This window comes from Sphingomonas quercus, assembly GCF_018863195.1.
In the GTDB taxonomy this organism is placed as follows: Bacteria; Pseudomonadota; Alphaproteobacteria; order Sphingomonadales; family Sphingomonadaceae; genus Solisphingomonas; species Solisphingomonas quercus.
In genome coordinates this window covers 287472-402814 of the sequence record NZ_JAHKRT010000003.1, presented here as the reverse complement: position 1 = coordinate 402814, position 115343 = coordinate 287472, and the positions used below count along the sequence as shown (strand labels likewise).

The window sequence follows — 115343 nt, the reverse complement described above, 5'->3', positions numbered from 1 at the left end:
CGGCCAGCACAAGGCCCAGATCCTTGCGCATCCAGTCCACCGCGAAGCCGAAGTCGAACTCCTTGCGGGCCATGGTCGAGCCGCGATTCTCCATCTGCCAGCTCTGCGCGGCACCCTTGGAGATGACGTCGAGCACGGCGTCGACATCGAGACCGGCCTGCCCGGCGAAATGCACCGCTTCCGACAGTCCGAGGAGCACGCCGGCGATGCAGATCTGGTTGACCATCTTGGTGAGCTGGCCATTGCCGGCCGGCCCGAGGTGGCGGATGCGCTGGGCATAGGCGGCCATCGCCGGCTCACCCTTCGCGAAGGCATCGGCGTCGCCGCCGACCATGATCGTCAGCGCGCCGCGCTCGGCGCCGGCCTGGCCGCCGGAGACCGGCGCGTCGAGGGCGAGCAGGCCGCGGGCGGCGGCCTCGGTGGCAAGCTCGCGGGCGATCTCGGCGGAAACGGTGGTGTGGTCGATGAACAGCGCGCCGGGCTTCATCGCGGCGAAGGCGCCTGCCTCGCCCAGCGTCACCTCGCGCAGGTCATGGTCCGCGCCGACGATGGTGATGACGATGTCCGCGCCCTCGGCGGCGGCGGCGGGGGTGAGTGCGGCCTTGCCCTTGTGCTGCGCCAGCCACGCCTCGGCCTTGGCGGGGGTGCGGTTGTAGACGGTGACGTCGTGGCCGGCGGCGGCAAGATGGCCGGCCATGGGAAAGCCCATGACGCCAAGGCCGATGAAACCGATGCGAAGACCCGTGGTGTCGCCCATGCGCCGTGCCCTTCCCGACTATCCCGTATGCACCGCCTTTGCGGGACCGGGGCCGCGGACGTCAAGCCGGCGCCACGCCTATCTGTCCGTCTCGTCGCCGCAGCGGACCATCGGCACCGATGCGTAATCGAGGCGGATGGCGGAGATGGACAGGGTGAGTGCGCCTTGCGCGGCGAGCGCGATCGGGCCGGTGATGCGGCTGACGTCGAGGCCTCGGCGACGGAAGCATTGCAGCGGCACGGCGAGCGTCTGCCAGCTGCCGACAGCGGTGCCCAGCGTGCGGGTGACGGGCAGCGCGATCGTCTTGCCGCCGCCGGCCATCGACAGGGTGACCGGGCCCGTCGGCGCGCGATCGAGGCGGTAATCGACGACGAGGCTGATCTCCCCATTGGTCTCGCGGCCGAGGTCGATCGGCGCGGACGGGCGAATGAGGAAGCGGGCCGGCCCCGTCCAGGCGAGGCGGCGCGAATCCTCCTGCCCGGCGCGGTCGACGCCGGTGACGGCGAGGTTGGCGCTGCGGCCGGTGACGGCGGGGAGGGCGACATCGTCGGCCGAAGCCGTCCAGCCGTCCGGCAGGCGGCCGCGATGCCAGATCAGGCTGACGGCGCCGGCCGCCATGCCCTTGGGCCGCGCCTCGTCGAGCTGGGGGACATGGGCCGGCGCGGCGTAGCCGAGGCCGTAGCCGATCGGGAACAGCGGGTCGTATCCGGGATCGCGGCGATTGAGGACATATTGATCGGGGCGCTTTGGCCAGGAGAAGCTCAGCCTGCCCCGGAAATCATAGGCGATGCCGCCATCGGCCTTGCGGAACAGCATGTCGGCGACGCCCCCGCCCTCGCTGCCCGGCAGGAAGGCGGCGACGAAGGCGTCCGAGGCATTGAGCTCCGCATTCACCCAGAGCGGGCGACCGGAGAGAAACACCGCGACCACCGGCACGCCGGCCGCCTTGAGCTTGCGCAGCAGCGCGAGGTCGGCCTTGTCCTCGGGGCTATATTCGAGATTGGGGCGGTCGCCGCGAAATTCGGCATAGGGCTGTTCCCCGAACACGACGATCGCCGCATCGGGCTTGGTCGCGTAGCTGCCATCGGGTGCGTAGGTGGCGGTGCCGCCGGCGGCCGTCACCGCCTGCCGGATGCCAGACCAGATCGTCTCGCCATTGGGGAAGGCGGAATTGGCGACGCCGGCCCCCTGCCAGGTGATCGACCAGCCGCCCGCCGCCTGGGCGATGCTGTCGGCGGCGGCACCGGCGACGAGGATGTTGCCGCCCGGCTTCAGCGGCAGCAGGCCATTCTCGTTCTTGAGCAGGACCATGGATTCGCGGACGGCGCGGCGGGCGAGCGCGCGATGCTCGGCCGAGCCGATCAGCTCGAAATGGCCGGCAACGGCGCGCGACGAGGGACGGCCGCGCTCGAACGTGCCGGCGCGCAGCTTGACGCGCAGGATGCGGCGCACGGCGTCGTCGAGCCGGGAGGCGGGGATAATGCCGGCCTTCGCCTCGCGCAGGCTGTTGTCGTAGAGCTGCTTCCAGCCAGGGCCGGAATACATGAACATGTCGAGCCCGGCATTGATCGCCGCGGGGCAATCCTCGTTGGAGCAGCCCTCGACCTGGCCGTGGCTGTTCCAGTCGCCGACGACGAAGCCGTCGAAATGCATGCGCTCCTTCAGCACGCCGGTGAGCAGGCTCTGGTTGCCGCTCATCTTCGCCCCGTTCCAGCTGGAGAAGCTGGCCATCACCGATTGGGTGCCGGCGGCGATCGCCTCCGGGTAGCCGCCGAGATGGACGTCGCGCAGCACCTCCTCGGACACGCGCGCATCGCCCTGGTCGACGCCGCCGGTGCCGCCATCGCCAAGGAAATGCTTGGTGGTGGCGATGACATGGCGGGGCGACAGGAAATCGGGCGTGCCGACCTTGCCCTGCACGCCCTCGATCATCGCCGCGGCATAGGATTTCGGGATGGCGGGCTCTTCGGAATAGCTTTCATAGGTGCGGCCCCAGCGGTCGTCCTGGACGACGGCGAGGGTGGGGGCGAAGGTCCAGTCGAGCCCGGCCGCGGCGGTTTCCAGCGCCGTCACCTCGCCGATGCGGCGGATGAGGTCGGGATCGCGGGCGGCGCCAAGCCCGATATTATGCGGGAAAAGCGTGGCGCCGACGATGTTGTTGTTGCCGTGGACGGAATCCGTGCCCCAGATGATCGGCACCACCGGACGCCCGTCCGAGCGCTTGACCGAAGCGTCATAATATTCGTCGGCGAGCTGGAGCCATTTCGCGGGCGGCGCATAATCGTCGCCATAGGGCCCCGAATTGCCGCCGGTCAGCACCGAGCCGAGCTTGTAGGTGAGGATGTCGGCGGGGGTGATGCTGCCGATATCGACCTGGATGAGCTGGCCGACCTTGTCCTCGATGGTCATGGCGGCGAGGATCCGGTCGATGCGCGCCTCGATCGCCGGGTCGCGTTGCGGCTCGGCCTTGACCTCCGGCCATTTTTCCGGATGGGCGACGGGCGACAGCGGTGCGGGGCCGGCCCCCGCCAGCATGAGGGCGAGCGCCGCGAGCGGCAGGGCGAAAACGGTGTTCATCGCAAGGTCCGTTGCTTGAGGCGCGCAGGTCAGGCGTCGACGCGGGTGCGATCGGCCAGATGCGCGCGGGGAAGGAGGAGGCGGAGCAGGGGGCCGGTCATCAGCGTCGTGACCACGGCCATCACCACCAGCATGGTGAACATCGTCGGCGGCAGGAAGCCGAGCTCGCGGCCGATATTGAGCACGATCAGCTCCATCAGCGCGCGGGTGTTCATCAGGGCGCCGAGCGTCAGCGCCGGGCGCGGCGCATAGCCGGAGGCGCGCGCGGCAAGATAGACGGGCAGGATCTTGCCGCCGATCGCGGCGACGACAACGACGAACAGCCAGCCGATGTCGGCGACGGTAAGGCCGAGCAGATTGGTGCGCAGGCCGGTGAACGTGAAGAAGATCGGCAGGAAGAAGACCAGCACGAAGCCGCCCACCTGCCGCTGCCATGCCTCGGCCAGCGCGCGGTGGCGGTGGAACAGCAGGCCCGCCGCGAAGCCGCCGAAAATGGCGAAGATGCCGAGGCGGAAGGTGCAGATCGCCAGCACGAAGGCGAGGCAGAGCAGCACCGCCAGCAGGTTGGGCGGGATTGTGCCGTCGCGCACCGGCATGCGCGCCACCAGCCGATCGGCGAGCGGCATCAGTGGCCAGCGCAGCAGCAGCATGAACAGCGCCAGCGCGCCGAGCGACAGAGCGGCATGGGCGCCGGTGAGCGTCGCCGTCGCATAGGCGGAGATCAGGGCGAGCAGCACCCAGCCGACGACGTCGTTGATCGCGGCGGCGGAGATGGCGACGACGCCCAGCTCGTCACCGGCAAGGCGATATTCGACGAGGATGCGGCCGAGCACCGGCACCGCCGTGATCGCCAGCGCGATCCCGCAGAACAGGCTGTAGATCAGCCGGTCCATGCCCGGCGCGAGGCTGGCGGCGGACACGATGCCGATGCCGAAGCCGAGCGCGAACGGCACCGCGATCGAGGGGATGGCGACGAACAAGGTCGCGCGGCGCAGGCGAGCGCTGCCGAGCTGGCCGAACTCGAAGCCGCAGCCGATCTGAAACATCAGCAGGACGAGGCCGATCTGGCTCAGCACCGTTACCGCCGGCTGCGGCGTGGCGCCGAACAGCGCCACCGAAGCCTGCGGAAACAGATAGCCGAACAGCGACGGGCCGAGCGTGAGGCCGGCGACGATCTCACCCACCGCCCCCGGCTGGCCCATGCGGCGGAACAGCGAATTGCCAATCCGCGCCGCGCCGATCATCACGATGAGCTGCAGCAGCACCGATGCGAGCAGCAGCTCCGTCTGATGGACCGACCCGGCCATCCCGGGCTCAGGCCTCGACCGCCGGATGGGTTCGGCAATAGCGCGCGAACACCGCGATCAGGACATAGCAGAGCGCCGGCACGATCAGCGCGAAGCGCAGGCCCGAGGCATCCGCGACCCGCCCGGCGAGCAGCGGCACGATGGCGCCGCCGACGATCGCCATGCAGATGATGCCCGAGCCCTCCGCCGCGCGAGGGCCGAGCCCCTCGCTGGCCAGGCTGAAGATGGTCGGGAACATGATCGCGTTCATCAGCCCGACGCCGAGTAATGCCCAGCCCGAGGCGAGGCCGGTGGTGTTGGCCGAGATCAGGATCAGCGCGATGGCGCCGACCGCGACCGAGGCCAGCACGGTGCCGGGATGGACGATACGCAGCACCGCCGCGCCGATGAAGCGGCCGACCAGCGCCCCACCCCAGTAGAAGATGAGATGCTTGCCGGCATCCTCCGCGCCGATGCCGAGCACGTCCGGCTGGATCAGATAGTTGACGAGCAGCGAGCCGATCGCGACCTCGGCGCCGACATAGAGAAAGATGCCGAGCGTGCCGAAGGCGAAGCGCGGCCGGCGGAGCAGCCCGAACGCCTGGAGGATATTGTCCTTCGCCTGCACCTCGCGCAGCCGGTTGCGGCGCAGCCAGACGACAGCGGCGATGATCAGCAGCGCAGCGGCGAGGCCGAGATAGGTGTGGACGATGGTGCGGGTCTCGGCGGCGCGATAGGCGGCGAGCGCGGTGCCGGAGAGCGAGCCCGGGTCGACGCTGGCGAGCGAGCCGAGGATCAGCACCGAGCCGACCGGTGGAAAGATCGTCGTGCCGAGCGAATTGAACGCCTGGGCGAAGGTCAGCCGGCTGTGCGCGGTGTGGGTGTCACCGAGCATCGAGATCAGCGGATTGGCGACGACCTGCACGATGGTGATGCCGGCGCCGAGCACGAACAGCGCCGCCAGGAACAGCGCGAAGGTGCCCGAGCCCGAGGCCGGGATGAACAGCAGGCAGCCGGCCATCATCGTCAGCAGGCCGATTGAGGCGGTGCGCATATAGCCGACGCGCTGGACGATCATCGCGGCGGGCAGCGAGACGATGAAATAGGCGGCGAAGAACGCCGACTGGACGAACATCGCCTCGTGATAGCTGAGCGTGAACAGCGCCTTCAGCTTGGGGATCAGCACGTCGTTGAGACTGGTGATGCCGCCGAAGATGAAGAACAGCGCGAACACGAACCAGCGCAGATCGGCGACCGATCCACTGGTGCGCGCGGCGTGCTGATCGCCGGAGGTGGGGCTCATGGCCATGATCGTTCCTTCTGTCGCAACCGGACGATCAGCGTGCCAGCCGCGCGGGCGCCACGTCCAGCGTCATGACAAGGGCGCGATCGGTCGCCGAACGAGCGACGGCGACGGCGCGGGGGCCGCCCGCGACCACCCAGGCCCTGGTCGCCGGATCGAAGCGCGCGAAGGTTCGCCGATCGAGTGGCACGGTAACGCGCCGCGTCTCGCCGGGTGCCAGAGTCAGGCGGGTGAAGCCGGCCAGCCGCCACGTGACGAGGCCGCCCGCATCTGTCGATTGCATGTAGATTTGCGGCACGTCGGCGCCGGCGCGCGCGCCCGCATTGGTGACGTCGAGGCTGACCGAAGGCGTCTCGCCGCCGCTCGCCGTGGCGTTGGCATAGGTGAAGCGTGTGTAGGACAGGCCGTAGCCGAACGGGAAGAGCGGGGTGCGGCCGGTCTTCTCATACCAGCGATAGCCGACATTGGCGCCTTCGGGATAATCGACCGCGAACGGGGCGATCTTCGCGGTCTTGTCGCCGGCCTCGCGGGCTCTCTCCATGGCGTGGAGGTTGGCGAGCCCGACAGGCGCCGGGCGCGGCGCCTGATCGGCCGACACCGGCAGGGTGATCGGCAGGCGACCGGACGGATTGACATCGCCGAACAGGATGTTGGCGATGGCCTCTCCGCCACGCTGGCCGGGATACCAGGCGTGGAGCACCGCCGGCACGCGAGCGATCCACGGCATCAGCACCGGGCCGCCCGTCTCCAGCACGACCAGCGAACGCTTGTTGGCGGCGGCGACCGCCTCGATCAGCGCATCCTGGTTGTCGGGGAGCGCCAGCGTCTCGGCATCCTGCGCCTCGGTCTGCCATTGCCAGGCGAAGACGATGGCGAGATCCGCGTCGCGCGCGGCGGCGGCCGCGGCGGCCGGATCGCTGCCGTCGATGTAGGTGACCTCGGCCTGCGGGGCGAGCGCGCGGATCGCCTTCATCGGCGAGGAGGCGTGCCAGGTGATGCGCGCAAAGGAGGACGCCTCGCCTCTCGTCAGCGGAATCTCGACGGGGGCGCCGCCGGTCGAGCGGACCTGCGACGAGCCGCCGCCGGAGAGCACGCCGACATCGGCATGGGCGCCGATCAGGACGATCCGCTTCGCCGTCTTCGCCAGCGGCAACAGGCCGCCCTCGTTCTTGAGGAGGACGATGCCCTGCTCGGCGGCCTGCTGCGCCACCGCGGCGTGGGCGGCGAGATCGATCGGCCGGGGTTTGGCCGGCGTCGGATCGTCGTAGAGACCGCTGGAGATGACGCCGGTGAGGATGCGGCGGACCATGTCGTCGAGCCGGGCCTGCGGGACGCGGCCGGCCTTCACTGCCTCGGCGAGCGGCTTGCCGAAGAACATCGCGGAATCGAGTTCCTGGCCGGATTGCTGGTCGAGGCCGGCATTGGCCGCTTTCTCGGTGGAATGGACGCCGCCCCAATCGGACATCACCCAGCCCGGATAGGCCCAGTCGCCCTTGAGCACGCCGTTCAACAGCGCGTCATTCTCGCACGACCAGTCGCCATTGACCTTGTTGTAGGCGCACATCACCGAGCCGGGACGGCCGCGCTCGATGGCGATCTCGAAGGCGAGCAGGTCGCTTTCGCGCAGCGCCACCGGGTCGATGCGCGCGTCGAGGATCTGGCGGCCGGTCTCCTGCGCGTTGAGCGCGAAATGCTTGACGGTGGAGACGATATGGTTGCTCTCCACCCCCTTGATCGCCTCCCCGGCCATGACGCCGGCGAGCAGCGGATCCTCGCCGAGATATTCGAAGTTGCGGCCGTTCCACGGATCGCGGGTAAGGTTGACGCCGCCGGCGAGCAGGATGTTGAAGGTCTTGGCGCGCGCCTCCGCCCCCGCCATCGCGCCGCCGGCGCGCGCGATCTCGGGATTGAAGCTGGCGGCGGTGGCGAGGCCGGCGGGGAGCGCGGTGGCGGTGTCGCCCTTGCGCTGCTCGACCTGATTGGCAACGCCGAGGCTGGCGTCGCTCTCGCGCAGCGCCGGGATGCCGAGGCGCGGCACGCCCGGGACGAGGCCGGCGGACGGGATCATGTTCAGCGAGGCCGGCACGCCCTTGGCCAGCGGCGGGAAATAGCCGTGGACATAGGCGAGCTTCTCGTCCTGCGTCATTGCCGCGACGAGCAGGCCGGCGCGCTCGGATGGAGAGAGGCTGCGGTCGGCCCAGGGCTGGGCGGCGCCGGCGGCGGTGCCGGCGAGAAGAGCGGCGAGGATCAGGGCTTTCATCATGTCCTTCAGGCGGCGAGGCGCAGCTGGTCGAGCAGCGCGCGATGGCTCGGGAGGGCGGCGACCGCCTGATCGGCGGCCTGGCGCACGCGGATGAAGGCGGCGCCGGCGTCGGCGTCGGCGGGAGTCACCGCCAATGTCGCGGCGGGATCGGTGCGGAAGCCCATGCCGTAGAGGATGAAGCGCCAGCTCGCCGACAAGAAAGTCTCGTGATCGACGACGAAGTCGAAGCGCGAGGGCGGGCGGTGGCGCCACTGGGCGAGCTTGTCGCGCAGGCCTTCGGGCCAGGTGGCGGGATCGGTGTTGTCGCGCCAATAGGCGGTGTCGCGCCGGCCGCTGATGCAATAATGCAGCTTGAGGAACTCGACGATGGCGGCGAAGCGGGCGGCCATCAGCTGGTTGAACTGGCGCGACGCGGCAGCCATCGCGCCGGCATCGAGCGCGGGGGCGGCGAGGAAATCGCCGAGCATCCGCGCGGCGATCTCGATCAGCATGATGCCGGTGGATTCGAGCGGCTCGAAGAAGCCGGCGGCAAGGCCGATGGCGGCGCAATTGCCGACCCACTGGCGCTCGCGATAGCCGGTGGCGAAGCGCAGCTGGCGGACGGAGAGGCCATCCGCGCCTTTCCCGACATAGGCGCGCAGCACGCGCTCAGCGGCTTCGTCGTCGGAGTGGCGGCTGGAATAGACATAGCCGATGCCGCGCCGGGCGCCGAGGCCGATGTCCCACGTCCAGCCGGCCTCATGGGCGGTGGCCAGCGTATAGGGGCGGATCGGGGTGTCGGCAGCGGCGTGCGGCACCTGGATGGCGAGCGCGCGATCGTTGAACAACACTCCGCCGCACGAGGCGAAGGGGCTGGCCAGCGTGTCGCCGATCAGCAGCGCGCGGAAGCCCGAACAGTCGACGAAGAAATCACCGGCGACGGCCGCGCGGCCATCGGTGGGGACGACGGCGGCGATGGTGCCGTCGGGCGCGCGGCGAACTTCGCCGATCGTCGCCTCGATGCGCTCGACGCCGTGGCCGATCGCGGTGTCGCGCAGGTACGCGGCAAAGCGGGCGGCGTCGAAATGATAGGCATAGTTCATCGGCCCGGCGAAGGCGGGATCCTCTGCCCGCTTGGGCGCGCGGCCGGCGCGGATGACATGGCCCTGCGCCGTCACCGCATCGGCATAAGAGGGCCTGCGCGCCTCGCCCTCGGCCTTGATCCAGTAGGGCAGCAGGCCCGGCTCGTCGCCGCCATAGGGCAGGTTGAACGGGTGGAAATAATCGTCGGCGGGGCTGCCCGGGGTGGGGCCGCCCGCCCAGTCCACGAAGCGGACGCCCTGCTTGAAGCTGGCGTCGGCCTCCTTGAGGAAGCGGCGCTCGTCCGCGCCGATCGCTGCCAGCGTGTCGCGGATGGTGGGGAAGGTGCCCTCGCCGACGCCGATGATGCCGATATCGGCGGATTCGACGACGGTCACTGCCCAGCCCGCCGGGCCGAGCGTCCGGATCAGCCAGGCCGCGGTGAGCCAGCCCGCCGTGCCGCCGCCGACGATGACGATGCGTCGGTTCATGCTGCCGTTTCCCTGATCCTGAACGCGTCCCGCTCGTTTCGAGCTAGCCGGGAAGCCGGCGTTGCGCCTGTCGGGATGCCGTGGCTGCTTCTCAACAGGCCCGAAGCGAACAGGCGCGGAACCACGACTTCAACAAAAGAGCGGCCATCGCTCTCGGAGCGAGGCGATGGCCGCAGAATGCCATGACGGGGGGACATGGCGGGAGGGGGATCAGAAGTTGGCGCGCGCCCGGACGCCCCAGGTGCGGGGCGGCTGCAATACCGACAGGAAGATCGGCGTCGCCGGCGCACCGAATGATCCGGCGTTGGTACGGATGTTCTTGTTCTCGATGTTCTGCACGAACGCCTCGACCAGGAACTTGCCACCGTCCTTCTGCCAGCGGATCGACGCATCGGACCGGAAATAGGCCTTCTGGCGATCGAAGTCGGTGCCGTAGACGCCGCGCGCCGTACCGGTGAGGTTCGGATTCACGAATGGATTTCCGTCACCGTTGAAGTAGCTGAGCCAGCTCTTCGTCTCATAATGGGTGGTGAAGCGCGGCGTGATCGTGTCGCCGTTCGCCAGATCGAAGTCATGCTCGTAGCTGATCGTGCCCGAGAAGCGCGGCGCGTGGGCCAGCTCGTTGCCCTTCAGCTCCGCCACCTTGCCCTGGTCGGAGTTGTTGTAGAGGCGGGCGTCGATGCTCTGCAGCTCATCCAGCTTGGTCTTCTGCACGGTGGCCGAGCCCTGGATGCGATCATGATCGGTGACGTTCCAGTTCAGCTCCGCCTCGATGCCATAGGCCTTGGCGCCCTTGGCATTCTGGGTGACGAGCTGGCTGGAGATGACGTTGCCGTTGGCGTCGCGATTGGTGACCGCCTGATTGACCTGATAGCCCTTGAAGTCGGAATAATAGGCGGCGAGGTTCAAGGTCGCGCGGTTGTCGAACAACCGGCTCTTGAGGCCGACTTCATAGTTGGTCAGCGATTCCGGATCGGTGAGGCCGGCATTGTCCTGGATGTTGCCGGACTTGAAGCCGCTGCTGACGCTGGCATAGCCGAGCATGCCGGCGGTGATGTCGGCATCGACGCGGGCGAGATAGGTGATCTTGTCCCACTTGCCCTTCACGTCGTTGTTGGCGATGCCGAAGCCCGGCAGCAGCGAGACCAGCTCGGCCGCCGTCGCATCGGGATACTGGCCGAAGATGCCGGTGGTGCAGGCGCCGCCGGGCGCGCTCTGCTCGGGCGTGCAGGGCGAGCCACCGAAGGTGACGTTGCGGCCGCCGACATCCTTCTTGTGATCGTCGGTGTAGCGCAGGCCGCCGGTCACCCGGATGCCGTCGGTGACGTGCCAGGTGGCCTGACCGAAGGCGGCATAGCTGTCGATCTCGCGATCGCTCTGGATGAAGCTGCCGGCCCAGCTGAAGGTGCCGTTGCGATAGCCGTTGCGCTGATCGATATCGAAGCGGATCGCGTTCTTCTCATGGCTGTAATAGGCGCCGAGGATCCAGTCGATCGTCTGGGTGCCGCGCGACTTGAGCTGCACCTCGTGGCTCTGGAATTCGTAGCGCGACCAGACCGTGCGGTTTTCCTGGAAGGCGCCGCCCGGGGTGTTGGGCCCGGTCGGCGGCAGCACGCCGGCATCGGAATCGACGGCGGTGGTGCCGCCGATCTTCTGATAGCCGCCGATATAGCTGAGCTGGATGGCGTCCGAGATGTTGTAATCCATCGTCGAGCGGATGTTGACCGACCAGCGATCCTGCTCCGGCGCGGTGTCCGCCAGGATCGACCAGCGCTTCTGGCCGCTGCGCGGCGTCTGCATCAGGCCGGTGACGGGGGTGCCGGTATCCTTGTAACCCTCGACATTGAGGTTCCAGCTGAACCGGTCGGACGGCTCCCACAGCACACTGACGCGGCCGGACTGCTGATCGGCGGCGTAATATTTCTGGCCGGAGGTGACGAAGGCCGAGGGGCTGACGCCCGGAACGTTCGGCGCCTGCTGGTAATCGGCATAGCCATCATGGCGATCGGTGATCGCCGAGACGCGCACGGCCAGCGTGTCGGTGACGGGAATATTGATCGCGCCGCGCAGGCCGAGACGGCTGTAGGAGCCGGCGACGCCCTCGACATAGGCGGAGAATTCGCCGAGCACCGGCTTGGCGGTGGTGAGGTTGAGGGCGCCGACCGTGGCGTTGCGGCCGAACAACGTCCCCTGCGGGCCGCGCAGCACCTCGACGCGCTCCATGTCGTACATCAGCACCGAGGCGCCCTGGGCGCGCGGGCTGTAGACGCCGTCGACATAGATGGCGACTTCCGGATCGGCGACCTCGGTATAGGCGCTGTCATTGCCTATGCCGCGCAGCGTCAGCAGCACGGCCGACTGATCGCCCTGCTGATTGAACTGGAGCGAGGGGACGAAACGGGCCAGATCGGTGACGTCCTTGACCTGCTGCCGATCGAGCGTCGCCTGGCTGAACGCCGAGATGGCGACCGGCGTCGACTGAAGGCTCGTCTCGCGGCGCGTCGCTGTGACGACGATGTCCGCGATCGCGCCGTTCCCGGCGGCCGGCGAGGCTGCGGCGGCGGTGTCCTGCGCGAAGGCGGGCTGGGCCGCGATCGCCAGGCTGAGCGCCGTGCCGGCAGCGAGAATCGCCCCGTTCCTCATAATGTTCTCCCTGTTCCCGCCAGATGCGGCGGACAATATTTTTCCATCACGGATGCGGAGGCCCGTATCCGTCCCTGCAAGACGATGATGTCGCAGCACGAGCGAAGTCTTTCCGCGCTCATCACGCAGCTGACCTCCCCGGTTCGTCTTGATAAATGGCAATAGCTTGCGCAGCCGCGCCCAGCCTCACCCTTTCATGACTGTTCCTCTCGTGCGCCGGGGCTCGACGGCCCGCGTGCGAGTCGCTTAGAGCATATGTTGTGAACGTTCACAACAGAAAATATCCTTTGTGATTATCGTTGCAGTGCGGGGCCGGCGGCGGATAAGCCTGCCCGCGCGGGGATGGCGACCGACAGGCAGGGCAGGCGATGCAGGGCGCATGAAATCAGTCACGATCAGGCATGTCGCCGAGGAGGCAGGGGTCTCGCTGCAGAGCGTGTCGCGGGTCATCAACAATGGCCCGAACGTCACCGACGCGCTGCGCGACCGGGTGCGCGCGGCGATCGACAAGCTCGGCTATGTGCCGAACATGGCGGCGCGGCGCATGGGCGGATCGAAATCCTATCTGCTCATCGCCTTCAACGACCGTGAGCCGACGCTGGAGAAATGGCGCGCCGGACGCGGCAGCGACTGGGTGGCGCAGATGCTGCTCGGGGCGATGCCGCGCTGCGAGGCGGACGGATATCATCTGCTGCTTGAGCTGCTCGACGGGCATCAGGCGCGGCTGCACCAGCGCGTCGATGCGATCGTCTCTTCGTTGCGGCCGGACGGGGTGATCCTGACGCCGCCCCATTCGCAGGACGCCGCCATCCTCGATCGGCTGGACGCGCGGCGCGTGCCCTATGCGCGGCTGAGCGCGGGCGGTGGCGATGCGCGCGGCCACCGTATCGAGATGGACGAAAACGAGGCCGCTGCGGTGGCGACGCGCCATCTGATCGGGCTTGGCCACCGGCGGATCGGCTTCCTCGCGGGGAGCGCCGACTATGCGGTGAGCGGGGTCCGGCTGGCCGGCTTTCGCCGGGCGATGACCGAAGCCGGGCTGACGGTGGCCCCGGAGCTGGTGCAGGAGGGCGAGTTCAGCTTCGAATCCGGGCTGGCGGCGGCCGATGCGCTGCTCGCGCTCAAGGATCGGCCGACGGCGGTGATCGCGAGCAGCGACGAGCAGGCGCTGGCGATGCTGCACCGGGCGGGGGATGCCGGGCTGGCGGTGCCCGACGCGCTGTCGCTGGTCAGTTTCGACGACACGCCGCCGGTCAGCTTCAGCCTGCCGGCGCTGACCGCCATCCGCCATCCCACCGCGGCGATGGCCGAGCGAGCGGCGGCGCTGCTCATCGAGGGCGCGGCGCCGGACGGCACGGTGCATGTGCTGCCGTTCGAATTCGTGGTGCGCGGGTCCACTGCGCGGCCGGGCTGAGGGATTGGCCGTCGTTTTTTTGGGGAGCTACCCGTCCGGTTCGCCTCGGGGAGAGGCCGGGCTTGTCGAAGCCTCGTGTCGAAGGGCCGTTGCGCCATCGCCCTTCGATACGGCATTTCGACAGGCTCGATGCCTGTTCAGGACGAACGGTTGGGGGGATTGTGAACGATTCCATGACTGACCGCGCCCTCGCCCGGTTCAACTGGCTTTATCCGGCGGCCAATGCCGGGGCCTATATCGCCTTCCTGCCGCTATTGACCATCGCCGTGCCGCTGCGCGCCGAGGGGCTGGCGGGGGCGGGGAAGGTGGTGCTGCTGAGCGAGACGTTGCTCGCCGGCGTGATCGTCGCCACCATCGCCAATGTCGTCGCCGGCCTGCTCAGCGACCGTAGCCGGGCGCGGGCGGGGACGCGGCTGCCCTGGCTGTGGATCGGGCTGGCCGGCGCCTGGGCGAGCTATGCGCTGATCGCCATGGCGCCGGACGGATGGCGGCTGATGCTGGGCGTGGTGCTGTTCCAGCTGTTCTTCAACACGATGTTCAGCCCGATGACCGCGTTGTTCGCCGACAAGGTGCCGGATCGGCTCAAGGGGCGGGTGTCGGCCTATACCAATCTCGCCTGGCCGCTGGGCTCGCTGGCCTCGGCGCTGGTCGGCCTGCCGGTGCTGGCGACGGACGGCGCGCGCATCCTCACCATTGCGGTGATGATGGGCGGGCTGATCCTGCCGCTGATGCTGTTCTGGCCGCGAGACCTGCCCGACACCGCCGATACCGGCGCCGGCGCGGGCATTGCCGTGGAGGCGGTGGCGCGGCGCTGGGCGGCGTTTCGCAGCCTGTGGTTCGCCAAGTTCATGGTGCAGCTCTCGGGCACGGTGCTGACCGGCTATTTCCTGTTCTACCTCAAGGACGGGGTGCGGCTGGCAGGGCCGGAGGCGCAGCTCGGCTTCGCGTGGACGATGACGGTGGCAACGGCGGTGACGGCGCTCGCCTCGCTCGGCGCGGGGCGCTGGTCCGATCGATCGGGGCGGCGGCGGCCGTTCCTGCTCGGCGCCATCGCGCTGATGGCGGCCGGCCTGCTGCTGATGCTGGCGCGGCCGGACCGGCTGGCGGCGATGGGCGGCTATACCCTGTTCAGCGCCGGGCTCGGCGTGTTCCTGACCATCGACGTGGCGCTGGTCGCGCAGATATTGCCGTCAGCCCGCCATCGCGGCCGCGATCTCGGGCTGATGAACTGCGCCAACACCTTGCCGGCGGTGGCCGGGCCGCTGGTGGCGATGGCGACGCTGGACGATGCGGGCAATGGCTATGGCGCGCTGTTCCTGGTGCTGCTGGCGGGGCTGGCGGCGGGCGGCGTGGCGATCGCGCTCGGCCGCGCGCTGCGATAGGTATCGCGGCGGCCGGCTTCGCGGTAAGGCGCGGCGCATGGTGGTGAGGCGACTGATCGACCTGGCGCGGGCGAAACCGGCCAGCGGCGCGGAGGAAGGCGTGGACGCTTATTCCCGGCGATTGGCGCGCATCCGCAGCCCCCGCCACGGCTATGTCGCGCCGGAAGGCGAGCGGCTCTACGCAATCGGCGACATCCATGGCCGCGACGATCTGCTCGGCGAGCTGCTGGCGATGATCGACGCCGACAATGCCGCGCGGCGGCCGGCGCGCACGACGCTCGTCTTCCTCGGCGATTATGTCGATCGCGGCCTGAATTCGCGCGGCGTGATCGAAGCGCTGATGGCGCTGGAGGCGGCGGGGCGGCGGGCGGTGTTCCTGATGGGCAATCACGAGGAGGTGCTGCTGCTCGTCGCCCGGGGCGACCGGCGGGCGGCGGGCCTGTTCGATCAGGTCGGCGGGCGCGAGACGCTGCTCAGCTACGGCATCGACGAGATCGACTATGAGGGCGCCGACGCCGCTGGCCTCGCCGAGCTGATCCGGACGCATGTGCCGGCGGCGCATCTGCGCTGGATGCAGGAGCTGACGCCCTCCTACCAGGCGGGCGGCTATCTGTTCGTCCACGCCGGCATCCGGCCGGGCGTGGCGATGGAGGACCAGAAGAACAGCGACCTGCGCTGGATCCGCAGCGAATTCCTCGACAATGCGAGCGACCATGGCGCGCTGATCATCCACGGCCACTCGATCACCCCGGAGGTGGAGATGCGCGAGAACCGCATCGGCATCGACACCGGCGCCTATGCCAGCGGCCGGCTGACCGCGCTCGGCATGGAGGATGGCGAGCGCTGGATCCTGCAGACCGCCGGCAACGCCGACCCTAGCGGTTGAGGCCGGCGTTCCTGGCGACGGTGAGGCCGATGGCGGACCAGTCGACATCCTCGCCTTCCTTGACAAGCGTCTCGACCAGCTGCTCGCGGAGCAGGGCGAGGAACGGCATCGGCACGCGGGCGGCCTCGGCGGCGGCGCCGGCGAGCTTCATGTCCTTGAGGCCGAGCGGGGCGGCGAACGCGGCCGGGCGGAAGCGCTGCTCGAGGAGCAGCGCGCCGTAGTTGCGATAGACCGGCGCGTTGAAATGGGTGTCGGTAAGCACCTCGAGCAGCAGCGCGGGCGCAACGCCGCTCTTCTCGGCCAGCGCCATGGCCTCGGCCATCGCCTCGATGGCGGCGAGGATCAGGAAGTTGCCGGATAGCTTGACGAGATTGGCCGCCGACGGCCGCGTCCCGACGCGGAACGTGCGCCGCCCGATCGCATCGAGCAGGGGCTGGGCGCGATCGATATCGGCAGCGGGCCCGGCGGCGACGATGGTCAGCTGCGCCGCGGCGGCGGCATCGGGCCGGCCGAAGACCGGCGCCGAGATATAATGCTGGCCGCGCTCGACATGGAGATCGACGGCGTGGTCGGCGGTCGCGACGCCGATCGTGCTCAGCGAGACGTGCAGCGCACCCTCGCCGAGCCCGGCGAGCAACCCGTCGGCCCGGCGCAGCACGGCATGCAGCGCGGCATCGTCCGACAGCATCGAGAACACGATCTCCCGCCCCTCGGCGGCGGCCCGCGGCGTGGCGGCGACCTCCGCTCCCGCGGCGGCGAGCGCATCGGCCTTGTCGGGCGAGCGATTCCACACCGCCACCTCATGGCCGGCGCGCAGCAGGTTGAGCGCGATCGCCGTCCCCATTCGCCCCAGCCCCAGGAAACCGATCCTCATCGCTCTTGCCTCCCTGCCCATCATGCGGGCGATGATAGCGGCCTCGTCGACGCGTGGGAATCGCCGGGCTGGCGTTGACCGGGGCGGGGCGGCTGTGGCAGGTGGCTGACAGCGCGCGGGTGTAGCTCAATGGTAGAGCAGAAGCTTCCCAAGCTTACGACGAGGGTTCGATTCCCTTCACCCGCTCCAGCGCTCTCCGACATCCTTCCGATGGAGCCAATCGACGCAGCCGATGGTTGCTGATCGGTGGGTTGTGGAGAGACGCCATGAGCAAGAGCCTGAAGGCAGGGGATCACGTCCGCTGGGAAACCTCCCAGGGCACGACCTCGGGCACGGTCGTCCGCAAGGAGACCGGCACCACCAGCGCGGGTGGCCATCGCGCCAAGGCCAGCAAGGACGCGCCGCAATTTCGGGTGAAGAGCGACAAGACCGGCAAGGAAGCGGTGCATAAGCCGGAGGCGTTGAAGAAGCGCTGATGAGGGCTCCGGAAGCCTGATCGCTGCCCGCTCCCCTGTCGGAGCGATGGCGGAGCGCTAAAGCAGGCCGAGGGCGCGGAAGCTGGCGCAATGGCTGCGCGCGAAGATCAGATGATCCAGCAGGCGAATGTCCATGACGCGTGCGGCATTGGCGAGCGCGCGGGTGGCGGCGATGTCGTGTGCGCTGGGCGCGGGATCGCCGCTCGGGTGGTTATGGGCGATGACGATGCCGACGCCGCCGAGCTGGAGGGTGCGCCCGATCAGATGGCGGATCGGCAGGTCGATCCAGGCGCATGACAGGCCCTCGACCTCGTCGACGGCGAGCACCAGGCCGCATTCCGCCACATAGGCGGCATGAACCCGCTCCTTGTCGCGATGAGCAAGTGCCGGCCCGAGCAGGGTGACCGCGTCGGCGGCGCTTCGCAACTGTAAGGCGAGAGTCGGCATGGACGGCATCGCCGAAGAACATGCCCCAAAAGAGGACAATCTTCCGCAGAAGCTACTCCGAAACGGAGAAATCAGTCTCCGTCGTGGAGATATCAAATGGCGCGGCGCCTTGCGGTCGCCGCGCCATCAATTGATCAGGCGCCCTGGGGAGCGGGGCTGCCCATGCCGCCGCCCGGGCGGCGCGTCTTGGGGATGGAGGAGCCACCGGAAGCCGGCGCCACCGGACGGCGGCTGCGCGGGTCCTCGCGGCCGATATCCTCGCCGGCGATCGCCTTGCGGGCTTCCTCGCCGTTCAGCGTCTCGAACTCAAGCAGCGCGCCGGCAAGGCGATGCAGCTCGTCGAGATTGTCGGTCAGCACCTGGCGGGCGCGGGCCTCGCCTTCCTCGACGAGGCGGCGAACCTCCTGGTCGATGAGCTGGGCGGTCTGTTCGCTCATATGCTGGTTGCGCGACACCGAATGGCCGAGGAACACCTCGTCCTGGTTGTCGCGATAGCGCAGCCAGCCGAGCTTCTCCGACATGCCATATTCCATGACCATCGAACGGGCCATGTCGGTGGCCTGCTGGATGTCGTTGGAGGCGCCGGTGTTGAGCTCGTCCATGCCGTAGATGAGCTGCTCGGCGATGCGGCCGCCGAAGCAGAGCGCGAGGCGCGCCTTCATCTGCTTCATCGTCATCGAATAGCGGTCGCGCTCCGGCAGGTTCCAGGTCACGCCGAGCGCGCGGCCACGCGGGATGATCGTCACCTTGTGCAGCGGATCGCAGCCCGGAACATGGAGCGAGACGAGGGCGTGGCCGGCCTCGTGATAGGCGGTGGCCTTCTTCTCGTCCTCGGTCATGACCATGGACTTGCGCTCGGCGCCCATCATCACCTTGTCCTTGGCTTCCTCGAACTCGAGCATGGCGACGAGGCGCTTGCCCTTGCGGGCGGCGAGCAGCGCAGCCTCGTTGGCGAGGTTGGCAAGGTCGGCGCCGGAGAAGCCCGGCGTGCCGCGCGCGATGGTGCGGATGTCGACATCGGGCGCCAGCGGCAGCTTCTTGACGTGGACGCCGAGAATCTTCTCGCGGCCCTCGATGTCGGGCCGCGGCACGACGACCTGACGATCGAAGCGGCCGGGGCGCAGCAGCGCGGGGTCGAGCACGTCGGGCCGGTTGGTGGCCGCGACGATGATGATGCCCTCGTTCGCCTCGAAGCCGTCCATCTCGACGAGGAGCTGGTTGAGGGTCTGCTCGCGCTCGTCGTTGCCATTGCCGAGGCCGGCGCCGCGATGGCGGCCGACCGCGTCGATCTCGTCGATGAAGACGATGCAGGGCGCGTTCTTCTTGGCCTGCTCGAACATGTCGCGCACGCGGGATGCGCCGACGCCGACGAACATCTCGACGAAGTCGGAGCCGGAGATGGTGAAGAAGGGCACGTTCGCCTCACCGGCGATGGCGCGGGCGAGCAGGGTCTTGCCGGTGCCGGGCGAGCCGACGAGCAGCGCGCCCTTCGGGATCTTGCCGCCGAGACGCGCGAAGCGGGACGGGTCCTTCAGGAAATCGACGATCTCCTGCAATTCCTCGCGCGCCTCGTCGATGCCGGCGACGTCGTCGAAGGTGACGCGGCCCTGCTTCTCGGTAAGCATGCGCGCGCGGCTCTTGCCGAAGCCCATCGCGCCGGAGCCGGCGTTCTTCTGCATCTGGCGCACGACGAAGAAGCCGATGCCGAAGATCAGCAGGAACGGCAGCGACTGGTAGAGCATGATCATCCAGAAGCTGGCCTGCTCCTCCGGCTTGCCGGAGAAGGTGACGTTCTTGTCACGCAGCCGCTGGGCCAGCTGGGGATCGCCGGGCGAGAAGGTGCGGAAGGTCGAGTCGTTGGTGAAGTGGCCGCTGATCACGCCGCCGGCGCCGGAGCCCCCGGCGATCTCCACGTCCTTGACATTGCCTTCGTCGAGCCGCTGGAGAAACTCGGAATAGGCGATGCTGTCGCCCGCCTTGATGCGCGAGCCGCCGTCGAAGACCGAGACGAAGAGGACCAGGGCGAGCAGGATCGCCGCCCAGATCATCAGGCTCTTCATCCAGGGATTGCCGTCCGGACCCTTGTTCTCATTCATTGCATCATGGCTTTCATGCGGAGTCGCCAGCGAAGATAGGCATCCAGGCGTTAATGACAATGGAATGACGCAGCCATAGGGCCGATCAATGACCGCGCCGAGGCGGGGCGATGGCAAAATGCCATAATTTGCCACCCTCCGCGCGGATGCCGGCGAGCGTCGCCGTCTCCCCCGACTCGAGGGCCGCGGCAAACCGGGCGAGCGCCGGGCCGCGCGGCGGCGGGGCGGCACCGAGCGCCGTCAAGGCGCGCAGCAGCAGGCGGCGGCGCAACTCCGCGGGCAGGCCGGCGGGATCGAAGGCGATCCCGGCGGGGGAGACGGCGGCGCGTTCGGCCCACAGCCGGTCGGCGGTCCATTCCAGCGCGTCCTCGGCCTCGGCGAGGTTGGCAGCGGCGCGGGCGAGGCGATCGGCGTCGAGCCAGTCCGTGCCGGCGAGGAGGGCGCGGGCGGCGGTGCGATCATAGCGGGGATCGGCGTTGGAGGGGTCGGCGACCGCGATGATTCCGGCTGAGGCGACGATCGCGATCAGCTCGGCCTTGCGCCAGCCGAGGAGGGGGCGGACGATGGGAATCGTGCCGCTGTCGCCGCCGGCTGCATCCCGGGAGGCCCGACGCGAGCGGAGGGAGGTGGCGACGGCCCGGCGGGGCCGCACCCCCGCCAGCCCGGCGAGGCCGGCGCCGCGGGCGAGGCGGAGAAGGAGGGTTTCGGCCTGATCGTCGGCATGGTGGGCGGTGGCGATGGCGGGGAGGCCATGCGCCGCGGCCCAGCCGGCGAGGGCGGCATAGCGCACGGCGCGCGCGGCCGCCTGGACGCTGCCCCCGTCCGCCTCGACCGTCACGGCGAGGGTGGCATGCGGCACGTCGAGCGCCGCACAGAGCTTGGCGACGAAGCGCGCTTCCTCCGCGGCCTCCGCCCTCAGGCCATGATCGACGGTGGCGGCCTCGACGCGGCCGGGAAGTGCTGCCCGGGCCAGCAACAGCAGCGCGACGCTATCCGGCCCGCCCGAGACTGCGACGCCGAGACGATCGGCGTCGGTCAGTTTCGCCAGATCCGCGCGGAAGCGCCCGGCGGCGGCGGGGCCTTTGCCTTCAGGCCCCGCACTTGGCACTGGTGCGCGCGGTGGCGAGGCGGGACTTGGCGGCGGCGTCGAGCTTTTCGCCATAGACGTCGCGCAGCTCGTCATAGACGCGGCAGGCCTCGGTGGTCTTCTTCAGCTGGACCAGCGCCTGACCGAGATAATAAAGGCTGTCCGAGGCGCGCTCGCCGCGCGGGCTGGTCCGGTAATTGGTGTAGAGCGCCTCGGCGGCAAGCGCCGGCTTGCCCTCGTCCAGATAGGTGCGGCCAAGCAGATTCTGCGCATAGCTGTAGCGGCGATGCTTGGGATATTTGGTGGCGGCATCCTTCAACGCTGCTTCCGCCTCGGGATATTTCTTGGCCGCCCACAGGCGATAGCCGGAGAGATAGGCGTCCTCGGCGGGATCGCCGGTGGAGGGCGCCGCCGCCTCCACAGGCGCGGCCTCGGCGCCGGTCGTAGGCGGTGGCGGCGGCGTCGGTGCGGACTGGAACGGGCGGGTGCCGCGCGGCGGCAAGCCCGCCCGGCCAGGGGCGGCCGCGGCCGGCGGCGGCGGCACGACGATCGTCGGCGCGGCCCCGGCCGGTGCGGGCGCGGCACCGGCCGGCCCGGATGGGGTGCCGCCCTCCAGCGCCCCGAGGCGGAATTCGGTGTCTGATTTCAGCTTGTTGAGGACATCTTCAAGCTGGCGCGTCTTGAACTGGTTCTGCTCGACCTGGCCGGTGATCTGCTGGAGCTGGCGTTCCAGCGCGTCGACGCGGGCGGTGAGATCGTTGAGCGCGCTGTCCGACTGGAGCGCCGGCGCCGGGGCGGGAGCCGGGGCGGCCGGACGGATGTCCGGCTCGAGGAACTGCTCCCCGCCATTGGGGAAGACCTTGCGTTGCACCGCCCGCATTTCCTTCTCCAGCTTGCCGACGCGGCTGTCGACCGAGGCGGGCTGGGTGAGCGCGGGGGCCGAGGCACCGGCGAGGAGGAGCGCGGAGAGGAGAGCGATACGCATGAGATCTTCCCGATACTGATCCGGCGCGACAATCTAGCCGCCGGTGGCTGTCGCTGAGATTAAGGGGCGGCGGGCGGCGGCGCGACCGGGGTCGGCGCGGGCGCCGGTGCGGCGTCGTCGGTGGGGCGGGCGAGCAGGTCCGGCCCGCGCAGGCTGACGTCCTTGACGGTGTGGGCCGGTTTGCCGAGCGGCGCCACCTCGCGCCCGCCGACCGAGACCTTGAGCGATTCCGGCCGGCCGAGGCGGATCAGGGGTTCGGCCGCAGTGGCCGGCACCTCGTAGCTCTGGCCCGGAGTCAGCTCGCCCTGGAACAAGGTGGTGCCGGCGCGCTCGTAGACGCGGATCCAGGTCGGTTCGACGGCGGTGAGCAGCACCGGTCCGTCGGCGGCTGGGGCGGGCGCCACGGGCGCGGCCGGTCGGGGCGCGGCGACCGGCGCGGGAGGGGCGGCGGCGGGCTCGCCCGCGGCGGCAATACGCGCCTGATCGTCGGCGGTCTCGCCGGTGAAGCGCCCGTCGCGCCACAGCGCATAGGCAAGGATGATGATGAGCGCGACGAACGCCGCCGCCCAGGCCAGAGTGCGCGACGGCAAGCGGGCGGGATCGGCCGGCTCATAGCGCACCGCCTCGACGGTGCGGAAATTGGTGCGGTCGAAGTCCTGGCGGAATTCGGCGGCGAGCGCGACGCTGTCGAGCCCGACGACGCGCGCATAGGCCTTCACAAAGCCGGTGCTGTAGGGGGCCGCCGGCAGCTCGCCATTATCCCCCTCCTCGATCGCGGCGAGATGGCGTGCGTTGACGCGCGTCTGCTGCGCCACGTCGGCGACCGACAGGCCAGCCGCCTCGCGAGCGGCACGCAGGCGCGCGCCGACCGTTCCTCCCCGGGGATGCTCGTCCGTCTCGCTCATGCGATCCGCTGCACCTTATATGGAACATTGTTGCCTCTCCCCTCTGTGGCCTGTGGAGAGAGGCCAGTCAAATCACCTTGTCCCGATCAGGCCAGCGAAACGCCGTTTTCTTCCGCCCATCGGCTGAGCAGCCCGCGCATGTCGCGGGGACCCTGGGCCAGCCATTCGCCCATGCGCGCCCTGAGTGCGCCGGCGTCGAGGGTCCGCACCATCGCCTTGACCGGGCCGACCGCCACCGGCGTGATCGACAGGCGATCGATGCCGAGCCCGATCAGCGCCATCGCCTCGAGCGTGCGTCCGCCCATCTCGCCGCAGACGCCGTGCAGCACGCCGGCGGCGCGCGCCTGCCCGGCGACGCGGGCGAGGAAGCGCAGGATCGCCGGCGACAGCCAGTCGTAACGCTCGGCGAGCTTGGGGTGGGCGCGATCGGCGGCGAACAGGAACTGGGTGAGATCGTTGGTGCCGATCGACAGGAAGTCGAGGCGCGGCAGCAGCTGGTCGAGCATCTCGGCCAGCGCCGGCACCTCCAGCATCGCGCCATAGTGGATGGCGGTCGGCAACAGCTTGCCGCGATCGCGCATCCACGCCCGCTGGCGCTCGAACAGGGCGCGTGCCTCCTCATATTCCCAAGGCTCCGAGACCATCGGGAACATGACGTTGAGCTCGCGGCCGGCGGTGGCCTCGAGGAGGGCGCGGGCCTGCGCCTTCATCAGCGCGTCGCGCTCCAGGCTGAGGCGCAGCGCCCGCCAGCCCATCGCCGGATTCTCCTCGGCCATCTCGTCGCTGCGCATATAGGGCAGCGCCTTGTCGCCGCCGATATCGACGGTGCGGAAGATCACCGGCCGGTCGCCGGCGGCATCCAGCACGTCGCGATAGAGGCGCTGCTGCCGCTCGCGCGCCGGCAGGGTGGCGCCGACGAGGAACTGGAACTCGGTGCGGAACAGGCCGATGCCGTCGGCGCCGGTGACGTCCAGCGCCGCCACGTCGTCGCGCAGGCCGGCATTGATCATCAGCGTGATACGCTGCCCGTCCTTCGTCACCGGCGGTAGATCACGGGTCTGGACGAAGAAGGCACGGCGGCGCTGCGTCTCGCCGAGCCGCGTCTCGAAGCTCTCCTCCATCGCCGGCGTCGGGCGCACCAGCACCTGGGATTCGCCGGCATCGAGGAGCAGCAGATCATCCTCGACCACCACGCGCCGGATATTGCCGACGCGGCCGAGCACCGGTACCCCCATCGCCCGGGCGACGATGGTGACGTGCGCTGTCAGCGACCCTTCCTCGAGGATTACGCCCTTGAGGCGGCGGCGATCATATTCGAGCAGCTCCGCCGGCCCGAGATTGCGGGCGATGAGGATCGAATCCTGCCTGAGGCCAAGCTGGGCGGCGGTGCCGAGCTGGCCGGAGACGATCCGCAACAGCCGGTTGGAGAGATCCTCCAGGTCATGCATGCGATCCTGGAGCAGCGGGTCGGAGATCTCGCGCATGCGCATGCGGGTACGCTGCTGGACGCGCTCGATCGCCGCCTCGGCGGTGAGCCCGCTGTCGATCGCCTCGTTGATGCGACGGCTCCAGCCCTCGTCATAGGCGAACATCTTGTAGGTCTCGAGCACGTCCTGATGCTCGCCCGCGCCGCCGAACTCGGCGTGGCCCATCATGCGATCGATCTGTTCGCGCATCTGGCGGAAGGCGGAATAGACGCGGTGGCGCTCGGCCTCGATATCCTCCGCGACAGTATGCTCGACGACGATGCGCGGCTGGTGGAACACCGCGCGGCCGGCGGCCATTCCGTCGACCAGCTTGAGGCCGGTGAGGCGGATGGCGCCGGCGTCGCGCGCATCCACGCCCGCGCCGCGGCTCATGTCGATGAGCCCTGCTCCTGCGATCAATTCCGCCAAAACCATCGCCACCGTCTGCAGCGCCTCGATCTCGACATCATCGTAGCGGCGGCTTGCGACATGCTGAACGCAAAGGACGCCGACCGCGCGCTCGCGCCGCACGATCGGAACGCCGGCGAAACTGTGATAGAGTTCCTCGCCCGTTTCCGGCTTATAGGCGAAGGCGGGATGGCTGGTCGCCTCGGCGAGGTTCATCGTCTCGACCTCGTCGGCGATGGTTCCGACCAGACCCTCGCCCAGCGCCAGCCGGGTGACGTGCACGGATTCCGGGTTGAGGCCGCGCGTCGCGAACAATTCGAGCTGGCCGTCGCGCAGCAGGTAGATCGAGCATACCTCGCTATCGAGCGACTCGCCGATGATCTGGACGACCCGGTTTAGCTTCGCCTGGGCGGGCGAGCGCGAGGCCATGACATCGTGCAGGCTCGTCAGGATCGAGCGCGCGGCGATGGTTGCGGGCGTGGCGGGCGGGGTCATTGCGCCGACCGCTATCAGATTGACGCGGCAGAGGGAAAGGGGGCGGGATCGGGATCGGCGAATGCGCTGAACGGAGGGGAGGTTTTCCGTCCACCGGATCCCGGGGGCCGGGGTCTGAACGCCACGGCCCCGGGCGCGCCGAACTAGCCCCGCGCTGCCAGCGCCGCCGCCGCCTCGGCGATGAGGGTGGCCATGATCTCCGCCAGCGGCTCTTCCCTGGTGACCATGCCGACCGACTGGCCGGCCATCAGTGAGCCATGCTCAACATCGCCGTCGATCACCGCGCGGCGCAATGCGCCCGCCCAGTAATGCTCGATCTGGAGCTGGGCCTCGGCCATGGCGAGACCGCCCTCGTCGAGCGCCTGCGCCACTTCGCGCTGCTTGGCGGTGAACAGCTCGCTGCCGGCATTCTTGAGCGCGCGCACCGGGATCACCGGCAGGCGCGGGTCGATCTGCACCGACGCCACCGCATCCCGCGCTGAGGCGCGGATGAACGCCTTCTTGAAATTGGCGTGCGCGATGCTCTCGGTGGCGCAGACGAAGCGGGTGCCGAGCTGCACGCCGGCCGCGCCCATCTCCAGATAGGCGGCGATCGCCTCGCCCCGGCCGATGCCCCCGGCGACGAAGACCGGCAGCGTCTGGGCGAGCTCGGGCAATATCTCCTGCGCCAGCACCGAGGTGGAGACCGGGCCGATATGACCGCCGGCCTCCATCCCCTCGATGACCAGCGCGTCGACGCCGGAACGGACCAGCTTCCTGGCCAGCGCCAGCGCCGGGGCGAAGCAGACCAGCCTGGCGCCGGTGGCCTTGATGCGGTCGATCGAGCCGGACGGCGGCAATCCGCCGGCCAGCACGACATGGCCGACGCCATGCCGCCCGCAAATATCGATCAGCTCCATCAGGTCGGGATGCATGGTGATGAGGTTGACGCCGAACGGCCTGTCGGTGAGCGCCCTGGTGCCGGCGATCTCGGCGTCGAGCAGCGCGGGCGTCATCGCCCCGCAGGCGATCACCCCGAAGCCGCCGGCATTGGACACCGCCGCCACCAGATGCCGTTCCGACACCCACGACATGGCGCCGGCCATGATCGCGTAGTCCGTGCCGAGAAAGGCGGCGCCGCGCGCCATCAGCGCCTGCAGCCGGGCGCGCCCCTTATCCATATCCAATGCGTCAATCTCCTGCCTGTCGCGCCTCCCTTAGCCGAATGCGGCGCGCGTGCATCCCCTTCAAAAGCCGGTTTGACGGCGGTCAAGGCAGGCGGCGTCGGGCCGTGGGATGCGGGCGCATCCGTTGAGGAAGTGAGCCATGACCGAGCCATCCGCACCCCTTCACCCGCAGCAGCACCGCCCTTCTCCCCAGAGCTTTGCGGCGTGGATCTCGAACGGCATCGAGACCGGTTCCGGCCGGCTGGGCAGCGGTGCCGCGCTCGCCCAGATGCTCACCCTGCCGCTGCTCGTGCTGCTATGGGGGGTGGGCATGACGGTGGCGTGGCTGCTGATGTGAGCGGTCAGCTCATCATCGAGGCCAGCGCGACCGGCTCCAATATGTGAATGCCGCGCAGGCCGTGCTTGCGAATCAGGCCGTCGCTTTCCAGCGCGGACAGCTGCCGGCTCACCGTCTCGATCGTCAGCCCCAGCAGCGAGGCCGCCTCGCCGCGGGTCAGCGGCAGCTCGAAGGTCGGCGCCGGATGACAGGCGCTGCCCGCCGCCTGCGAGAAAGAGAGCAGCAGGCCCGCGACCCGTGAGCGCGCGTCGCGCCGGCCGATCAGGTCGGCCAGCGCGCGGGCGCGATCAAGCTCGCGCACGGTCCGCTCCAGCACGCCCTGCAGCAAGGCGGGGGCAAGCAACATCAATCGCTCGAAATCGCGGCGGGGGAACAGGCAGAGCCGGCTCTCGGTCAGCGCGACGGCGTCATGGCTGATCTCCGCCGAAAAGAGGTGGCCGAGCAGCCCGGCCGGGTGGACGAGGGCGACGATGCGCTCGACCCCGTCGCGGCCGGTGGCCGACAGTTTGACGGCGCCGCTGACCAGCGTCGCGCAGGCGATGCTCTCGTCGCCGGCCGCGAAAATCGTCTCGCCGCGCGCATAGGTGCGGTGATGACCGACCTTGGCCAGGGTCGTGCGATCGACCGGGTCGAGGGCGGCGCAGACCGCCTCCGTCCGCACCGGGCATTCGGCGCAGAACGCCGGCAGGGTGGGGGAAGCCGCGCCTGAGGCGGACACGTCGGTCTGGAGCGTCATGTCCGCATTCTAGACGCTAATCCACAATCGGGGAATTGTGGATTGCTCCATTAATGCAGAAATGGCCGGCCTGTGATCAGGCTGCCTCGTCCTCGGCATCCAGCCCATAGGCAGTGTGCAGCACGCGCACCGCCAGTTCGACATAATCCTCCTCGATCAGCACGGAAACCTTGATCTCGGACGTGGTGATCGCCTGGATGTTGATGCCGCGCTGGGCCAGCGCCTGGAACATCATCGCCGCGACGCCGGCATGGCTGCGCATGCCGACGCCGACCACGGACACCTTCGCGACCTTGGTGTCGTGGGTCATCGTGGCGTAGCCGATCTGCTCGCGCGCCTTCTCCAGCACGTCGAGGCTGCGGGCAAGCTCGGCGCCGGGCACCGTGAAGGTGACGTCGGTGGAGCCGGTGCCGTGCGAGACGTTCTGCACGATCATGTCGACGTTGATCGACGCATCGGCGAGCGGGGTGAAGATGCTGGAGACCGCGCCCGGCTTGTCGGGCACGTTGACCAGCGTGATCTTGGCCTCGTTGCGATCATAGGCGATGCCGGTGATGAGCTGGCGTTCCACGGACTGCTCCTCAATCTCTTCCTCGCCGACGACATAGGTGCCGGCATCCGTCACATCCTCGTCCGGGTCGCGCAGCGAGGAGAGGACGCGGACGCGCACCTTTTCCTTCATCGCCAGGCCCACGGAGCGCGTCTGGAGCACTTTGGCGCCCACCGACGCCAGCTCCAGCATTTCCTCATAGGTGATTTTCTCAATCTTGCGCGCGCGGGGCACGATGCGCGGATCGGTGGTGTAGACGCCGTCGACATCGGTATAGATGTCGCAGCGGTCGGCCTTCATCGCCGCCGCCACCGCCACCGCCGACGTATCCGAGCCGCCGCGGCCGAGCGTGGTCACGCGGCCCTCCTCGGTCAGCCCCTGGAAACCGGGGACCACCGCCACCTCGCCATTGGCCAGCGAGGCGAGCATCGCCTCGGTGTCGATCGTCGAGATGCGCGCCGAGGCGTGGGCATCGGTGGTGCGGATCGGGAGCTGCCAGCCGAGCCAGCTGCGCGCCGGCACGCCGAGGCTCTGCAGCGTGATCGCCAGCAGCCCGCTCGTCACCTGTTCGCCGCTGGCGACGACGACGTCATATTCGCGCGTGTCGTAAAGCGAGGAGGCCTCGCGGCAGAAGCCGACCAGCCGATCCGTCTCCCCGGCCATGGCCGAGACGACGACGGCGACCTGATTGCCGGCCTCGACCTCTTTCTTAACGCGGCGCGCCACATTCCGGATGCGCTCGATCCCGGCCATCGAGGTGCCGCCGAACTTCATGACGATACGGGCCATAGGGAGTGCGCTCGAAATATTGTTGCGGTAGGAATGCTCGTCGGGCAACGAGGCGGCGCCCTGATATGAGCCGGTTTCCATGAACGCAAGCACCACCGTCGATCCCGCTGAAGCCGCCCATTTCGGGACGCTGGCCAGCGAATGGTGGGATCCGAAGGGATCATCAGCAATGCTGCATCGGCTGAACCCGGCGCGGCTCGCCTATCTGCGCCAGGCGGTGGACGCGCATTGGGGCGGCGATCCGCGTGCGCGCCGGCCGCTCGCGGGACGCCGGGCGCTCGACGTGGGCTGCGGCGCCGGGCTGCTCACCGAACCGCTGGCCCGGCTCGGCGCGGACGCGCTGGGCCTCGACGCGGCGCCGGAGAATATCGCCGTCGCCCGCCATCATGCCGACGGGCAGGGGCTCAACGTCTCTTACCGCGCCGGCGGCGTCGAGACGCTGGGCGAGGACGAGCGCTTCGACCTTGTCGTGTCGATGGAGGTGGTCGAGCATGTCGCCGACCCGGCCGCCTTCGTGGGCGGGCTGGCGCGGGCGCTGGCGCCGGGCGGGTTGATGATCCTGTCGACGCCCAATCGCACGCCGCTGTCGCGGCTGGCGCTGATCACCATCGGCGAGGGGCTGGGCATGGTGCCCAGGGGCACGCATGACTGGCGGAAATTCCTGACGCCGGACGAGCTGACCGGCCTGCTCGGGCGGGTCGGGCTGACGGCGACCGATGTGCGCGGCCTGGGTTTCTCGCCGGCGCGCGGCTTCGTGCTGTCCGACGATGTCGCGCTTGATTATTTGGTGACGGCGGTGCGCGTTAAGGACTGATCAACACGACTCCGTCTAGCCTCACAAGATGGAGTCGTGGACACCTCCGGAGCCCGTCACGGACGCTTCGCCGCCCAAGGATGCCTGGGGCGCGTGGCTGACGCGCGCGCCGCTGCATGACGTGCGTCCTGATCCCCAGCCGGCCCCGGCGCGGCTCGGCGCCACGGCGATCGTGCTCGGCCTCGCCCTGTTCTGGGCGGTGATGGCGGCGATCGTCTGGCGGATTTTTACTTAAGGCCGCCTGGACGCGCCGATCGCTTACGGCAGCGGCGTCACCTGCACATAGACGACCTGCCAGCGCCCGCCGCGGCGCAGGAAGGTGTCGGCGAAGCGGAAATGATCGACGAACGGCTTGCCGTTGGCGGTGCCGCGCATCGTGCCTTCGGCGGCCATGATCCCGGCATCCGCGCCGAGACCGACGAAGCTGCGGTTGACGATGGTGAACGGCTCCAGCTTCAGTGTGCCGCCGGCGAAGGTGTCGATGAACTCCTGCCGGCCGGTGACCTTGCCGGAACCGCGCACGAACAGGAAATCCGGCGCAAGATAGCGCTCAAGCACGGCGCGGTCGCCGTGCAGCTGGGCATCGTCGAATTCCCGGGAGGCGGCGCGGATCGCGGCCTCCGTCGCGGCCGGCGCACTGCCGGCGAGCATCAGGGCGGCGACCGCTGCAAACATCTTCCCTCTCCCCGTTTCGTCTAGAAATCCGGCTTGTCATAATGGGCCGGCGGGCCGATCACCTCCATCCGCTCGCTGAGCAGCGGGCGGAAGGCCGGGCGCGACTTCATCACCGAATACCAGGAGCGCGTCTGCTCATGCCCGCGCCAGTCCAGCCCGCCGAGATAATCGGCGACCGAAAGCTGGGCGGCGGCGGCGAGATCGGCAAGGCTGAGGATCGGCCCGCCCAGCCAGCGGCGGTGATCGAGCAGCCAGTCGACATAATCGAGATGGGCGTTGGCCTGCTTCATCGCCTCGCGGAGGGCGCCGGCGTCCGGCGACTGGCGGTGGACGAGCCGCTTGGTCATCCGCTCGCGCATCAGAGGGGCGACGACCTCGCCATGCAGGCGCTCGTCGAACCAGTGAACGAGGCGGCGGATCTCCGCGCGGGCAGGGGCGGGGCCGACGATCATCGGCGCCTTTTCCACCGTCTCCTCGAAATATTCGCAGATGGCGTGGCTGTCGATCAGCGTGGTGCCGTCGGAATGGACCATCACCGGCGTCTGGCCGGCAGGATTCAGATCGAGAAACTCGTCGCGGCGCGCCCAGGGTGATTCGCGGACCAGCTCATAGCCGACGCCCTTTTCGCCGAGCAGCAGGCGAACCTTGCGGGAAAAGGGACAAAGCGGAAATTGGAAAAGCTGCCACATCGGGTTCGAATATGCTGTCTGTCGGGCTGTGGCGAGTCTTCGGCGCGCATGCTCCGTCGGGCCGGAGGTGTTTCAGCACCCACTGTCCCACAAGCGCACGGGCCTTGAGGTCGAGCGGATGCCGAAACACGTTCAGCATGACGGGGCATGTGCCGTGACGGATTATTCCGCCGCCACCGCCTCGGCTTGCGCATCCACCAGCGGGTGCGGCAGGCGGGTCAGCATTTCCTTCGGCACGACCTGCCAGAAGCGATCCCGCCAGCGGTCCCAGTCGTCGAGGACGCTGTGCGCCCAGCGGCTGTCGGTGGCGACGGCATGGGCGGCAACCAGCGCCTTGAGCTTCGCTTCCCAATGCGCCGAGGCCAGTCGCTGCCAGGTAATGCTCTCCGGATTGGCGCGGCGTGCGAACACGTCATGCTCGTCGAGCACGAAGGCCATGCCGCCGGTCATCCCGGCGCCGAAATTGTCGCCGACCTTGCCGAGGATCACGGCCGTGCCGCCGGTCATATATTCGCAGCCATTGGCGCCGCAGCCCTCGACCACCACGTCCGCCCCGGAATTACGCACCGCGAAACGCTCGCCCGCCTGCCCGGCGGCGAACAGGCGGCCGGCGGTCGCGCCGTAGAGCACGGTGTTGCCGACGATCGCGTTTTCCTTGGACTCGAGCTGGCTGGAGACCATCGGGCGGACGACGATCGTCGCGCCCGACAGGCCCTTGCCGACATAGTCGTTGGCGTCGCCGAACACTTCGAGCGTGATGCCCTTGCAGGCGAAGGCGCCAAGCGACTGGCCGGCCGAGCCGCGCAGGCGGATATGGACATGACCGTCGGCGAGCGCGCTCATCCCATATTTGGCGACGATCTCGGCCGAGAAGCGGGTGCCCACCGCGCGGTGCGTGTTGCGCACCGTGTAAGTGAGCTGCATCTTCTCGCGCCGGTCGAACACCGGCCGCGCATCCCGCAGCATCTGCGCGTCGAGGCTGTCCGGCACATCGTTGCGGAAGGTGTTGAGGCTGAAGCGGCGGTGATGATCCGGCGCGTCCACCTTGGCGAGGATCGGGTTGAGATCCAGATCGTCGAGATGCTCGGCGCCACGGCTCACCTGACGGAGCAGCTCGGTGCGGCCGATCACCTCGTCGAGGCTGCGCACGCCGAGGCGGGCGAGGATTTCGCGCACCTCCTCGGCGATGAAGGTCATCAGGTTGATGACCTTTTCCGGCGTGCCGACGAACTTCTGGCGAAGCTTCTCGTCCTGGGTGCAGACGCCCACCGGGCAGGTATTGGAATGGCACTGGCGGACCATGATGCAGCCCATCGCCACCAGGCTGAGCGTGCCGATGCCGAATTCCTCGGCGCCGAGGATCGCGGCGATGACGATGTCGCGCCCGGTCTTGAGGCCGCCATCGGTACGCAGCTTCACCCGGTGCCTGAGGCCGTTCAGGGTCAGCACCTGATTGGCCTCGGTCAGGCCCATTTCCCACGGCGTCCCGGCATATTTGATGCTGGTCATCGGCGAGGCGCCGGTGCCGCCGACATGGCCGGAAACGAGGATCACGTCGGCATGCGCCTTGGCGACGCCCGCCGCCACCGTGCCGATGCCGGCGGACGAGACGAGCTTCACGCAGACCCGCGCGCGGGGATTGATCTGCTTCAGGTCGTAGATGAGCTGCGCCAGATCCTCGATCGAGTAGATGTCGTGATGCGGCGGCGGCGAGATCAGCGTCACCCCCGGCGTCGCGTGGCGCAGGCGGGCGATGAATTCCGTCACCTTGAAGCCGGGAAGCTGGCCGCCCTCACCGGGCTTGGCGCCCTGCGCGACCTTGATCTCCAGCTCCTCCGCCGAGCCGAGATATTCGGCGGTGACGCCGAACCGGCCGGACGCGACCTGCTTGATCACCGAATTGGCGTTGTCGCCATTCTCATAGGGCTTGTAGCGGGCGCTGTCCTCGCCGCCTTCGCCGGATACGGCCTTGGCGCCGATGCGGTTCATGGCGATGGCCAGCGTCTCGTGCGCCTCGGGGCTGAGCGCGCCGAGCGACATGCCCGGCGTGATGAAGCGCTTGCGGATCTCGGTGATCGCCTCGACGCTGTCGATCGCGATCGCCTCGCGCGCCCAGTTGAACTCCAGCAGATCGCGCAGATAGACCGGCGGCAGATCGCGCACGCCACGCGAGAATTGCAGATAGGTCGAATAGCTGTCGGTCGACACCGAGGTCTGCAGCAGATGCATGAGCTGCGCGGAATAGGCATGCGCCTCGCCGCCGTCGCGCTGGCGGTAGAAGCCGCCGACCGGCAGCGTCGCCACGCCCGCGTCCCACGCCTTTTCGTGGCGGACCATCGCCGAATATTGCAGCGAGGCATAGCCTTCGCCCGAAATCTTCGCCGGCATGCCGGGGAAGAGATCGTTGCACAGTGCCCGCGACAGGCCCACCGCCTCGAAATTATAGCCGCCGCGATAGCTGGAGATCACCGCGATCCCCATCTTCGACATGATCTTGAGCAGGCCGTCGTCCACCGCCTTGCGATAGCGCTTCAGGCAGGCAGCCGGATCGAGATCGCCGAACAGGCCGCGCGCCTGGCGGTCGAGGATCGCCGCCTCGGCGAGATAGGCGTTCACGGTGGTCGCGCCGACGCCGATCAGCACCGCATAATAATGGGTGTCGAGGCATTCCGCCGAGCGCACGTTGATGGACGCATAGGAGCGCAGGCCCCGGCGGACGAGGTGGGTGTGGACGGCCGCCGCCGCCAGCACCATCGCCACCGCGACCCGATCGGCCGAGACATGCTCGTCGGTCAGGAACAGCTCGGTGCGACCCTCGCGCACCGCCTGCTCGGCCGCCGCGCGGATGCTGGCGATCGCCTGGCGGAGCGCGTCCGGCCCGCCGTCGGCGGGGAAGGTGCAGTCGATCTCGGCCGCCTGGGCGCCGAAATGGCCTTTGAGGGTCGCCCATTCATTGCCGGTGAGCACCGGTGAATCGAGCACCAGGATGTTCGACTGCTGCGCGTCGGTATCGAGGATGTTGGCGAGGTTGCCGAACCGCGTCTTGAGCGACATCACCCGCGTTTCGCGCAGGCTGTCGATCGGCGGGTTGGTCACCTGGCTGAAATTCTGGCGGAAGAACTGGCTGATCAGGCGCGGCTTGTCGGAGATGACGGCGAGCGGCGTGTCGTCGCCCATCGAGCCGATCGCCTCCTTGGCGTCCTCGACATAGGGGCTGAGGATCAGCTCCATGTCCTCCATGGTGAGGCCGGCGGCGACCTGGCGGCGGATCAGCTCGGCGCGCGACCAGGCCGGCAGCGGCTCGTCCGAGGCGGGCAGATCGGCCAGCGAGCGGAACCCCTTGACCCATTCGCCATAAGGGCGCTCGGACGAGATGCGGTCCTTGATGGCGTGATCGTCGAACAGGCGGCCCTCGTCGAGGTCGACGGCGATCATCTGGCCCGGGCCGATGCGGCCCTTGCGCACCACGGTCGATTCCGGAATGTGGACCATGCCCGTCTCGGAGCCGATGACGAGGAGGTTGTCGGCGGTGTGGGTGGCGCGCAACGGGCGCAGCGCGTTGCGATCGACGCCCGCCACCACCCAGCGCCCGTCGGTCATGGCCAGCGCCGCCGGCCCGTCCCACGGCTCCATCACGCTGGCAAGATAGGAATACATGTCGAGATGGGCCTGCGGCAGATCGGTGTCCTGCCACGCCTCGGGGACGAGCATCAGCTTGGCCGTCGGCGCGTCGCGGCCAGAACGGCAGATCGCCTCGAACACCGCGTCGAGCGCGGCCGTGTCGGAGGCGCCGGCGGGGATCAGCGGCTTGATCTCTTCCGAATGCTCGCCGAAGGCGAGGCTCGCCATCTTGATCTCGTGGCTCTTCATCCAGTTGGAATTGCCGCGGATCGTGTTGATCTCGCCATTATGGGCGAGCGTGCGGAACGGCTGGGCCAGCCACCATTGCGGGAAGGTGTTGGTGGAATAACGCTGGTGGAAGATGGCGAAGCGGCTGACGAAACGCTCGTCGAGCAGATCCGGATAGAAGACCGACAGCTCCTCGGCGAGGAACAGGCCCTTGTAGATCACCGAGCGGCACGACAGCGAGCAGATGTAGAAGCCCTGGATCTGGGCCTCGATCACCTTGCGCTCGATCCGGCGGCGGATGAGGTAGAGATTCTTCTCGAACTCGGCGGCGGAGACCTGCTCGCCGTCGGGCCCGGCGATCATGATCTGCTCGATCTCGGGCCGGGTCAGCATCGCCTTGTCGCCGATCACCGACACGTCGACCGGCACCTGCCGCCAGCCATAGATGGTGTAGCCGAAATTGATGATCTCGCTCTCGACGATGGTCCGGCAGCTCTCCTGCGCGCCGAGATCGGTGCGCGGCAGGAACACCATGCCGATCGCGAGCCGGGCGCCGGCGCGCGGGCGGTGGCCGGACGCGGCGATCGCGTCGGCGAAGAAATCCTGCGGCAGCTCGACATGGATGCCGGCGCCGTCGCCGGTCTTGCCGTCGGCGTCGACGGCGCCGCGGTGCCACACCGCCTTCAGCGCGTCGATGGCGGCGGTGACGACGCGGCGGCTGGCCACCCCGTCGGTGGCGGCCACGAGGCCGACGCCGCAGGCATCGCCTTCATATTCGGGCCGATACATGCCCTCGGCGGCGATGCGCGCGCGCTCGGCGTCGAGCGGGGTGGGGATGTCGTTCATCTGGGTCATCGACGGAGCCTGTTCAAATTATTTCGCGGGCGTGCCGGCCGGCTGCTGCGGCGGCTTGGGCAGGAGCGGCGCGAGTTCTTTCTGGATCTCGGGGGCGAGCGCCTGCATCGCCGGCGCGATGCGGCGCGGGATTTCCTGCTGCACCCAGCGCGTCGTCTCTGCGGAGATTTCTGGCAGGCGGCTGGTGATCTTCTTGCCCAGCGGCGTGCGATAGAAAGCCAGCAGCTCGCGCAACTCGGCCGCGGTGAAATTATTGGCGTAGATCTGGATCGAGCGGGCCTCGATCTCTGGCTGCATGTCGGTCAGCACCTTCTGCATCATCGCCGCCTGCTTGGCGCCGATGCGGCCGATGGCGGCATCCCAGGCCTGCGGATTCTTGGCGCGCTCCAGCCGGATGTTCGCATTGCGGTCGAGCTGCGCGCTGATGGCGTTGCCCGCGCGCAGATCGGCGAGGGTGCGATCCATTGTCGCCTGCATCGTCTGGCGCAGGCCCATGGTGGCGACCAGCTCGCGGGCAAGCGCCGCCGTCGCCGGATCGGCGGGCCTCGCGGCGGGGGCGGCGGCAGGGGTCTGGGCCAGGGCCGGCACGGCGCAGACCAGCGCCAGCGGGAAAGCGATGTTGCGGATCATGCTGCCACCTTTTCGCGTGAGGCCCCGGCCTTCTGCTTCAGGAAATTGTGCATGCGCGTCGCCACGTCGCGGCCGTCGCGTATCGCCCACACCACCAGGCTGGCGCCGCGGACGATGTCGCCGGCGGCGAACACGCCCTCCAGCGACGTCATCATCTGGCGATCGACGCGCAGCGTGCCCCAGCGCGTCACCGACAGCTCCGGCGTGGCGAACAGCTTCGGCAGATCCTCGGCGTCGAAGCCGAGCGCCTGGATGGCCAGATCGGCGTCGAGATGGAAGCCGCTGTCCGGATCCGGCTCGGGCGCGCGGCGGCCGCTGGCGTCCGGCGCGCCGAGCCGCATGCGCGTCGCGTGGACGCCGCTGACACTGGTGTCGCCGTCGAACGCCTCGGGCGCGGACAGCCAGACGAACTCGACGCCCTCCTCCTCGGCATTGGCGACCTCACGCTGGGAACCGGGCATGTTGGCGCGGTCGCGGCGGTAGAGGCACTTCACCGAGCTGGCGCCCTGGCGGACGGCGGTGCGCACGCAATCCATCGCGGTATCGCCGCCGCCGATCACCACCACCCGCTTGCCGGCGGCGTTGAGGCTGCCATCCTCCCATTCGGGAACGGTGTCGCCGAAGCCCTTGCGGTTGGACGCGATCAGATAATCCAGCGCCTTGACCACGCCGGGGGCGCCGACGCCGGGCGCCTTGATCGCGCGCGGCTTGTAGACGCCGGTGGCGACGAGCAGCGCGTCGTGGCGCTGGCGCAAGCTCTCCAGCGTGGCGTCGCGGCCGATGTCGAAGCCGGTGTGGAAGACGATGCCCGCGTCGACGAGGCGCTGCACGCGGCGCATGACGATGTGCTTTTCGAGCTTGAAGCCGGGAATGCCATAGGTGAGCAGCCCGCCGGCGCGATCGTGGCGATCATAGACGTGCACCGCATAGCCCTCGGCGCGCAGCAATTCGGCGGCGGTGAGGCCCGCCGGCCCGGCGCCGATGATGCCGACCGACTGGGCCGAGCGATCGCGCACCGGCACGATCGGCTCCACCCATCCCTGTTCCCACGCGGTGTCGGTGATGAACTTCTCCACCGAACCGATGGTGACGGCGCCGTGGCCGGAAAATTCGATGACGCAATTGCCCTCGCACAGGCGATCCTGCGGGCAGATGCGGCCGCAAATCTCCGGCATGGTCGAGGTCGCGTTGGACAGCTCATAGGCCTCGCGCAGACGGCCTTCGGCAGTGAGGCGCAGCCAATCGGGGATGTGATTGTGCAGCGGGCAATGCGTGGCGCAATAGGGCACGCCGCATTGCGAGCAGCGCGAGGACTGTTCCTCAGCCTTGGCGAGCGCGAAGCTGCTGGCAATCTCGGCGAAATCGTCACGCCGGTCCGTCGCGGCGCGCTTGTCCGGATAGGACTGCCCCATGCGGACAAATGACAACATCTTCGATCCGGCCATAGCGCGCTCCTTCACCCATGCGAAAGCATAGGCGAAGGGCGAAGTCACGCACTTTTCGGCCTATAGGACATAGATGCTGACCTACTTTCCCGGGAGTTCGCCACTTTGAGCATTGCGGCACCGAATTTGCCGGGAAAAAATAGGTCCGTTGCGGTCCTTTACCGAGCGAGCAGCGCGACGAGGGCAATGCTGCCCACGGCGATTCGATACCAGGCGAAGGGTGCGAACCCGTGGCGCGAAACCAGCGCCACGAACCAGCGGATCACCACCAGCGCCACCACGAACGACACCACAAAGCCGATGCCGATGGCATTCCACTGGCTGCCGGCGAGCGCGTGGCGCTGCTCCCACAATTCCTTGGCGGAGGCGGCGAGCATCACGGGAATGGCAAGGAAGAAGCTGTACTCGGCCGCCGTCTTGCGATCGACGCCCATCGACAATGCCCCCATGATCGTCGCCCCCGAACGGCTGATCCCGGGGATCATCGACAGGCATTGCACCAGCCCGACGCCGATCGCGGTGCGCCAGCTCATCGCCTCGACGCTATGGACCGTGTGGCGGACGGCGACGCGCTCGATGAACAGGATCGCGAAGCCCCCGACGATCAGCGCGATCGCCACCACCAGCGGCGATTCCAGCATGGCCTTGATCAGCGGATAGGCGATGGCGCCGATCACCAGCACCGGCAGGAAGCCGAGCGCGACGTTGCGCACGAAGGCGACGCCCTGCGCCTCGCCGCGGATGAGGCCGAGCCCGGCATCGAGGAAGCGGCGCCAATAGACCACCACCACCGCCAGGATCGCGCCGAGCTGGATGACGATATCGAACGTCGCCGAGGCGCCGCCCTGAAAGCCGAGCAGCGCGCCGGCCAGGATCAGATGGCCAGTGGACGAGACCGGGATGAACTCGGTCAGCCCCTCGACCAGGCCGAGGAGCAGGATGATCGACAGGGACATCACCGGCAAATCAGGCGGCGAGATCTTGGCCGAAGCGGCCGTGGCGGCGATATTTGACCAGCCATTGCGGCGCCACGGCGGCGAGCGGCGAGGGCTGGATGCCGAATGCCGCGAAACCCTCCGCGCCGGCGGCGACGACATTGTCCTGCTGCAGCATCTGCCATTGTTCCCACGTCACCGGCGCGCCGGGCAGGAAGCCGAACCGCGCCATCAGCGCGCCGAGGCTGTCGGGCAGCTCGGTGACGCGCGGATGGCGTCCGATCGCCTCGGCCACCCACCGGTTGAGCGCCGCCATCGACAGCACCTCGGGCCCGCCCAGCTCGTACGTCCTCCCGGCATAAGCGCCCGGATTGAGCGCGGCCTCGGCGATGGCCACGGCGACGTCCTTCACCCAGGCCGGCTGGAAGCGCGTGCCGCCGCGGATCACCGGCACCAGCGGCATGGTCGATGCCATCCGGGCGAAGCGATTCACGAAATCATCCTCCTGCCCGAACAGAACGGAGGGGCGCACGATCGTGGCGCCGGGGAAGGCAGCGCGCACCGCGGCCTCGCCCTCGCCCTTGGAGCGGCCATAGGCGGAGGGCGATTCGCGATCGGCGCCGATCGCCGAGACATGGACCAGGGCGCCGGCCTGCGCGATCGCGGCCGCCTCCGCGACATGGCGCGCGCCGTCGACGTGGAGCGCCTGGAAATCGCCGGAGAGGATGCCGACCAGGTTGATCACCGCGTCCGAGCCGTCCACCGCGCGGATCACGCCTTCGCGGCGGCGCACGTCGGCGGCGACGAACTCGGTCTGGCCGAGCGCGCCCAGCGGCTTGATGAACCATGCGTCGCGCGGGCGGCGCTCGGCGATCCGCACCCGTGCGCGCCGCCGCAGCAGCTCCTGCGCGACATAGCGCCCGAGAAAGCCGCCACCGCCGAAAACCGTCACCAAACCGGCCATCATGCTCATCCCTGCCATGGTCGCGCCCGCCGCGCCACGCTCCGCCAATGCCCGCCCTTGGCCTCGATGACAATGCCTCGGTTGACAAGCCGCGCGGGTCCACTCTAAAGGCCGCCGCCTACCCCGTGCCCAGATGGCGGAATTGGTAGACGCACCAGCTTCAGGTGCTGGCGGTCGCAAGGCCGTGGAGGTTCGAGTCCTCTTCTGGGCACCATTTGTTCTTCCGGGGACGTCCGAGAACGTCCCGGAAATGGCTGAAATCAGCTCTTTCTTGTGCTATCATCGTCCAGCTAAATCCGGGCGGATATGGCACCAATCGGGAACAAATGAGGTATCCTGAGAGGTATCGTTCTCCCGCCCTTCTGGAGGAGATACCTTCCGTGGGCACCCTCTTTGCGACCACTGTCGCCGCCGCACGGCCGGCTGGCAGGGACTACAAGCTTTCCGACAGCGCTGGCCTTTATCTCCTCATCCGACCGAACGGGTCGAAGCTCTGGCGCCTGAACTACGTCTGCCACGGCAAGCATCGAACGCTATCCCTAGGCGCATGGCCGGACGTCGGGCTAGCCGATGCACGGAGCAAGCGCGACGAGGCTCGCAAGTTGCTCGCCGCGGGTCTCGATCCATCGCACGAGCAGAAGGTCGCCCGCGCCAAGGCGCGGATCGAGGAAGACGACACCTTCCGCGCCGTGGCCATGGAATGGATCGCCAAGAACGAGCGGGAGAGGATGGCCGAGGTAACGCTCAGCAAGATCCGATGGCTGCTGGACAAGGCGTATCCTAGGATTGGCAGCCGGCCGATTGCCAAGATCACCACCCCTGAGGTGTTGACGGTCTTGCGGTCGGTCGAGGCAACCGGTCGCTACGAGAGCGCGCGCCGGATGCGCAGCGTCCTTGGCCGCGTGTTCCGCTATGCCGTCGCGACCGCGCGGGCCGAGCGGGACCCGACGGGCGACCTGCGCGGCGCACTTACCGTGCCCAAACCCAAACACCTTGCCGCGATCACCACGGAGAAGCGTGCCGGCGACCTGATGCGCGCGATCGAGACCTATGGCGGTCACGCGATCACGCTCTATGCGTTGCGGCTCTCCGCGCATCTGTTTGTCCGGCCCGGCGAGCTGCGCCAGGCCGAGTGGGCTGAATTCGATTTTGACCGGTCGGTCTGGAGTATCCCGGCGGAGAAGATGAAGATGAGGCGGCCGCACCGCGTACCGCTCTCCACGCAGGTCGTGGCCCTGTTCGAGGAGCTTTGGGATCTCACAGGAACGGGCCGCTATTGCTTTCCATCGTTCCGCACCGGCCGGCGACCAATGTCCGAGAACACCGTGACGGCCGCTCTGCGTGTGCTCGGGTTCGGTCAGGAGGAGATGACCGCCCACGGCTTCCGGGCCATGGCGGCAACTCTCCTGAACGAGGCCGGCCGATTCAATCCCGACGCCATCGAGCGGCAGCTGGCGCATATGGAGAATGATGGCGTACGACGCGCCTACGCCCGAGGGGAGTATTGGGAGGAGCGGGCGACCATGATGCAGTTCTGGTCGGACGAGCTTGATCGGCTTCGCAATGGCGTCAGTCTGCTCAGACCAAATTTCGGAGGGCGGCGCGCGAATGCGAGCTGATGCTTAATCGCTGCGCATGGGCATGGTGGATGTAGACGTCGTCATCCATCGGTTTTAGTTCCAGAATGTAAGCTGCCTGGCGCAGGCTACGAGATAGCTTTCACTGATTATCCGACGGGCGGGCGCGCGAAAGGATTATCAGCTTGTTCGCTGGGGTGGCTGGCTGTCGATCCCGTCATCGATGGACCGTACCGCGCCGACAACGCGTAACAGGACTCCATATGATCGAAGAAAACGCCGCCGCGAGCGCCGCGCGCACCGGTTCCGTTCTCGACGAAGGTGACCAGCCTGCTCGAGGAGCTCTGGGAGCTGACCGGCAGGGCCGATACTGCTTTCCCTTGTCCGAACGGATCGGCGGCCGATGTCGGAGGAGACCGTCAAGGCGGCGCTTCGCGTGCTCGGAGTTCCAGCAGGCAGAGATGAGCGCGCACGGCTTCCGGGCCATGGCAGCCACGCTACTCAACGAGAGCGGGCAGTTCCACCCGGACGCGATCGAACGCCCGCTTGCGCACATCGAGACCAATGGCGTGCGCTGCGCCCGTACGCGCGGGGAATATTGGAGCGAGCGGGTCATGATGATGCAATATTGGTCGGACGAGCTCGACCGACTTCACCGAAGCGTCAAGCTCTGTCGACGAGACAGCCCGCAACCCACGCTCTCTCCGATCATCCGAGCCCGCTAAAATCGTGGCTTTGGAATGGGCTCGCGGTTTCTCTTGTCGGCAACGTAGCTTTGGCCGATCTCTTCCGCCCCTGACGATATAAAACAGTCCGATCGCTTCAAAAAGCCTCGGGAAATTGCGTACTCCTTGGTTGCGAGGATGATCGACGCCTGACGCCTGGCCGCATTGCCCGCGACATCCAGCGGCGCCCACCATCGTGGCCTGCCCTAGCTCCAACTGCGCGGCGAAGCACCGCCACCAGCTTGTCATCGTGGCCGGGCGGCGCCCTTGGCGTCAGAGTTCGCCTCCGAGTTCGGCGCGGCCTTGGATGAAGTTCTGCGGTTCTTTACCTCAGCGAGTCCCTTCGCTTGCTCGACTGCCCGCGCATGAGCGTGAAGCGCTCTTGGCTACCGATGGCGGCATTGGAGGGCTTGGGGGCGACGGCTGGGGCGGCGAATGTCAGCAGCGAGGATGCTGCCATGAGACCGCCAATGCCCACTCCGATCGTTGAGGCAAGGGAAGCGCTGGCGACGACACGCCCCTGCTGAGGGCAAAGGCGCCAGCGAGGGCGCCGGCTGCGCCGCACGCCGCTGGCAACCGGCGCAGCCGGCGCCCAACACGATTGCCGCTGTCCGCAGTGCCTTGGCCATGCCGCCACGCTATGGTTCCCGGGGATATGCAGTTACCGCCGTCAGCCCAAGCCGGTGCCGGCCTCGGATAAAGGGCCACGAAGCCCTGGAGCCCGATGTATTTAGCGCATTCGCACCCATATATAGGGGGGTGAGCAGGGAGACTCGGCATGTTTAGTGGTTTCGATCGCGCTTACTACCGCAGAAGGGCAGGCGAAGAGCGAAACCTTGCCGCCGCCGCCAGCAGTCCGGAGGTGAGAGATATCCATCTGTTCATTGCGGAGAACTATGAGGCGAGATCGGACTTTGCGGATGAGGAAAGAAAATCCACATTAGTGCCTCGCGGCTAAATTGGATCGATAGCAACGTTCTTCAGTGATTGCGGTCCGCAGCGTGTCCCACACGAGGATGGCGTCGTTCCGCGGCATTCCAGATCAGCGGCTGCCCGGAGCGTCGGACGGCAAACCCGCGTCAGAACCGGGGGCAGGAACCAAAGGATGACGGCATGAGATGGAATGATCGAACCAGGGTAGAACGGCCCGAATATCCGAAGTTAGTACCGATCACGGCAACGGCGCAGGAGGCGCAAGTGCTGCTGACCCGGCTTGCCGCTGACGACCCTAATGCGGAAATTATCGATGGCGGCGAGCGTGGCGTCTACGCGCGAGTGCATAACGAAGCCGCCGAGATGGCAGCAAGGCGGCACGGCGAAGCGAGATCTTTTCCCCTGGCTTGAGGTCGCTCGAACCCAAGTTTCCTGAGGGCCCGGTGCGATCGGGCTTTGGGTCACGGATCTCTACGAGCGGGTGCGTTAGAGGGCTCCCGACGGCCGGCCGCCGGCTATACTACCTCGAGGCTGACCTGCTTCGAGGGCGCAAGGCTCGTCATCTCCCGCCAGGACCATACGCAGGATGGACTGCCGCCGCCGGGTTTCCGGTCGTCCTGACACACCAAAAACCCGATATGAAGGCGCAATATGGAAGACGTGACCGATGAGTTTATCGCGAGGATCGAGAGGACCGGCGAGATGCTCCGAGTGCGGGAGCTAAGCGAGATCATCGAGCATCGAGGCTTGGATGGCTCGACTGAGAGGCTGCACGGCGGGAAGCGGTGGGCGCTCATCAACGGGTACCACGTTGATGCGACCAGCGACCCGAACGTTTTTGTCGTCTTCGAGACAGAACAAAAGATTGTGCGCATCGACTGCGCCGGAGAGGCCGGCCTATGATGGCGGGCTAGGCCGCAATCGCGACCCTCCACCCTGCCACATAAGCCACCGGCTGCAGCACGCATGCGCCCTTGGCATCGACGTGATACCCAAACACGCGGCCATTCCCCAGCGCGACCTGCAGCGCGCCGGTGCCTGGGTCGCCATCAGCCATGAGCACATCGCCCACCACCGCAGCCACCGGCGCGAGGGGCCGGAGAGCGCGTTGCCGAGCGCCGGGGGGGGCTGTCACGCCGCTTCCAACCGGCAGGGTCTGGCTCTGCGACCGGCCGGGCGTGTAGACCCAGTTCACGTCGCCGACGACGGTGCCTTGGAGATAGGGCTTCTGGAACCCCTCCATCGCACTATTCGGAGGCGAGGTGCGCAGCATGGGCGTGATGCTGATCGTGGCGTCGGCGGAGAAGTCCGCTATGGCGTCAGCGTTGACCGTGTAGACTAGCGGCGCCCGCCCTGGATCAGGCTGAAGGGCCGGCCGGCCGGGATAGCATAGCCGGATGAGAAGCCGGCTAGGACCAGCGTGGAGCCCGCCTGTCCCGCGCCGCTGACGTGCGGATTGCCGGGCGAGCCCGTGTCGAGGCTGTCCTGCGGCAGGACGATTAGCGGGCCTCGGTGCAACGTTCGCATGACCTGCTGACGGATGACGCGACCCTCGGTCGTTGCCCGTGCCCCGGCTGGTCTTGAAGTTGACTAGGCGGTCGGCGAACTCAACGATGGCGCTCATTGGTGGACGGCAGGGGCGCTAGGCTCCGGGCTGCTACCGCCGTCAGATGATCGACCCGCGCCGGGGATCGAATGACTCAGCCCGTCCGTTGATGTACCTCACCGCCCTAGACCTCGGGCCCCGGTGATGGAGTTTGCGCTTGCTCCAGCCCCATGCGACCGGAGCGCCAACGATGCCGCACTATTACTTTCACACACAGACCGAGTCCCGCAGAACAGATCTAGAGGGCATGGACCTCCCGAATCACATCGAGGCACGGCGACAGGCCATCGAAACCTGCGGCCAGATGATGAAGGACGCCCCCGAGGGGTTTTGGGGAAGCAGGCCCTGGAGCGTGGTTGTCACCGATGCCTCCGGCCTCATCCTCTGGGAGATCCTGATGGATGGCATTGCGGCTCCGGCCATCCTTCGATCACAGGCTGAATCGCTATAGATTCGCCAGCGTGTAGCTGAACCCCAGTGCCAACTCATAGAGCGCGTCAGCAAAGTTGTCTGTCCTATCAAATCAGCGCATGCCGGCGGATCGCATTTACGAACCGACCTTGAGAACGATGAGGTCCCGCGTTCCTCTTGCTGCGGAGACGCTGGGCTCCGTCTCAATCGCGGTCGGGCGCTCCGAGCGGGAAGTAACGGCGATACGGACGCGCGTCCTCGACGCAGCGTTTGACCGAAGGCCGGGCGAGCAGGCGCGCGCGATAGGCTTTCAGATTGGCGTGCGTGGCAAGAATCGGATGGGCCCAATCACTGTAGAAGAGGGCCGGTGCCGCGGCGCAGTCAGCGAGCGTAAACGTATCGCCTACGGCCCATCGGCGCCCCGCCAGATGGCTATCGAGCCAGGAATAAATCTTGTCGAGATTATCTTTCGCCTGACCGAGCCCGAACGTATCGCGATGCTCGTCGGGACGCATCGCATTGGAGACGAGCACCTGCGCGACGTTCATCACGTAATTGTCGAGCACGCGGTCGAGTTGACGGACCTTTACCGCATCCCACGGATCAGAAGGGATCATCCGCGCGGCGCCGGGATGGAAGACTTCAAGATAGTCGATGATCGCGCTGGTTTCGAAAATCTGCCGATCGCCGTCGACCAGCAACGGGAACTTGGCGAGCGGCCAGCGCCTGGCGAGTTCGGTGTAATTGCCGGGCTCGCTTGGATCGACATTCCGGAAGGTAAAGTTCGTGCCGTTCTCGTAGAGCGGTATCAGCGCCTTCCAGGTGTAGGACGAGAAAGGGTGTCCGAAGAGTTCCATTACCGATTGCCTTCCTTTATGCCTTAATCGAGCTCGTCCTCGCGCGCGCTGGTGATCGCTTCAGGGAACAGGCTTTCGACCGGCAGCGCGCCGCCGCTCGAACAAGAGGACATGTCGCCAGAAAGATTGACCCGATCGCGCCGAATACGCCGTGATCGCCCAAGCCGACCTTCTCGCCGCCTTCGTCGAGGCCTCAGTATAGTCCTCGCATGGCGCGCCCGGTGCCCGCATCCCGCTATCCAGTGATAGGGAGAGGGCACCGGTAATCTTACGGATCGCTCATCTCCCCGCGGCGTGCCGCTTCAATTTGAGCGATATCGATCCTCTTCATCGTCATCATCGCTTCGAACGACCGCTTCGCCGCCGCCTTGTCGGGATCGCTGTTCGCTGCGAGCAGGGCGCGGGGCGTAATCTGCCACGAGAAGCCCCAGCGGTCCTTGCACCAGCCGCACATGCTTTCCTGGCCGCCATTGCCGACGATCGCGCTCCAATAGCGATCGGTCTCTTCCTGATCGTTGGTCAGCACCATGAAGCTGACCGCCCCGGTGGCCTTGAACATGTCGCCACCGTTCAAGCCGACAAAAGCACGGCCAAGGACGGTGAATTCGACCGTGATCTCATTGTCGGCCCCGCTGTCTGGATAATCGGACGCCGCCGCCATCGGCTTGCCGACATAGCTGTCGGGGAACGTGGCGGCATAGAATTCGGCCGCTGCGCGCGCCTGGCCATGATCGAACCACAGGCAGGTGATCAGTTTTTCACTCATTCTCTCTCTCCCGAGAAACGTGCTTGCTTGTTGGCCGGACTATCTGCCCGGCCCGACCGCACCGAACACGACGCCTTGATGGTCGGTCGCGACGATGATGCGGTCGCCACCTGGAACCTTGTGCGGCCCCATCATCAGATTGCCGCCGGCTTCGGCGACCTTCTTCGCGGTCGCCTCGATATCGGGAGTGCGAAAATAGAAGCGCCAGCCGGTGGGGGCGCCGGACGCGGCCTTCATCGTCGCCCCAATCCGCTGGCTGGCTACGTCGATGAAGACATAGTCGCCCATGTCGCCCGGCATCGCCATCTTGTCGGGATAGGTCCAGCCGAACACGTCGGCGTGGAACGCGTTGCCCGCCGCCTGGTCGGTGGTGGTCAGTTCGTTCCAGTTGCACTCGCCCATGCCGAACCGCTCGAACGCTGTGCTGTTCTCCGGGCCGTTGCCGCGCATGATGTAGAAGGGGTTGCCCTGCGGATCAGTGACGAACGCAGCGCGGCCCGCATTGGGAATGTCGAACGGCGCCATCAGCGAGGCGCCGCCCTTCCCGAGGATCTTCTCGTATGAGGCATCGACATCATCGACGCCGACATAGAACAGCCAGGTGGACTTCGCGCCGCCCGCCTTCATCTCGTCGGTGAGTTGCATCACGCCTCCCACCATCGACCCGTCGGCGGTCTGGATCATGTGGTAATTCATCGGGCCATCAGGCTTGCCGCCCAGCGTCCAGCCGATGACGTGGTCGTAGAACGCTTTGGACGCGTCATGATTATAAGTTAGCAGTTCATACCAGATCGGTGTGCCTTGGGGGCTGGGCATCGCTACTCTCCTCCTGTGAAGAACGCGCGGGGAAGCGCGTTCCAGTCGATGCCAGCGCATTCGTCCAGTGGAGAGAGCGCCCGGCAACGCGGCTAGACACTCGTATTGAGGATCGGGGTGAAGCCGCCGAAGATCGCGCGCCAGAAATCGGTCACCTTTCCCTCGACCACTTCGTCCGCCCAGCGTCCGACCACGCCGAGGTCACCATGACTCTTGAATACCTCGGCAGCGGTCCTGGCCATGGCGAGCTATTCCGCCGTCGCGTCGGCATGCGCTGGTACCAGGAAAACCTGGAAGTACGTCATGCCTGCTGTCCCTGCTTCTGCTTCGCCGCCCAAGCGGGATACCATTCGGGCGTCCCACCGGTGAATCCCGCTAACTGATCGGCCAGCGCCCTCTGAAAGGCGGGGCGATTGATGCCGCGATGCATGTAGGCGGTCAGGCTCGGATAGGTCTCGACATAACCCTGATCGATCAGGATGCGCAGCACACTGACCATCAGCAGGTCGCCTGCGGTGAAAGTATCGCCGTCAAGCCAGATCCTGTCGCCGAGCCGCTGGGAAAGATCGGCGAGGCGCCCATGGACGCGCTCCTCGACTGCCGGGCGGCGCATTTCGGACCACGGCTTGTCGCGCTCGAACACGGTCACGAACGAGAGGTCCATGATTGAGGGTTCGACCGAGTTGATCGCGGCGTACATCCATTCGGTCGCCCGCGCCCGTTCTGCGGGATCGTCGGGCAGCAGCGTCCCGTAGCGTTCGGCGACATACTGCACGATCGCGCCGGATTCGAACAGGGTCAGACCCTCCTCCTCGTAGGTCGGCACCTGGCCGAAGGGCTGGCGTTCGCGATGCGCGCATTCCTTCTGCTCGCCCGGCCGGAGATAGTGGACATCATAACGCTGGCCGACTTCCTCGAGCGCCCAGCGGACGCGCAGATCGCGCACCTGGCCCCGCGCGAAGGGCGGAACCCAGTCGAACGCCGTGATGGTTGGGCGGCTCATGTCTCTCTCCCCCCTCGGTTCCATGGTATCGGGACCATGACGATCGGCGTCAGTTCGCGATCGGTTGATGCTCGGGCGGCCCCTGCTCGGCGATGGCCGGGTCCATCCAGAACGGGCCGAAAGCGTGCCCGTCGAGATCCTCGAACGCGCGGCTGTACATAAAGCCCATGTCCTCAGGTCCATGCAGTTCCTTGCCGCCGGCGGCGACGGCGGCCTCGGATATCGCATCGACGTCGCCGCGGCTGTCGAACGACAAGGCGAAGTGGCCGGTGGTGACCGCGTGGGCGTCAGCGATCTCCTTGCTTGTGAAGGTCGCGAAGAACGGCTTGGACAGCAGCATGACGAAGATCGTGTCCGACCACATCATTGATGACGCCTGCTCATTGCTGAACTGCTGGTTTTTTTTGAAGCCGATCGCTTCGTAGAAGGCAGTCGATCTGGCGACATCGGCGACGGGCAGGTTCACGAAGATCATCCGGGGCACCGCAGCCCTCCTTTCGAATCGGAACTTGCGATGGGTGCCCTAGCTGGTTACAAAAGGCAACCATGGTGTTAGAAAAGATAACTACCGAACCCAGAGCTAAATCGCGGCGCTGGTATGATGACGCGTGCGGCGCGGCCTTAGGAATGGAGCTGATCGGGGAGCGCTGGTCGCTGCTGATCGTGCGGGAATTACTGTTAGGCCCGCGCCGCTTCGGCGAGCTGCGCGGCGGCCTGCCCGGCCTCAGCGCCAATGTGCTGACGCAGCGCTTGGCCGCGCTGGAGGAGGCCGGGATCATCGAGCGGCTGCGCCTGCCGCCGCCCGCCAATGCACAGGTCTATGCGCTCACTCCATGGGGGAAGGAATGCGAGCCGGTGGTGTTTGCGCTGGCGCGTTGGGCGTTGCGCTCTGTCACGCACAATCCGTTACTGAACTTCTCAGCGGTCTCGCTGATGCTGATGTTCAAGATGCTGCTGGTGCCCGAGCGCGCGGCCGGGTTCAGCGGGACATTGGCGCTCCGGCTCGATGGCGAGGATTATGGCGCGCGCCTTACCGGTGGCGCGCTTAACGTCGGGCGCGGCACGCCAGAGGCCTCCGACGCGACGCTGGAGGGATCCCCGGGCGTCTTCCTGCCGGTGCTGTTCGGCGGACGGACGCTTGCGGATGCGCAAAGCGCCGGCGACCTGCGCTCCTGTGGGAACCGTGCGGTCGCCGAACGATTCCTCGGTCTGTTCGCTCTCCCACCGAAAGTGGCGATAGCGCCACGCTCGCCCGATTGAGTTTCAACCTTGCGCTGCGATCGAGCTCAGGAACTGAGCGCGGATATTCCGACCGCCTCCTGCGAATCCTCGGCCGTGCGAAGAGTTGCAGAAGCAGACCCTCAGCAACTTCGACAACGCCCGCTCGGGGCGCCTGGCCAGCCAGACTGTAAAAGAACGGTATCGGAAGCCGGCCGGTTAATCGTGCTTTCGGTTCTTCCATCCGCGAACTTCAGCGAGCGCGAGCCGAAGTATCCGAAGCGATCGCCGCTGACGGCGATCAGCGAGCTTGTAACGCAGAAAGGCTTCAGCGCCACTACGAGTATTGATGGCAAGAGCTATAAATAGGCGTCTAACCGGGACCCCATATCGGCGTCGAACAGGGCCCCCCCTTTCGATTGTTGGATGACGGTGACGAACGCTGCGTTCGCGCTGGTTGCGGCGCAGGGCGGGCGTACCCCGACCGGAGGCGCGACCAGCGCGAAGCGTTCTGATCGACTGCCTGACGGTCAGCTGCGATGCTTGAGGCGCAAGCTGTCGGTGCCGGTCTCGATGATGTCGCAGTGGTGGGTGAGCCCGTCGAGCATGGCGGTGGTCATCTTGGGATCGCCGAACGTCAGGTTGGTGGTGATGGTCACCGAGGTGCGCTCGTCGAGCTTGCTTACGAGGTGGAACAGCAGTTGGCCGCCGGAGCGGGCGAACGGCAGGTAACCAAGCTCATCGAGCACGACCACGGCGAGCCGGGTGAGCTGGGCCGCCAGGGTCCCCGCCTTGCCGATCCGGGCCCCTTCCTCGAGCCGGTTCACAGGCTCGAGGCACCGGCGGCTGCGCGACCGGGCGTTGTTGGATCTGGCGATCAACAGCAACCTACGTGGATGTGACGTCGTGAAGGTGAGGATCGGCGATCTGGTGCCGAGTGGCAGGTCCGCACCCGGGATTGTCTCCAGGCGAAGACCGGCAAGCCGGGGGCAGCTTGGGCTGCAGCGAGGCTACGAATCCTGTCGATGCCGACATCCGCACCAAGTGCGATCGGCACGTAGCCGGCGACGACGGGATGGCTTGCCTTCTACGCCTTCGCTCTCCAGTGATCGCGAAGGCCGATGCGAGCGACGCCGGCGCAGTTGCTACAGAGCGCGCCAAAGGGGAGCATGGTCGACTCGCTCGATTCCCCTTGGCTGACCAGCCCACCGAACGGGACGCAAAGAGCCGCCGCTGCCATGTCTACAACGACGCCGGCAGCCGGCACTTGCGCTCCGCATCGAATAAATTTATAATAACGTATTACAATATCGAGTCGCCGAACGTTGTGCTCGTTGAATTCGAGCTGTCTCCTTCGGCGGGACGACATTTTATTGATCGTGAATCGGCGTGCCCTTCATAGCGAGAGGGTAACGACTATCAAAATTGTTCGCTGTTGACGGCACGACGCGTCTTGCGTCTGCTGGTCGCGGGACTGCATCGACATGCATCTGGTGCTCGGACATTCGCACGACTCCTGTTGCCGCGGCGTCATGAAGAGGCTGGCCGCAGAGGGCCGTGCGGCGCAGCTGACGGAGGCGCTGTTCCGGGCGCCGACACGCTATTCGCTGCGCATCGCATCGGATGGGACCTCGTCGAGCTCGCTGGCAATCGGCGATGGTCCTGAGGAACCGGTCGAGAGCGTGCTCGTCCGCGCGCGCGCTGCGCTCGATCCCGCCGGCTGGAGCACGGTCGACCATAGCTACATGCAGGCGGAGACCGAGGCAGCCGTGCTAGGGTGGCTGTCGGCTCTTGATTGCCCGGTGATCAACCGCCTCGACGCCGAAACCTGGTACCGACCACGGACGATGTTGCTGCATTGGATGCCGCTCCTTCGAGGCTCGGGCTTGCCGACCCCGGAAACCGTCGTAACCGACAGCACCGAGGCCGTCGCGGCGTTCCGCCGGCGGCTCGACACCAGCGACACTCCGGGGGCGATCTTCAAGTCGCTGAGGCGCAATCAGGCTTGGCTCGTTGGCGCCGGTGACTGGGATGGCGTCGCAGCACTCCAGGCGCATGCCCCGGTTTGCCTCGCTGAGCCGCACGGGCCGGTGACCGTGTTGTGCATCGTCGGTGAGCGGATCGTCTGGGGCGGCCAGGCTTCGGTTGCGGAGCGCGCCTTGTCGGGCCGGCTGATGCACTTCGCCCACTTAGCGGAGCTTGCCTTCGTCGAGATCGCGCTCGGCCGGCTGCCGGAAGGCCCGGCGGTGATCCATGTCGATCCGCTGCCCTGGCTCGAGCATTTCGACGCTACAAACCAGGACGAGATCATCGAGGCGCTGGTCGACCTTCTCACGGGCCGCGCGTCGGGGATGGCGAGGGAGGCGCTGCCATGATTCTCGTCGCGGGCGGCATCGCGGACAAAGTGGCCGAGCTGGTCTGCGCCCGGCTCGACGACTGCGGCTATCCCTATCGGCTCTTGGACCTCGGGCGCTATCCGGCGGGATATGGCTTGACCATGAACTGGGCGGACGGTCGCCGCAGCGGGCATCTGTCGGGACAGGACTGGCAAATGGGGATCGAGGAGGTCAGCGGCGCCTATGTCCGGTTCCTGGGTCCGGAAGGGCGCCAGCTTCCTGCAGGCTTGCCCGAGCCACAGGCCTGCGAGCTGCAGCAGGAGGCAGACGCGGCGCTGATGCTCGTGCTCGACGACCTGCCGTGCGCGGTGGTCAACCGCATGGGCGGCGGCATGTCGAACAACAGCAAGCCTCATCAGCTGCTACTCATCGCCCGCGCCGGGCTTCTCGTCCCGCCGACGCTGGTCACCAATGATCCGGAGGCAGTCGAGGCGTTCCGGGCCGAGCATGGCGCGCTGATCTACAAGTCGACGAGCGGCATCCGCTCCATCGTGCGGCGGCTGGAGCCAGACCATCTCCCTCGGCTCGCTTTGCTGCGCAACGGGCCGGCGCAGTTCCAGGCGCTGATCCGCGGCTGCGACGTGCGGGTGCATGTCGTCGGCGACCAGCTGTTCGCGACGCGCGTCCGCTCCGAGGCGACGGACTACCGCTATGCCGGGCGCGAGGGGGCGTCAGTGGAGATGGAGCCCGCCGAGCTGCCGCCGGCCGTAGCCGAAGCCTGCCTGCGCGTGTCGCGCGACCTCGGCCTATTGCACTCCGGCATCGACCTCCGGGAGACGCCGAACGGTGATTGGTATTGTTTCGAGGTCAATCCGTGTCCGGGATTTCTCTATTATGAGCGCAATACCGGGCAGCCGATTTCATTCGCTTTGGCGGAGCTGCTCCGCACCGGCGCTGCGGAGAGGGTGCCCTCGCCGCCGAGACCATCGCATCCGCGTCGACCCTAGAGGAGGCAAACATGGCCAATGAGAGCGAGGGAAACAAGGAGCCGTTCATAGGAGCGGCGGATCGGCCGGAAGTGAGGCTGGACCTGGACATGCCCGTCACCGAACTCAGGGTCCGCGACCTCGCGGCTATCCTCGGGCAGGTCGGCGGCAAATCGCCATTCGAAGCCGGCAAGACCTCAATCAAAGATTTCTTCGACAAGCCGTTCCCCGAGGTCGCCAAGGACTTCATCAAGGAATTGAAGATCGAGAAGGTCGAGAAACCTGAAAAACCAGAGAAACTCGAAAAGCACGAGAAGGTGGAGAAGCCGGAAAAGCTCGAGAAGATCGAGAAGCATGAGAAGCACGAGATCAAGGAGCTGAAGCTCGAGAAGATCGAGGCGGACGGTGTGTTCGACCCGGGAGACCGATTCCCGCCGGGGCCAGATCCGCGCTTCGAGAGCGTGATCGAGACCATCGCCAACCTGTCCCGGCAGGTGGCGACGCTAGCCGATCAGGTCGAGCAGCTGCGCAAACGGAGCGAGGGCTGACCACCCCGGTATCGGCGCCGGGCCGGGTGACAGCTGACGCCCTCCGCTCTTGGCACGCCGGGCGTCGTCCGGAATGGGCGGGTTCATGGTGCAGGGGGATAATCGCCGTGCCTACGTCCAGCAGCGGCCGGACAGCTCTCGACACGAGCGACTGTGGGCAACGCTCCTGAACCCGCGGCCCGGGCGATGATGCTCGCCGGGTTCGGACCACTCTGGATGAGCACGCGCAGCCGCCGACGTGTCAATGCGGCTCTTGCCCGATTTTGTCACCTCGAGGCCCGTCCGCGGGGTCTCTTTGACTTTTTGTCTATAACGCGCCTGTCTCGGCGCTCGGCCTTTAAATTTCTGCGTGGGCCCGCCGAACGTTTTTCGAGCGCGCGCAGTTCGGCGAGCGCTCCCAGCTCCACGAGCTTGAATGTGGCGTCCGACCTTTGCGACGCGCGGGCCTGAACATTTTGGCCAGGCCGGCTATGTCGCGCATCAGGTAATCCTCGTCGAATCGGACTGGCGCCCCGCGCAGGCGGTTGGCATGCTGCCCCCGATCCGGCAGGGAGTCGCCCAAGGCATATCTTGACCCTGCCGGGTCACCCGGCTTCTCCTTGGATCGGAGTCGCGCAGGGCGCGTTGTTGAAAGTGGCCCGGCTCCCACCCTCCCCCTCCCCTAGGCGCTGGGCCACCTTTCCCATTGCCGCGAGTTATCGCCGCGGCCGATGAACGGTGACCAGGACGCGCGATGCAGACCGGCAGCTTGCGACCAATCAAGCCGTTCCCGGACTGACGCTTGAACGGTTGCTCGTGTCCGAACCAGTCATTCGCCCGCCGCGCAGCCGCCGGGCGGCTCGCACCCATGAGGTCATTCAGCCTCATTCGGCGCGAGCCCGAAACCTGCCTTTCGTTCATCCAGCTCTGAGGGTCGCCCGAAAGGGCCGACATGGGGAGTTAGCCGCCGTTCGCAGACCCAGTGGGGAAGGTCAGCTTCGCGCCCCATCCAAGCAGTCTAAGATGCGAAGGGACGAGCCCGTAAGCGGTCATTCGTTCTGGCGGACAAGGCAGGCAGCTAAGGGGTGGGAAGCGGACGACCGGCTGCCGCTTCGACACCTCGCCCCCGGAACGGCGGCTTATCATCGGCAAGGCGCGAAGGCGGAAGAACCGAAATGAATATCTCGGCCATGACCGCGACTGCTGTGATAAGAAGCGCGCAAAACTCGCTGCTGCCGAAATGCAACGATCCCCCATTGTGACAGGTCTATGTAATAATTATCGTGGACATATGAAATCAGTAAAAGAAGAATTAAGAGATATACTACGTTGGTAAGTTGGGTAAGGTACATAAACCCCCGAAAGTGCAATAATATTGTTATGAAACACAGGGGGCGTGTACTCGATAGGTAGTCCACCTGTCCTGCCTAACCTCGAACAAATTCCTCTTCAGGGCAGTGTTCCATCTATCACGGGTTCACATTCCGCGGGGTAGCTCGACAAATGCTCTGCCGGCATTCTCAGGTTTGGCGCGCTCGGTGATGACGTTATTGACGCGATCTAAATTCACAAGTGATGACATTATCGATATCGCGCATGTAGTACCGGTGTAGTTAATGGTCACGACTTCTCTATCTATGAATATGATAAGACGGATAACTCTTGGAACGCATGCGCGAAGGCCTAAATGTATTTCATCAATTGCTTTTTATCGGCGAACATATTCCTCCGTGTGTTGTGGGTTCTGGCTAATATGCGCGATAGAGCGACGCATAGGTGCCGCCGCGTCCTATGAGCTGATGATGCGATCCCAGCTCGACGACATTGCCATCGCGGACCACGGCGATGCGATCGGCGTCCCGAATAGTCGCGAGGCGGTGGGCGATTATCAGCGCGGTGCGCCCCTCGCACAGCCGGCGGAGCGCCTGCTGGATGCGGCGTTCGGTGCTGACATCGACGGCAGATGTCGCCTCGTCCAGCACCAGCACGGTCGGGTCGGCGAGATAGGCCCGCGTCAGGCAGACGAGCTGGCGCTGGCCCTGGCTGAGCTGGCTGCCGAGCGGGCCGACATCCGTGTGATAGCCGTGGGGTAGCGCCTCCAGCACCTCGTCCGCACCCAGCGCGCGGGCGGCGGCGATCAGGGTGGCGTCGCTCGCCTCCGGCCGGGCGAGGCGGAGATTGTCGAGGACGGTGCCGCCGAACAGGACATTGTCCTGCAGGACCACGCCGATCTGCCGGCGCAGGCTCGCCTCCGAGATATCGCGGATGTCGTGGCCGTCGAGCCGCACGGCGCCGCTCGACACATCGTAGAAGCGGGTGAGGAGCTGGACGAGCGTGCTCTTGCCGTGGCCGGTTGGGCCGACGATCGCCAGCACCTCGCCGGCGGCCACCGACAGGTTGAGGCCGCGAATCACCGGCTTGTCCGGGTGATAGCCGAAGCGCACGTCGCGGAACTCGATCGCGCCCCGGATGCGGGGCAGAGTGAGCGCGTCGGGCGCGGCGCGGATCTCGGGGTCGGTGTCGAGCAGCAGGAAGATGCGCTGGGCGCAGGCCGAGCCATTGGCGAAGCGCTCGAACAGATCGCTGAATTCCTGCAGCGGGGCGAGGAACAGGAAGACGTAGAACAGGCTCTGCGTCAGCTCGCCGAGCGTCAGCGCGCCCGTCGCCACGCCACGCCCGCCGACCAGCAGGATCAGCGCCAGCCCGACCGTGGTGAGCAGCCCCGTGAAGGGCGCGAACCAGCCGGAGCGCATGCTGCCGCGGACCAGCGCAGTGTTGAAATCGTCGAGCAACACCTGATAGCTGGCAAGGTTCTCCCGCTCGCGCCCGGCCTGCTTGATCAGACGGACGCCGGCCACAGTCTCGACGAGATGGGCGGTGAAGCGGCTGCGATTTTCCGCCACCCTCGCCCAGCTGCGCTGCGCCACGCGCTTGAACAGCATGGTGGCGATCGCCAGCACTGGCACCACGCCGGCGAGCCCGACGAGCAGAGCCGGCGCGATCATCCACAGCAGGGCGGCGGAGATCAACAGGCGCAAGATCGCCGAGAGGAATTGCGGGGGCCCCTGGATGAGCAGCGGCTCCAGCGTGTCGACGTCGCGATCCGCGCGCGAGATGATGCGGCCGGCCTTGGTGCGGTCGAAATAGCTGACGCTCAGCGTCTGGACATGGGCGAAGACGCGCGAGCGCAGGTCGTTGAGCACGCGGATCGCCGCCGTGCCCGCGAAATATTGCGACAGGCCGCCTAGAGCGAACCGGGCGGCCCAGCTCAGCGCGAGGCCGAGGCAGGCCCAGAGGATCAGGCGCATGTCGGCCGGGCCGGCGCCATGGCCGAGCCCGCGATCGATCACCAGCCCGATCAGCAGCGGTCGCGCGAAGATCGCCAGCACCTGCAACAGCTCGATGCTGATCACCGCCGCCACCCGTCCGCGCACCGGGCGGAGCAGCGGGAGCAGGCGATGGACGATGCCGCGTTCCAGATCCTTCTGCGCGTATTTCTCCTCCAGCTCGATTTCGGAGAGCGGGCGATCGCCGGCGAGCGCGTTCACGGCTGGAGCCCCATCAGCGCGCGATAGGCGGGGCTGGTGGCGACCAGCTCGTCATGAGTGCCGCTCGCCGCGACATGGCCGTCGGCGAGCATCAGCACGCGGTCGGCGGCGAGGATCGTCGACAGGCGGCTGGACACGATCAGCATCGTCACCGGCCGCGCCGCGCCTGCGCGCAGGCCGCGGATATTGGCGATGGCGAGCCTCTCGGTGGCAGCGTCGAGCGCGCTGGTCGCATCGTCCAGCACCAGCAGGTCGGCATCTGAGAGCAGCGCTCGGGCGAGGCAGATGCGCTGGCGCTGTCCGCCGGAAAGCGTGATGCCGCGATCGCCGACGCGCGTGGCGAGGCCATCGGGCAGGCGATCGAGCAGCTCGCCGGCGGCGGCCTGCAGCAATGCCTCGTAGAGGCGGGCATCGTCGGCATCGGGCGCGGTGAGGCGGAGATTGGCGGCGAGCGTGTCGGAGAACAGGAAGCTCTCCTGCGGCAGGACGTGGACGCGACGACGCAGCGCGGCGAGATCGAGGTCGCGCACGTCGCGCCAGCCGGCCTCGTCGGAGCCGATGCGCACCGTGCCCGCGCCGGCATCGAGCAGGCGCGGCAGCAGGGCGGTGAGGATGCTCTTGCCCGACCCGGTGGGGCCGACCAGCGCCACGATCTCACCGGGCCGGATCGTGAAGCTGAGGTCGCGCAGCACGGCCGCACCGTCCTCGAGCGGAGCCACCGACACGCCTTCGAGGCGCACGCCGAGCGGGCCGAAGGGCACCGCCGCATGGCCGCTGACGATGCCAGGCTCGGCGTCCAGCACTTCCCAGATGCGCCTCGCCGACGAGCGGGCATCAGCGATGATCTGGAGGAGCAGGCCGATCGTCTCGATCCTCAGCACCATCGTGTTGATGACGAGCAGCGCCGCGACGAAGGCGCCGAGATCGATCGTGCCTCGGCTCACCAGCCACGCGCCATAGCCCAGCACCCAGACATGGCCAAGCGCGATCACCGTCTGCGGCAGCGGCACGCGCCGCGCGGCATGGACGATGGCGGCGCGCGCTTCCTGCCGGAAGGTGGCGATATGCGCGTCGAAACGGGCGATGCGCGCGGGCCCGAGCCCGAATGCCTTGATGACGCGGACGCCATTCACGCCTTCGGACAGATCCTGCGTCACTGCGTCATAGGCGGCGCCGATGCGGCGATCGAGCCGCACCAGTGCGCCGGCCTGGGCGGAAAGCAGCGCGATGCCGGCCAGCACCAGCGCCAGCGGCACGATGCCGAGCCACGGCGAATACCAGATCAGCATCGCGCCCGAGACCAGCACGATCAGCCCGGTCTCGAACATCTGGCGCCAGAAGTTGATCAGCGCGTCGCGCACCTTGTCGGCATCGCGCGTCATCCGCGTCACCATCTCGCCGACGCCGTGGCGCCAGTGATAGGTGAGGTCCAGCTGCTGGATCTGGGCGAGGATGCGGGCGCGCAGGATCGTCAGCAGCTCCTGCCCGATCGACAGCGAGAGCAGCCCGGCGCCATATTGGACCACGGCCCGCGCCAGCGACAGGCCGAGCAGCACCGCCACCCAGAACCACGCCCGCCGATAATCCAGCCCGCCGGCCACATCCCGCGTGACGAGATCGCCGAGCCGCGCCTCGCGTACCGCCCGCCCCACCAGCCCCTGCTGCGCGACCAGCGCCAGATTGACGGCGAGCAGCATCATCGCCGTCAGCGCAAAGCGCTTCGGCATCTGGCGGTAGATCGCCAGGCAGCGCATCAGCGGCGAGCCGGCCGAAGATGCGGCCGGCCGGATGGTTTCGAGCAGCATGGCGAAGCGGATCAGACGGCGATGCGCGCCGACCGGAGCGCATCGAGCGGGCGCGGATCGATCCAGTCGCGCACGTCAAAGCTTTCGGGGATGAAGTTCCAGCGATGCAGGAAGTTGGTGAAGTCCTGGATGGCCGTGATCGACTGGTCGTCGAGATCCGTCTTCAGCCGCGTCTGGGCATCATCGCCATAGGCGACGGACACCCAATATTCGCTCGAATTGGTCTCGCGGGCGAGGTAGCGGCGGACGTCCGACGGATGATCCTGCGCCCAGGCCTCGGCGCGCAGCACCTGGTCGAGGATCGTCACCGCCGCGTCGAAATGATTGTCGAGCAGGTGGCCGTCCACCGCCAGCGTGCGCGGCGTGCCGTTGTTGGCGCGGATCAGCGGCTCGGGATGGGCGCCGGTGTCGATCACCTTGGTAAGCCCGAACTGGTTGGCGGCCTGCGCGCCGTGCGCGCCCTTGAGGAAGATCGCGTCCACCTCACCGCGGATGAGCGCGATCAGCTCCTGGTTATTGGCCCGCGCCCGGCTGCCGACACGCCGCGCCAGCGTGCCGTTGACGTTCTCGGCGCGCTCGTCGCTATAGTGGGTCTCTATGTCCTGATCGACGATCTCGACGTCGGGCACGGTCAGCCCTTCGAGGCTGAGTGCGTTCTCCAGCCCGCGGATCGCCTGCGCCCGCGTAAAGTCGATCTCGACATGCTTCCAGTTCGGCAGGCCGAAGCGGCGGCCCTTCAGGTCGCGGACCGTCTCGATGCCGGAATCCGGACGGGCGAGGATGAGCTGGGTCTCGTCCGCCCAGGACAGGCCGATTACCCGCGTGTCGCGGCCGCGTGCCCTGGCGCTGATCGCCGGGATGTTGCCGCCGTGGCGCACCGAGTTCTGGAGGGTATGGCTGAAATGGGATTCGCGCGTAGCGAAATCATTGGATTCCAGCAACGAGGAGAGCTTTGTGCCCTGCGCCCGGAAGGCATTCTCCAGCCATCCCTGCTGGATGGCGATGCCGAGCCCGGTCGGCACCGGGCAGCGCGTGTACCAGAGCGTGTCGAGTTTACTGGCCATGATCTTTCCCTTTCTCAGGACACGGGTGCGAGGATGCGGGGTTCGGCCACCGCCGGCGCGGGCTCGGCGGCGCCGATGCGCGGGCGCGGGAGACCCAGATGCTCGCGCAGCGTCGTGCCTTCATAGTCGGTGCGGAACAGGCCGCGCCGCTGCAGCTCCGGCACTACCAGGTCGACGAACTCGGTGAGCGAGCTTGGCATCAGCGGCGGGATCAGGTTGAAGCCGTCGGCGGCGCCGCACTCGAACCAGTCCTGAATTTGGTCGGCGACATCGTTGGGCGTGCCGATCACCACGCGATGCCCGCGCACCGCATTGAAGCGCAGGAAGAGCTGGCGGATCGTCAGGTTCTCGCGCCGGGCAAGTTCGGTGAGCTGGCGCCAGCGGCCCTTGCCATTCTCCGGCTCGGGCAGGTCGGGCAGCGGCCCGTCGAGCGGATAGCCGCTGACATCCTGCCCCATCAGATTGAGCTCGCCGGAGAAATCGACGGCGTCTTCCAGCGCGCCGAACTTGTCCTGCGCCTCCTGCCGGCTCTGGCCGATGGCGAAGGACAGGCCGGGCATCACCTTCAGCGTATCCGGATCACGGCCATATTTGGCCATGCGCCCCTTCACGTCTGCGTAGAAGCGCTGCGCGTCGCCGATGAACTGCGCGGCGGCATAGATCATCTCGGCATATTTGGCGGCGAAATCGCGGCCGACCTCGGAATTGCCGGCCTGCGCGAACACCGGATGGCCCTGCACCGGGCGCGCCGTGTCGAGCACTGTGTCGAGATGGAAGTAGCGCCCGTCATGGTGGACGGGGTGGACGTCGTTCGCGTCGAGATAGATGCCGCTGTCGCGATCGGCATGCTCGAAGGCGTCGTCCTCCCAGCTGTCCCAGAGCCGGCGCGTGATATCGACGAACTCGGCAGCGCGTTCATAGCGATCGGCGTGGCTGAGCGGCTGCTCGACGCCGAAGCTCTTCGCCGCCCCGTCAGCCAGCGAGGAGACGATGTTCCAGCCGATCCGCCCCTTGCTGATATGATCGACCGAAGCGAAACGACGCGCGAGCGAATAGGGCTGGTCGAAATTGGTGTTCACCGTCGCCACCAGCCCGATCCGGCTGGTGACGGCGGCGAGTGCTGCGGTGAGTGTCAGCGGTTCGAAATCGAGGAAGGCGTGGCGGCGCTCGATGCCCTTGGTGCTGTCCCCATTCTGGCCGACGAAATCGGCGAAGAAGGCGACGTCGAACTTGCCGCGCTCGGCCGTCTTCACCAACTCCGCCCAATAGGCGAAGTCCGGCCGGCCGCTGCGCGCCGATCCCGGCTGCCGCCACGCGCCTGGGTGATGCCCGTGGCGCGTGAGGAACACGCCGAGGGCGAGCTGGCGCTTCGCGCTCGCCGCCCCGGTCACTCCGCGGCCTCGGCGGCAGGCGAGGCGTAGCGGATCGTGCCATCGTCATCGACGTGCGCGTCGGCGGGGACGAGCTTGCCCATCTTCCATTGCTGTTCCAGCACGCCCGGCCCGAACGGCTTGGAGCCGCCCAGCGCCGCGCCGAGGATCTGGAAATGGGCGCCTTCCTCGAGCAGCACGATGTTGTTGACGAGATCGCGCAGGCCCTTCCAGCTCCACACCGTGGCGCCGCCATTGGCCTCGACGATGCCGGGCACCTCGCGGTCGCGCTCGATCGAATCGAGGATGAAGTCGACCTCCGCCTGCCGGCGGTTGATATAGACCGGCAGCTCCGCGCTGAAGCGGAAGCGGCGGTTCGGCACGTAGAGCAGCGGCAGCGCCCGATGGGCCTGGGAATAGGCGCCGAGATGGGGCGTATGGATGTGGCTGATCGCCTGCACGCCGTCATGGGTCTTGAACAGCTTCAGGTAGCGCGCGGCGCCGCCCGGCTTGCTGCTCCAATAGCTGTTGCCGTCGAAATCGATCACCGCCGTCTGCGCCCGATCGGGATCGTCCTCCCACAGGCCGAGATAGTTGAGTGTGATGATCTTGTTCTCGTTGGGGATGCGGACCGCGAAGAACAGGGTGCCGCTGGGCGACAGCGTGTGCGTCTCGCGCAGCACGCGGAAGGCGCGGCGCGCCTCATCCTCGGTCTTGACGACGAAGGCGATGGCTTCGGGCGAAAGGCCGGCACGATCGGACATGGAGGGTTCCTTTCAGGCGAGTTCGGGGATGCGTTGGGCGGAGCCGCGCGCCGCTAGCGTGCGGGCGGCTTCGAGCGGGCGCGGGTCGATCCAGTCGGCCAGCGCGAAATCGGCGTCGAGGAAGCCGTGGGTGAAGAGGAATTTCTTCTGCAGGTCGAACAGCACGAGCCGCTCCTCGTCGAGCGTCGGGTGCAGCCCTTCGTGGAGCAGGCGATAGGCCTGGTCGACCGACGCGGTGCTGCCGGCCGTCTCATATTCGAGGATGTCGCGCAGCCGGTCGGGCGAGGACGCCACCCAGTCGGCCGCGCGCAGTGTCACCGCCAGGAAGCGCACCAGCAGATCGAAATGATCGTCGATGAGCGACTGATGGACGGTGATCGGGCGCGGCGTACCGTTGTTCACACGTAAGCGGCGGTCGGGCAGCGCGTCGAGATCGACGGCCACCACCAGCCCGGCCTCGCGCGCCTGATCGAGGGCGGAGGCACCCTTGACGTAGATCGCATCGACATAGCCCTCGACGAGCGGCTGGATCGACCACAGCCGGCCGACGCCGGACCGGCGCGGTTCGAGGTCGCGGCCGCTGCCGCCGATATTGCGCAGCCGATCCTCCGTCTCGACCAGCGTGACATCGTCGAGGGTCAGGCCCGCCGAGGCGAGCGCGCCCTTGTATCCGGCCAGCGACATGCCGCGCGCGATGCTGGTGCCGCGCACATGGCTGGGGATGTCGTTGTGCGACCAGCCGGGCAGCGCCAGCCGGCGGCCCTTGAGGTCGGCGGCGGCGCGGATGCCCGTATCGGGGCGGGTGAGGATGAGCTGGCTTTCCTCGATCCAGGTCAAGCCGATCAGCTTCGTCGGCTCGCGTTGCGCGCGGGCGGCGATGGCGAGCATGTTGCCGCCTTCGCGGATCAGCGTCGGCAGGCGATGATCATAATGATGGCGGCCAAGCTCCGAGCCGGATTCCTGGAGCGTGCGGACGGCGATGCCGTCTTCCGCGAATTCCTCGGTCAGCCAGTCGAGCTTGTAGGCGATGCCGGTCGCAGTGGGCACCGGGCAGCGCGTAAACCACAAATCGGTGGGCAAGCCATTGGTCGGTATCGCCATGCCGTCTCTCCCTCACATCCTGTCCCGGAAAGACAGCAAAGGCCGTGCCAATCGGCGAGGCGTCGGATTTCCCCGGGGAGAAGCGGGTCGGAGAGGCGCCGGCTGTGCGATAATCAGCAGGCGACCTGATCAGATTTGCTCAGATCAGCCCGAAATTCTTGAGGTGGGTGCGCACGACGTTGCGCGTCACGCCGAGTGCTGCTGCGGTGCGGATCTGGTTGGCGCCGTTGCGCTGATAGGCTTCGGTGACGACCGCGTTCACCAGCCGGTCGAGCAGCGCCTCATGGCCGCCGTCGAGCAGCCGCGCGATCATCGGGCGGACGATATCCTCGAGCGAGCCCGAAGGCGGCAGGCTGTCGGCGGGAAGCGGCGCTGCATCCGCCGTCGGCAGGCCGAGATCCCCGACTTCGATCACGCCGTCCTGGCAGACCAGGGTGGCCCGGTAGATGGCGTTCTCAAGCTCGCGGATATTGCCCGGCCAGCCATATCGGTAGAGCGCTTCCTCGGCCGCGTGGCTGAGATCGAGGCGGCGCGGGCGCAGCTCATCGCCATAGGTCTGGAGGAAGTGGCGAGCCAGCGGCAGGATATCCGCGCGGCGCTCGCTGAGCGGCAGCAGCGGCAATGTCACCACCTGCAGCCGGTAGAAGAGATCGGCGCGGAAGCCGCCCTTCGCCACCGCCTGCTGGAGATCGACATTGGTCGCCGCGATCACCCGCACGTCGAGCGGGATCGGCGTGCGCGAACCGAGGCGCACCACCTCGCGCTCCTGCAACACGCGCAGCAGCTTGACCTGCAGCGGCAAAGGCAGATCACCAATCTCGTCGAGGAACAGCGTGCCGCCATTGGCGGCCTCGAACCAGCCGGCGCGCGCGGCATGGGCGCCGGTATAGGCGCCCTTCTCGGAGCCGAACAATTCGCCCTCGATCAGCGTCTCGGAAAAGCTGCCGCAATTCACCGCCAGGAACGGCCCGCCCGCGCGCCGGCTGAGCGCGTGGACATAGCGCGCGACCAGTTCCTTGCCGGTGCCCGTCGCGCCGACGACGAGTATGTTGGCATCGCTCGGCGCCGTCTTCTCGATAAGCGGCAGCAACGCGCGGGATCGCGCGTCGGAAAAGACGAAGGCGCGCGCACGGACGCCGACGGAATGATGCTTCTGGCTGTCGAAGGACAGGACTGAGCGGCCGCCGGCCTGCGTCGTCGTGGCCAGGCCGACGGGTATCTCCGGATCGCCGTGCTGCGGTATGGCCATGGCTTTCCTCTCCCCGATCCAAGCCGGGCGAGGATAACAGCAAATACCCTAGCTGATAACTAGGAAATAACGTCACCCGTGTAGCTGAGCTATCGCATCGCAGCGAGCGGGGCGGGGTGCAGCGTGGCGGCGAGCGGGCGGGCGTCGACCCACGAGGCGATATCCACGCATGCATCGAGAAAGCCGTGCGTCCAGAGGAAATCCGCCTGCTTGTACAGCATCGTCACCCGGTCGGCCGACAGGTCGGGGTGGAGCGAACGATGGAAGTCGTTGCGATAGGCGGCCTCGACGCCCGCGATGCTCGACACGGTTTCCCGGGCGAGGATCGGCTTCAGCGCGGTGAGGTTGGTCGAGGCCCAGTCCGCGGCGCGCAGCGTCTGGCGGAGGAAACGGACGACCAGCTCGAAATGATCATCGATCATATGCTGGTGCACCGTGATCGGGCGCGGCGTGCCGTTGTTCACGCGGGCGAGGCGACTGGGATAGGCGTCCAGATCGATGCCCACGCTGAGCCCGAGCCGCGCCGCCGCCTCGGCACCGGCCGCGCCCTTCACATAGACCGCGTCGACGCGGCTGGCGGCAAGCCACTCCAGCCCCAGCCAGAGCCGCCGCATGCCCTCTGCGCTGGGCAGCTCGACCGGCGGCGCCGGCACATCGACCAGCGTCACATCCTCGAGCGTTAGCCCGCCCAGCGCCAGCGCGCTCTGGATGCCGTGCAGCGACATGCCGCGTGCGATGCTTTCCCCGCGCGAGCGTGCGAAGCCGGGCAGCGCGAAGCGCAGGCCGCGAAGGTCGGCGGGGCCGAGGATGCGGGTGTCGGGGCGGACCATGATCGCTTGATGCTCGTCGATCCAGGTGAGGCCGATCACCCGCGTCGGCGCGCCCATCGCGCGGGCGGCCAGCGCCTGGATGTTGCCGCCCTCGCGGAACAGGTAGCGCGCCTGATGCTGAGGATCGTCGGCGACGAGGTTGAGCCCGGCCTCGCGCACCCGGTGCACGGCGATGCCGTCACGCCCGAATGCCTCGTCCATCCAGCCGAGCGCCCAGGCCACGCCGGATGCCGCCGGCACCGGGCAGCGCGTGATCCAGATGGCTTCGGGAAGCTTCATGCGCTCGGTCTCCGCTTCGCGCTCATAGAGCCTGTCGGGGATGTTGGGTAGCAAAGCCCGTGCCAGTTGGATTTCGCGCAGCCCGTGGCCGGCATTGCTTCAAATTGCACAGCCTTTTCGCGCCGCCGGCCCGCCGCCCGGCCGTCATCTCGCTTGGCACGCGAAGTGCATCGGGGTCTCCGAAAGGAATTCCGAGTGGCCCCTGCAAGACAGTCATGGCGCCCATGGGCGATCGGTGCGGCGGTGCTGGCGTTGATCCTGGCTGCGATCAGCGTCCAGTTCCGCGGACGGGGCGACGCCGGCGGCGCGAAGACGATCACCATCGCCGGCATCGCCTATTCTTATCAGGGCGGGCAGGCCTATAACGGGCTGACCGGCGTGGTCATCCGGCAGGGGTGGCTCAAGGACGAGCTGGCGAAGCGCGGCGTCGCCCTCGCCTTCACGCCGGTGCCGACGGCGGTCGGCGCGCCGCTGATCAACGAGGGCTTTTCCGGCAAGCGGATTGATTTCGCCTCCTATGGCGATTTCCCGGCGATCATCGCGGTGTCGGGCGGCGTGCCCCTGAAGCTGGTGGCGGCGGTGGGGCAGGGGCAGAACAGCTACCTGATCGTTCGCAACGGGCTGCCCGCGAAGAGCATCGCCGATCTCAAGGGCAAGAGCATCGCGCTGCACCGCGGTCGCCCGTGGGAGCTGCCGTTCTCCAAGCTGCTCGACGCCAATGGCCTGAAGCTCAGCGACTTCAAGATCGTCAACATCAATCCCGCCGCGACGCCGGCCGCGCTCGCCTCGGGCAATGTCGATGCGGCCTTCCTGCTCTCCGACGGGCTGCTGCTCGAACAGAAGGGCGTCGGCCGCATCGTCTGGTCGACCAAGGAGGCCCCGGCCGACTGGCGGATGCGCGCCGAGCTGTTCGGCCGCGGCGATTTCGTGAAGGGCAATCCCGAGCTGACCCAGCTCGTCGTCGATGCCTTCGTGCGCGCCGCCGCCTGGTCGTCGCAGGAAGCCAACAAGGGCGAGGTGATCCGTGACGCCTCGCGCGGCTCGATGCCGGAGGCGATCATCGCGAGGGACTATGCCGAATCCGGCATCCCGTGGCGTGATCGCTTCTCGCCGCTGTTCAGCCCGAACATCGCCGACCATTATCGCTCGGTCGCGCAATATGCCTTCGATCGCGGGCTCGTGCGCAGCAAGGTCGACACGGATGCGCTAATCGACGATCGCTTCGTGGTGCAGGCCCTGCGTGATCTGAAGCTGGAAGGCTTCTGGCAGCAGCCCGCCACGGCGGGGGCGCAATCCTGATGACGCCGCAATCCCGCATCGCTGCCGTCGCCGCGCCGCTGGTGCTGATCCTGCTCTGGCAGCTCGCCTGCCTCAGCGGCGCCTTTCCCGCCCAGGTCCTGGTGCCGCCGAGCGAAGTGGCCCGCACGCTGGCCGCGCTGGCCAGCAGCGGTGAGCTGGAGCGGCATATCGGCGAGAGCATGTTCCGCCTTGGCCTCGGCTATGTCATCGGCGCGCTGGCTGGGCTCGCGTTCGGTGCCACGATCGCGCTGTCGCGCTGGGCGGAGGCGGCGTTCGGACCCTTCTTTCTGGCGCTGTGGCAGGTGCCGGTGATCGCGTTCGTGCCGATGCTGGTGATCTTCCTCGGCATCGACGAGCCGTTCAAGGTGGCGATCGTCATCCTCGCGGCCTTCTTCCCGATCGCGCTCGCCACCTTTGACGGGGTGCGCGGCGTGCCGCGGACGTGGTTCGAGGTGGCGCGCGTCTACCGCACGCGGCTGCCTGATCTCGTCTGGCGCATCCTCATCCCCGCCACCGTGCCGGCGGTGCTGACCGGGCTGCGCTTGGCGCTGACCCGCGCATGGGTGGTGCTGATCGCTGCCGAGCTGCTCGCTGCCGACAGCGGCATCGGCCAGATGATGGAGATGGGCCGGCAGATGTTCCGCATCGACGTGGTGCTGGCCGGCGTGGTGGTGAGCGGCGTGATCGGCTTCGCGCTGGACCGCGGCGCCAAGGCGGTCGAACGTCGCGCGACCCGGTGGAGGACGGCATGAGCGCGCTGCTCTCGCGGCCGTGGCTGCGCATCGGCGTGGGGCTGGTCGTGCCGGCGCTGGTGCTGATCTGGTGGCAATCGCAGGCCACCGCCGGCGGCGCGCGCGCGATCGCTTTCGCGCCGCTCCAGTCGGTCGGCACCGCCTTCGTGGAGCTGGCGGAGAGCGGCCTCATCTTCTCCGACATGCTTGCCACCCTGTCACGCAGCCTGTCGGGCCTCGCCATCGGCGGTGCGCTGGGCATCGCCACCGGCGTCGCCATGGCCTGCTGGCGGCCGCTGGACCGCGTGCTGGGGCCGTTGCTGATGGCGATCCGGCAGGTTCCGCTGATGGGCTGGCTGCCGCTGATCGGTCTGTGGGCCGGCACCGGGGGGGCATCGGAGTTGATCGTGGTCAGCATCTCGGCCTTCTTCCCGACGATGTTGAACAGCTATGAGGGCGTCGCCCATGTCGAGCGGCGCTATGTCGAGGTCGGGCGCATCTACGGCTTCACCGCCGCCCAGCGCTTCCGCCTAATCCTGTTGCCGGCGGCGATGCCACTTGTGCTGACCGGCGTCACCCAGGCCTTTGCCTTTGCCTGGATTTCTTCGATCGCGACCGAGATCCTGCTCGGCGTCGGCGGCGGCCTCGGCGTGACGATGCAGCTTGCCCAGACGCAGCAGCGGCTCGACATCATCCTCGTCACGATCATCGCCACCGCGCTGCTCGGCTTCGCCATCAACCAGCTCTTCTGCAGCCTGCGCGCGCATCTGCTGCGCTGGCAGGCGTCCCCGCTCTGATCAGGAGACACGAATGTTCCCGGATGTCCGATCCCGTCCCCCGGCCGAAGCCAAGGCTGCGGCGCGCGGCGCGCTGACAATCAGCGACCTCGACAAGAGCTTCACCATCGCCGGCGCGCCGCGTGCCGTGCTGGATGGCGTCAACCTCACCGTGAAGCCGGGCGAGTTCATCAGCATTGTCGGCGCTTCCGGTTGCGGCAAATCGACGCTGCTGCGCCTGATCGTCGGCCTCGATGCCGAATATAGCGGCGAGATCCGCCTCGACGGCGAACGCATCGCCACCACCAGCCTGGATCGCGGCATCGTATTCCAGGATCACCGGCTGTTCCCGTGGATGACGCTGGGCCAGAATATCGAGCTGGCGCTGCTCAATACGGATACGCCCAAGGCGCGCCGCGCGCAGATCGTCGCCGATCATATCGCGCTGGTGAACCTGCAGGGCTTCGAGACCGCCTATCCGCACCAGCTTTCGGGCGGCATGGCGCAACGCGCCGCAATCGCCCGGGCGCTGGTGACGGAGCCCAAGCTGCTGCTGCTCGACGAGCCGCTGGGCGCGCTCGATGCGCTGACCCGCGTCCATGTCCAGAACGAGCTGCAGCGCATCTGGATGGCGCAGCGCTCGACGATGATCATGGTTACGCACGATGTCGAGGAGGCGCTGTATCTCGGCGACCGGGTGGTGGTCATGTCGCCCAATCCGGGGCGCATTCGCCGCATCGTCGATGTTGACCTGCCGCATCCGCGCGATCGCAGCGCGCCGCTGCTCCACCGGTTGAAGGACGAGATCCTCGCTGAGCTGACGGCGCGGCCCGCCGATCCCGCCAATCTCGTCCGCCTGCCGGGCCGGGAGGAGCGCTGATGGCCCGCGAGCCTGCTTATCCGATCGACCCGCTGTTCGTCGATCGCTGGTCCCCCCGCAGCTTCACCGGCGAGCCGGTGCCAGATGCCGTGCTGCAAAGCGCGTTCGAGGCAGCGCGCTGGGCGCCCTCTGCCTCCAATGCCCAGCCTTGGCGCTTCCTCATCACGCGGCACGGCGATGCGAACTGGGAGACCTTCCTCGGCCTGCTCATGCCGCGCAACGCGCTGTGGGCGGGGCGGGCGTCGGCGCTCGTGCTGATCCTGTCCGCCCGGCATATCGAGCGGCGCCGAGCGCTGGTCGACAATGTCTCGCACAGCTTCGATGCCGGCGCGGCCTGGGCGAATTTCGCGCATCAGGCGCTGCTGCTCGGCTGGCACAGCCACGGCATCGGCGGCTTCGACCGCGACGCGGCGCGGAGCCGGCTCGCCATCCCCGAAGATTATGCCATCGAGACGATCGTGGCCCTCGGCCGGCTGGGCGGGCTCGATACGCTTCACGCCGATTTCCATCAGACGGAGAGCCCCAACGGCCGGCGATCGCTCGACGAGACGGTGTTCGCCGGGCGGATCGGCGAGCCTGCCTTCACCGACGAAAGGAACGCGGCATGACCATCCACGCCTATTGGCGGATCGACCCCGCTGCCGAGCCCGCTCGCGCCGAGCGGCGCGCCCGTCAGCAGGGGCCGCGCCTGTTCCGCGATGTGCGGACGGCGGCGATCTTTCGCTATGATTATTATGCCCAGCTCGCCCAGGCGGCGGCGCAGACCGCGTTCGACGGGCTTTTCGTGGCCTATCGGCCGGAGGCCGATGACAGCCAGATCATCGCCGCTGCCCTCGCCCGGGAGACGCCGGGGCTGGCGCTGATCCCGGAATTCCCGGCCTCGGTCGGCTCGGCCGTCTATGCCGCCAAGCAGGCGGTGAGCTTCCAGCGGGCCACGCGCGAACGGCTGGGCTGGGCGATCGCCCAGCCCGCCGACGCCGAGACCCGCGCACGGGACGGCGATCATGTCGACGAGAATGAGCTGATCGCCCGCACCGAGGAATTCCTGGCGGTGGCGCGAGGGGTGCACGGGGCGCGCCCCTTCTCCTTCAAGGGGCGATATTTCGAGGTTCAGGATGGCGGCTTCGACGCACCGCTGAACCGCGTGCGTTTCCCGCGCGTGTACCTCCAGGGGGACAGCGAGGAGGCGCTGTCGCTTTCGGCGCGCGCCGCCGATGTCCACCTCTTCGCCGCGGCGCCGACCGAGCGGCTGCGCAGCCTGATCGAAGGGCTGGACGCGCTTGCCCTTCGCGAGGGGCGGACGGTGGCGTTCGGGCTGGTCCAGCCGGTGCTCTCCCGGCAATTCTCCGACGAGGCGCATCGCGACGCCGCCCGCCTCGGGCTCGGCGAGACGGCGATGGTCGGCGATCATGCCGAGGTTGCCGGGCGGCTCGCTGCGCTGGCGGCGCTCGGCATCCGCCATCTCGTGCTGACTGCGCCCGGATCGCTGGAGGAGGCCTACGAAGTCGGCCAGCACGTCCTGCCGCGCCTCCGCGCGCTGACCGAAACCCTGCCTGTCGCGGCCTGAGCGGAGGTGTGTGATGACGATCGACTTCTACTGGCGCCTGCCGACCCATGGCTGTCATTCCAGCCTCCGCCACGGCGGCTATGACCGCGGCGACTGGTCACCCCTCGGCACCCACAATGTCGCCCCCGGGCTGGACCGGCAGGGCAGGGACGATGGCTTTCGCTATATCGACCATCTCGCTGAGATCGCGCGCGCGGCGGAGAGCGCGGGCTTCATCGGCGGCCTGATCCCGTCCTTTCCCAATACGGACGATCCCTGGGTGATCTCGCCGCTCTTGGCGCGGGCGACGCGGACCTTTCGGTTCATGATCGCCTTCCAGCCGGGCTTCCTCAATCCGGTGCACGCCGCCCGGCTGTCCGCCAGCCTGCAGCGCGCGACCGGCGGGCGCACCGTGTTCAACATCATCACCGGCGGCGGCGGCCCGGCCCAGCTGTGGTGGGGCGACAGCTTCAGCCACGACGACCGTTATGGCCGCACCACCGAGTTCCTCGACGTGTTCAAGGGCGTGTGGAAGGGCGAGGGCTTCACCTATGATGGCCGCTTCTATCAGGTGAGGGATGGCGGCCTGTCGCCGCTGCTCTCGGCGGAGGATCTGCCGGAGATATGGTTCTCGGGCTCGTCCGACGCCGCCCTTCAATCGGCGGCGAAGCATGCCGATCATTATCTTTCCTGGCTGGAGCCGTTCGACCAGCTCACCGACAAGTTCGCGCGCGTGAAGGAGCGTACGGCGGCGCTCGGCGGCGAGCAGAAATGCGCCGTGCGCGTCGATCTCGTCGCCCGCGCCACCGAGGAGGAGGCGTGGCGTGACATCAAGCTCGGCTTCGAGAATGTTGACGAGGCGCGCCGCCGTCAGAGCCGGGGCGGGCCCACCGATTCCGTGGGCGCCGCGCGCCAGCAGGCGCTGCGGCCAAGCGAGGCACGGCGCTATGAGGATCTCATCGTCGCGCCCAACCTGTGGGGCGGCTTCAACCTGCTGCGCGGCGGGCCGGCGCTTGGCATCGTCGGCAGCTATGAACAATGCGCGGCGCGGCTCGACGAGCTGATCGCGCGCGGCGCGGACGCCTTCATCCTCGCCGGCACGCCGCATCTCGAGGAAGCCTATCGGGTCGGCGAGGAAGTGCTGCCGCTGCTCGGCCGGGAGGCGCCGGCGCTGCTGAGGGCGGCGGAATAATCCGGCGGGAAGGGAAAAAAAGGCGCCGGCGAATTTCGCCGGCGCCCTTTCTCATGCGCTCAGAAGCGCGCGATCAGAGAGACGCCATAGGTGCGCGGATCGCCCCACTGCACGGCATCGCCATTGATCCCTTGCGCCGGATTGGCCTGGGGCAAGGCGTGGTTGCGGTAATCGACGTCGAACAGGTTGTTGGCGAACACCGTCAGGGTATAGCGATCATTGGCGGCGCTGTAGCTGATTCGCGCATTGGCGATAGTGTAGCCAGGCTGGTTCAGGGCCGGCCGGTTCAGCGTGTCCTGCGGCGTGATGTAATAATATTGGAGCGAGTTGTAGCGTGCGTCCGCCGCCAGCTCAATGCTGCCCGCATCGCCCAGCGGCACAGTATAGCTGGCGCTGCCGTTCAGGGTCAGCTTCGGCGCCCGCACGAAGCGCGCGCCGGAGAGATCGGCGCCGCCGTTCAGCACCTGCAGCTTATCATATTTCGTGTCGAGGATGCCGACCGATCCGGTGAGCTTCAGTCGTTCGATCGGGGTCGACGCGATCTCGATCTCGGCGCCGTTGACATGCGCCTTGGCGGCGTTCTGCAGATAGGAGACAGTGGCGCCGCCGACCGCGCCGGGATTGGGGCCGACAACGTTGATCTGCACATCGTCATAACCATAATGGAACGCGGTGACGTTGAACGTCAGCCGGCCATCGAACCATTGCGACTTGTAGCCGATCTCCGATGCATCGAGCTTCTCCGGCGCCACCGCGGTCAAGGCCACCGGCAATGTCGCGGCCGTATTGAAGCCGCCCGACTTCAGGCCATGGGAGAATTTGAAATAGACCATGTTGTTGGCGTCGATCTTCCACGACGGCGTCACGTCATAGGTGAAGGCGTTCCATGTGCGCTTGAGATCGCTGGAAAAGGTGCCCGGCCCGCCATAGGTGCCGGTGTAGCTGTCCCACCAATGGGTGTAGCTGCTCCAGCCGGAGGCCGCCGCGTTGGGCGACGCGAGTCGGTCGAAGTCGAGCGTTTTGGTCTCGCGGGTCCAGCGTGCGCCCACCGTCAGCTTCAACGCATCGGTGAAATCAAAGGTGGCGCTGCCGAACGCTGCGCCGCTCTCCGCCTTGTGGCGATAGCTGGTGAGGCTGTAGGCCGGCGTCGCCGTCGAGCCGGGCAGCGCCGCCACCGAGCCTGCCGGCAATGTTGCCGACGCGGCGTTGGAGATGATCCGCTCGTTGAAATAATAGGCGCCGAGGATCCAGTTCAGCCGGTTCGTCTGGGGTGAGGCCAGTCGCAATTCCTGGGTCCATTGCCGACTGCGCGCCCGGGTATAGCCGCGCGAAATCTCCAGCGGCGTGTAATCGCCGTCGGTGGCGCTGCGCGTCTTGAACCGTTCATAGCCGGTGATCGCGGTGAGCGTCAGATTGCCGAGCGAGGCGTCGAGGTGCAGCGATCCGCCAAGCTGCTTGTTGCGGCTGAACTCGCCGGCATTGGTGCTGACATCGTCTTTGTTGGTGGACGGAGCATAGCCGTTGCGGACCACGCCGTTGGCGGCATAGCTCGTCGTCGTCCAGTAGGTGCCGTCCGTGTCGTAATCGCGATAATGGACGCTGAGCAGCGCCTCCAGGCTGTCGCTCGGCTTGAACAGCAGCTGCCCGCGCAGCACCGCGTCGCGCACCGCACTGGATTTGTCGCGGGTGAAAAGATTGTTGAAGCGCCCGTCGCGATCGTCGAACCGGCCGGAGATGCGCGCCGCCAGCACATCCGGCGCCAGCACCGCGCCGATCCCGGCCTCGGCGATCTTGTTGTCGAAGCTACCATATTCGAGCTTCGCATAATTCTCGTCGTCGCCCGGTGCGAGGCTGGGGCGCTTGGAGATAACGTTGATCGCGCCGCCGGTGGTGTTCTTCCCCCACAGCGTGCCCTGCGGGCCGCGCAACACCTCGACGCGCTCGATATCGAACAGCGGCAGGCCGGTGGCGCTGGCGTTGCTGATATAGACATCGTCCAGATAGAAGCCGACGGGGTTGGCGAGGTCGAGCTGCTGCTGGCCGGCGCCGACGCCGCGGATCCACCAGCGCGGGCGGCCATGCTGCTGCGTGCCGGCGGACGCATTGGGTACCAGGTTCAGCACCTCGTTCGCGGATCGGCCGACGCCGCCTTCGCTGAACAGATTCTGACTGAGCACCGTCACGGCCGTCGGCACATCCTGCAGCCGCTCCTCGCGGCGCTGCGCTGTCACGACGATATCGGCGCTTTCGACAGCCGTATCCGCAGCGGCATCGGCCACGTCATCGACCGCGGCCAGGGCAACGGCCGGGAAAGCCAATGTGGAGGCGAGGGCGCTGGCATAAAGGAGCGCGGCTCTCGATCGGATCAGATAATGAAGCAAGAAATTCCCCAGTCATTGGCGCGGAAATGCGCGGATGACCATCGGGAAGCAATGACTATGCCAGATGGATAGTGCGTTGTATTCTAATGATATTGAGTAGAAAATGGCGACAAGGCTGGTGCAATCACAGCATCGCCACTCGCCGCCTGTCGCATCTGCAGCATCCGCCCGACGCTCGCCCTTCTACCCGCGGTGTGACCGTATTCGTCGAGGGGGGCGGTGGTAGAGCGCCATCCGACCGCTTGACCGCGGCGATGAGAAGGACTGACTGCAGATCAGATAACGTGGTCACTGTTGGGCTCCGATGGAGGCAGCTTGAGTGCCCTTCCACTGTCGAGAGCCCGACGGATTACCAGGTCAGGTCGTCACCCGCTCCGTGCGAATTACGACCCACTTCCGCTCCATTCGAACGGAGTGCTCTTTCCGGTTGGAGGTTCTCAGCACTTATCTGGCATGGTGATCAGCGAAGACCGCTTCGCGCCCATTCAGGCCGTTCGTGGCACTAGAAGGCAATCACGAAAGCGGACATCCAATCAGACGAGAGAGTAAGCCGGCTAGGGGCACTTATTCCGATCGACGAGGACAGATCCGAGTTTATATGCCATACGAGACCGTAAAGCCGGCGTTCCTCGCCTGTACGAGCAGGCTTTCGGGCCCGACCAGATGATAAAGACCTACGACAACGAGCGTCGGCTTCGGCTCGCGTAGCATGCCTTCGAACCGCGGTATCCAGCCGTGGTTACGAGCGACCGTAAGCTTCTCGTACAGCTCGGGATATTCACGCTCCTCGTGGCGAACGAAATCCAGGGCCGGCCCAAGCTGACCGGATAGCCAGCTGGCCGATATCCGCTCGGATCCGGCACGGCCGAGAACCACGCCGTCTGCACAAAAGCAAAGAAACTGGGCGTCTTGCTGGGCTGTCATGCCGCCGAACCACGCGAAAACGTCGTCCTTCACTGCAAATTCGCTGGAGACAGGGATATCGGCAGCCATTGCCTGGGCGCTCAGAATCGCGTTGGCGGATTTTCCGATCAACCCCGCGGTTTGGTAGCCAGCATCCTCGAGGGTGGCGCCGACCAGCCAGGGTCGCGCGCCGTCCAGCTCATCAAGCGAAACATGCGACATGGCTGCCGCCTTCTTTACCCGCGCCATCTGTGCTGGGCTCAGCAGCCCCAGTGGCGAGGATGAGCCGGACATCCCAAACGCCTTCGCCAAATCCGTGGCTGCGTTTCGATAGATTTGGTTCGTTTCCGTCCAGAGGCGCCCGCACCGCAGCAATAGCGCCTCGACGATCGGATTGTGCCAGTCGATTGGACGGGGCAGGCTCTCACCGAGTACGTATATGCTCCTGCCACCCTTTCGCACGGTCCATAGCGGCGCTGCGTGAGCAACCGCCCCGATGGCTGGCGCAGCAGATAGAGCCAGGGCCGAACTGCCAAGGACCTGCCGCCTACTGATTTGAGCATCGAGCAGTGGATGAGATTCATCAACCATGGTGTATTACGCTAGCAATACACAGTCGGACGCACAACCCATCTGTGGCTCTCGTAGGCAGCACATGCCCTACAAATGCCAGAGATCCGCCCCTCTCCGGAGGCGAGTTGGTTGCAAACAACCTATCCGGGTGCAGCGGTCATGGCTCAAGTGGCGCAAGGCGTCGGCACGTGAGAATGGATTGATTGAGAAACAGGAGGACCAGGACCGCACCGGCCACCCCGACGAAAACGTCGAAGCCCGACATCTGTCCGAAAACATCCGGGGCATCGTCAAGGAGCAGCATCGCAAGTGTCAGCCCAATGAGCATCAGGCGAAGCTCTGTAGGCCCTGCGGCAAGGTAGGAGAGCTTGAGCTCGCCGCAAACCTTCGCCGCTAGATAGGCGTGGACGGATAGGAGAAGGTATCCGATTGCGGCAAAAAGAGCGACATCAAGTCTGACGAACGGACTGCACCCGATCCCCCCGATGATGAGGACGGTGGCAACCCCATCGCAGCTATGATCCAGAAAATATCCGTAGTTCGGTCTCTCCACCCGACGGAATCGTGCGAGGCTGCCATCCATGGAGTCGCCAAACCAGTGAACGAGATAGCCGAAGATTGCCAACCACAGCCAGGCTGCCGCCCATTCGCTTGCCGCATAGCCCACGAAGACCATTACTGACCCGACCATCCCGAGGCTCGTCAGTCGATCCGGTGTCACCCAGCTCGGCATTCGGCCGCAAAGCCAGGTTAGCAGGCGGCGCTCGGCGACAGCTAAGACGTTGCGTTGAATGCGCTCGGGTGTTTCCGTCATAGCCCCTTATGTTGAAGCTCTCCTCGACAGGCAACGCTCAGCACCGCCGGGGGGGCGACTCTCGAGAAGAGGAACGCATGGCGCCGGTCGGCCCACGCCGCAGCCCCCCGTCGTTCGGCCCCGATGGCTGACTATATGCGGCCCATCACGGTGCGGGGTTCAGAGACACAGGACCGCCGTGAGCGCACGGTCGGGCTACTGGGCACCGTCAGCTGCGCGTAGTCGCAGGCTCGTGCATATAGATTCAGCTAAGGCCCTTGGGCGGTATGTCGCATTCTATGGATAATTTCTGGAGCGCCTCTTGGAGCTCCGCCCCCGAATATGGACGTGGGATCACAACAGTACACCGGTCATCGCGCAGACGCTCCCGTAATCCGGCTGCTTGCTCGCGAACTGTGACCACGAGGGGAAGCTGGGCGTGCAACGCCCGGAGTTCAGCCCTCAGGTCCTCCCCCGAAATATCCGTCAACACGTCCTCAAGGATGACCGCATCATAGCTTCCTTGGGCCGCGCGCACCTTGTTCAGCGCCTCCGATCCGGTCGCAGCTTCCTCAGCGCGCAAGCCCAGGCCGCGCAGCACCTCGGCGGCGAGGATCCGTACCGCCGGCTCCCCCTCAACGATCAGGACGCACTTGGTGCGCCCCGCATCGAGCTGATCGCGGACTTTCTGAGCTAGCGCCTCGAAGGTAAATGGCTTGACGATCACCTCGACCCCTGGGTCCAGGCGTCCGCCATGCACGATAGCGTTGCGGGTATATCCCGACGTGTAGAGGACCCGCAGCCCAGGCTGGGCCTTGCGGGCTTCCGCCGCCAGTTCGCTTCCGGTCATCTCGGGCATCACCACGTCGGTGAACAGCAAATCGATCGGGCCCTCCTGCCGCTCGAGCAGCCGCAGCGCCGCCGGTCCGTCATGGGCTTCGAGCACGCGATAACCAAGCTCGCGCAGCGTCTCTACGGTATAGGCGCGCACATCATCATCATCCTCGACGACGAGGATCGTCTCACGCTCGACACTTCCTTCGAAGCTGGCCTCGCCGCAGGGAGCTGTTCGGGCACGGAATCCCGCAACAGGCGCGGCAGATAGACCTTGATCGTGGTTCCCCGCCCCTCTTCCGAATAGATCTTCACATGGCCACGGGATTGCTTGACGAATCCATAGACCATCGACAGCCCGAGCCCCGTGCCCTTGCCGACCTCCTTGGTGGTGTAGAAGGGCTCGAACGCGCGGTCGATCACCTCCTTGGGCATGCCCGATCCGGTGTCGGTCACCGCGATCATGACATATTGCCCCGGCGGCACCTCGGCTTGAGCGGCGGCATATCCTTCATCAAGCCGGGAGTTAGCGGTCTCCATCGTAAGATGGCCACCGTTCGGCATCGCATCGCGCGCGTTCACCGCGAGATTGACAATCGCACTCTCGAGCTGGTTGGGGTCCGCCTCCACCCGCCATAGGCCCGGCGCCGTAACGATTTCAAGCCGCACCCGTTCGCCAATGGAGCGCTGAAGTAGATCGGACATGCCAGCCGCCAGCCGATCAACGTCAATCGGCTTGGGCGCCAGCGGCTGCCGGCGGGAGAAGGCGAGCAGGCGCTGGGTCAGCGCCGCGGCGCGTTCGGCACCCTTCATCGCATTGTCGAGCGAACGGCGCGCACGCTAGACGGCACCGCCAGTCTCGCTGACGGTGCCGTATATCTCGCTAAATTAGGATGTGCAGACAATAGGTTAGCCTGCAGGGGAGTCATTCCTTTTATCTTGCTTCGCCTCCGCCCAACGCTTCCGCGAACAAATCCGCATAATCATCGACGTTTGACACTTCGCGATAGCGACGGCGCTCGATCTTCACGTTGAACCGCTTCTCTAAGGTGAGAGCGATGGCGCTCAGGTCGTCCGATGCAAGCTCTAGATCGGATACGAAGCCTTCCCCATCGCCAAATTCACGGTCCACATACTTCGCGACCTCATCGTGTATGACGGCGGCCAATTCTGACTTGGTTATGCCCTGCGCCATTCTAGTCACCCCTCGCCGTGCAGATGCCGATAGCGGCTGCATCGTAGGCCAGCAATGCTCCACCGATCACCACATTTGCCCTACCAAGCACCGTTGCGATGCGCACACTTCCGAACGCTGCCTTGGTAAAGGATCGCGCCGCAGCGCCTTCGAAACGCGCATTCAATCCTAGCTTAAACGAGGTGTAATTCAGAACATTGGTAAAGCTCGAAGACTCCCCAATGACGGGTATCCCGACAAGCGGCTTGAACACCGGCAAGGAAGCGATCTCCGAACCAATCTTTGCTAGATCGAGACCGGCTTCAGCCTTCCCGTCCCCAAGCCCGTACTGGGCAGCAGCACAGTCCTTGAACTTATCGAAAGTGGACTTGTCCTTTTGCGGCGATCCTGCGGCTCCAGCCAAGCTGATGCCGCCCTGTACGCCAACGTAGCCGGTGGAAAGTGAGCCCGTGACGGCAGAGGGCGCGGGAGGCGGCGTGAGGATGATCTCCCCGGCATCCGAGGGGCCGCCGGTCCCACCACAATAGGTTACGCCGAGATCCGTGGCGCAACCCGGGTTGGCCGTGCCCCGACCGCCATTGGATGTGGTATCGAGCCCCATCGGATCGGTGGCATTGATCGGATCGCTGCCGACATAATTATAGAGGTTGGGGCCGGCGGCATAGCCGATCGGGTCGGTCTGGGCGAAGCGGCCGAGGCTGGGTACGTACATACGGGCCTTGTAATAATACATTCCGGCCTCCGATTGCCAGGCCTGTCCGGTATATTGGAACCGGCCCTGATTGCCCGCGCCCGGGTTGCCATATTCGTCATAGGTGTTGATCGACAGCACGCCGCCGGTGGCATTGGTGATCGCGGTGATCGAGCCCCGCTCGTCGGCGTGCAGCCAGCGGCGATCCGCCGTGCCGGTGCCATTATACCAGACCAGCGGTTCGTCCACGCCCGGGCCGAACACGAAGCGGCGAAGCAGGTTGCCTGAGGCATCATACATTGCGATCAGGTCATCGCCATCGCGATCGGACCGAGCGGACACGCCGCTGCTGTACACCAGTCGATGCAGCGCGTCGTAGTAGAAGCGGCTGGTGCCGGCCAGCACCAGCTCATTCTCTGCGCTGTAGCTGAGCGCCAGCCCGCCGAGCGAGCTGAGGTTGCCGCGCGGATCATAGCCCGGCGAGGCGACGCCCGGGGCCGGCGGCGTATATTGGTTCAGCCCGTTCGTGCCATAGCTCGCCGCTCCGTTTGCCGCGCCGGTATAGGCGTAGAGATCGTTCGAGCGCGTCTGCTGCATGATCTGGCCGGCGGGATTGTAGCTGAAGCCCTGGATCTGGTCCCAGCCACTGCCCGGCATGTCCTGCGACAGGGCGGTCAGCCGCGAGGCGTCGTCATAACCATAGCTGGTCATCGTGCCATTGCCCCGGGTGAGCGTGGTACGCCGCCCGAGATCATCATAGCCGAAGGTCGCCAGCAGGCCGGGACCGGAGGTCGCGCCGTCCTCGTGGACCGAGGTCGTCATGCCGCTCGGGTCATAATCAAAATAGACCGAGAAATTGTCGGGCCAGGTCAGCCGCGTGCGGTGCCCGGCGAGATCGTAGCCCATCGTCTTGGTCAGGCTGGTGCCGTTCAGCCCGGACGTCTCCGACGTCTTGCGTCCGAGCGCATCATAGGTGAACGCGGTGGACGTATTGTACAGGTCGTTGGCGTTCGTCGCCGTGACGATCCGGTCAAAATTGTCGTAGCTGTAGGCCGGGTTGAGATTGCTGTTGCCCGTCGGCAGGTTCTTGGTGCTCAGCCGGTTCAGCGCGTCATAGAAGTAGGCAATGGTGTTGCCGTTGCGCAGCCGGCGGACGCTGACATTGGACGCGGGATCATAGGTCAGCTCCTCATAATCGGTCGTCGAGCTGCCGCCGCCGGCCTGATTGGGATAGTAGGTGCGGAACAGTCGATCGAACCGATCATAGGCGAAGGCCGTGACATTGCCCTTACCGTCGGTCAGGCTTGCCTGCCGGCCATTGGCGGTCCAGCTCGTCGAGATGGTCTGCGCCGCGCTCGTGCCGAGGGCTGTGGTCACGCTGGTCTGGCGATCAGCGGCGTCATAGCCATATTTCGTGATGCGGTCCGGACCGAAGCTGCCGGCCGTGCCCGCCGTGCAGGCTGATGCGGGCAGCGCGCCGAACGCGGCGGGGTTCATGCGCAGCGTCGCGCAATCGAGGCGGCTGGCGGTGTCATAGCTGTACTGACGCAGGCTGTGGGTGGTGCCGCCCGAGGTGAGGCTTTGCGTCAGCATGCGACCCGCCCCGTCATAGCTGGCGCGGCTCTCCTGCAGCGACACGAAGCCGCTCCCATCCGCATTGGCGGTGCCGCGGGCGACGCTCGTCAGCCGCCCTTCGGCGTCGTACGTGCGGCTCGCCGCGCGGCTGCGGCGCGGGCCGCTGCCATCGGGATCGGGCTCGACCGTCACCATCGGCTGGCGCATCGCGTTATAGGTCGTCACCGTCGTATCGGCACCGCCGGCAAGCGGACCATCGACCGCGATCACGTTGCCGCGATAGTCATAGCCTGTGGCTGTGGTCGCGGAGAGTGAATTGTCGCCGGCGCTGGTGGTAATGCTGTTGGGCTGCTTGTTCGCGTCGTGGCTGATATGGATCTTCACCTCATCGGCCGTGCCTGCGCAGGACGCGGACTTCTGGCAGGACGAAATATCGGTGAGCAGGCTGACGCCTCCGATGCTGAAATAGCCATAGCGAGTCTGCGGCGAGACGCCGTTGACAGCGGGCCGCGTCATCGACTGAATCTGGCCGGTATCGATATCGTAGCTGTAGGAGGTGACGTTACCTCGCGCGTCGGTGGTGGTGCTCGGCTTGTTGCAGGCTGCCGTGGTCAGGCAGCTGGACGGAAAGCTCGCACTGATCACGATATCGGCCGGCTGCGGCGCAGGGCCGGGCTTGGCGACGATGCGGGTCTCGGTCAGGTTGCCGCGGCCGTCATAGGTGTAGTGAGTATAGTCGCCTTCCGGGCGCGTGACCTGCACCAGCCGGCCGTTACCGTCATAGCTGTAGCTGGTGGTCTCGCTGAGTGCATTGGTCGTCGATGTCATGCGGCGCGACGCGATGTCGAAGACATAGGTCGTGCTGTGGCTGAGCCCGTCGGTCGCGGTGACGGTGCGCGCGCCGCCGGCATCGACAGCCGCATAGCTGACGGTGCCGGCGGGCGTCGTCACACTCGATATGCGGCCGGCCGCATAGCCCAATGTCACATTCTCGGAGGCGCTCGTCGGCGTCCGGATGCCGATCAGCTGGCCAGTAGGGTTGAGGTGGAACTGCGTGGCGTGGCCAAGCGGGTCCGTGACGGTCTCAAATCTCTCGCCGCCGACAATCCAGGTCGTGTTGAGCCCCGTCGAGGCAAGGCCGTTGGCGCCCGTGGCGACGTTGTCGACCCTCACCGAGGTAAGGGTTGACCAGAGGCTGTTGTCCACACCGATACTGTCGTCGTAATTATCCTCGGCATAGCCGTAGACAACGCGATAACCATAGGCGTTGCCGGCGGACTGCAGCCGGGACAGCGTGTAGCGCGACGTACAGACGGGGCCATCGCTGAGTTCTTTCCACGTCGCGCAGGGCATCACCGTCGTGTAGGTGAGGGAGACCTGGGCACCAGAGGCATAGGTGATGTCGGAAGCCAGGCCTTCGTTGAACGTGTCGGAAATGCGCTTGCCGTAGGTCTTGTTGAAATGGATCACCATGCCGTCGGCGCGGGAATAGGTGTAGATGTTCGTGCCGTTGAAGGTAAGCGTCGAGCCATTGCCCTCCGTTGGCGTGAAGGTGGAGCCGGATACCGTGAAGCTGTCCGATTGTCCGCCGAGGCTGACGGTAAGCGTGCTGCCGTTCTTATAGAGATAGACGTTATACTCATCCGTCCAGCCATTGCCGGCCCAGCGCCTGGTATAGGCCATGGTCGCGTCGCCATGGCCGATGGTCATTGAGGGCGCGCTGAAATTGAACGTGCCGGCAAACAGGTCGACACCGTTCGCGTCGATCACCTGCCGTACCGGCACCGGAGCAGGCGCCACGATCTGCGCCTGAACGAGGGTCGGCAACGAGGCCGAGCCCAGCAGGGCGGCCAGCGCAAAACCGGTGTGGCGAGACATGGCCGTGCGCGCCTGTCGCGGGCGCACGAAGCCGTTCTCGGAATCGAGCCTCTTCATCATCATATCCTTTGTCTGGTGGCGCCAGCATGGGCGCCGGGATCGGGGCGCCCGGCCCCGGATCGTCAGTGGGAAGCGCCGCTCACCGCCACGCTGGTCCGGTTGTCGGCATTGTCATGTGCGTAGGTCGTCGCCTGGCCGTTGTTCACACTGCCTGAGTGGGCGACCTGCACGAGCCGCCCTTGGGCGTCATAGCTGTAGGTGATCGTCTCGGCTGCGATCGCGCCGGTGGCTCCGCCAAAGATGATCAAGCCGATGCAGAATAATCTGTTTCGCATTGTCCTCCTCCGATTCGCATCGTGCGAACATAAGAAGAACAGATACCCCTCGATCCTACATCGCAAGGGGTTTTCACGTCCTTTGCGGCCATCGGCAGACGTCGGGATTCCCCGCAAAGCGGTCGATGGCCGTGTCGCATCCGCGCAATCTAGATGTACAGATCAAACAGAATGACGGCGTCGTGGCCGTCATATCGCCCGACCAGACTGATCATCGCCCCTGGTGCATCGATGGCGCGCATTCCACGAATGCCGACGGCCGCCATCTGGGTCTCGAAAAGGATCGGCTGGCCGCCTGCGCGCATATCGGTCACAACCGTGCCCCCGGTGCGGTCGTCCCGCCACGCCGCAAAGCCCCAGGCCGTGCCGATGAGCCGCATGTCGGCACGGGGTGGGACGGGGGTAACGGGCTCGAATGGAATCGCCGGCTGGCATGGCATACGCGCCGCTGGACCGGCCTTGTACGATCTGCTCGCGCGGCTGCTTTCAAGCACGAAGCAGGCGCCGTCATCGAGTTGGATTTGATACGGAGCAAAGGCGCCGGTGACCGCAATGATTGGCCGGCCTTTTGGCGCTTCGATAGGTGCGCCCCTCCCCGGCGGCACGTAAGCCACGATGCGATGCCGGCGCCGGTCGAACACCGCCTCGATCCCCTGCCCGATCGTGCTCTGATGGCGCTGTTCGGCGCCGCCCGGGGCCCCGGAGGACGATGGCCACGAGGCGCTCGTGGACATCGTCCTCCGGCCCACGCTTCCGCCGGCGGACGAGTTCGGTCCTCGGCGGCCCGTTGGGGAAATGCCTGCCGAACAGGGCGCTGACGTCCCGCCGGCAGGCGGATTCGTCGCGATTGCCGTCGACGTCAGGCAATACTCCATCACGACCGGCGTGGCGCCGAACGAGGAAACCTTCCGCAAGGCGATAGAGGAGTCGGGCACGGCGCTGCTCGAGGCGGGCACCGAGCTGGCGCAGGCGACCGCCGGAGCCGCTACGGGCATTGAGCGGGCGAGCACCGCCTTCGCTAGCTGCGGGTACACGCCAACCGCTCGGTGAGCGCGATAGGAGAGACGGTCGGAACGCCGACCTTGCTCGCAGGGCTTCAAAGGGCCGCGAAACTCTATCTCAATCCGGATGAAAAAAGCGGGGGACGCCACTCAATGGGAAATCTCTCAGAGGCCGGGGAGAAAGGGGGATGTGCTCGCGTCGCTGAATCGGTTAGGACGCTGTTTTCTGCTCCGGTGGTGAATATGTCAGTTTCAGATGACGAAGTGCGGTGGGCGTACCGGATGCTGTTGGGTCGCGAACCCGAGAGTGAACGGGTTGTGGAGGAACAGACCACCATACGAGACAGGGAGCAGCTCCGCCAGATTTTCATGAATAGCTCGGAATACCGTTCACACACGTCCTATCGATTGGTCGGCCGCTATCTCGAAGCGGGGCCGTCGATCGTGGAGGTGGATTGCTCGCCACAAGAGCTTGAACGCATGCTTTCCGGAATTTCGCGGGAGTGGACGGGGTTCGGGGAACGTGACCCGCACTGGTCTGTGCTCGTGAATGATAAGTTCCTTATGCCCAACGTTCGCGCCCACGAGGACGAGTTTTACGCAACAGGCATCCCAGACGTTGCACAACTTCTGGCCATGATTGGTAGGAACAGGCCCTCAGCGCAACTGGCAAGGGCGCTCGATTTCGGATGCGGTGTCGGGCGACTGTCACTAGCGCTGGCGCCGCACGTCGGCCATGTTCTTGGCCTAGATATTTCGGCGCCGCACCTAGTGTGGGCGCGTGAGCGCTCCTCGAAGGCCGGCATAAGCAACGTAACATTCGACACGATTTCCACGGTAAACGATATCTCGCGTTACAATGGACAAGATCTCATTATCAGCATGATTGTGCTGCAGCACAATCCCCCGCCAGTTATGGCTACGATTCTACTGCAACTCCTCGGCCTCCTCACTCCTGGGGGTTTGGCTATTTTCCAGGTGCCCACCTTCCTTGAGGGCTATAGCTTCTCCGTTGCTGATTATCTGGCGGCAGAGCAACCATCTATGGAGATGAACGCGCTGCCCCAGTCGGTCATCTTCGAACTGATCTATCGCGCGGGCTGCCGTCCCGTGGAGGTTCGCGAGGACGGAAGGATTGGCGCGACGCCTGGCCTCTCTCACACTTTCTTGGTCGAACGCACAGCCTGAGTACGGCTGTGCATTTCCAGTCGAGCATCTCGCTGTAGCTGGAAACGTCATTCTCGCCCGCTAGCGGCGCGGACGCGCGCCCGCTTTCAAGCGCAGCTGCGTAACTCGGATTTCCCCTGCCGGCTGACGCCCTCTTGCGTTGTAGGATCGACTCGAGTTTGTTCTCCTTCTGTTCAGTCCGAATTAGAGGAGTTCGAGTCGGAAAAAATCTATTATCAGCGCTGCTGCATAGCCTTACTGCTCTGCGGTCACCCCGAAATTTATGTCTTTAATGTCAAAGCGGATGCGCTTTGCCCTGGAGCCCAGTGTCATGGTTGATGTAAACGTGCCCCGATACAATGTCGAATATTATAGGACTGCGGGCGGGTCTGATATTCAGGCCTTGCAGGCTGCTATTGATGCGGTCAACGCCATCGGCGGCGGAGTCGTCACTTCCACTAAGTCAGTTGTTTACCAAGTTCATGACATCCAACTGAAGCCTAACGTCACTCTTTATGGAATCAACATGAAGGGGACCGCGGGTTCTTCAGTAATCTTAAACCTTCCCGGAGGGACAGACAACGTCACCATAGAGGGCTGTTATTTTGATGGGACCGCAATGTCTGCTGCGGGCTCCCAGGCGATCACAAGTCCGGCGGGCCAGAATTCCTACGACTTCCACGTGCTGAATAATCGATTCAAGATGCTTCCAATGCCCACGAACCCAGCAAATACGGCACATGCATGGGTAATGAACAGTGTCTGGGGGGTATTTACTGGAAACTATTGCGACCAAGCAAGTGGGGATATCTACAATTTTAACGGCGGGTTCGTGCTCGTTACCGATAACATTGCTATGAATAGTGGAGATGGTGGCATTGCGCTGAATAACGGGGTTTCCGGCGTTGTGGCGAACAACTACATCGCGAACACTAGTCTTGGTGTTGGCATTGGACCGAATTCGACACTCGCCTATCTTCTCGTGTCAGATAATCTAATTGACGGATGTCAAATCGGTATTGCCCCGGGATCCTATGGTGGGATAGGGCCCCATCATCTTAAGATCGACAGCAATAATATTCGCCACTGCGGTGAAGCCGGTATTAGTTACAACGGAAACAGCTCGACCGAGGAGGTCAACGTATCGATTACGAACAACCTTGTGACCGACTCTTCACTCTCCTACAGTGGCGCCGGGGGTCAAAGCGGCATCGTCGTGAACCGCGCTCGCGGGGCCCATGTGACAGGCAATCAGGTGATCAACTGTGCTGGTTTCGCATATTACTTCGACGGCAGTACGTCGGTCACCTTCGACTCGAACACAGCACGCATAAGCGGTTACCCTGTGATCTGGGTGAATAATCTCGGCTCTAATAGCGCTAGCATTGGCGAAAACCACTTCATCGACAACATCAATAGTCGATCTGCATTTCCAAATCCTCAATACATTATTAGTGGAAAATTGTTCTATTATGGAACTCTAGATGGATCGGGCTCCGCGAGTTTCTCGCATGGTCTTTCTGGCGGCCTTGGTGATGTCAAGCGTGTTGAAAGTCATTCTGGGTATGCAATGGCTTCAGGTAATTATCTTGTGCCGCTGACCATGAATGCGATCGATGGGAGTAATGTGTCGGTCGTAACGAGCAATGCTATTCAGGGGTCCCAGCCGCTGCGGCCTTTCGCTTTCACCCTCACCGTCAAGCCAGAGCAGAATCCCGGCTTCTAGGCTCGGTTAAATTTGAGGATGGTTGGGGGCGGCCAATGAGCCGCCCTCAACTTTAGAAGTCTAGGTGGTGTTGACAAAGCGGAGTTCCAATTGGCTCTGTCTCTGAAGGTGGCACGCCCTTGGACCGCATCAGCACTGCGGCAATCTGCCGGAAGATTTTACCACCATTGCTTGATTCGTATTCGGCCGGCTCGACGACGCGCATGGCGAATGTTCGGGGGATCTCGGCATCACCCACGCTAGATGGTTAGCGGGCGGAAGGGATGATGTTCGCGACTCGATCCTCAATTCTGACCGATTGATCAATCAACGGTCGCTACAACGCATATAGCCCCTCCACCATAGAGCGGCGAGAGGTTGCACCTCGGCTTGCCGACCGGCGTTGATCTCGACTCAACGCCGCGAGCTATTCCCCACCCCCCGCGCAGCGGGTTCGCACCGGCTAAGTGAGGGCGGCGGTTGCGGGCATTTGCCGTCTTGACCACGACATGAACGAAGGGCAGCTCGCCGGAGTCGTCCGCCCGAAACCGCTTGTCTCCAAACGGCCACCCCTTGACGGGCTATGGACACGGACAGCGGTTCCGGCTCAACTGCCGCAATGCTGACGAACCTCTTCAGACTGGATGGCACGCCGAAAGTGCACCAGCAGGGGGAGGCGATGCCATCAATGTCGCCGGGCGATGAGGTGACCAACATCCTGTTCCGGGGGGAGCAGTGGTATCAGCCGCGCAAGAAGATCAAGAAGGTGACGTTCAGGAACGTGTCGATCCAGAACATGGACCTGTTCCAGCTCACCTTCACCGAATGCACCTTCGAGGACTGCCTGTTCAACGGCAGCCGCTTTCGCGAGGTCGAGTTCCACAAGTGTAGGTTCGTCGATACGAGCATGTGGAAGGCCAAGTTCGAACAGTGCTATCTCGATCCTCGCACCATACGGCTCGACCGGCGATATCGCGTCGAAGCGGCGAACGTGCCCGTTACAATGTACCAGGCGCTACTCTCCAACTACTCGAATGAGCGGCAGGACGCCTTCTATGCGGACGCGGACATCCAGTTCAGGCGCTGGAAGCGGTATCAGCTTGACTGGGACATCCGCAGCGGGAAGGTCGACAGGATGCCGGGAGAATGGGCGAAACTGAAGAGTCTGACCTACGACGTGCTGGCTGGCTACGGCTACAAGCCGGTGAGGCTCTTCGGCTTCACAATCCTCTTCTTCCTAGCGATCTCTTTGCTGAACCACCTTTTGATCGGTGCGGATCTCGTGGTGAACGGCGCCCGTCTGGCGACCCCTTCGATTGTGGACAGCATCTTCTATTCATTTTCCGTCCTGACCGTTCTCGGATTCTCCACTGTCGTCCCTGACAGCCCCTTCGCCAAGATGCTGACCGTGTTCGAGGCATTGGCGGCGATCGGCTGGTTGTCTATATTCACATCCGTGCTCGTGAAGAGGTTCCTGCGATGAGGTCGGCTTCGACCTTTGCCGCCTCCGAGGCGGAATTCGGCTCGTCTGCGCGTGGCGATGCCGACGCGCTGAGCGATCGCGACTTCCTTATCGTCGACGATGACGTCCGAGTCCTGCGCGAGAGGTCGGCGGCTCTTCGGGCGGAGGGGTTCTCGGTCGCGTCCTACACGTTCTGCAAGCTCGAGCATCTGTCGCGTGTAGGGGCGCTCTTCGTCCAGCACCTGCGGCTGGAGGCCGACGTCTCGGTGGATCGTGACGGACGTCTTGGCCGCCTGCTGGCGTCTTTTCGGCCGAAGTCGTCCTACTCGGCTGAGATCGCGGACAACGGTGCACTGGCTGGGTTGATCGCTCGGATTCCCCCTGGTCCGGTCGCCGAGATGTGGGCGGCGGACGTGCTTTACGTCACAATGCGGAACTTCGGCGTCCTCTCGCTAGCGGAGCGCGGTCGCTACATCTTCGCTTACGATGCCATCCTCGACGCTCTGCGAGAAGAGGGCTTCCTCGACAGGGGAGCGGTCGCGAACCTGCGGCAGCTGCGGTTCATGAAGTCGCTGTATCGCGGTGACGCGACGGGCAGCCATGGTTTGGTCGGGCTGAAGGTGCGATCCGCGCTGGCCGGTCTGCCTCGCGGCCATTTCCCTCGGGTCAGTTCAGTTGTTCCCGCCGCTTCGGTCCTCTCGGCACCGGGGCCTGCGGAAAGCGGGTCAGCCTACCTGCTGCTGCGGGATCTGGAGAAGCGGTTGATCGCGGCCCGTCTCGTCGGTTGCGTTCCAGACCTGGATGACGGACTAGTCGAACTCGGGAGATGGATCCGCAACCCGCGCGCCTACGCAAACTTGGCGGCAGGTCTGGCTCCGGAGTTCAGGGCCAGACTTGCGGCACTTCAGGATCGATATCTTCTTTCACGGGCTGGCTGACCTGAATGGCGTCGGTCCAGTGTGCTGAAGCGCCATCCCGCCACCTGAGCCGCATGTGTCGCGTTCATACCAGCGCAATTGCGTGCGGGCCGGCTGATGATCCCGGGCGAGGTGAACGAACGGCCAAAGCTGAGGATGCGAAAAGAGGCCACGAACAGCCGAGATTGGGTCTTAGCGGCTCGACCAGCGAGCGCCAATGTCCGCTTCGCGCGATCTGGCGCCCAGAAGCTGCCAGGCTGCAGCCGGCCCAGAAGACGACTAAGAAACTGGAACTGCCCATTGTTCACCAGCGCTCGTCGTCCTGAACCGGGCCGGGTTGATGCCTTCTTCGCGGAGAGCAGAGCTGAGGCGTTCGGCGGGCTCGTCCACGCCTTCCGATGTCAGCTCGAACGTTCCCCAGTGGATGCCGAGTGCATAGCTGGCGCCCAGTTGTTCAAATGCCGTCACCGCCTCAGCGGGCCCTATATGATTGTCAGTCTGGCCGCTATCGAAGTGATAGGCCCCGATTGGCAGGAGGGCGAGCCGAACCGGTCCATGTTTCCGGGCTTCGATCGCCCATTTCATATCGCCTGGTCCGCTGTCGCCTGCAAAGTAGATATCGCCTCCCGGAAGCACGATCGTGAAGCCACACCAGAGCGAGCGATTATGATCTCCCGGCCCGTGCGCGCTCCAATGATGCGCCCTCTCCGCGACAATGCTGACGTCGGATCGCACGGCCACGCTCATCCCCCAGTCGAGCGCCGTCGCCCTGATCCCGTAGCGGGCGAGCAGGCGGTCATTCTCGAGTCCAACTACAATGAGAGGGCGATCTCGCCGCCAAAGCGCGGAAAGCGTACCGGTGTCGAGATGATCATAATGGTCATGGCTGATAAGCACGATGTCGATGCGCGGCAGATCCCGTAGCCCCACCCCCGGCCTACGCACCCGTCGGGGGCCGGCAAAGCTCAGGGGTGAGGCGCGTTGCGCCCACACTGGATCGGTCAGGATGTTGAGACCCCGGGTCTGCACCAGCACGGTTGAATGGCCGATCCAGGTGACCAGCATGCTGCTTCCGTCCACCCGCGCGGGCGGCCTGGTCTGCACCACCTGCATGGATTTAGGCCAAGTGTGGAAGGGTGGATGAAGCTCCTCCCGGACAAGCGCCATCACTCCCTTGCTTTCCTCGCCAGGCTTGCCCGTCCGCCCGTCGGGATTGAAGAAGTGTTTGCCATCAAAATGGTCGCTGATCGGCAGCGCACCACTCGGGATCGGGGGAACATGCTCAACTCCAGCGTTTGGCCGCCCATCATCCCGGGATCGCCGAGGCCTTCTGGCGGGACTGCGTCGTCGATGGGTCTATGTTCTCGGAGTGGGTGGTCAACGTCGGCCGCCGAGACGCGCTGTCACGCCTGGCGCATCTGTTCTGCGAGATGGCGATCCGGAACGAGCGGGCGGGCAAGGGCAACAGACGCGCCTTTCCGCTGGCGATTACGCAGATTGATCTAGGAGATGCGACCGGCCTGACGAGTGTCCACGTAAACCGTACCCTGAGGGAGTTGAGAATCCAGGGGATTGCCGCAATTAGCGCGGGAACCGTCCGGATCGATAATTGGGATCGGCTGATGGCGGTCGAAGACTTCGACGAAGCTTACATGCTCTTGGATGGTCCATCCCCCCGGATTACCGAGCACGCCTGAACGGACGGCTGCTTCAGGATCACGGACTTGCTACGGAAACGACGACCACTGGCCGATAGCAGCCACCCGCTCCGGCAGATGCTATGACCGCCTTGAGGTGGAGGGCCGCTGTTTAGGCGGTTCGACGGACAGGGGACGAAGGTGGGCTCCCCTGCGCCTCATTGTAATCTGCTGACCGACCTACCATCTAGATTGTACCGCCCGCCGATCCGAGCAAGTGGACGGCTGAGAGATGCGATGTGCTCCCGCTTACACGCAGAGGAGCAGCGCAATGGTCCGGCCTCAAGATAAAACGAGTTTACGCGATCTCGACATGCCATCGTGGGAAGACGATGGCGGATGTGTTGAGGCGGTTCCGCCGCATCGCGATCCCAACTCGTTGCTCGTGCAAGAGCAAACCTCCATCATGAACGAAGCAGCAGCGGTCCCCGAGGTGTATGAGATGCACCGCAACGCATCGCTGGATACCCGGGAATTGATCAACGCCACTCCGTACCCAGAGAATGAGCGCCATGTCTTTGCTCAGGAGCGGGCAGAAAAATCGAACGCGTTTGAGGAAAGCCTCAGGAATTTGATTCGGTCTGTGGAAGGAAACGAGCGCCTGCTAGCAGCACAGTTCGCGGACGGAGAAGTCAGCGTCAACTCGTTCCAGAGCCGTAGCCGGTTCCTCAGGCAAGACCGGGCAAGGCTAGCTGATATGTCAGGTGTCAATCATTCGGAGAAGGCGTCGTGACGATAGAGCGGGGACTGGGGCTGGCTCCGCTCACTGAAGAGGAAGTGGTCGAGATGGCGGAGTTCGGGATCGTACGCAGACCAATCGACTCCTTCAACGTTGGCGCATTTCGTTACAGCAATCTCAAGGACGCGGTCGTACAGGCCAAGCGACAGCCTTTCGATCATACCAAGAGCGGTTCTTAGGTCCTGTATGGGCTATCTCCGCTCAGCCCGCTTCGCAATGAAGTTCGGGCGTATCGGCTGACCAGGCCGGAAGGGCACGGCTGAATGGCCTGACAGAAACGATTGCCGCGAGGCTGGGCCGATTGCCGCGCTCAGACGTTCATCTCAAGTCGGGCACCGTGCCGCGACTGGAGACCGGCATGAGCCCAGCGAAGAGCGTCGACCATTGGGATAGGCTCACCGATGGCACAGTCCGCCTCTCAATCACGCTGTCATGGGAAGCCGCCACGGCTCAGAAAACGGGCCTCCTGCGCTTGCTGCACGCGGAAAACGACCGGGAAGTCGAGGCGGGTGGCATTGCGACACAGGTGACGCTGACGAGCCCCCAAGCGCGCTTGATGTCCCAGGATCTCTGGAAAATGGCGAATTACCTTGATTTCGAGGAGCCCGCGACGAGGCAATAGGCATCGGGACCGGTTGCGGAGGGTGTCGGATTTGGCGTCACGAAGGTGCGTACGCCATGGGCTTCAGCGCTCAAGCTTCTATGGTCGTTGCGACCCGATCGGTCGCGAGCGCCGGCGGTCTAAATGCCGCCGATCCCCACCAAGCTGCCGATGACAGCGTTCATTCGGGGCAAGTTTCGCTGTCCGCCTGCCGAGATCGCTGTCTGGATATATGATGATCGGCCTTGTCGTCAGGGGCTCCCTGACGGGGAGATCGGCGCGACCGCGGCTGAGATCGATGTTATCAGAAAATGATCCCGCGCCGAATAATTTGAAACGTTGTATAGCGGAGCATAGTTCACCGTCGGCTTGGCACGAATGCCGATGACATGCGTTCTTGCTCCGCTCCCTGGGCATGCCGGTCCGGCCTCCTCTCTTGCGAGCTGGAGAGAGGTATGTGGTACGTTACCTGGGATGCAGTGGGCACAAACTGCGTCAGCAAATTTCCTACGGCTTGGCAGGCGGTCGAGCATGCGCGCGCCCTTAAAGGTCATGGCCGAGAGCCAATAATAGAGGGACACGGTCAGCGCTACGCCGTGAATGCGCGTGCTCGGCTAATGCGGGCTACGCTCGGAAAGCCTGTGTAGAACTTCCTGACAGCCGGAAATCGCTGTCTCTGGGCGGGCCAGAGCTTCTCTCCCGAAGAGCTTCAGTCACTTGCGGGCAGCAGTCGTGCCGCCCGGAGGCACGCCGGGCGCTTCCTCGCGGCCCGGCGTGCCTTCCTCCTGGCGCCGCCGAACCAGCCTGAGCTTCGGGTATGGAGGTGCACCGACAATTGCAAATAGCGGCTATTCCGCACGTTGATGCGTTGAAGCCGTGCGATGTCGCTTTGGCTCCGCCGACGCAGAAACATCAAATCTGACGGGTGGGCTGGGCGTGCAAGGAATAGACTGCTCACGTAGCTTCCAGGCCGCGCGGGCAGCCCCGGGTTCGCCCGGGCAGGGCCTGAGGAGAGGAAAGATCCCATGATCGACAGTGACGATCGGCGTTCAGCAAGGATAGGCATGTTGGAAGGGCGGAAGTTGCGAAATAGTGAAGTTCTAGCGGCATCTCCGAAGCGTCACGTCACCTGCGGAGTGAGCAGCGTCAGCCGAGCGTGCCCATGACAGGCGGCATCACGTTCCTCCAATGGCCAGATAGGCTGTTTCTGACCTGTCGCTACATGCTCGAGCGCGGACCGACGCTCGATGCCTATCTATCACAGGATGTCGCTGGAGACATGCTTGCCATGGACCTCCGCGACGCCCCGGACTCGTCGTCACAGCAGGAAGGAATCTCGATGATGCGCGGCGGTGAGGCTCCATTCCGGGACTCCCAGATTGTCACCCTAGGGCTTTCTCACGGTTTCATGGTAGCGCACCTCCGTCCATAACGCCCATGGTCGTAATTCTTCATCGTGAGCAACCGGGTCGCAATCGCCTTCAGGAAGCTCCATCGAGAGATGCACGATAATATTCGCGGACACGTTGGCCGTAGACCTCATCGAAAACCGGTGCTGTATCGGGTCGATAAGTCGGGGATCCCTCCAGCAGGCGCTTATCGATCGCCACGACATAGCCATCTCGCCTGCTGTCATAACGGAATGCCGGCCATGGAATTGGATGATAGGCCTGCCCAAGCCCGAGAAACCCTCCTGAAGAGAGGACAACGAAAGCAACTTCTCCCGTCATCTTGTCGAGAACAAGTCTGTCTATCGTTCCTATCTTATTGCCGTCGCGGCCATGAACCTCCATGCCGCGCATGTCACCGGTGAATGCCAGCGGCGCTTGTCCTGCGCCGCTATTAGGATAGGTCTCTGGATTTGTGGGCACGGTGGCACTCCTTTCAGTCAAAGGTGATGATGTATCCGTTGAATACCAAGAATATGATGTTTGTTGTCGGCATGTTCGGGCGCCGATGTATGCTGTCCAGGGCCCTTTCTGTCTGCCGCGGCGAATGGCCGGCGCAGATTTGTCGCAGCGAGCAGCATTAAGCGTACGCTCATCGACAGCGCCTTGGATTATGGGGCCATTATATAGCGTGTGGCGCAGCAAATTGTTGCAGAAAAACTTATTGAGTTAATCACTCATAAGATCAATTTTGTGGTAATAAGTGTTCAAACTATCAGATATGGGCCATGGGGAACGGGCCTCGCTATTACCGTGTTTAATTATTAATACGTGGTTGGCATACTGCGGCCGACCCTCGCTAGATGGAGATCGGCTATGGGCATTATCATGTGGCTCGTCGTGGGTGGCATCATCGGATGGCTCGCCAGCGTGGTCATGCGCACAAATGGGCAGCAGGGAATTATCCTGAACCTCATTGTGGGCATCGTCGGGGCGTTCATCGGTGGCCTGCTTCTGGCGCGAGGTGATATCAACGATGCTCCTCTCAATGTCATGACCTTCGCCGCGTCGCTATGCGGAGCCGTCCTTTTGCTCGGGATCGTCAACCTGATCCGGCGTGGGTCGGCCCGGTGACAGCCGCTTAGAGGGGGCAATCTTTCGGGGGATTTTGCCATCCCCTGGCGCGGCGGCAGCTGAGCTCCCATGTTCATATTATCGATCGCTTGGCTCAGTTCGGCGGCGACTGAGAGACCTAGCGCTGCCGCTGGCAAGGAGCGCTTCCATGTCCGAATCCCACGAAAGCGGATATCTCCGCAGACGAGTAAATGGAGCGAGCACCGCGCGTGGGCTGGCCGAGGACAGCGGTGTGCGTCATTCGCACGCTTCAATGCGCGATGAATATCAGAAGCGACTGGATGCTAGCGCAAAATCGGATTCCCTAAACAGAGCGCACCAGGGGCGGCGGACCTGCCTTCCAGTGACCAGCTTTCCCGCCCTGCTGCTCGATGGGAGAACGGGGGCGGCAGAGCTAGCCGAAATCCGGAGGTCAGGGCGCCTGATGCGCAAGGAGACATATCACTGCCGAGCGTGGGTACGCGCTCCTGCTTGGAGCCTCGGCGAAGCTGAGAAAAAGGTTGAGCGCGACGGCATGAACCTTTCCGAATAGTACGCTCCGCCATCCGCCGGGAGCTGCGTGACCCGACGCCCTCCATTACAAGGAGCGACGCGGTATGACCGATCTGACCTGTCCAGATTGAGCCCGGACGATCTCCTTGTTCTTGCTGCGTGAGGAGACCCGTCCTCCCGGCATGCGTTAGCCATCGAGCTAAAGGCTGTCATGACGCAGGGGCTCTATGCCATCGGCAGAGGTTGGCTGAGCTGATGGCGCAAAATGGCGTGTTCACGTCCGGAGGCACGCTTGCCTCGCGCCGTCAACATGCAGCATACTCATGCACTCCTCTGGCGCCGCCGAAATGGACGGGCGCGGCGCGGACATGATGGATCTCGGCAGAGAGCGTCGATATTCTGGATCGGCTCGCCGACGAGGGCGACGAAGAGGCTGGCCGGTGCCTCGTAGTGGCCAATGAGATGGTGACGAGAGGGTCCAGTATGCCGCTGCCCGCCGGCGCGACGGCCCAGCAGCGCTCTTGGGAAATGTCCGCTGACGCGCGCACCCACCCTCCTCTGCAAAGGGCACTGGTCGCTGCCCGTCGAAGCCGGCCCAAAACGATATGGCGGGAGCCTCGCGGTCTGAGAATAAGGGCCGGTCCTTGAAAGCGGTCGAGGGGGCGCCTTCCGCCGCGACGGTGCGCTTCTCATTCCCGCTCATATGCCGAAGTCGTATCTGCCGGAGTAGCCGTAGCTGGTCGGCCGGCCATAGCCTCCGTGCCCCAATAGTCTGTATCGGCAGGCCCCGCAGCCGGTCAACGCGCGGCTCTGCTCGAGTAGGCAAGGTCGGACGAAAGCAAAGGGCCGCGGATTCTCACCGCGGCGAGGCGTACAACGGCCTCGGCAAGGACATCGTCCGCAAGATAATGGCGGAGATCGACGCCCGCACGACGATCATCGACGTCAACAGCTACATTCGGCGCCACACGTCGCTGCTGTCAGTCGCACGCGGGGCGGTCACAGATGGCGGATCAGGTGTCGGATCCGGCGGGCGTGCAGCGTTCCAAAATTCTCATCGACCACGGAGCCCGGCAGGCGAATGTTTTCGAAATCCATCGTGATATGCGCGTTTTCACTATTCACCCCGTCAGGAAGCGCGCGCCACGCCGCGAACATCTCGCGGAGTGTCCCGGATCGAAGGGGACCCTGCAGGTTAGGAAAAAGGGGAATCTTCGCGCTCATCGCGCAAGGAGGGTCGGCCGGAGCCTTTTTGATCCGCTGGCCTCAGCCGTCATTCGCTCCGCTGAGCGGGCTGCCCTTGTCAAGGAGACGCTGCACCTCGGAAATGGGCGCCGATTCGTTGATGCGAATTAGGAAGCCGCAAGAGCAGCCGGCTGCCTTGTACAGCCGGATTTGACGGTAGGACACCTTCAGGACCGCGCCGCAGTCCGGGCAGGTCACCTTGGCGATCAATTTGTCGTGCGCGTTCGGCATCGCCAGCAATTTTCATGTTTCAAAGGGAATGGCGGCCTTCTATCGGTCTCCGAAGCCCGGGTTGAAGCTTCGGAGGCAGACATAGGCACTTTCAGCGATCAAGCCGCAAGGCCGACGGACGCAATCGCTAGAGAGATCGCCACCGTAACTAATATTCGTCGCAGACCGCCCGATACAACCATGCGGAAGGCGGTTCTTCTCGCCCTAGGGACAATATCACTTGGCGCCGTCCGCAGTTCTTTCCACAGCCTTGCCAGCCGAGGATACGTCCTTGCCCGCGCCGGACACTGTGTTGCACCCGGCGAGCGTAAGAAAAACTGTCACCGCTCCGATCGTAAAATAATGTCGCATTACCCATCCTTTTAGGTTTTTCGGGTGATTTCATAACTTCAACGATCGGCCGACCGAGAGGGTCCCATTAACTCGAGGCTGGCGACTCCCGCCTTTGAGCTGAACGGGGCGCAGCTGCGGCGGGGCCAGCATAAGGAAATCGTCGAATGAGCGCGGAGCCTCGGGCCTGTGGGAGTACGCGGCCAGCACAAACCTTCCCGGCGATCTCCGGCCGGTCCCAAGGATGGATAATAACGTAGCGCGTTTTGCTTGGTGATGGCGACGCGTGGGCCTGTGCTAGCTCCACCTGCACTAGAAGCGGATGTTCCCGTCAATATGCTCGCAAGACTCTCGACTGCCTCCAGGGGCTCCGGTGCAGCGGCGATCAGACGAGCGTCCTGGCCGGTCACCTCGCTCAGGGGCGAAAGCAGCCTACTCCTCCCGCCTGCTGCGGTGCTTGGCTGGCCCAGATGCGACATGGTGTAGGGTCGCAGATCGTTCTGCCGTAATCCCTCACGACATGTGGGCCGTAGTGCTTTCCCCAGCCCCGCATCCGGATCATGGCAAAATGGGTGGATCAGGCACGACGGGTCCGGGATGCCGGGTGCCAGCAAGCGCGCGCGTCTTGGTTCCGCGCGCGGGGGGCGGGGGGGGGGCTACACATCTCACCCGGGTCGCTTTTTTGCCAAACCTGACGTCAGGTGGGCGGCAGCGGCCATCGATCCGGCGAACAACATGGTCGCATAGCGCATCGTCGCCTGCCCCCACTCGACATTGGATCCGCGTCATGACCATGGTCCTTTACGGAGCTTGCCGGTGCCGTTGAGCGCGCCGACGAGCCGGCATTGGTTGCCGGACAGCAAACCGGACGCCGAGTGCGTGCTGATCGCCCGGGGAGGAGCTGCGCAGCATCGATGAGACGATCTGGGCGCTCGGCCCGCGCACCGAAGGGATCCTGCGTCGCCGCAGGATCGAGGGCATCCCGCAGAAGCAGATCGCCGCTTTCCGCGGCCGCGCTCGGCGGAGGCGGCGAATGACGATGAGCATGAGCGGGTGGTGCCATCTTGGCACCGCCGTCCCGGCTGGCTGGCGCCAGCGACGGCGAGACTCGCAGCCTCGGTCAGCATCTTCCTTGTCCCGATGCCGCGCGGAACAGGCCTGACGTGGCGCTGATCACCCGCGCCCGGCGAGATGATGACTGGGACGCTCCCGGACGGCACTATGATCGCGCTCAATGGCGATACGGCGTAACGGATCGCGGCGGCGGACCCCGTCAGCTCAGGCTGGCGCGCGGTAAGGCATTTGTCCGCGTCGTTCATAATCCGGATCACCCGTTCCGTCGGCGGTCGTGCCGCCCTGGCCCAGCACGATCTCCACCTCATGCAGTTTGCCGATGATCTCTTCCGGCTTGTTCTTCTTCGCTGGCATTCGTCGAACCCTCCTTGACCCGGACTGCCATAGCCGGTGGACCATTCAGACGGGGGCAGCTCAATTTCCCGGCTACTCGCACGCGTGGCGTGCCGAGGGTCGATCACACGCCGTTCGAGACGGACGAAGACTGGCTCCGGCGCCGCTGCCATCGGTCAAGCACGAGCAGCGCCGGGGTGACGGTCACGCCATGCAGGACGATGGACGCAAGCACCACCCCGCTGACGATCGCCCAAAGCCTATAGGGATCGGCGAACGAACCATGATTAAGTGCAAAGGCGAGATAATAGATCGAGCCTATTCCGCGGATGCCGAAAAACGAAATTACCAATTGCTCGCGCCATGGGAGCTTTGATCCGACAAGGCTGAGCAAGCCCGCGACGGGGCGGGCCACTACCAGGACTGCCACAACGAACAGCAGCATCGACCAGTCGAAAGGCGCGAGAAGGCCCCCGAATGCGGCAATGCCGCCGAATAGCACCAACAGCAACATCATCAGCAGCCGCTCCGCCTCCTCGGCAAACCCATGCAGCCGGTCGTGATAATCATGGTCGCGACTGGCATTGCGGAGCGCCAGCGCCGATACAAAGACGGCCAGGAAGCCGAAGCCGCCCAACGTCTCGACAGCGCCATAGGTGAGCAGCGTTGCCGCCAGCGCAACGAAGCCATCGCCCGTGCGCGACAGGTTCGCGCGCATCGGCAGGTGGAAGGTCAGATACCCCAGGCCGCGTCCAATGGCGTAACCCGCGGCAATCCCCAGAAATGTCTTCCACAAGAGATCTCGCCCGAACCACGATAGCAGGTCGCCGCTCCCGAATGAGGCGGCGCTAAGGATGACGGCCAGGTGGACGAAGGGGAATGCGAAACCGTCGTTGAGGCCGGCTTCTGAGGTCAGTGCAAAACGCGCCTCGTCTTCGCTGCCCTCGCCGGGACCGTCTACCTGAACGTCGCTGGCGAGCACGGGGTCGGTCGGCGCGAGCACTGCGGCCAGCAGTAGTGCCGCGGCTATACCCCACCCCATCAGCACGGACGCCAGGCCTGCAACGATGAGCATGGTAATCGGCATCGCGAGCCCAAGCAGCCGCCAAGTCAGCGCCCAGCTGCGCAATCCGATCATCCGATCGATCTTGAGACCCGCGCCCATGAGCGAGACGATGACGACAAGTTCGCTCAACCGCTCCACCGCAACGGGAGATTGCAGCGGGTGGACGGCGAAGGGCCTGAGTGGCGGCAGGGCGAATAGGGCGGCACCCGCGCCAACGCACAGGATCGGGAGAGATAGGGGGGCCTTTCGGAGTACCATCGGCAGCCACGCCGTCATCAACACCATGATCCCAACACCGGCCAGAAACAGGACGTAGAGAAGATGCGAGATTGCCAATGCGTTTCCTTCCGCAGCCACCGCTCAGTGCATCACGCCCGTGCCGATAATTCCCTCGATGGCCGCCCCACTTCCGTCGAAACTGACTGAGATCGTGGCGGTGTTCCGCGACGCTCGGAAGCGACCGCTGTCGACGGGGGCGGTCTTCTGCGCGGTTCCGGATTGGAGTTGAGCCCCGGACGCTCGGACAGCCGGTCTCCACTCGGGCCGCCCTGGCCATCAGGCCGGGGGGCGGGCGGGGGGCTGTACCGCAGGTGTGGCCGGTGGCTGAGGGCATCGTTCAAGCATCGCATGCGGCTGTCTCCTCGCCACGGCGGAAGCCCTCCGCCCGGAGCAATCCCCCGACAGATAGCCGCGCCGAACAATGTCGTGGCGGATCGTGCCGAGCGCAAGGATGCGGGTGAACTCTTTGCATTCGCAGCGTGGGGCTGGAATGCCAGTGCCGCCGTCCCCATATAGCGGCTATCGCGCCGTCCGTTCCGAGCTTGCCCGCGACTGAGAGTCCTCATGCTCCCGCTCTGACGCGGAGCTTCTATCGATGCCGCCTGTCCGCCACACCCGTTTCGCCCGCCTCAAGTTACGAGCTCCCGCTGCCCCCGAGCAGACGGCTGAAACCGAAAGGTTAATGCACGCCCAGCTCGGCAGCGTCCACAACGCGACACGCGGTCGTCCGATCCTGTCACTCTTTGGACGTTGAAGAGCTGCGCTCACCATTCTAACGAGATTAATTCGAGGATAATTTGGATATGGCCAAGGGCCAACAACGCGGTAACCGCGAAGCGCGCAAGCCAAAGAAGGCAGAGGCTCCAAAGCAAAACGCCTCCAATCCCTCTCTGAAGGGCGCGCCTCAGGCTCAGCCCGCCATCAAGGGTTGATGCCTTTCTTTTTTGTCGGCTCTCTATGCCCACATGGCTGAAATCATGCCGCGCCTGGGAAGCGCGCCAGGTGATTTCCCCGCGTGACGTGCTGCCCGTTTCTCCTCAGTCATAGCTGAAGTCCGGAGCTGTCCTCGTGCTCATGCGGGCGGTGTTGCACAACCCGCCTGGCAGCATCGGCAAGCGTCAGCCCCAGCTATGCGCTCGCACACGGTTGTAGTTGTGGCGCCAGCCGCTCAGTGCCGAGGCGCGCCGGCGGATCGCGGTCAGCGAGCAGACCTACTATCGGTGGCGCAAGGAATATGGCGGGCTGTAGACCGACCAGGCTTGCCGAACGAAGGATTCGGAGAAGGAGAACCTGCGGTTCCGCCGGGCGATCTCGGATCTGACACCCGACGAGCTGATCTTGCAGGAAGCCGCACGGGGAACTTCTGGGCCCGGCGCGGCGACGTCGATGTATCGATCATCTGCGGCGCGAGCTGCCGGTGTCCGAGCGGCGAATATGCCGTCTTCTCGGACAACATCGACCGACACATCGTAAGGTGCCGCGTGGGGCGGACGACGAGCAGCGGCTGGCCGACGACATCACCGCCATTGGCGAAGCAGCACGGGCGTTATGGCTATAGCCGGTAACCGCTTTGCTGCGCGATGCCGGTTGGACGGTGAACCACAAACGCGTCGAACGGATCTGGCGCTGGGAGGGGTTGAAGGTGCCCCAGCGTTGGCGGAAACGGGGTCCGCAGTGGCTCAACGACGGATCATGCATCCGGTGTCGGCCGGAATATCCTGGGCACGTCTGGGCGTATGACTTCGTTGAGGGGCGCGCCCAGGATGGGCTTAGTTCCCCATCCTCACCATCATATCGACGAGGCCAGCCGGAAGTGTCTCGCGCTCATCGTAGCGCGCCAGCCGCGTCCCGTCTGACTACTTTACTGAACGAGCTCAGCTATATGCGATCATGCGCCCGCATGAACCGACGGCCAGCCACAGCAAGAGCGAGGTCGCGGCCATCAAGCGCGTGATGAGCCCGGTATTTGCAGAGTCTCGCCAGAGCACCCTGAACGTGATGGCGTTACCGAGCGCCAAGGCTATGAGAATAAGCTTGGCGTGGAAGACCCGAGAGGTGGCCAAGGTCCTCCCATCTGCGGCAAAGAGCAGGACACCAGTGGCCGCCATCAGTAGCAGCCCCGCGACAGCCACCGGCGTGAGGGCGCGCGACAGTTCCTTGGCTGGCAGGGCAGACCATGCGCCCGCCAGCCGGAGATCAACGACACCGATGCCGCCAATCAGCATCACCAAGCCCAGGAGGTGCAGCGTGTTGATCCAGGCGTAACGGTCTCCGCCCGCCCACGCTCTTACACCAGCAGCCTCGAGCCACGACGCTGCATCAGTCAGCCATGTCACTCAGCGTAGCTCGACCGTCTTCCCGCCGGCAGTGATGCGCTCGATCCGCATCTCGCGGGTTCCGTCCCGTCGTGCGTATCCAGTGAGTATGACCCGCTGGCCAGGAGCGATCATTGCCTGGGTAAGGCCTCGTGCATCCATGCGTTGCGTGGGCGCGAGCACAATGGTCCACAGTTCCTTATTCCAGGTCATTTGCGCCGTGCCGTGGGGGTTAGTCCAATTCACCTGGGTGAGTGTTCCAGTTACGGTAAGTGACTTGCTTTCATCATAGCTGCTCCAGCCATGATGCGCCGCAGCAGGTGCGGTAATGAGCAGAGCGAGGACAATGACATAGCGCAGCATGACGCCTCTCCCATGCAACCGAGCAATCGCTCCGACGTGAGCGAATCTCAAGCGTTCGCTTGGCAGTATGCCTCAAGCTGGTCCGATCGTCACGTTCGGTCACGCCTCGCTAGGGCGTCGTAGTGACAGCAGGCGCTTCATTTTTATGTTAACCGGCCTGAGGAAGAGCCCGGATCGGCTTGCCCGAGGCCGCAGCCACCCAGGGCGCGTGGGACGATTTGGACGGAGATCGGCGGTAGCAAGGTGAACCATGCTGGTGGGCCGGCTTTCGTTTCAGCCCGGGGATTACGTGCCCCGTTCTGCCTCAGGCAGTCAGAAGGATCGCCGCTTCGGGCTGGTCCGACGATCGCCGGGAAGTGGTAGGCTCCTGCCTGCGGCGCAGGCCACTGCTCGGCACCGGCTCTACGTCATCCCGATCGCGGCGGGTTGCCTCGGCTACGGCCGGCGTGCCGGCTTGCGTGAGGCGCCGATAGATACCGGCCTCGTCGGCTGGCGAGAAAAAGAACGGGTAGAGCGAGCGCGAAGCCAAATGATCTGGACGGTTCGCGAAGTGGTTAATCTGCTCCCTGATCGCCGCTACCTTGAGCCACATGAGTTGGGCCGGAGCGGCCACACCGTCGTTCATCTTCACGGCGCCGACGCGCCGGAAGCCGAGCATCGCCTCGTAGAAGCGGACGTGGCGCGGGTTTACCTCGATCAGCAGGTCGGTGCAGCCATGGGTGCGGTGGCCGTAGACGAACACGATGTGGAACAAGGCGGCCATCAGCTCCTTCGACTGCACGTCGGGATCGAAGGCGAACTTGGTCAACTCGCACAGCTTGACGCCGGGCAGATCACGAAGGCCATCCACCTCGTCTCTGAAGGCCCGGTCGACGGCCAGCCCCTGCGGCGAGTCGACCGCGAGCGTGATGGTGCCGACGACCTCGTCCTCAACCCTCGGCGGTGAAGGTCACGTGATGGGCGTCATCGGGGATGTGATGGCTAGAGCCGTAGCCGCGCCAGGCATAGCGGTCGTTGATGAGGTCGCAGGCAGCCTGAATCTTCTCGCCCGTCTCGACAAGATGGATGGAGACGTCCTTCTGTCGGCCGCAAATCTCCATCTTCCTCAGCCGAAGGGATCGGACAGATCGCAGGTCTTGATCGCCCGTCTTCAGAACGTGCGTTTCCTGCTCGCAATTCCCTTCGAAAAACCTCGCTGACCTCTCCGATGTGAGAATTTCAGAACACCTGTTCGCCGATGACATTGCCGCCCTCGGCATAGCGGCAAGTGAGGAACTGGTCATGTTCGCCACTGACTACCGCGCACCCGACGGTCGTTGAGGATCGCCACACCATCTGCGTGTAGTGGCCGACGTCTTCCAGGTCGCCGGTGCGGCTGACATTGGGAAAAATGCCGCCCACGTAGTTTCGCCGCTCACTGAGCCAGAGGCCGACCATCTGTTCGGGCGAGTAATAACCCTTGGTGCCGGCCCACAGGTTCTCGCCCTGTGGATCGGGATCGCGAGGATCGCTCGGCGAGTGGACGAGATAGCCCACCCGGGCAAGATGCCGGCTCCAGACCGCGGCGTCCGCGGCGAGCGCCGCGTCCCAGACCAGCGGGCCGAGGCCAAGCTGCCGGCGCGCGACATTATGGGCAAGCAGCAAGCGGTCTTCGAGGGTCGTCGGTGCGCCGATTGCGGCGGTAAGAAAAGGAAGCGCCAATGCCGACATCAGGGTCGCCGCTATAACGCGGCGGACAACAGCATAACGTTGCAAGACACCACGCAGCAGGGTTGGCATGATCTGGCCCTATTCGGTAGCCCCGCTACCTCGGCGCGGCCGAGGCCGGAGGGTTTGCGTCCCGCCATCGCTGGCGGTTTGCCGTTAACGAGGGGCGAACACGGCCGGACCTTCCCGGCAGACGTTGCCTACTATCGCCTGGACGTCCACGACGTTGCGAAGGCGCATGTCTCCGGGCGGCTTGCCGACCGGTTCTACTGCTCGATTGCTTCTGCGGCTCAAAATGTAGCCAGTGGCCGCCTCAACTTGGCTCGCTCTCTATGCCTTTAGGAAGTATCGATTCGCGGATAAAATTTGGTTAACGCCACCACTGATCTGAGCATCGCGTGAGAGATCGGCGTAACGTGGCTCCGTTAGATGGCTACTAAGAGATGCGCCGGTGCGTCCGGTAAACGCTTCTCTCCCGCTGGAACTGTGCGCGGGCGCGTTGCTCGCTCTCGTGATACCAGTCGATCTCATGCCCGCCATCAGACTGGATGATCACTCCGTAAGGATGGCGGCAGCGCGTTGCCAGGCGGTACAACGACACGCTTGTCGTGCGACCGCGACGATCAGTTCGCGTAAATACCTCGATCTCTTCAACCGCGCTGATTTCCATCGCTCCCACCCCACCGATCACAACCTCGCCGGGGCTAAACGGCGCCGCTAAACGTGCTGGTACGGAACACGGTATCGGTCGCGGTAATCCTTCGGGGAGGGAGAAAGTGCCGATCGCGAGATTGCCGATATCAAGAGCTATGGCTATGCACCTGGCGCGCGGCCGGATCTAAACTGGACGGCTTCTCGCGCACTTTAGGCCCCAGCCCTGTGTGGATCACCCGGACGGGCTTCGGGCGCTGTATGAACGATCAAGTATTCGCGTAGGACCCGGGTTTGATCCCTTCGCGTTTCTGATATGGCCTAGCCGGGCTCCGGTTCCCGCCTGTGCCGGCAGCGTAGGATGCGACTCGTGCTCGCTGCGCACTGCCATCTTGGTCCGAGCGGCCGCTATGCCGCGAGCCGCCAGCATCGATCGACGCAGCCCAACGCACCGCGGCGTCGGGATGAGGACGAGGCGCTGACTGAGGATATTATTACCTAAGCCGGCCAATATGGGCACTACCGCTCTCGCCGCGTGACGGCGCTGGCGCACTCCGCCGGCCCATCGACGGCTCATGAGCGGGCCGAGCGAATCTGGGGCTGCGAGGGGCTGCAGGTTCCGCAGTGGCAGTCGAAACGCAGCCGGCAGTGGTCGACGATGGCCTGCAGCCGGCTACGGCCAGGATATCGGGGGACCTTCGGGCGACTTCCTGGAGGCGCATTCACGAAGGCCTAGTTCCGCATTCTCGTCAACATCGACGAGGCAAGCCGTGGGTGGCTGACGCTCCGCGTCGCGGTCAGCTTGATCGCGAGGATGTGCTGGCTGGGCTCGCTGTTCATCGACCGCGGCCCACCCGCGCACATCCGGTCGGCCAATGGCAGGGAGTGTATCGCGGCCGCCGTGCGGCCTGGCTGTGGCAGCCCGGTTGCGAGGACGCATTATTATACGGCAGGCTTGCCGTTGGGAGAACGGATATAACGAGAGCGTCAAGGGCCCGTTGCGCCATGAGCTACTGACTAGCGAGATCGTCTGCAGCTCCGTCGAGGCCGAGGGGCTGATCGAAGCCCCGCGCCACCATCACAATGCCACCCTTTTCACACGGCAGCCTCGTCGATTGGCGGCCGGCTCCAGAAGCGGGGGCACCCCGGTCGGCGTCCGCTTCCGCTCCGTTTCACCGCTGTTGTGCCATGGCGGCGAAGACGGCGATGCACTAGTACTCAAGCCCGACCACTCCTTTTGGGGGGGGCGTGCCCCGACTCGCGGCTTTCGGCCGGCCCGTGTGAGAACAGTCGTTTTTAGGCTTCCCCCTAGCGCTGGAACAGAAGTACCCCATATCCGATGCATCGTCAGTCCAGCTCAGCATGGTGGCGACTGAGAGACTTGGCGCTCCCGCTGGTAGGAGATGCTATGTCTAGCCCTCATGAAGTCGAACACCTTCGCAGGGGAATGAGCGCGTTCCGATCCGCGCTCGGATCGGCCGAAGACCGGAGCCGACCGACCGCCGATTCCACAGAGGCCCGCAGCAATGGGAGGGGCTGCTGGCAGCCGCGGGACGCGTCATGATCTTCCACAAACTCCTTGGCAGGCATACCGCCGACCTGAAGGCCAGCCATTGGGAAAAGGGGTATTTCATCAGCCATTGCACGACATGCGGCCGCGAGATGATCAAGGAGCCTGGTTTGCCCTGGCAGATCACGGGTCGCGGCGCCTAAGACGCTGCGATATCCTCCTCGATATCTAGCGTGCACCACTCGGGGGCTCTTCGGATCGACTGCCAGGAACAGACCCAATCGATGTCGGAGAGGCGAACTATTTGTTAGAAAGGATGTCCAATGTTTTGGCTAGTAACAGCAGTCGCCTTCAATCTCATTTGCTCCGGCACCCAACGTATCGTGCCTGAAAAGGGTGCGGAGGGTGCGCTCGAAGGCGCATATTCACTTATATACCGCGTCAATCTAGATAGTATGCGCTATTGCGAAGGAGAGTGCCGGCAAACAAGTAAAATCAAGGACGTTAATCCATTTATAATAACTCTACAGGACACGTCCTCATTTTCGACGAATGATGTAAACAAGCACGTCGTTAACAGAGAAAGTGGTGAGCACAATTATACGTATAAGGCAAACGGATCGACGACCACCGGACTAGGTAGGTGCAGTTCATCCCAATTTAGCGGATTTCCTACGCAGAAGTTCTAGGTGCACCTTGAGCCGGTCGGCGGGACTTCTCTGTATCGCTAAGGCGTGGCTCTTCACTTGGTATCGCGGCGGCGGCCGCTTCGGCGCGCGGGAAGTTTTAGGAACCGGGAGTAGATAGTGCTGCGCGCCGAGTCCTGAGTCCACGCGATATTCAGGCGTCGGCGGTTCCTTGCCAACCTCCTTCTTCATCCAGTGCCCGGTACGCGGCAAGGGCAGCTGGGGATTTCTCGCTAGGCTAGCCAAAGCCGGCGCCGAGGTGCCCAGCTCGACCGTGTTGGTGGTCATCGGCCTTGACCAAATCCGGTCGAACACCCCGCGGCGCGTGGTCGTAGCACCCTGGCGGGGCCCGTCCTTCGTACTCAACCTTCTCCGCCATGAGTTGTCCATCCGGGGCGGCGTAACGGCCCCGATGGCTGACCTGCGGCCGCGCGGGGCAAGGAGCGCCTTGCACGTTGTCGCAAGGAGCAGGGCGCCTCTTGCGCTTCAACGAGCGGACTGCTACTCGATCCTTATTCCCTATGGAGGGAAATAAAACAGACAGTCAGATCACTAGGGAAGGAACCGCGCCTTGACGCTGTCTACTTATCATGGCCGCCATCGCATGCCGCTTGTGTTCGGGCCCACTGCTGGCCCCCGACAAGGGCCCGACGGGGGCAAGTTCGATATGTCGAGAACGCCGAGGACGACCGCTACCGTCAGCTTCCTGACTGAAACCGAGGCGCTGCGCGGACTACTTCCACCAGGCTGCGAGCCCGTCGGCGAGCCCGTAGTGACCGTCGAACATACGCAATTGCGAGAGTTGGCTTGGCTTGCCGGACGCGGATACTCCATGCTTGGCGTTAAGTACCCGGTCCGCTTCGTGGGGGACGCCGAACAACTCAACGGCACGTTTCTCGCCGTCCTGTGGGAGAATATGCCCGAACCGATCCTCAGTGGACGCGAGGAGATCGGATGGGCGAAGATCTATTGCGAGCTACCGCCGCCGCGCGTCTTCGAACATCAGGCGCACTATCGGGCGGTCTGGGACGGCCATGTCTTCCTCAACCTGACGCTCGAGGACCTGAGCCCCGGCGATCCTCCGCCTCCACCGCCGCCCGATCATGCCGGATTGCTGCATCACCGCTTCCTTCCCAAGGTTTCGACCAAGGGTGAAACCGAGGTGGAGCAAATGATCCTGACTCCAGCGTCCGCGGGGGCGCAGGTCCATTATGACCGCGTTCTGCGAGGCTCTGGCAAGGTTGAGTTCGTCCCGTCCCGCTGGGAGCAACTCCCGACAATGTTCCACATCGTCAACAAGCTGGCCGCGCTACCGGTGGTCGAATGGCGCGGCGGATCGCTGATCGACTCCTGCGGCGCGAGTGACCTGTCGGACCAGCGCATCCTGACGAGCAGCTGAAATCTGCCGCAGCAGACTTTGCTCGCGGGACCGATTCAATTCGGATCGAGGCCGTCATCGCCCAGCCTGCGGCGATCGGCCGACCTCCTGCACTGGAGAATATCAATGCTACCTGCACCCCTTCCGCCGGTTCGCCGGGTGGTCACCGCCAATAAACCGGACGGTCGTTCCTACATTCAGGAGGAGCATTCGTCGCTGGTCGAAATGACGCCCCCGGGCCGTCCCGGCTATCGCAATGTCAATGTCTGGCGAACTGTCGGCACGCCGACCGCCATCGATGCCGCCGATACGATCCAGGAGCATTCCGGCGCTCAGCCGCCAGCGGACGGCACGATCCTGCGCGTCATCGATTTCCCGCCCATCTCCAACGACCCGGAAGAACGCCGCCGGCAGGCGTCAGCTTCGCTCCAGACGCTGTTCAAGGACTGCGTCCATGACGCGTCCCACCCCAACCCCGGCATGCACATCACGCGCTCGGTCGATTACGCGATCGTCTTATCCGGCACGATCACCGCGGTCATGGATGATGGCGAAACCGATCTTCATCCCGGTGACATCCTCATTCAGCGCGGAACCAACCACGCGTGGGAAAACCGCACCGACGATATCGCGCGAGTGGCGTTCGTCCTCATCGACGGCCGGTAAGCGCGATGGAAGCAGCTTTAACAGGGACAATCCGGCCTGCGCAGGCGCGAGCCGCTCTTTCAAGTAAGGGTTACCATGGCAATCATCGGGGTAGACGCGGCGATACTGGGCGTGTCGGACCTAGCAGCTGCCACCAAGTTCGTCCGCGACTTCGGCCTTGCGGATGCTGGGGAGCGCGGGAGCGGCAAGGCGTACCAGGCTTTAAACGGGACGGAGGCGATCCTGGTCGACATGCATGACCCCTCGCTCCCTGTTGCGGTATGCTCGGGACCCACCATCCGCGAGATCATCTGGGGTGTCGAAGGCACAAGCGACCTTGAATCGATCAAGAATGCCCTGGGTGATCGCAACATTCGGCTAGGCGAAGATGGCGAACTGCGCACCGTCGATGACGATGGCTATGGCATCGCCTTCCGTCCCTCAAGACGGCAGCCGCTGACGGTAGAGCCGATCCTGTGCAACGTTTTCGGCGCCGCGACCGGACGACCGGTCAACAGCAGGGTCGACTTCGATGCACCAGTTGCCCCGCAGTCGATCGCCCATATCGTGCTGTTCTCGCCGGATGTAGAGCGGGCGGCCGAGTTCTACATCCAGCGGCTGGGCTTCCAGGTCACGGACAGGTTCAATGACCGCAAGGGGATATTCCTGAGGGCGCCGGGCGGAGGAGAACACCATCATCTTTTCATCAGTCAGCGTGAGGAGAAGGGGCTGCACCATCTCTCCTTCCACGTAAATGGCTTCAACGAGCTCATGCTCGGCGGGCAGGCGATGCTGGCAAACGGCTGGAAAAGCCGAATGGGACCCGGGCGCCATCGCGTGTCCTCCGGCTACTTCTGGTACTTCGACAGTCCCGCAGGCGGCGCAATGGAGCTTGTCGCGGACATCGACCGGGCGGACGAAGGATGGGAGGCACGGTCCTGGGACCTGATCCCGACCAATACGGCCGTGTGGCTAGCCAACGTCGGATAAGGTGAAGTGCGGGATGGGAGAGCGTCCGCTCATGCCGGAGCCGGGTCAGGAGATCGGGTTAGCGGGCACGCTGGACGAAACACATGATCCAATGCGATCGACATGGGTCTCGTCAGCCGTCTCCCATCCCGACTTCCCGATCCAGAATTTGCCCCTGGGGATCTTCTCCACGGCCGATAAGTCAGCGGGCCCCGGCGTAGCCATCGGGGATCGGATCCTCGATCTGGCGGGTGTTGCTCACCTGCTACCCGCGCCGTTCACAGATGCGCTCGGGCACTCGACGCTCAATGCTTTGCTTAGCCGAAGCCCCGCCGATCGCCGGTTCTTGCGGCGCAGCCTGTCTCACCTGCTGTCCTCCGCGGAGAAGCGCTGCGAAGTGGAGCCATTTCTTCACGATGCGGCCTCATGCGATCCGCATCTGCCTTTCGCGCCCGGCGATTATACCGACTTCTATGCCGGCATCCATCACGCGAGGAGCGTGGGAAGGCAGTTGCGTCCAGACAATCCGCTGCTGCCGAACTACAAGTGGATGCCGATCGCCTATCATGGGCGCGCCTCGTCCGTCCGTGTGTCGGGGCAGCAAGTACGTCGACCGTCAGGCCAGCATCGACCCGGCGGCGCTTCATCCCCGCTTTTCGCGCCATCAGACCGGCTCGACTTCGAACTCGAACTCGGACTGTGGATCGCGCAAGGCAACGATCTGGGCGTACCCATCCCGATCGATCGGGCAGGCGATCAGATCGCTGGTCTGAGCCTGCTCAACGACTGGTCGGCGCGCGATCTCCAGGTCTGGGAATATCAGCCGCTCGGTCCCTTCCTCGCCAAGAGCTTCCATACGAGCGTCTCGCCGTGGGTTGTCACGGCAGAGGCGCTGGCGCCGTTCCGAATGGCCCAACCGGCGAGAGGGCCTCAGGACCCACCACCGCTACCCCATCTCCACCATGAGCGTGACCAATCGCGCGGCGCCTTTCGCATCCAGCTCGAAGCCTTTCTTTCGTCGGCGCTGATGCGCGATCTTGGTCATCCCCCGCTTTGCATCACACGCGTCTGCGCATCCAACCTCTATTGGACCGCCGCGCAGATGGTGGCGCACCACAGTTCCAACGGGTGCAACCTCCGACCGGGCGACCTGCTGGGAACCGGGACCATCTCCGGGCCCGATCGAAGCTCCTGCGGAAGCCTGATCGAACTGACGCGGGGAGGCGCAGACCCAATCACGCTTCCCACCGGCGAGGAGCGGCGGTTCCTGCATGATGGCGATGAGGTTACGCTGGCAGGATGCGCCATCGCCGACGGTTATGTCTCTATCGGCCTTGGCATTTGCACCGGCCGGATAGTCCCATAGCGTTTATCCGCCGCTCGGACCGGGGCAGCAAGTAATCTAGCGCGGTGATGCCTCTGCTGCCCTCGCGCTCGAGCCGATGCGCAAAAGCCCAGCAGGAACCGCAAATTCGCTGAGGACGCTCACCCGGAGAAGCGGGCTTTCCCCCTTCGCACCGACCCTCCCGTTGGACTGCATCTCATCGCGAGGCGCGAGAAGAAGGATGGCTTGACGCCGCCATAAAGAGCTTTTATTCCTCATAGAGGGAATAAAAGCTCTGGTCCAAACCCGAGCTCCCACGGGGCGCGGGCAAAGCACCCGCGATGCAACCGAGGAGGGGAAATCCGATGAACAGGATGATCAGGTGCGGGCTGCTCCTGGCCGCGAGCTGCTGGCCGGCACTGGCATTGGCGCAGGCCGGGGCGGCCGCAGGGACCGGCGACTCGCCCGCTGCGGCGAAGGACGGCACGATTGGAGAGATCGTCGTCACCGCCCAGAAGCGCGCGGAGAATGTGCAGGATATTCCGCTCGCCATCACGGCTGTTGGCGGCGATACCCTGCGCGAACGTCAGGTGAATGGCGTAGACCAGCTTGTCGCGGTCACCCCCAGCATCAACTTCGGCACCTATGGCGGCGCCGCGCGGATCGCGATCCGTGGCATCGGCTTCGATCTTCCCGATCCGGGCTCCGAAGGCCGCATCGCCTATCACCTCGATGGCGTGTATGTCAGTCGCCCATCCGCACAGCTTGGCACCTTCTTCGATGTCGACCGCGTCGAGGTGCTGCGCGGGCCGCAGGGCACGCTCTACGGCCGCAACGCAACCGGTGGTTCGATCAACGTCATTTCAAAGGCGCCGACCGAAGCGCTCAGCGGCTATGCCAACCTGACCGTTGGCAATTATGGCCGCGTGGCAGTGGAATCGGCTGTCAGCGGCAGCCTGTCCGACGATGTCACGGCGCGCCTTGCCGTCATGTCGAACAATCGCGGCGGCTACGGCAAGAACGAATATACCGGCAACGACATCGACGACGCCAACCAGCGCGGCGCCCGGGCCTCGGTACGCATCAAGCCTGCCGACAATCTCACGACCGATCTCTCGGCCGACTTCTATCGCGAGAATGACCACGCCTATGGCATCCACTATTTCGGGCAATATTCGCCCGACATCCAGCTCCGCGCCGGGGTACTCGGCGGCACGGCGCCCTCGAAGCTCCGCAACCTGAACTCGGATTTCGATCCCACCAACCGGCGTGAGCTCTATGGCTTCGCCGGTGCCGTGACCTGGGATCTCGGTCCCGTGACCCTCAAGTCGATCAGCGCCTATCGCCACTCGCAGTTTCGCGACGTCACCGATATCGACATGACCGAACTGCCGCTGTCGCAGTTCATCTTTGCCGAGAAGGCCCACCAGTACAGCCAGGAGCTCCAGCTCTCGGGATCGTTCGGCAACAGCAATTGGCTTATCGGCGGCTATTATTTCGACGAGAAGGTGGTGGGCTCCGCGCAGGTGCCTTCCAACCTGATCCTCAATGGCGGCCCGGACCGCTACGTCAACGGCTTCAAGGTGGAGGGGCATCTCGGCACCAAGGCCACCGCCGTCTTCGGCCAGCTCGACCTGGCGCTCAGCGACGCGTTCAAGGTCATCCTCGGCGCGCGCTACAACCACGAGACGCACTCGATCACCGATGTCTTCCAGCTCGACAATGATCGCGATTATGCGCCCAACGCGCCGCTCCTTCCCTTCCCCGGCTTCCCGCGCTCCGATGCTGTCACCGACAATGTCGTGACGCCCAAGGCGGGCCTGGAATTCAAGCTCAACGACGATGCCCTGCTCTACGCAACCGTTTCCCGCGGTTTCAAGAGCGGCGGCTACAACCTTGGACTCAATGTCCCCGCCTTCAAGCCCGAGAACATCTGGGCCTATGAAGCGGGGCTCAAGCTGACGACCGCCGATCGCCGGCTGCGGGCTAATCTCGCCGGCTTCTACTACGACTACTCCAACTTGCAGCTGGCCAAGGTGGTCAACAACAATGTCGTCACGGAGAATGCCGGCGCTGCAATCATCTACGGCGGCGAGGCGGAAGTCACATTCCTTCCCTTTACCGGCTTCCAGCTCGACGGGGCCCTGTCCGTCATGCACTCGGAATATCGCGACTTCTCCTCGGTGGATCCCGCCGATCCGAACCTCGGGCTGCAGGACCTGGAAGGACATAGGCTCGTCCAGGCGCCCGACGTCACGCTGACCGCAGGCGCCCAGTATGGCTTTGCAGGTCCGGGCGGCGAGATCAGGATCCGGGGTGAACTCAACTACCGGTCGCGGGTCTATTTCACCGCCTTCAACATCGACAGCGTCGGCCAGGCGCGAAACACGAAGTTCAATGCCTTCCTGACCTGGACAAGCGATGACGGCCATGTGAGCGCCACGATCTTCGGGCGCAATCTCACCAACAAGATCACCAAGACCGGTGGTCTCGTGAACACGGTGGACTTTGGTTCGCCGATCTCCGGTTCGATCAGCCCGCCGCGAACGTTCGGGTTCACCCTCGGCTATACGATCTGAGCAGCCATCGAGGACGGGAAGCTTCGCTGCTCCGCGCAGCAGAAGCTTCCCGCCTCACAAAATATGCGCCCGCGCGCGCAGACGTATCGGCGGTCGCACCCACGTCCGCCCGCCCCAAGTCATCCATCACCACAAGAGTGAAGAGAGTAAATGCATGATGCGCTGGTTGTCTCGAATGCGCGCAGGGCTTTTTGTCTACGCCCTCCTTTCCAGTTCCGGCAGCTTTGCGCAGGCCATCGTTCATACCGAAACTGGAGATGTGCTCGGCAATGTTGAACAGGACGCCGAGGCCTTCAAGGGCATACCCTATGCGCAGCCGCCCATAGGACCCCTGCGATGGCGCGACCCGGTGCCGGCAACGCGCTGGTCGGGCGTACGCGATGGCACGCGCGCAGGAGATTCCTGTATCCAGACGCCATCAAAGCCGTTCGGGCCATTTGGAAGCGAGTTCCTGGTCAGCGGCCCCACCTCGGAGGACTGCCTCTACCTCAACGTCTGGCGGCCCCGGCACAGGTCCGACCCGCTGCCCGTCTATGTCTTCGTCCATGGAGGTGCCTTCGCCAACGGCTCCAGCGCCGTCCCGATCTATGATGGAGCCGGACTTGCCCGCCAGGGCGTAATCGTGGTCACGATCAACTATCGAGTTGGGGTCTTCGGCTTCCTCGCCCACCCGCAACTCACACGCGAATCCGAGTTCAACAGCTCGGGCAACTACGGGCTGCTCGACCAGATAGAGGCGCTCAGATGGGTCCGCGCCAACATCGCAGCATTCGGGGGTGATCCAGAAAATGTGACGATCGCAGGCCAGTCTGCCGGCGGCCTGTCAGTGAACAATCTCCTGACCTCACCGGAGGCCAAGGGCCTGTTCAAGCGCGCCGTCGCCGAGAGCGGTACAGCCATGGGCATCCACATGCTCCCGCTCCGCGAAGCCGAGGCACGCGGCGCGGCGTTCGCCCAAAAGCTCGGGGCGGCCTCGATCGATCAACTCCGCGCGATTCCGGCAGATGTCATCCAGGCGGCCGTACCGACCCTGTCGCTTGCGGAGATGACAAAGCCGCCAGTGGCGCTTCCCTTTGCGCCCGTGGTCGACGGAACCATCATCCCGGCCGAGCCCGAAGACGTTGATCACCCCGTGACCGGCGCCGTTCCACTGCTCACCGGCTACAATAGCGATGACTATATCCTCATGGGTGTGAGGCGCACGCCCGCCGCGTTCGCAGCGCATGTACGCGATCGCTACGGATCCTTCGCCGACCGCATCCTGGCCC

100 protein-coding genes, 2 tRNA genes, 2 pseudogenes and 1 riboswitch (2 of these 105 cut by a window edge) are annotated in these 115343 nt (G+C 65.4%); of the genes and pseudogenes, 42 read left to right on the top strand and 62 right to left on the bottom strand.

Features of this window, described 5'->3' with window-relative positions; all coding sequences use genetic code 11:
- From KOF26_RS07685 to KOF26_RS07655, 7 genes are all read right to left on the bottom strand, one after another.
- Positions 1-757 carry the 5' portion of an NAD(P)-dependent oxidoreductase gene (locus KOF26_RS07685; RefSeq protein WP_216322705.1) on the bottom strand. Its footprint begins 125 nt before the window's first position, so only the first 757 of its 882 coding nucleotides appear in the window; the start codon lies at positions 755-757; its stop codon lies off the left edge, out of view.
- A gap of 78 nt (positions 758-835) precedes the next feature.
- Positions 836-3334, bottom strand: a complete 2499-nt coding sequence (locus tag KOF26_RS07680) for a glycoside hydrolase family 3 protein (RefSeq protein WP_216322702.1) — start codon at positions 3332-3334, stop codon at positions 836-838.
- 29 nt (positions 3335-3363) lie between these two features.
- Entirely contained in the window at positions 3364-4641 is a 1278-nt protein-coding gene (locus KOF26_RS07675) for a cation:proton antiporter (RefSeq protein WP_216322699.1), read from the bottom strand.
- A gap of 7 nt (positions 4642-4648) precedes the next feature.
- Positions 4649-5929: a sugar MFS transporter gene (locus tag KOF26_RS07670; protein ID WP_216322696.1), complete on the bottom strand. Its 1281-nt coding sequence runs from the start codon at positions 5927-5929 to the stop codon at positions 4649-4651.
- A 28-nt stretch (positions 5930-5957) separates the two neighbouring features.
- Positions 5958-8186 carry a beta-glucosidase family protein gene (locus KOF26_RS07665; RefSeq protein ID WP_216322694.1) on the bottom strand — a complete coding sequence of 743 codons (2229 nt, stop codon included), beginning with the start codon at positions 8184-8186 and terminating at the stop codon, positions 5958-5960.
- A 5-nt stretch (positions 8187-8191) separates the two neighbouring features.
- Positions 8192-9736 carry a tryptophan halogenase family protein gene (locus KOF26_RS07660; RefSeq protein WP_216322691.1) on the bottom strand — a complete coding sequence of 515 codons (1545 nt, stop codon included), beginning with the start codon at positions 9734-9736 and terminating at the stop codon, positions 8192-8194.
- Between the two features lie 210 nt (positions 9737-9946).
- Positions 9947-12379, bottom strand: a complete 2433-nt coding sequence (locus KOF26_RS07655; protein ID WP_216322688.1) for a TonB-dependent receptor — start codon at positions 12377-12379, stop codon at positions 9947-9949.
- 379 nt (positions 12380-12758) lie between these two features.
- Between KOF26_RS07655 and KOF26_RS07650 the strand changes: the two genes are divergently transcribed.
- From KOF26_RS07650 to KOF26_RS07640, 3 genes are all read left to right on the top strand, one after another.
- Positions 12759-13793 (top strand): LacI family DNA-binding transcriptional regulator, encoded by a 1035-nt coding sequence (locus KOF26_RS07650; protein WP_216322685.1) that lies wholly within the window; start codon positions 12759-12761, stop codon positions 13791-13793.
- Positions 13794-13966: 173 nt separating this feature from the next.
- Complete coding sequence (locus KOF26_RS07645; protein WP_216322682.1) at positions 13967-15175, top strand: MFS transporter; 1209 nt, start codon at positions 13967-13969, stop codon at positions 15173-15175.
- A 37-nt stretch (positions 15176-15212) separates the two neighbouring features.
- Positions 15213-16061 (top strand): metallophosphoesterase family protein, encoded by an 849-nt coding sequence (locus KOF26_RS07640; RefSeq protein ID WP_216322680.1) that lies wholly within the window; start codon positions 15213-15215, stop codon positions 16059-16061.
- Here KOF26_RS07640 and KOF26_RS07635 read toward each other — a convergent pair.
- Complete coding sequence (locus KOF26_RS07635; protein WP_216323138.1) at positions 16051-16956, bottom strand: NAD(P)-dependent oxidoreductase; 906 nt, start codon at positions 16954-16956, stop codon at positions 16051-16053. The genes KOF26_RS07640 and KOF26_RS07635 overlap by 11 nt on opposite strands.
- A gap of 94 nt (positions 16957-17050) precedes the next feature.
- Between KOF26_RS07635 and KOF26_RS07630 the strand changes: the two genes are divergently transcribed.
- Both KOF26_RS07630 and KOF26_RS07625 read left to right on the top strand, forming a co-directional pair.
- Positions 17051-17124 (top strand) — tRNA-Gly (locus KOF26_RS07630).
- Between the two features lie 77 nt (positions 17125-17201).
- Positions 17202-17411 (top strand): hypervirulence associated TUDOR domain-containing protein, encoded by a 210-nt coding sequence (locus KOF26_RS07625; RefSeq protein WP_216322678.1) that lies wholly within the window; start codon positions 17202-17204, stop codon positions 17409-17411.
- A gap of 57 nt (positions 17412-17468) precedes the next feature.
- On the opposite strand, the gene KOF26_RS07620 is transcribed toward KOF26_RS07625, so the two are convergent.
- From KOF26_RS07620 to KOF26_RS07590, 7 genes are all read right to left on the bottom strand, one after another.
- On the bottom strand, positions 17469-17837 hold the full coding sequence (locus KOF26_RS07620) for a JAB domain-containing protein (protein ID WP_216322676.1): 369 nt from the start codon (positions 17835-17837) through the stop codon (positions 17469-17471).
- Between the two features lie 155 nt (positions 17838-17992).
- Positions 17993-19954, bottom strand: coding sequence for an ATP-dependent zinc metalloprotease FtsH (gene ftsH / locus KOF26_RS07615; RefSeq protein ID WP_216322674.1), 1962 nt, complete (start codon positions 19952-19954; stop codon positions 17993-17995).
- A gap of 85 nt (positions 19955-20039) precedes the next feature.
- Entirely contained in the window at positions 20040-21062 is a 1023-nt protein-coding gene (gene tilS, locus KOF26_RS07610; protein WP_363182046.1) for a tRNA lysidine(34) synthetase TilS, read from the bottom strand.
- Positions 21043-22026, bottom strand: coding sequence for a tetratricopeptide repeat protein (locus KOF26_RS07605; protein ID WP_216322669.1), 984 nt, complete (start codon positions 22024-22026; stop codon positions 21043-21045). The genes tilS and KOF26_RS07605 overlap by 20 nt, the downstream gene beginning before the upstream one ends.
- 59 nt (positions 22027-22085) lie before the next feature.
- Positions 22086-22931: a helix-turn-helix domain-containing protein gene (locus KOF26_RS07600; protein WP_216322667.1), complete on the bottom strand. Its 846-nt coding sequence runs from the start codon at positions 22929-22931 to the stop codon at positions 22086-22088.
- An 86-nt stretch (positions 22932-23017) separates the two neighbouring features.
- The gene (gene ptsP, locus KOF26_RS07595; RefSeq protein ID WP_216322665.1) at positions 23018-25300 is read right to left on the bottom strand and encodes a phosphoenolpyruvate--protein phosphotransferase; all 2283 of its coding nucleotides are present in this window, start codon (positions 25298-25300) and stop codon (positions 23018-23020) included.
- A 143-nt stretch (positions 25301-25443) separates the two neighbouring features.
- Positions 25444-26460 (bottom strand): NAD(P)H-dependent flavin oxidoreductase, encoded by a 1017-nt coding sequence (locus KOF26_RS07590; protein ID WP_253201224.1) that lies wholly within the window; start codon positions 26458-26460, stop codon positions 25444-25446.
- Between the two features lie 145 nt (positions 26461-26605).
- Here KOF26_RS07590 and KOF26_RS07585 point away from each other — a divergent pair, with 145 nt between their 5' ends.
- Positions 26606-26803, top strand: coding sequence for a hypothetical protein (locus tag KOF26_RS07585; RefSeq protein WP_216322662.1), 198 nt, complete (start codon positions 26606-26608; stop codon positions 26801-26803).
- A gap of 4 nt (positions 26804-26807) precedes the next feature.
- Here KOF26_RS07585 and KOF26_RS07580 read toward each other — a convergent pair whose 3' ends face one another.
- The gene (locus KOF26_RS07580; protein WP_253201223.1) at positions 26808-27539 is read right to left on the bottom strand and encodes a Crp/Fnr family transcriptional regulator; all 732 of its coding nucleotides are present in this window, start codon (positions 27537-27539) and stop codon (positions 26808-26810) included.
- 76 nt (positions 27540-27615) lie between these two features.
- On the bottom strand, positions 27616-28878 hold the full coding sequence (locus tag KOF26_RS07575) for an aspartate kinase (RefSeq protein WP_216322658.1): 1263 nt from the start codon (positions 28876-28878) through the stop codon (positions 27616-27618).
- Between the two features lie 79 nt (positions 28879-28957).
- Here KOF26_RS07575 and ubiG point away from each other — a divergent pair, with 79 nt between their 5' ends.
- Positions 28958-29692: a bifunctional 2-polyprenyl-6-hydroxyphenol methylase/3-demethylubiquinol 3-O-methyltransferase UbiG gene (ubiG, locus tag KOF26_RS07570; protein ID WP_216322655.1), complete on the top strand. Its 735-nt coding sequence runs from the start codon at positions 28958-28960 to the stop codon at positions 29690-29692.
- Between the two features lie 28 nt (positions 29693-29720).
- Positions 29721-29927: a hypothetical protein gene (locus KOF26_RS07565; protein ID WP_216322652.1), complete on the top strand. Its 207-nt coding sequence runs from the start codon at positions 29721-29723 to the stop codon at positions 29925-29927.
- A 23-nt stretch (positions 29928-29950) separates the two neighbouring features.
- Here the strand turns inward: KOF26_RS07565 and KOF26_RS07560 are convergent, their stop codons facing one another.
- From KOF26_RS07560 to KOF26_RS07530, 7 genes are all read right to left on the bottom strand, one after another.
- Positions 29951-30367 (bottom strand): nuclear transport factor 2 family protein, encoded by a 417-nt coding sequence (locus tag KOF26_RS07560; protein WP_216322650.1) that lies wholly within the window; start codon positions 30365-30367, stop codon positions 29951-29953.
- 20 nt (positions 30368-30387) lie between these two features.
- Complete coding sequence (locus KOF26_RS07555) at positions 30388-31056, bottom strand: glutathione S-transferase family protein (protein WP_216322649.1); 669 nt, start codon at positions 31054-31056, stop codon at positions 30388-30390.
- 162 nt (positions 31057-31218) lie between these two features.
- Positions 31219-35751, bottom strand: coding sequence for a glutamate synthase large subunit (gene gltB, locus KOF26_RS07550; RefSeq protein ID WP_216323130.1), 4533 nt, complete (start codon positions 35749-35751; stop codon positions 31219-31221).
- A 27-nt stretch (positions 35752-35778) separates the two neighbouring features.
- The gene (locus KOF26_RS07545; protein WP_216322647.1) at positions 35779-36390 is read right to left on the bottom strand and encodes a DUF2059 domain-containing protein; all 612 of its coding nucleotides are present in this window, start codon (positions 36388-36390) and stop codon (positions 35779-35781) included.
- Positions 36387-37835, bottom strand: coding sequence for an NAD(P)-dependent oxidoreductase (locus tag KOF26_RS07540; RefSeq protein ID WP_216322645.1), 1449 nt, complete (start codon positions 37833-37835; stop codon positions 36387-36389). Before KOF26_RS07540 ends, KOF26_RS07545 begins: the two co-directional genes overlap by 4 nt.
- Positions 37836-37993: 158 nt before the next feature.
- Positions 37994-38791, bottom strand: a complete 798-nt coding sequence (locus KOF26_RS07535) for an undecaprenyl-diphosphate phosphatase (RefSeq protein ID WP_216322643.1) — start codon at positions 38789-38791, stop codon at positions 37994-37996.
- Positions 38792-38801: 10 nt separating this feature from the next.
- Entirely contained in the window at positions 38802-39737 is a 936-nt protein-coding gene (locus KOF26_RS07530) for a complex I NDUFA9 subunit family protein (protein WP_216322641.1), read from the bottom strand.
- Between the two features lie 124 nt (positions 39738-39861).
- On the opposite strand from KOF26_RS07530, the gene KOF26_RS07525 reads away from it, so the two are divergent.
- The 5 genes from KOF26_RS07525 (at position 39862) to KOF26_RS07505 (ending at position 43872) form a co-directional block, all read left to right on the top strand.
- Positions 39862-39948: transfer RNA gene (locus KOF26_RS07525), tRNA-Leu, on the top strand.
- Positions 39949-40114: 166 nt separating this feature from the next.
- Positions 40115-41353 carry a tyrosine-type recombinase/integrase gene (locus KOF26_RS07520; RefSeq protein WP_363182041.1) on the top strand — a complete coding sequence of 413 codons (1239 nt, stop codon included), beginning with the start codon at positions 40115-40117 and terminating at the stop codon, positions 41351-41353.
- Between the two features lie 221 nt (positions 41354-41574).
- Entirely contained in the window at positions 41575-42036 is a 462-nt protein-coding gene (locus KOF26_RS07515; protein WP_435876840.1) for a hypothetical protein, read from the top strand.
- A 1113-nt stretch (positions 42037-43149) separates the two neighbouring features.
- Entirely contained in the window at positions 43150-43380 is a 231-nt protein-coding gene (locus KOF26_RS07510; RefSeq protein WP_216322637.1) for a hypothetical protein, read from the top strand.
- Positions 43381-43620: 240 nt separating this feature from the next.
- Entirely contained in the window at positions 43621-43872 is a 252-nt protein-coding gene (locus tag KOF26_RS07505) for a hypothetical protein (protein WP_216322635.1), read from the top strand.
- Between the two features lie 7 nt (positions 43873-43879).
- Here KOF26_RS07505 and KOF26_RS07500 read toward each other — a convergent pair whose 3' ends face one another.
- Entirely contained in the window at positions 43880-44242 is a 363-nt protein-coding gene (locus KOF26_RS07500) for a hypothetical protein (RefSeq protein WP_216322633.1), read from the bottom strand.
- Positions 44243-44765: 523 nt separating this feature from the next.
- On the opposite strand from KOF26_RS07500, the gene KOF26_RS07495 reads away from it, so the two are divergent.
- On the top strand, positions 44766-45026 hold the full coding sequence (locus tag KOF26_RS07495) for a DUF6894 family protein (protein ID WP_216322631.1): 261 nt from the start codon (positions 44766-44768) through the stop codon (positions 45024-45026).
- Positions 45027-45189: 163 nt separating this feature from the next.
- On the opposite strand, the gene KOF26_RS07490 is transcribed toward KOF26_RS07495, so the two are convergent.
- The 6 genes from KOF26_RS07490 to KOF26_RS07465 form a co-directional block, all read right to left on the bottom strand.
- Positions 45190-45843, bottom strand: coding sequence for a glutathione S-transferase family protein (locus KOF26_RS07490; protein WP_216322629.1), 654 nt, complete (start codon positions 45841-45843; stop codon positions 45190-45192).
- A 268-nt stretch (positions 45844-46111) separates the two neighbouring features.
- The gene (locus KOF26_RS07485) at positions 46112-46609 is read right to left on the bottom strand and encodes a VOC family protein (protein ID WP_216322627.1); all 498 of its coding nucleotides are present in this window, start codon (positions 46607-46609) and stop codon (positions 46112-46114) included.
- Positions 46610-46648: 39 nt separating this feature from the next.
- Entirely contained in the window at positions 46649-47485 is an 837-nt protein-coding gene (locus KOF26_RS07480; RefSeq protein ID WP_253201222.1) for a VOC family protein, read from the bottom strand.
- A 32-nt stretch (positions 47486-47517) separates the two neighbouring features.
- A complete protein-coding gene (locus tag KOF26_RS07475; RefSeq protein ID WP_216322625.1) occupies positions 47518-47667 on the bottom strand; it encodes a DUF1428 family protein in 150 nt (49 codons plus the stop codon).
- 59 nt (positions 47668-47726) lie between these two features.
- Positions 47727-48428 (bottom strand): glutathione S-transferase family protein, encoded by a 702-nt coding sequence (locus KOF26_RS07470; RefSeq protein ID WP_216322621.1) that lies wholly within the window; start codon positions 48426-48428, stop codon positions 47727-47729.
- Between the two features lie 49 nt (positions 48429-48477).
- Positions 48478-48903 (bottom strand): VOC family protein, encoded by a 426-nt coding sequence (locus tag KOF26_RS07465; protein WP_253201264.1) that lies wholly within the window; start codon positions 48901-48903, stop codon positions 48478-48480.
- 152 nt (positions 48904-49055) lie between these two features.
- Here KOF26_RS07465 and KOF26_RS07460 point away from each other — a divergent pair, with 152 nt between their 5' ends.
- Entirely contained in the window at positions 49056-49688 is a 633-nt protein-coding gene (locus KOF26_RS07460) for a winged helix-turn-helix transcriptional regulator (RefSeq protein ID WP_253201221.1), read from the top strand.
- A 488-nt stretch (positions 49689-50176) separates the two neighbouring features.
- On the opposite strand, the pseudogene KOF26_RS07455 reads toward KOF26_RS07460, so the two are convergent.
- Positions 50177-50506, bottom strand: a pseudogene (locus KOF26_RS07455) (ATP-binding protein); the annotation flags it as partial.
- Between the two features lie 672 nt (positions 50507-51178).
- Between KOF26_RS07455 and KOF26_RS07450 the strand changes: the two are divergent.
- Genes KOF26_RS07450 through KOF26_RS07440 form a run of 3 tightly spaced genes read left to right on the top strand, consistent with a single transcriptional unit; the run spans position 51179 to position 53516 of the window.
- Positions 51179-52021, top strand: coding sequence for an ATP-grasp domain-containing protein (locus KOF26_RS07450; protein WP_216322613.1), 843 nt, complete (start codon positions 51179-51181; stop codon positions 52019-52021).
- Complete coding sequence (locus tag KOF26_RS07445; protein WP_216322611.1) at positions 52018-52989, top strand: ATP-grasp domain-containing protein; 972 nt, start codon at positions 52018-52020, stop codon at positions 52987-52989. The genes KOF26_RS07450 and KOF26_RS07445 overlap by 4 nt, the downstream gene beginning before the upstream one ends.
- An 11-nt stretch (positions 52990-53000) precedes the next feature.
- Positions 53001-53516, top strand: a complete 516-nt coding sequence (locus tag KOF26_RS07440; RefSeq protein WP_216322608.1) for a hypothetical protein — start codon at positions 53001-53003, stop codon at positions 53514-53516.
- A 1727-nt stretch (positions 53517-55243) separates the two neighbouring features.
- Here the strand turns inward: KOF26_RS07440 and KOF26_RS07435 are convergent.
- The 8 genes from KOF26_RS07435 to KOF26_RS07400 all read right to left on the bottom strand — a co-directional run bounded on the left by KOF26_RS07435 (position 55244) and on the right by KOF26_RS07400 (position 65505).
- Positions 55244-57043 (bottom strand): ABC transporter ATP-binding protein, encoded by a 1800-nt coding sequence (locus KOF26_RS07435; RefSeq protein ID WP_216322605.1) that lies wholly within the window; start codon positions 57041-57043, stop codon positions 55244-55246.
- Positions 57040-58848, bottom strand: coding sequence for an ABC transporter ATP-binding protein (locus tag KOF26_RS07430; RefSeq protein ID WP_216322602.1), 1809 nt, complete (start codon positions 58846-58848; stop codon positions 57040-57042). Before KOF26_RS07430 ends, KOF26_RS07435 begins: the two co-directional genes overlap by 4 nt.
- Positions 58849-58859: 11 nt before the next feature.
- Positions 58860-59912 carry an ABC transporter substrate-binding protein gene (locus KOF26_RS07425; protein WP_216322599.1) on the bottom strand — a complete coding sequence of 351 codons (1053 nt, stop codon included), beginning with the start codon at positions 59910-59912 and terminating at the stop codon, positions 58860-58862.
- A 14-nt stretch (positions 59913-59926) separates the two neighbouring features.
- A complete protein-coding gene (locus tag KOF26_RS07420) occupies positions 59927-61303 on the bottom strand; it encodes an LLM class flavin-dependent oxidoreductase (protein WP_216322597.1) in 1377 nt (458 codons plus the stop codon).
- The gene (locus KOF26_RS07415) at positions 61300-62046 is read right to left on the bottom strand and encodes a class II aldolase/adducin family protein (protein WP_216322594.1); all 747 of its coding nucleotides are present in this window, start codon (positions 62044-62046) and stop codon (positions 61300-61302) included. Before KOF26_RS07415 ends, KOF26_RS07420 begins: the two co-directional genes overlap by 4 nt.
- A 12-nt stretch (positions 62047-62058) precedes the next feature.
- A complete protein-coding gene (locus tag KOF26_RS07410; protein WP_216322591.1) occupies positions 62059-63147 on the bottom strand; it encodes an ABC transporter substrate-binding protein in 1089 nt (362 codons plus the stop codon).
- Positions 63148-63286: 139 nt separating this feature from the next.
- A complete protein-coding gene (locus tag KOF26_RS07405) occupies positions 63287-64396 on the bottom strand; it encodes a sigma-54 interaction domain-containing protein (protein ID WP_216322587.1) in 1110 nt (369 codons plus the stop codon).
- Positions 64397-64485: 89 nt separating this feature from the next.
- The gene (locus KOF26_RS07400) at positions 64486-65505 is read right to left on the bottom strand and encodes an ABC transporter substrate-binding protein (RefSeq protein ID WP_216322583.1); all 1020 of its coding nucleotides are present in this window, start codon (positions 65503-65505) and stop codon (positions 64486-64488) included.
- 195 nt (positions 65506-65700) lie between these two features.
- Between KOF26_RS07400 and KOF26_RS07395 the strand changes: the two genes are divergently transcribed.
- From KOF26_RS07395 to KOF26_RS07365, 7 genes are read left to right on the top strand one after another with little or no spacing between them, the layout of a single operon-like run.
- The gene (locus KOF26_RS07395; RefSeq protein ID WP_216322580.1) at positions 65701-66804 is read left to right on the top strand and encodes an ABC transporter substrate-binding protein; all 1104 of its coding nucleotides are present in this window, start codon (positions 65701-65703) and stop codon (positions 66802-66804) included.
- Positions 66804-67556, top strand: a complete 753-nt coding sequence (locus KOF26_RS07390; protein WP_216322576.1) for an ABC transporter permease — start codon at positions 66804-66806, stop codon at positions 67554-67556. Before KOF26_RS07395 ends, KOF26_RS07390 begins: the two co-directional genes overlap by 1 nt.
- Positions 67553-68332 carry an ABC transporter permease gene (locus tag KOF26_RS07385; protein ID WP_253201220.1) on the top strand — a complete coding sequence of 260 codons (780 nt, stop codon included), beginning with the start codon at positions 67553-67555 and terminating at the stop codon, positions 68330-68332. The genes KOF26_RS07390 and KOF26_RS07385 overlap by 4 nt, the downstream gene beginning before the upstream one ends.
- Before the next feature lie 13 nt (positions 68333-68345).
- Positions 68346-69191 (top strand): ABC transporter ATP-binding protein, encoded by an 846-nt coding sequence (locus KOF26_RS07380; protein ID WP_216322568.1) that lies wholly within the window; start codon positions 68346-68348, stop codon positions 69189-69191.
- Entirely contained in the window at positions 69191-69799 is a 609-nt protein-coding gene (locus tag KOF26_RS07375; RefSeq protein ID WP_216322564.1) for a nitroreductase family protein, read from the top strand. Before KOF26_RS07380 ends, KOF26_RS07375 begins: the two co-directional genes overlap by 1 nt.
- Positions 69796-70758, top strand: coding sequence for an LLM class flavin-dependent oxidoreductase (locus KOF26_RS07370; RefSeq protein WP_216322561.1), 963 nt, complete (start codon positions 69796-69798; stop codon positions 70756-70758). Before KOF26_RS07375 ends, KOF26_RS07370 begins: the two co-directional genes overlap by 4 nt.
- Before the next feature lie 13 nt (positions 70759-70771).
- Positions 70772-71929, top strand: coding sequence for an LLM class flavin-dependent oxidoreductase (locus KOF26_RS07365; RefSeq protein ID WP_216322558.1), 1158 nt, complete (start codon positions 70772-70774; stop codon positions 71927-71929).
- 59 nt (positions 71930-71988) lie between these two features.
- On the opposite strand, the gene KOF26_RS07360 is transcribed toward KOF26_RS07365, so the two are convergent.
- The 9 genes from KOF26_RS07360 to KOF26_RS07325 form a co-directional block, all read right to left on the bottom strand.
- Entirely contained in the window at positions 71989-74247 is a 2259-nt protein-coding gene (locus KOF26_RS07360) for a TonB-dependent receptor (RefSeq protein ID WP_253201219.1), read from the bottom strand.
- Between the two features lie 657 nt (positions 74248-74904).
- On the bottom strand, positions 74905-75804 hold the full coding sequence (locus KOF26_RS07355) for a TraB/GumN family protein (protein ID WP_216322555.1): 900 nt from the start codon (positions 75802-75804) through the stop codon (positions 74905-74907).
- 139 nt (positions 75805-75943) lie between these two features.
- On the bottom strand, positions 75944-76600 hold the full coding sequence (locus KOF26_RS07350) for a CDP-alcohol phosphatidyltransferase family protein (protein WP_216322550.1): 657 nt from the start codon (positions 76598-76600) through the stop codon (positions 75944-75946).
- 244 nt (positions 76601-76844) lie between these two features.
- Positions 76845-77570 (bottom strand): response regulator, encoded by a 726-nt coding sequence (locus KOF26_RS17070; RefSeq protein ID WP_363182027.1) that lies wholly within the window; start codon positions 77568-77570, stop codon positions 76845-76847.
- A complete protein-coding gene (locus KOF26_RS17065; RefSeq protein ID WP_253201218.1) occupies positions 77552-78226 on the bottom strand; it encodes an ATP-binding protein in 675 nt (224 codons plus the stop codon). The genes KOF26_RS17070 and KOF26_RS17065 overlap by 19 nt, the downstream gene beginning before the upstream one ends.
- A 121-nt stretch (positions 78227-78347) precedes the next feature.
- Positions 78348-78608 (bottom strand): hypothetical protein, encoded by a 261-nt coding sequence (locus KOF26_RS07340; protein ID WP_216322547.1) that lies wholly within the window; start codon positions 78606-78608, stop codon positions 78348-78350.
- Position 78609: 1 nt separating this feature from the next.
- Positions 78610-82809 carry an RHS repeat domain-containing protein gene (locus tag KOF26_RS07335; RefSeq protein ID WP_216322544.1) on the bottom strand — a complete coding sequence of 1400 codons (4200 nt, stop codon included), beginning with the start codon at positions 82807-82809 and terminating at the stop codon, positions 78610-78612.
- A gap of 65 nt (positions 82810-82874) precedes the next feature.
- Positions 82875-83060, bottom strand: a complete 186-nt coding sequence (locus tag KOF26_RS07330; protein WP_253201217.1) for an RHS repeat domain-containing protein — start codon at positions 83058-83060, stop codon at positions 82875-82877.
- 176 nt (positions 83061-83236) lie between these two features.
- Positions 83237-83821 (bottom strand): hypothetical protein, encoded by a 585-nt coding sequence (locus KOF26_RS07325; protein WP_216322541.1) that lies wholly within the window; start codon positions 83819-83821, stop codon positions 83237-83239.
- Positions 83822-83882: 61 nt separating this feature from the next.
- On the opposite strand from KOF26_RS07325, the gene KOF26_RS07320 reads away from it, so the two are divergent.
- The 5 genes from KOF26_RS07320 (at position 83883) to KOF26_RS07300 (ending at position 89360) form a co-directional block, all read left to right on the top strand.
- Entirely contained in the window at positions 83883-84137 is a 255-nt protein-coding gene (locus tag KOF26_RS07320; protein ID WP_216322538.1) for a hypothetical protein, read from the top strand.
- Positions 84134-85276: a class I SAM-dependent methyltransferase gene (locus KOF26_RS07315; protein ID WP_363182023.1), complete on the top strand. Its 1143-nt coding sequence runs from the start codon at positions 84134-84136 to the stop codon at positions 85274-85276. Before KOF26_RS07320 ends, KOF26_RS07315 begins: the two co-directional genes overlap by 4 nt.
- A gap of 283 nt (positions 85277-85559) precedes the next feature.
- Positions 85560-86981, top strand: coding sequence for a right-handed parallel beta-helix repeat-containing protein (locus tag KOF26_RS07310; protein WP_216322535.1), 1422 nt, complete (start codon positions 85560-85562; stop codon positions 86979-86981).
- A gap of 598 nt (positions 86982-87579) precedes the next feature.
- Positions 87580-88443, top strand: coding sequence for an ion channel (locus KOF26_RS07305; RefSeq protein WP_216322532.1), 864 nt, complete (start codon positions 87580-87582; stop codon positions 88441-88443).
- Complete coding sequence (locus KOF26_RS07300) at positions 88440-89360, top strand: hypothetical protein (protein ID WP_216322529.1); 921 nt, start codon at positions 88440-88442, stop codon at positions 89358-89360. The genes KOF26_RS07305 and KOF26_RS07300 overlap by 4 nt, the downstream gene beginning before the upstream one ends.
- 258 nt (positions 89361-89618) lie before the next feature.
- On the opposite strand, the gene KOF26_RS07295 is transcribed toward KOF26_RS07300, so the two are convergent.
- On the bottom strand, positions 89619-90404 hold the full coding sequence (locus tag KOF26_RS07295; protein ID WP_253201216.1) for an MBL fold metallo-hydrolase: 786 nt from the start codon (positions 90402-90404) through the stop codon (positions 89619-89621).
- A gap of 230 nt (positions 90405-90634) precedes the next feature.
- Here KOF26_RS07295 and KOF26_RS07290 point away from each other — a divergent pair, with 230 nt between their 5' ends.
- From KOF26_RS07290 to KOF26_RS07280, 3 genes are all read left to right on the top strand, one after another.
- A complete protein-coding gene (locus KOF26_RS07290; RefSeq protein ID WP_216322525.1) occupies positions 90635-91036 on the top strand; it encodes a Crp/Fnr family transcriptional regulator in 402 nt (133 codons plus the stop codon).
- A 271-nt stretch (positions 91037-91307) separates the two neighbouring features.
- On the top strand, positions 91308-91769 hold the full coding sequence (locus KOF26_RS07285) for a hypothetical protein (RefSeq protein ID WP_216322523.1): 462 nt from the start codon (positions 91308-91310) through the stop codon (positions 91767-91769).
- 364 nt (positions 91770-92133) lie between these two features.
- Positions 92134-92397 carry a hypothetical protein gene (locus KOF26_RS07280; protein ID WP_216322520.1) on the top strand — a complete coding sequence of 88 codons (264 nt, stop codon included), beginning with the start codon at positions 92134-92136 and terminating at the stop codon, positions 92395-92397.
- Between the two features lie 1460 nt (positions 92398-93857).
- Here KOF26_RS07280 and KOF26_RS07275 read toward each other — a convergent pair.
- The gene (locus KOF26_RS07275; RefSeq protein ID WP_216322518.1) at positions 93858-94247 is read right to left on the bottom strand and encodes a PRC-barrel domain-containing protein; all 390 of its coding nucleotides are present in this window, start codon (positions 94245-94247) and stop codon (positions 93858-93860) included.
- A gap of 393 nt (positions 94248-94640) precedes the next feature.
- On the opposite strand from KOF26_RS07275, the gene KOF26_RS07270 reads away from it, so the two are divergent.
- On the top strand, positions 94641-94898 hold the full coding sequence (locus tag KOF26_RS07270) for a GlsB/YeaQ/YmgE family stress response membrane protein (RefSeq protein ID WP_216322515.1): 258 nt from the start codon (positions 94641-94643) through the stop codon (positions 94896-94898).
- A 1491-nt stretch (positions 94899-96389) separates the two neighbouring features.
- Here KOF26_RS07270 and KOF26_RS07265 read toward each other — a convergent pair.
- The 5 genes from KOF26_RS07265 to KOF26_RS07245 form a co-directional block, all read right to left on the bottom strand.
- Positions 96390-96614: a hypothetical protein gene (locus KOF26_RS07265; RefSeq protein WP_216322512.1), complete on the bottom strand. Its 225-nt coding sequence runs from the start codon at positions 96612-96614 to the stop codon at positions 96390-96392.
- Between the two features lie 42 nt (positions 96615-96656).
- Positions 96657-96866 (bottom strand): hypothetical protein, encoded by a 210-nt coding sequence (locus tag KOF26_RS07260; RefSeq protein WP_216322509.1) that lies wholly within the window; start codon positions 96864-96866, stop codon positions 96657-96659.
- A gap of 216 nt (positions 96867-97082) precedes the next feature.
- Positions 97083-97217, bottom strand: coding sequence for an entericidin A/B family lipoprotein (locus KOF26_RS07255; RefSeq protein ID WP_216322506.1), 135 nt, complete (start codon positions 97215-97217; stop codon positions 97083-97085).
- Between the two features lie 1257 nt (positions 97218-98474).
- Positions 98475-98624 (bottom strand): hypothetical protein, encoded by a 150-nt coding sequence (locus tag KOF26_RS07250; protein WP_216323173.1) that lies wholly within the window; start codon positions 98622-98624, stop codon positions 98475-98477.
- A 103-nt stretch (positions 98625-98727) separates the two neighbouring features.
- Positions 98728-100005, bottom strand: coding sequence for a cation:proton antiporter (locus KOF26_RS07245; protein WP_216322503.1), 1278 nt, complete (start codon positions 100003-100005; stop codon positions 98728-98730).
- A gap of 1073 nt (positions 100006-101078) precedes the next feature.
- On the opposite strand from KOF26_RS07245, the pseudogene KOF26_RS07240 reads away from it, so the two are divergent.
- A pseudogene (locus KOF26_RS07240) lies at positions 101079-101789 on the top strand (IS3 family transposase); the annotation flags it as partial.
- Positions 101790-101822: 33 nt separating this feature from the next.
- Here KOF26_RS07240 and KOF26_RS07235 read toward each other — a convergent pair.
- The 6 genes from KOF26_RS07235 to KOF26_RS07210 all read right to left on the bottom strand — a co-directional run bounded on the left by KOF26_RS07235 (position 101823) and on the right by KOF26_RS07210 (position 105003).
- A complete protein-coding gene (locus tag KOF26_RS07235) occupies positions 101823-102284 on the bottom strand; it encodes a hypothetical protein (RefSeq protein WP_216322500.1) in 462 nt (153 codons plus the stop codon).
- On the bottom strand, positions 102285-102626 hold the full coding sequence (locus KOF26_RS07230) for a DUF6152 family protein (RefSeq protein WP_216322498.1): 342 nt from the start codon (positions 102624-102626) through the stop codon (positions 102285-102287).
- 304 nt (positions 102627-102930) lie between these two features.
- Positions 102931-103506: an N-acyl amino acid synthase FeeM domain-containing protein gene (locus KOF26_RS07225; RefSeq protein ID WP_435876843.1), complete on the bottom strand. Its 576-nt coding sequence runs from the start codon at positions 103504-103506 to the stop codon at positions 102931-102933.
- A 49-nt stretch (positions 103507-103555) separates the two neighbouring features.
- On the bottom strand, positions 103556-103726 hold the full coding sequence (locus KOF26_RS07220) for a hypothetical protein (RefSeq protein WP_216322491.1): 171 nt from the start codon (positions 103724-103726) through the stop codon (positions 103556-103558).
- Between the two features lie 118 nt (positions 103727-103844).
- Entirely contained in the window at positions 103845-104336 is a 492-nt protein-coding gene (locus tag KOF26_RS07215) for a CAP domain-containing protein (protein ID WP_216322488.1), read from the bottom strand.
- 81 nt (positions 104337-104417) lie between these two features.
- A riboswitch (cyclic di-GMP riboswitch) is annotated at positions 104418-104498 on the bottom strand.
- A gap of 271 nt (positions 104499-104769) precedes the next feature.
- Positions 104770-105003 carry a hypothetical protein gene (locus KOF26_RS07210; protein WP_216322484.1) on the bottom strand — a complete coding sequence of 78 codons (234 nt, stop codon included), beginning with the start codon at positions 105001-105003 and terminating at the stop codon, positions 104770-104772.
- 1541 nt (positions 105004-106544) lie between these two features.
- On the opposite strand from KOF26_RS07210, the gene KOF26_RS07205 reads away from it, so the two are divergent.
- From KOF26_RS07205 to KOF26_RS07175, 7 genes are all read left to right on the top strand, one after another.
- A complete protein-coding gene (locus KOF26_RS07205) occupies positions 106545-106697 on the top strand; it encodes a hypothetical protein (RefSeq protein ID WP_216322454.1) in 153 nt (50 codons plus the stop codon).
- Between the two features lie 1054 nt (positions 106698-107751).
- Positions 107752-108579 (top strand): acetoacetate decarboxylase family protein, encoded by an 828-nt coding sequence (locus KOF26_RS07200; protein ID WP_253201215.1) that lies wholly within the window; start codon positions 107752-107754, stop codon positions 108577-108579.
- A 138-nt stretch (positions 108580-108717) separates the two neighbouring features.
- Positions 108718-109224, top strand: a complete 507-nt coding sequence (locus tag KOF26_RS07195) for a cupin domain-containing protein (protein WP_363182015.1) — start codon at positions 108718-108720, stop codon at positions 109222-109224.
- Between the two features lie 75 nt (positions 109225-109299).
- A complete protein-coding gene (locus KOF26_RS07190) occupies positions 109300-110193 on the top strand; it encodes a VOC family protein (RefSeq protein ID WP_216322451.1) in 894 nt (297 codons plus the stop codon).
- 13 nt (positions 110194-110206) lie between these two features.
- Positions 110207-111538: a fumarylacetoacetase gene (gene fahA, locus KOF26_RS07185; protein WP_253201214.1), complete on the top strand. Its 1332-nt coding sequence runs from the start codon at positions 110207-110209 to the stop codon at positions 111536-111538.
- 323 nt (positions 111539-111861) lie between these two features.
- The gene (locus KOF26_RS07180) at positions 111862-114075 is read left to right on the top strand and encodes a TonB-dependent receptor (RefSeq protein ID WP_216322448.1); all 2214 of its coding nucleotides are present in this window, start codon (positions 111862-111864) and stop codon (positions 114073-114075) included.
- A gap of 154 nt (positions 114076-114229) precedes the next feature.
- A protein-coding gene (locus KOF26_RS07175) for a carboxylesterase/lipase family protein (protein ID WP_253201213.1) crosses the window boundary here: on the top strand, positions 114230-115343 show its 5' portion. Its footprint extends 467 nt past the window's final position; 1114 of the gene's 1581 nt are visible here — the first part of the coding sequence; the start codon lies at positions 114230-114232; the stop codon falls past the right edge of the window.

Excerpts from the sequence above, each read along its gene's own strand:
- KOF26_RS07680 (WP_216322702.1), bottom strand. The coding sequence starts at position 3,334 with ATGAACACCGTTTTCGCCCTGCCGCTCGCGGCGCTCGCCCTCATGCTG.
- KOF26_RS07675 (WP_216322699.1), bottom strand. The coding sequence starts at position 4,641 with ATGGCCGGGTCGGTCCATCAGACGGAGCTGCTGCTCGCATCGGTGCTG.
- KOF26_RS07670 (WP_216322696.1), bottom strand. The coding sequence starts at position 5,929 with ATGGCCATGAGCCCCACCTCCGGCGATCAGCACGCCGCGCGCACCAGT.
- KOF26_RS07665 (WP_216322694.1), bottom strand. The coding sequence starts at position 8,186 with ATGATGAAAGCCCTGATCCTCGCCGCTCTTCTCGCCGGCACCGCCGCC.
- KOF26_RS07660 (WP_216322691.1), bottom strand. The coding sequence starts at position 9,736 with ATGAACCGACGCATCGTCATCGTCGGCGGCGGCACGGCGGGCTGGCTC.
- KOF26_RS07655 (WP_216322688.1), bottom strand. The coding sequence starts at position 12,379 with ATGAGGAACGGGGCGATTCTCGCTGCCGGCACGGCGCTCAGCCTGGCG.
- KOF26_RS07650 (WP_216322685.1), top strand. The coding sequence starts at position 12,759 with ATGAAATCAGTCACGATCAGGCATGTCGCCGAGGAGGCAGGGGTCTCG.
- KOF26_RS07645 (WP_216322682.1), top strand. The coding sequence starts at position 13,967 with ATGACTGACCGCGCCCTCGCCCGGTTCAACTGGCTTTATCCGGCGGCC.
- KOF26_RS07640 (WP_216322680.1), top strand. The coding sequence starts at position 15,213 with ATGGTGGTGAGGCGACTGATCGACCTGGCGCGGGCGAAACCGGCCAGC.
- KOF26_RS07635 (WP_216323138.1), bottom strand. The coding sequence starts at position 16,956 with ATGGGCAGGGAGGCAAGAGCGATGAGGATCGGTTTCCTGGGGCTGGGG.
- KOF26_RS07625 (WP_216322678.1), top strand. The coding sequence starts at position 17,202 with ATGAGCAAGAGCCTGAAGGCAGGGGATCACGTCCGCTGGGAAACCTCC.
- ftsH (WP_216322674.1), bottom strand. The coding sequence starts at position 19,954 with ATGAATGAGAACAAGGGTCCGGACGGCAATCCCTGGATGAAGAGCCTG.
- KOF26_RS07605 (WP_216322669.1), bottom strand. The coding sequence starts at position 22,026 with ATGCGTATCGCTCTCCTCTCCGCGCTCCTCCTCGCCGGTGCCTCGGCC.
- KOF26_RS07600 (WP_216322667.1), bottom strand. The coding sequence starts at position 22,931 with ATGAGCGAGACGGACGAGCATCCCCGGGGAGGAACGGTCGGCGCGCGC.
- ptsP (WP_216322665.1), bottom strand. The coding sequence starts at position 25,300 with ATGACCCCGCCCGCCACGCCCGCAACCATCGCCGCGCGCTCGATCCTG.
- KOF26_RS07590 (WP_253201224.1), bottom strand. The coding sequence starts at position 26,460 with ATGGATAAGGGGCGCGCCCGGCTGCAGGCGCTGATGGCGCGCGGCGCC.
- KOF26_RS07585 (WP_216322662.1), top strand. The coding sequence starts at position 26,606 with ATGACCGAGCCATCCGCACCCCTTCACCCGCAGCAGCACCGCCCTTCT.
- KOF26_RS07580 (WP_253201223.1), bottom strand. The coding sequence starts at position 27,539 with ATGACGCTCCAGACCGACGTGTCCGCCTCAGGCGCGGCTTCCCCCACC.
- KOF26_RS07575 (WP_216322658.1), bottom strand. The coding sequence starts at position 28,878 with ATGGCCCGTATCGTCATGAAGTTCGGCGGCACCTCGATGGCCGGGATC.
- ubiG (WP_216322655.1), top strand. The coding sequence starts at position 28,958 with ATGAACGCAAGCACCACCGTCGATCCCGCTGAAGCCGCCCATTTCGGG.
- KOF26_RS07565 (WP_216322652.1), top strand. The coding sequence starts at position 29,721 with ATGGAGTCGTGGACACCTCCGGAGCCCGTCACGGACGCTTCGCCGCCC.
- KOF26_RS07560 (WP_216322650.1), bottom strand. The coding sequence starts at position 30,367 with ATGTTTGCAGCGGTCGCCGCCCTGATGCTCGCCGGCAGTGCGCCGGCC.
- KOF26_RS07555 (WP_216322649.1), bottom strand. The coding sequence starts at position 31,056 with ATGTGGCAGCTTTTCCAATTTCCGCTTTGTCCCTTTTCCCGCAAGGTT.
- gltB (WP_216323130.1), bottom strand. The coding sequence starts at position 35,751 with ATGAACGACATCCCCACCCCGCTCGACGCCGAGCGCGCGCGCATCGCC.
- KOF26_RS07545 (WP_216322647.1), bottom strand. The coding sequence starts at position 36,390 with ATGATCCGCAACATCGCTTTCCCGCTGGCGCTGGTCTGCGCCGTGCCG.
- KOF26_RS07540 (WP_216322645.1), bottom strand. The coding sequence starts at position 37,835 with ATGGCCGGATCGAAGATGTTGTCATTTGTCCGCATGGGGCAGTCCTAT.
- KOF26_RS07535 (WP_216322643.1), bottom strand. The coding sequence starts at position 38,791 with ATGTCCCTGTCGATCATCCTGCTCCTCGGCCTGGTCGAGGGGCTGACC.
- KOF26_RS07530 (WP_216322641.1), bottom strand. The coding sequence starts at position 39,737 with ATGATGGCCGGTTTGGTGACGGTTTTCGGCGGTGGCGGCTTTCTCGGG.
- KOF26_RS07515 (WP_435876840.1), top strand. The coding sequence starts at position 41,575 with ATGATCGAAGAAAACGCCGCCGCGAGCGCCGCGCGCACCGGTTCCGTT.
- KOF26_RS07510 (WP_216322637.1), top strand. The coding sequence starts at position 43,150 with ATGAGATGGAATGATCGAACCAGGGTAGAACGGCCCGAATATCCGAAG.
- KOF26_RS07505 (WP_216322635.1), top strand. The coding sequence starts at position 43,621 with ATGGAAGACGTGACCGATGAGTTTATCGCGAGGATCGAGAGGACCGGC.
- KOF26_RS07500 (WP_216322633.1), bottom strand. The coding sequence starts at position 44,242 with ATGCTGCGCACCTCGCCTCCGAATAGTGCGATGGAGGGGTTCCAGAAG.
- KOF26_RS07495 (WP_216322631.1), top strand. The coding sequence starts at position 44,766 with ATGCCGCACTATTACTTTCACACACAGACCGAGTCCCGCAGAACAGAT.
- KOF26_RS07490 (WP_216322629.1), bottom strand. The coding sequence starts at position 45,843 with ATGGAACTCTTCGGACACCCTTTCTCGTCCTACACCTGGAAGGCGCTG.
- KOF26_RS07485 (WP_216322627.1), bottom strand. The coding sequence starts at position 46,609 with ATGAGTGAAAAACTGATCACCTGCCTGTGGTTCGATCATGGCCAGGCG.
- KOF26_RS07480 (WP_253201222.1), bottom strand. The coding sequence starts at position 47,485 with ATGCGCTGGCATCGACTGGAACGCGCTTCCCCGCGCGTTCTTCACAGG.
- KOF26_RS07475 (WP_216322625.1), bottom strand. The coding sequence starts at position 47,667 with ATGGCCAGGACCGCTGCCGAGGTATTCAAGAGTCATGGTGACCTCGGC.
- KOF26_RS07470 (WP_216322621.1), bottom strand. The coding sequence starts at position 48,428 with ATGAGCCGCCCAACCATCACGGCGTTCGACTGGGTTCCGCCCTTCGCG.
- KOF26_RS07465 (WP_253201264.1), bottom strand. The coding sequence starts at position 48,903 with ATGATCTTCGTGAACCTGCCCGTCGCCGATGTCGCCAGATCGACTGCC.
- KOF26_RS07460 (WP_253201221.1), top strand. The coding sequence starts at position 49,056 with ATGGAGCTGATCGGGGAGCGCTGGTCGCTGCTGATCGTGCGGGAATTA.
- KOF26_RS07450 (WP_216322613.1), top strand. The coding sequence starts at position 51,179 with ATGAAGAGGCTGGCCGCAGAGGGCCGTGCGGCGCAGCTGACGGAGGCG.
- KOF26_RS07445 (WP_216322611.1), top strand. The coding sequence starts at position 52,018 with ATGATTCTCGTCGCGGGCGGCATCGCGGACAAAGTGGCCGAGCTGGTC.
- KOF26_RS07440 (WP_216322608.1), top strand. The coding sequence starts at position 53,001 with ATGGCCAATGAGAGCGAGGGAAACAAGGAGCCGTTCATAGGAGCGGCG.
- KOF26_RS07430 (WP_216322602.1), bottom strand. The coding sequence starts at position 58,848 with ATGCTGCTCGAAACCATCCGGCCGGCCGCATCTTCGGCCGGCTCGCCG.
- KOF26_RS07425 (WP_216322599.1), bottom strand. The coding sequence starts at position 59,912 with ATGGCCAGTAAACTCGACACGCTCTGGTACACGCGCTGCCCGGTGCCG.
- KOF26_RS07415 (WP_216322594.1), bottom strand. The coding sequence starts at position 62,046 with ATGTCCGATCGTGCCGGCCTTTCGCCCGAAGCCATCGCCTTCGTCGTC.
- KOF26_RS07410 (WP_216322591.1), bottom strand. The coding sequence starts at position 63,147 with ATGGCGATACCGACCAATGGCTTGCCCACCGATTTGTGGTTTACGCGC.
- KOF26_RS07405 (WP_216322587.1), bottom strand. The coding sequence starts at position 64,396 with ATGGCCATACCGCAGCACGGCGATCCGGAGATACCCGTCGGCCTGGCC.
- KOF26_RS07400 (WP_216322583.1), bottom strand. The coding sequence starts at position 65,505 with ATGAAGCTTCCCGAAGCCATCTGGATCACGCGCTGCCCGGTGCCGGCG.
- KOF26_RS07390 (WP_216322576.1), top strand. The coding sequence starts at position 66,804 with ATGACGCCGCAATCCCGCATCGCTGCCGTCGCCGCGCCGCTGGTGCTG.
- KOF26_RS07385 (WP_253201220.1), top strand. The coding sequence starts at position 67,553 with ATGAGCGCGCTGCTCTCGCGGCCGTGGCTGCGCATCGGCGTGGGGCTG.
- KOF26_RS07380 (WP_216322568.1), top strand. The coding sequence starts at position 68,346 with ATGTTCCCGGATGTCCGATCCCGTCCCCCGGCCGAAGCCAAGGCTGCG.
- KOF26_RS07375 (WP_216322564.1), top strand. The coding sequence starts at position 69,191 with ATGGCCCGCGAGCCTGCTTATCCGATCGACCCGCTGTTCGTCGATCGC.
- KOF26_RS07370 (WP_216322561.1), top strand. The coding sequence starts at position 69,796 with ATGACCATCCACGCCTATTGGCGGATCGACCCCGCTGCCGAGCCCGCT.
- KOF26_RS07365 (WP_216322558.1), top strand. The coding sequence starts at position 70,772 with ATGACGATCGACTTCTACTGGCGCCTGCCGACCCATGGCTGTCATTCC.
- KOF26_RS07355 (WP_216322555.1), bottom strand. The coding sequence starts at position 75,804 with ATGGTTGATGAATCTCATCCACTGCTCGATGCTCAAATCAGTAGGCGG.
- KOF26_RS07350 (WP_216322550.1), bottom strand. The coding sequence starts at position 76,600 with ATGACGGAAACACCCGAGCGCATTCAACGCAACGTCTTAGCTGTCGCC.
- KOF26_RS17065 (WP_253201218.1), bottom strand. The coding sequence starts at position 78,226 with ATGAAGGGTGCCGAACGCGCCGCGGCGCTGACCCAGCGCCTGCTCGCC.
- KOF26_RS07340 (WP_216322547.1), bottom strand. The coding sequence starts at position 78,608 with ATGGCGCAGGGCATAACCAAGTCAGAATTGGCCGCCGTCATACACGAT.
- KOF26_RS07335 (WP_216322544.1), bottom strand. The coding sequence starts at position 82,809 with ATGAAGAGGCTCGATTCCGAGAACGGCTTCGTGCGCCCGCGACAGGCG.
- KOF26_RS07325 (WP_216322541.1), bottom strand. The coding sequence starts at position 83,821 with ATGTCCACGAGCGCCTCGTGGCCATCGTCCTCCGGGGCCCCGGGCGGC.
- KOF26_RS07320 (WP_216322538.1), top strand. The coding sequence starts at position 83,883 with ATGCCTGCCGAACAGGGCGCTGACGTCCCGCCGGCAGGCGGATTCGTC.
- KOF26_RS07310 (WP_216322535.1), top strand. The coding sequence starts at position 85,560 with ATGCGCTTTGCCCTGGAGCCCAGTGTCATGGTTGATGTAAACGTGCCC.
- KOF26_RS07305 (WP_216322532.1), top strand. The coding sequence starts at position 87,580 with ATGCTGACGAACCTCTTCAGACTGGATGGCACGCCGAAAGTGCACCAG.
- KOF26_RS07300 (WP_216322529.1), top strand. The coding sequence starts at position 88,440 with ATGAGGTCGGCTTCGACCTTTGCCGCCTCCGAGGCGGAATTCGGCTCG.
- KOF26_RS07295 (WP_253201216.1), bottom strand. The coding sequence starts at position 90,404 with ATGCTGGTCACCTGGATCGGCCATTCAACCGTGCTGGTGCAGACCCGG.
- KOF26_RS07285 (WP_216322523.1), top strand. The coding sequence starts at position 91,308 with ATGGTCCGGCCTCAAGATAAAACGAGTTTACGCGATCTCGACATGCCA.
- KOF26_RS07280 (WP_216322520.1), top strand. The coding sequence starts at position 92,134 with ATGAGCCCAGCGAAGAGCGTCGACCATTGGGATAGGCTCACCGATGGC.
- KOF26_RS07270 (WP_216322515.1), top strand. The coding sequence starts at position 94,641 with ATGGGCATTATCATGTGGCTCGTCGTGGGTGGCATCATCGGATGGCTC.
- KOF26_RS07265 (WP_216322512.1), bottom strand. The coding sequence starts at position 96,614 with ATGAGCGCGAAGATTCCCCTTTTTCCTAACCTGCAGGGTCCCCTTCGA.
- KOF26_RS07260 (WP_216322509.1), bottom strand. The coding sequence starts at position 96,866 with ATGCCGAACGCGCACGACAAATTGATCGCCAAGGTGACCTGCCCGGAC.
- KOF26_RS07255 (WP_216322506.1), bottom strand. The coding sequence starts at position 97,217 with ATGCGACATTATTTTACGATCGGAGCGGTGACAGTTTTTCTTACGCTC.
- KOF26_RS07250 (WP_216323173.1), bottom strand. The coding sequence starts at position 98,624 with ATGCCAGCGAAGAAGAACAAGCCGGAAGAGATCATCGGCAAACTGCAT.
- KOF26_RS07230 (WP_216322498.1), bottom strand. The coding sequence starts at position 102,626 with ATGCTGCGCTATGTCATTGTCCTCGCTCTGCTCATTACCGCACCTGCT.
- KOF26_RS07220 (WP_216322491.1), bottom strand. The coding sequence starts at position 103,726 with ATGGAGATTTGCGGCCGACAGAAGGACGTCTCCATCCATCTTGTCGAG.
- KOF26_RS07215 (WP_216322488.1), bottom strand. The coding sequence starts at position 104,336 with ATGTCGGCATTGGCGCTTCCTTTTCTTACCGCCGCAATCGGCGCACCG.
- KOF26_RS07210 (WP_216322484.1), bottom strand. The coding sequence starts at position 105,003 with ATGGAAATCAGCGCGGTTGAAGAGATCGAGGTATTTACGCGAACTGAT.
- KOF26_RS07205 (WP_216322454.1), top strand. The coding sequence starts at position 106,545 with ATGATCTTCCACAAACTCCTTGGCAGGCATACCGCCGACCTGAAGGCC.
- KOF26_RS07190 (WP_216322451.1), top strand. The coding sequence starts at position 109,300 with ATGGCAATCATCGGGGTAGACGCGGCGATACTGGGCGTGTCGGACCTA.
- fahA (WP_253201214.1), top strand. The coding sequence starts at position 110,207 with ATGGGAGAGCGTCCGCTCATGCCGGAGCCGGGTCAGGAGATCGGGTTA.
- KOF26_RS07180 (WP_216322448.1), top strand. The coding sequence starts at position 111,862 with ATGAACAGGATGATCAGGTGCGGGCTGCTCCTGGCCGCGAGCTGCTGG.